At 34.0% G+C, this 110,332-nt stretch carries 87 protein-coding genes (1 of these 87 running past the window's edge); 55 read left to right on the top strand and 32 right to left on the bottom strand.

All coding sequences use genetic code 11. The features are described 5' to 3' along the window. The 3 genes from ureB to B5X64_RS08745 all read right to left on the bottom strand — a co-directional run. Positions 1 to 293, bottom strand: partial view of an urease subunit beta gene (gene ureB, locus B5X64_RS08735; RefSeq protein ID WP_079464859.1) — the 5' portion only. 97 nt of this gene lie to the left of the window's left edge; only the first 293 of its 390 coding nucleotides appear in the window; the start codon lies at positions 291 to 293; its stop codon lies beyond the left edge, outside the window. Between the two features lie 12 nt (positions 294 to 305). Continuing rightward, positions 306 to 608, bottom strand: coding sequence for an urease subunit gamma (gene ureA / locus B5X64_RS08740; RefSeq protein WP_074231550.1), 303 nt, complete (start codon positions 606 to 608; stop codon positions 306 to 308). 148 nt (positions 609 to 756) lie between these two features. Further along, entirely contained in the window at positions 757 to 1,116 is a 360-nt protein-coding gene (locus tag B5X64_RS08745; protein ID WP_079464860.1) for a hypothetical protein, read from the bottom strand. 280 nt (positions 1,117 to 1,396) lie between these two features. Between B5X64_RS08745 and pruA the strand changes: the two genes are divergently transcribed. Next, the gene (pruA, locus tag B5X64_RS08750; RefSeq protein ID WP_066680208.1) at positions 1,397 to 3,022 is read left to right on the top strand and encodes an L-glutamate gamma-semialdehyde dehydrogenase; all 1,626 of its coding nucleotides are present in this window, start codon (positions 1,397 to 1,399) and stop codon (positions 3,020 to 3,022) included. A gap of 240 nt (positions 3,023 to 3,262) precedes the next feature. Here the strand turns inward: pruA and B5X64_RS08755 are convergent, their stop codons facing one another. Then, a complete protein-coding gene (locus B5X64_RS08755) occupies positions 3,263 to 4,108 on the bottom strand; it encodes an ABC transporter permease (protein WP_079464861.1) in 846 nt (281 codons plus the stop codon). A gap of 2 nt (positions 4,109 to 4,110) precedes the next feature. After that, positions 4,111 to 5,013, bottom strand: a complete 903-nt coding sequence (locus tag B5X64_RS08760; RefSeq protein WP_079464862.1) for an ABC transporter ATP-binding protein — start codon at positions 5,011 to 5,013, stop codon at positions 4,111 to 4,113. Positions 5,014 to 5,189: 176 nt separating this feature from the next. Here B5X64_RS08760 and B5X64_RS08765 point away from each other — a divergent pair, with 176 nt between their 5' ends. From B5X64_RS08765 to B5X64_RS08780, 4 genes are all read left to right on the top strand, one after another. Continuing rightward, complete coding sequence (locus tag B5X64_RS08765) at positions 5,190 to 6,545, top strand: AAA family ATPase (protein WP_079464863.1); 1,356 nt, start codon at positions 5,190 to 5,192, stop codon at positions 6,543 to 6,545. Positions 6,546 to 6,911: 366 nt separating this feature from the next. Then, entirely contained in the window at positions 6,912 to 7,871 is a 960-nt protein-coding gene (locus B5X64_RS08770; protein WP_079464864.1) for a T9SS type A sorting domain-containing protein, read from the top strand. A 244-nt stretch (positions 7,872 to 8,115) separates the two neighbouring features. Beyond that, complete coding sequence (gene prfB / locus B5X64_RS08775) at positions 8,116 to 9,228, top strand: peptide chain release factor 2 (RefSeq protein WP_079464865.1); 1,113 nt, start codon at positions 8,116 to 8,118, stop codon at positions 9,226 to 9,228. Positions 9,229 to 9,315: 87 nt separating this feature from the next. After that, positions 9,316 to 10,032: a DedA family protein gene (locus B5X64_RS08780; protein WP_079464866.1), complete on the top strand. Its 717-nt coding sequence runs from the start codon at positions 9,316 to 9,318 to the stop codon at positions 10,030 to 10,032. 39 nt (positions 10,033 to 10,071) lie between these two features. On the opposite strand, the gene B5X64_RS08785 is transcribed toward B5X64_RS08780, so the two are convergent. Together B5X64_RS08785 and B5X64_RS08790 are read right to left on the bottom strand one after the other, a co-directional pair. Next, entirely contained in the window at positions 10,072 to 10,932 is an 861-nt protein-coding gene (locus B5X64_RS08785) for an alpha/beta hydrolase (protein ID WP_079464867.1), read from the bottom strand. 27 nt (positions 10,933 to 10,959) lie between these two features. Then, positions 10,960 to 11,364 carry a hypothetical protein gene (locus B5X64_RS08790; RefSeq protein WP_079464868.1) on the bottom strand — a complete coding sequence of 135 codons (405 nt, stop codon included), beginning with the start codon at positions 11,362 to 11,364 and terminating at the stop codon, positions 10,960 to 10,962. 154 nt (positions 11,365 to 11,518) lie between these two features. Between B5X64_RS08790 and B5X64_RS08795 the strand changes: the two genes are divergently transcribed. Next, a complete protein-coding gene (locus B5X64_RS08795) occupies positions 11,519 to 12,424 on the top strand; it encodes a DUF808 family protein (RefSeq protein WP_079464869.1) in 906 nt (301 codons plus the stop codon). Positions 12,425 to 12,493: 69 nt separating this feature from the next. Here B5X64_RS08795 and B5X64_RS08800 read toward each other — a convergent pair whose 3' ends face one another. Then, positions 12,494 to 13,450, bottom strand: coding sequence for an alpha/beta fold hydrolase (locus B5X64_RS08800; RefSeq protein ID WP_079464870.1), 957 nt, complete (start codon positions 13,448 to 13,450; stop codon positions 12,494 to 12,496). A 164-nt stretch (positions 13,451 to 13,614) separates the two neighbouring features. Between B5X64_RS08800 and B5X64_RS08805 the strand changes: the two genes are divergently transcribed. Next, complete coding sequence (locus B5X64_RS08805) at positions 13,615 to 14,532, top strand: acyltransferase family protein (protein WP_079464871.1); 918 nt, start codon at positions 13,615 to 13,617, stop codon at positions 14,530 to 14,532. Between the two features lie 64 nt (positions 14,533 to 14,596). Here B5X64_RS08805 and B5X64_RS08810 read toward each other — a convergent pair whose 3' ends face one another. The 6 genes from B5X64_RS08810 to proS all read right to left on the bottom strand — a co-directional run bounded on the left by B5X64_RS08810 (position 14,597) and on the right by proS (position 21,481). After that, positions 14,597 to 14,947, bottom strand: a complete 351-nt coding sequence (locus tag B5X64_RS08810) for a prevent-host-death protein (RefSeq protein WP_079464872.1) — start codon at positions 14,945 to 14,947, stop codon at positions 14,597 to 14,599. Between the two features lie 103 nt (positions 14,948 to 15,050). Further along, complete coding sequence (dnaJ, locus tag B5X64_RS08815; RefSeq protein ID WP_079464873.1) at positions 15,051 to 16,172, bottom strand: molecular chaperone DnaJ; 1,122 nt, start codon at positions 16,170 to 16,172, stop codon at positions 15,051 to 15,053. Between the two features lie 98 nt (positions 16,173 to 16,270). Next, a complete protein-coding gene (locus B5X64_RS08820) occupies positions 16,271 to 16,807 on the bottom strand; it encodes a nucleotide exchange factor GrpE (RefSeq protein ID WP_079464874.1) in 537 nt (178 codons plus the stop codon). Positions 16,808 to 17,139: 332 nt separating this feature from the next. Beyond that, positions 17,140 to 18,477, bottom strand: coding sequence for an Nramp family divalent metal transporter (locus B5X64_RS08825; protein WP_079464875.1), 1,338 nt, complete (start codon positions 18,475 to 18,477; stop codon positions 17,140 to 17,142). 110 nt (positions 18,478 to 18,587) lie between these two features. After that, entirely contained in the window at positions 18,588 to 19,880 is a 1,293-nt protein-coding gene (locus tag B5X64_RS08830; protein ID WP_079464876.1) for an OmpA family protein, read from the bottom strand. A gap of 125 nt (positions 19,881 to 20,005) precedes the next feature. Further along, the gene (gene proS, locus B5X64_RS08835) at positions 20,006 to 21,481 is read right to left on the bottom strand and encodes a proline--tRNA ligase (RefSeq protein ID WP_079464877.1); all 1,476 of its coding nucleotides are present in this window, start codon (positions 21,479 to 21,481) and stop codon (positions 20,006 to 20,008) included. Between the two features lie 146 nt (positions 21,482 to 21,627). Here proS and B5X64_RS08840 point away from each other — a divergent pair, with 146 nt between their 5' ends. Beyond that, the gene (locus B5X64_RS08840; protein ID WP_079464878.1) at positions 21,628 to 22,701 is read left to right on the top strand and encodes a prolyl-tRNA synthetase; all 1,074 of its coding nucleotides are present in this window, start codon (positions 21,628 to 21,630) and stop codon (positions 22,699 to 22,701) included. Positions 22,702 to 22,730: 29 nt separating this feature from the next. Continuing rightward, complete coding sequence (locus B5X64_RS08845; RefSeq protein WP_079464879.1) at positions 22,731 to 24,176, top strand: OmpP1/FadL family transporter; 1,446 nt, start codon at positions 22,731 to 22,733, stop codon at positions 24,174 to 24,176. Positions 24,177 to 24,251: 75 nt separating this feature from the next. Here the strand turns inward: B5X64_RS08845 and B5X64_RS08850 are convergent, their stop codons facing one another. Together B5X64_RS08850 and B5X64_RS08855 are read right to left on the bottom strand one after the other, a co-directional pair. Continuing rightward, a complete protein-coding gene (locus tag B5X64_RS08850; RefSeq protein ID WP_079464880.1) occupies positions 24,252 to 24,968 on the bottom strand; it encodes a ZIP family metal transporter in 717 nt (238 codons plus the stop codon). Positions 24,969 to 25,241: 273 nt separating this feature from the next. Further along, positions 25,242 to 25,967 carry an SAM-dependent methyltransferase gene (locus B5X64_RS08855; protein WP_079464881.1) on the bottom strand — a complete coding sequence of 242 codons (726 nt, stop codon included), beginning with the start codon at positions 25,965 to 25,967 and terminating at the stop codon, positions 25,242 to 25,244. A 121-nt stretch (positions 25,968 to 26,088) separates the two neighbouring features. Here B5X64_RS08855 and B5X64_RS08860 point away from each other — a divergent pair, with 121 nt between their 5' ends. Further along, positions 26,089 to 27,258 (top strand): THUMP domain-containing class I SAM-dependent RNA methyltransferase, encoded by a 1,170-nt coding sequence (locus B5X64_RS08860; RefSeq protein WP_079464882.1) that lies wholly within the window; start codon positions 26,089 to 26,091, stop codon positions 27,256 to 27,258. Positions 27,259 to 27,261: 3 nt separating this feature from the next. Further along, positions 27,262 to 27,660, top strand: coding sequence for a hypothetical protein (locus tag B5X64_RS08865; RefSeq protein WP_079464883.1), 399 nt, complete (start codon positions 27,262 to 27,264; stop codon positions 27,658 to 27,660). A 138-nt stretch (positions 27,661 to 27,798) separates the two neighbouring features. Here the strand turns inward: B5X64_RS08865 and B5X64_RS08870 are convergent, their stop codons facing one another. The 3 genes from B5X64_RS08870 to B5X64_RS08880 form a co-directional block, all read right to left on the bottom strand. Further along, positions 27,799 to 28,146: a DUF1622 domain-containing protein gene (locus tag B5X64_RS08870; protein ID WP_079464884.1), complete on the bottom strand. Its 348-nt coding sequence runs from the start codon at positions 28,144 to 28,146 to the stop codon at positions 27,799 to 27,801. A gap of 416 nt (positions 28,147 to 28,562) precedes the next feature. Continuing rightward, a complete protein-coding gene (locus tag B5X64_RS08875; protein WP_079464885.1) occupies positions 28,563 to 29,501 on the bottom strand; it encodes a YeiH family protein in 939 nt (312 codons plus the stop codon). 71 nt (positions 29,502 to 29,572) lie between these two features. Then, the gene (locus B5X64_RS08880; RefSeq protein ID WP_079464886.1) at positions 29,573 to 30,463 is read right to left on the bottom strand and encodes a LysR substrate-binding domain-containing protein; all 891 of its coding nucleotides are present in this window, start codon (positions 30,461 to 30,463) and stop codon (positions 29,573 to 29,575) included. 76 nt (positions 30,464 to 30,539) lie between these two features. On the opposite strand from B5X64_RS08880, the gene B5X64_RS08885 reads away from it, so the two are divergent. Next, positions 30,540 to 31,592 carry a glycosyltransferase family 2 protein gene (locus B5X64_RS08885; RefSeq protein ID WP_079464887.1) on the top strand — a complete coding sequence of 351 codons (1,053 nt, stop codon included), beginning with the start codon at positions 30,540 to 30,542 and terminating at the stop codon, positions 31,590 to 31,592. A gap of 205 nt (positions 31,593 to 31,797) precedes the next feature. Here the strand turns inward: B5X64_RS08885 and B5X64_RS08890 are convergent, their stop codons facing one another. Further along, positions 31,798 to 33,027, bottom strand: coding sequence for an aminotransferase class I/II-fold pyridoxal phosphate-dependent enzyme (locus tag B5X64_RS08890; protein ID WP_079464938.1), 1,230 nt, complete (start codon positions 33,025 to 33,027; stop codon positions 31,798 to 31,800). Between the two features lie 145 nt (positions 33,028 to 33,172). On the opposite strand from B5X64_RS08890, the gene B5X64_RS08895 reads away from it, so the two are divergent. Then, the gene (locus B5X64_RS08895) at positions 33,173 to 33,631 is read left to right on the top strand and encodes an Lrp/AsnC family transcriptional regulator (RefSeq protein ID WP_079464888.1); all 459 of its coding nucleotides are present in this window, start codon (positions 33,173 to 33,175) and stop codon (positions 33,629 to 33,631) included. A 202-nt stretch (positions 33,632 to 33,833) separates the two neighbouring features. Here B5X64_RS08895 and B5X64_RS08900 read toward each other — a convergent pair whose 3' ends face one another. The 3 genes from B5X64_RS08900 to B5X64_RS08910 all read right to left on the bottom strand — a co-directional run bounded on the left by B5X64_RS08900 (position 33,834) and on the right by B5X64_RS08910 (position 39,242). Beyond that, a complete protein-coding gene (locus tag B5X64_RS08900; RefSeq protein WP_079464889.1) occupies positions 33,834 to 34,865 on the bottom strand; it encodes a bestrophin family protein in 1,032 nt (343 codons plus the stop codon). Positions 34,866 to 34,960: 95 nt separating this feature from the next. Further along, positions 34,961 to 37,033, bottom strand: a complete 2,073-nt coding sequence (locus B5X64_RS08905; RefSeq protein WP_079464890.1) for an alpha-ketoacid dehydrogenase subunit alpha/beta — start codon at positions 37,031 to 37,033, stop codon at positions 34,961 to 34,963. Positions 37,034 to 37,109: 76 nt separating this feature from the next. Continuing rightward, positions 37,110 to 39,242 carry a S8 family peptidase gene (locus B5X64_RS08910; RefSeq protein ID WP_079464891.1) on the bottom strand — a complete coding sequence of 711 codons (2,133 nt, stop codon included), beginning with the start codon at positions 39,240 to 39,242 and terminating at the stop codon, positions 37,110 to 37,112. Between the two features lie 238 nt (positions 39,243 to 39,480). Here B5X64_RS08910 and dnaE point away from each other — a divergent pair, with 238 nt between their 5' ends. From dnaE to B5X64_RS08930, 4 genes are all read left to right on the top strand, one after another. Beyond that, the gene (dnaE, locus tag B5X64_RS08915; protein ID WP_079464892.1) at positions 39,481 to 44,151 is read left to right on the top strand and encodes a DNA polymerase III subunit alpha; all 4,671 of its coding nucleotides are present in this window, start codon (positions 39,481 to 39,483) and stop codon (positions 44,149 to 44,151) included. Positions 44,152 to 44,490: 339 nt separating this feature from the next. Continuing rightward, positions 44,491 to 48,240, top strand: a complete 3,750-nt coding sequence (locus B5X64_RS08920; protein WP_079464893.1) for a T9SS type A sorting domain-containing protein — start codon at positions 44,491 to 44,493, stop codon at positions 48,238 to 48,240. Positions 48,241 to 48,532: 292 nt separating this feature from the next. Beyond that, the gene (locus B5X64_RS08925) at positions 48,533 to 50,137 is read left to right on the top strand and encodes a GEVED domain-containing protein (protein ID WP_079464894.1); all 1,605 of its coding nucleotides are present in this window, start codon (positions 48,533 to 48,535) and stop codon (positions 50,135 to 50,137) included. A 295-nt stretch (positions 50,138 to 50,432) separates the two neighbouring features. Next, positions 50,433 to 52,670, top strand: a complete 2,238-nt coding sequence (locus B5X64_RS08930) for a GEVED domain-containing protein (protein WP_123920920.1) — start codon at positions 50,433 to 50,435, stop codon at positions 52,668 to 52,670. Positions 52,671 to 52,797: 127 nt separating this feature from the next. Here the strand turns inward: B5X64_RS08930 and B5X64_RS22785 are convergent, their stop codons facing one another. After that, positions 52,798 to 52,959 carry a hypothetical protein gene (locus B5X64_RS22785; RefSeq protein ID WP_164463439.1) on the bottom strand — a complete coding sequence of 54 codons (162 nt, stop codon included), beginning with the start codon at positions 52,957 to 52,959 and terminating at the stop codon, positions 52,798 to 52,800. Between the two features lie 44 nt (positions 52,960 to 53,003). Next, the gene (locus tag B5X64_RS08940; RefSeq protein WP_079464897.1) at positions 53,004 to 53,831 is read right to left on the bottom strand and encodes an ion transporter; all 828 of its coding nucleotides are present in this window, start codon (positions 53,829 to 53,831) and stop codon (positions 53,004 to 53,006) included. Between the two features lie 59 nt (positions 53,832 to 53,890). On the opposite strand from B5X64_RS08940, the gene B5X64_RS08945 reads away from it, so the two are divergent. Together B5X64_RS08945 and B5X64_RS08950 are read left to right on the top strand one after the other, a co-directional pair. Further along, entirely contained in the window at positions 53,891 to 54,988 is a 1,098-nt protein-coding gene (locus tag B5X64_RS08945) for a Nif3-like dinuclear metal center hexameric protein (protein ID WP_079464898.1), read from the top strand. A gap of 2 nt (positions 54,989 to 54,990) precedes the next feature. After that, positions 54,991 to 55,767 carry a zinc ribbon domain-containing protein gene (locus B5X64_RS08950; protein ID WP_079464899.1) on the top strand — a complete coding sequence of 259 codons (777 nt, stop codon included), beginning with the start codon at positions 54,991 to 54,993 and terminating at the stop codon, positions 55,765 to 55,767. Positions 55,768 to 56,049: 282 nt separating this feature from the next. Here the strand turns inward: B5X64_RS08950 and B5X64_RS08955 are convergent, their stop codons facing one another. Continuing rightward, a complete protein-coding gene (locus B5X64_RS08955) occupies positions 56,050 to 57,828 on the bottom strand; it encodes an AMP-dependent synthetase/ligase (protein ID WP_079464900.1) in 1,779 nt (592 codons plus the stop codon). A gap of 239 nt (positions 57,829 to 58,067) precedes the next feature. Between B5X64_RS08955 and B5X64_RS08960 the strand changes: the two genes are divergently transcribed. Both B5X64_RS08960 and B5X64_RS08965 read left to right on the top strand, forming a co-directional pair. Beyond that, complete coding sequence (locus tag B5X64_RS08960) at positions 58,068 to 59,207, top strand: acyl-CoA dehydrogenase (protein ID WP_079464901.1); 1,140 nt, start codon at positions 58,068 to 58,070, stop codon at positions 59,205 to 59,207. A gap of 25 nt (positions 59,208 to 59,232) precedes the next feature. Then, entirely contained in the window at positions 59,233 to 59,598 is a 366-nt protein-coding gene (locus tag B5X64_RS08965) for a hypothetical protein (RefSeq protein WP_079464902.1), read from the top strand. Positions 59,599 to 59,738: 140 nt separating this feature from the next. Here the strand turns inward: B5X64_RS08965 and B5X64_RS08970 are convergent, their stop codons facing one another. Further along, positions 59,739 to 60,653: a DUF4349 domain-containing protein gene (locus B5X64_RS08970; protein ID WP_079464939.1), complete on the bottom strand. Its 915-nt coding sequence runs from the start codon at positions 60,651 to 60,653 to the stop codon at positions 59,739 to 59,741. A 220-nt stretch (positions 60,654 to 60,873) separates the two neighbouring features. Between B5X64_RS08970 and B5X64_RS08975 the strand changes: the two genes are divergently transcribed. Beyond that, on the top strand, positions 60,874 to 61,377 hold the full coding sequence (locus tag B5X64_RS08975; protein WP_079464903.1) for a hypothetical protein: 504 nt from the start codon (positions 60,874 to 60,876) through the stop codon (positions 61,375 to 61,377). A 5-nt stretch (positions 61,378 to 61,382) separates the two neighbouring features. Beyond that, positions 61,383 to 63,731: a reprolysin-like metallopeptidase gene (locus tag B5X64_RS23185; protein WP_079464904.1), complete on the top strand. Its 2,349-nt coding sequence runs from the start codon at positions 61,383 to 61,385 to the stop codon at positions 63,729 to 63,731. A 75-nt stretch (positions 63,732 to 63,806) separates the two neighbouring features. Here B5X64_RS23185 and B5X64_RS08985 read toward each other — a convergent pair whose 3' ends face one another. Continuing rightward, positions 63,807 to 65,402: a peptide chain release factor 3 gene (locus B5X64_RS08985; RefSeq protein WP_079464905.1), complete on the bottom strand. Its 1,596-nt coding sequence runs from the start codon at positions 65,400 to 65,402 to the stop codon at positions 63,807 to 63,809. A 354-nt stretch (positions 65,403 to 65,756) separates the two neighbouring features. Here B5X64_RS08985 and B5X64_RS08990 point away from each other — a divergent pair, with 354 nt between their 5' ends. Further along, entirely contained in the window at positions 65,757 to 68,105 is a 2,349-nt protein-coding gene (locus tag B5X64_RS08990; protein ID WP_079464906.1) for a choice-of-anchor L domain-containing protein, read from the top strand. Between the two features lie 55 nt (positions 68,106 to 68,160). On the opposite strand, the gene rsmA is transcribed toward B5X64_RS08990, so the two are convergent. Further along, positions 68,161 to 68,931 carry a 16S rRNA (adenine(1518)-N(6)/adenine(1519)-N(6))-dimethyltransferase RsmA gene (rsmA, locus tag B5X64_RS08995; RefSeq protein WP_079464907.1) on the bottom strand — a complete coding sequence of 257 codons (771 nt, stop codon included), beginning with the start codon at positions 68,929 to 68,931 and terminating at the stop codon, positions 68,161 to 68,163. A gap of 91 nt (positions 68,932 to 69,022) precedes the next feature. On the opposite strand from rsmA, the gene B5X64_RS09000 reads away from it, so the two are divergent. The 14 genes from B5X64_RS09000 to B5X64_RS09065 all read left to right on the top strand — a co-directional run bounded on the left by B5X64_RS09000 (position 69,023) and on the right by B5X64_RS09065 (position 86,079). Then, positions 69,023 to 69,919 (top strand): cell division protein FtsX, encoded by an 897-nt coding sequence (locus tag B5X64_RS09000; RefSeq protein ID WP_079464908.1) that lies wholly within the window; start codon positions 69,023 to 69,025, stop codon positions 69,917 to 69,919. A gap of 2 nt (positions 69,920 to 69,921) precedes the next feature. Next, positions 69,922 to 70,218 carry a DUF3098 domain-containing protein gene (locus B5X64_RS09005; RefSeq protein ID WP_074231623.1) on the top strand — a complete coding sequence of 99 codons (297 nt, stop codon included), beginning with the start codon at positions 69,922 to 69,924 and terminating at the stop codon, positions 70,216 to 70,218. A 96-nt stretch (positions 70,219 to 70,314) separates the two neighbouring features. Then, the gene (locus B5X64_RS09010) at positions 70,315 to 71,133 is read left to right on the top strand and encodes an undecaprenyl-diphosphate phosphatase (protein WP_079464909.1); all 819 of its coding nucleotides are present in this window, start codon (positions 70,315 to 70,317) and stop codon (positions 71,131 to 71,133) included. Positions 71,134 to 71,342: 209 nt separating this feature from the next. Further along, positions 71,343 to 72,041 (top strand): tRNA pseudouridine(55) synthase TruB, encoded by a 699-nt coding sequence (gene truB, locus B5X64_RS09015; RefSeq protein ID WP_079464910.1) that lies wholly within the window; start codon positions 71,343 to 71,345, stop codon positions 72,039 to 72,041. Next, a complete protein-coding gene (locus tag B5X64_RS09020; RefSeq protein WP_079464911.1) occupies positions 72,038 to 72,613 on the top strand; it encodes a hypothetical protein in 576 nt (191 codons plus the stop codon). Before truB ends, B5X64_RS09020 begins: the two co-directional genes overlap by 4 nt. Next, entirely contained in the window at positions 72,613 to 73,332 is a 720-nt protein-coding gene (gene rluF, locus B5X64_RS09025) for a 23S rRNA pseudouridine(2604) synthase RluF (protein ID WP_079464912.1), read from the top strand. Before B5X64_RS09020 ends, rluF begins: the two co-directional genes overlap by 1 nt. Positions 73,333 to 73,547: 215 nt before the next feature. Continuing rightward, positions 73,548 to 74,357, top strand: a complete 810-nt coding sequence (locus B5X64_RS09030; protein WP_079464913.1) for a hypothetical protein — start codon at positions 73,548 to 73,550, stop codon at positions 74,355 to 74,357. Between the two features lie 11 nt (positions 74,358 to 74,368). Next, positions 74,369 to 75,211 (top strand): hypothetical protein, encoded by an 843-nt coding sequence (locus B5X64_RS09035; protein WP_079464914.1) that lies wholly within the window; start codon positions 74,369 to 74,371, stop codon positions 75,209 to 75,211. 2 nt (positions 75,212 to 75,213) lie between these two features. Beyond that, on the top strand, positions 75,214 to 76,041 hold the full coding sequence (locus B5X64_RS09040; RefSeq protein WP_079464915.1) for a hypothetical protein: 828 nt from the start codon (positions 75,214 to 75,216) through the stop codon (positions 76,039 to 76,041). A gap of 265 nt (positions 76,042 to 76,306) precedes the next feature. Continuing rightward, entirely contained in the window at positions 76,307 to 78,097 is a 1,791-nt protein-coding gene (gene rpsA / locus B5X64_RS09045) for a 30S ribosomal protein S1 (RefSeq protein WP_076562239.1), read from the top strand. Between the two features lie 430 nt (positions 78,098 to 78,527). Next, complete coding sequence (locus B5X64_RS09050) at positions 78,528 to 81,131, top strand: T9SS-dependent M36 family metallopeptidase (RefSeq protein ID WP_079464916.1); 2,604 nt, start codon at positions 78,528 to 78,530, stop codon at positions 81,129 to 81,131. 150 nt (positions 81,132 to 81,281) lie between these two features. Then, positions 81,282 to 83,897 (top strand): T9SS-dependent M36 family metallopeptidase, encoded by a 2,616-nt coding sequence (locus B5X64_RS09055; RefSeq protein WP_079464917.1) that lies wholly within the window; start codon positions 81,282 to 81,284, stop codon positions 83,895 to 83,897. Positions 83,898 to 84,015: 118 nt separating this feature from the next. Continuing rightward, a complete protein-coding gene (locus tag B5X64_RS09060) occupies positions 84,016 to 84,999 on the top strand; it encodes an EamA family transporter (protein WP_079464918.1) in 984 nt (327 codons plus the stop codon). Between the two features lie 84 nt (positions 85,000 to 85,083). Continuing rightward, positions 85,084 to 86,079, top strand: coding sequence for an alpha/beta fold hydrolase (locus B5X64_RS09065; RefSeq protein ID WP_079464919.1), 996 nt, complete (start codon positions 85,084 to 85,086; stop codon positions 86,077 to 86,079). Positions 86,080 to 86,398: 319 nt separating this feature from the next. Here B5X64_RS09065 and rplS read toward each other — a convergent pair whose 3' ends face one another. Further along, entirely contained in the window at positions 86,399 to 86,755 is a 357-nt protein-coding gene (gene rplS / locus B5X64_RS09070) for a 50S ribosomal protein L19 (RefSeq protein WP_007846341.1), read from the bottom strand. 265 nt (positions 86,756 to 87,020) lie between these two features. Between rplS and B5X64_RS09075 the strand changes: the two genes are divergently transcribed. Together B5X64_RS09075 and B5X64_RS09080 are read left to right on the top strand one after the other, a co-directional pair. Next, positions 87,021 to 89,768 (top strand): fibronectin type III domain-containing protein, encoded by a 2,748-nt coding sequence (locus tag B5X64_RS09075; protein ID WP_079464940.1) that lies wholly within the window; start codon positions 87,021 to 87,023, stop codon positions 89,766 to 89,768. 175 nt (positions 89,769 to 89,943) lie between these two features. Next, the gene (locus tag B5X64_RS09080) at positions 89,944 to 90,645 is read left to right on the top strand and encodes a CoA transferase subunit A (RefSeq protein WP_079464920.1); all 702 of its coding nucleotides are present in this window, start codon (positions 89,944 to 89,946) and stop codon (positions 90,643 to 90,645) included. Positions 90,646 to 90,825: 180 nt separating this feature from the next. On the opposite strand, the gene B5X64_RS09085 is transcribed toward B5X64_RS09080, so the two are convergent. Next, on the bottom strand, positions 90,826 to 92,619 hold the full coding sequence (locus B5X64_RS09085; protein WP_079464921.1) for an ABC transporter ATP-binding protein: 1,794 nt from the start codon (positions 92,617 to 92,619) through the stop codon (positions 90,826 to 90,828). A 122-nt stretch (positions 92,620 to 92,741) separates the two neighbouring features. On the opposite strand from B5X64_RS09085, the gene B5X64_RS09090 reads away from it, so the two are divergent. The 3 genes from B5X64_RS09090 (at position 92,742) to B5X64_RS09100 (ending at position 96,096) form a co-directional block, all read left to right on the top strand. Continuing rightward, entirely contained in the window at positions 92,742 to 93,395 is a 654-nt protein-coding gene (locus B5X64_RS09090; RefSeq protein WP_079464922.1) for a CoA transferase subunit B, read from the top strand. Positions 93,396 to 93,716: 321 nt separating this feature from the next. Further along, positions 93,717 to 95,132, top strand: coding sequence for an aldehyde dehydrogenase family protein (locus tag B5X64_RS09095; RefSeq protein ID WP_079464923.1), 1,416 nt, complete (start codon positions 93,717 to 93,719; stop codon positions 95,130 to 95,132). Between the two features lie 169 nt (positions 95,133 to 95,301). Continuing rightward, a complete protein-coding gene (locus tag B5X64_RS09100) occupies positions 95,302 to 96,096 on the top strand; it encodes an AraC family transcriptional regulator (protein WP_079464924.1) in 795 nt (264 codons plus the stop codon). Positions 96,097 to 96,166: 70 nt separating this feature from the next. Here B5X64_RS09100 and B5X64_RS09105 read toward each other — a convergent pair whose 3' ends face one another. Continuing rightward, complete coding sequence (locus B5X64_RS09105; protein ID WP_079464925.1) at positions 96,167 to 96,973, bottom strand: DUF4197 domain-containing protein; 807 nt, start codon at positions 96,971 to 96,973, stop codon at positions 96,167 to 96,169. Positions 96,974 to 97,346: 373 nt separating this feature from the next. Between B5X64_RS09105 and B5X64_RS09110 the strand changes: the two genes are divergently transcribed. The 12 genes from B5X64_RS09110 (at position 97,347) to B5X64_RS09165 (ending at position 110,172) form a co-directional block, all read left to right on the top strand. Beyond that, positions 97,347 to 99,593 carry a family 20 glycosylhydrolase gene (locus B5X64_RS09110; RefSeq protein ID WP_079464941.1) on the top strand — a complete coding sequence of 749 codons (2,247 nt, stop codon included), beginning with the start codon at positions 97,347 to 97,349 and terminating at the stop codon, positions 99,591 to 99,593. 16 nt (positions 99,594 to 99,609) lie between these two features. Then, on the top strand, positions 99,610 to 100,233 hold the full coding sequence (locus tag B5X64_RS09115; protein WP_079464942.1) for a Crp/Fnr family transcriptional regulator: 624 nt from the start codon (positions 99,610 to 99,612) through the stop codon (positions 100,231 to 100,233). A 121-nt stretch (positions 100,234 to 100,354) separates the two neighbouring features. Next, positions 100,355 to 101,149 carry a sulfite exporter TauE/SafE family protein gene (locus tag B5X64_RS09120; RefSeq protein ID WP_079464926.1) on the top strand — a complete coding sequence of 265 codons (795 nt, stop codon included), beginning with the start codon at positions 100,355 to 100,357 and terminating at the stop codon, positions 101,147 to 101,149. A 91-nt stretch (positions 101,150 to 101,240) separates the two neighbouring features. Next, positions 101,241 to 102,653, top strand: a complete 1,413-nt coding sequence (locus B5X64_RS09125; protein ID WP_079464927.1) for an MBL fold metallo-hydrolase — start codon at positions 101,241 to 101,243, stop codon at positions 102,651 to 102,653. 18 nt (positions 102,654 to 102,671) lie between these two features. Beyond that, the gene (locus B5X64_RS09130) at positions 102,672 to 103,235 is read left to right on the top strand and encodes a YeeE/YedE family protein (protein WP_079464928.1); all 564 of its coding nucleotides are present in this window, start codon (positions 102,672 to 102,674) and stop codon (positions 103,233 to 103,235) included. A gap of 11 nt (positions 103,236 to 103,246) precedes the next feature. Further along, positions 103,247 to 103,729 carry a DUF6691 family protein gene (locus B5X64_RS09135; RefSeq protein ID WP_079464929.1) on the top strand — a complete coding sequence of 161 codons (483 nt, stop codon included), beginning with the start codon at positions 103,247 to 103,249 and terminating at the stop codon, positions 103,727 to 103,729. A gap of 83 nt (positions 103,730 to 103,812) precedes the next feature. Continuing rightward, positions 103,813 to 104,805: an isoaspartyl peptidase/L-asparaginase family protein gene (locus B5X64_RS09140; protein WP_172459130.1), complete on the top strand. Its 993-nt coding sequence runs from the start codon at positions 103,813 to 103,815 to the stop codon at positions 104,803 to 104,805. 111 nt (positions 104,806 to 104,916) lie between these two features. Continuing rightward, complete coding sequence (locus tag B5X64_RS09145) at positions 104,917 to 105,459, top strand: hypothetical protein (RefSeq protein ID WP_079464931.1); 543 nt, start codon at positions 104,917 to 104,919, stop codon at positions 105,457 to 105,459. A gap of 20 nt (positions 105,460 to 105,479) precedes the next feature. Next, the gene (locus B5X64_RS09150; RefSeq protein WP_079464932.1) at positions 105,480 to 106,142 is read left to right on the top strand and encodes a copper homeostasis protein CutC; all 663 of its coding nucleotides are present in this window, start codon (positions 105,480 to 105,482) and stop codon (positions 106,140 to 106,142) included. A 452-nt stretch (positions 106,143 to 106,594) separates the two neighbouring features. Further along, positions 106,595 to 106,972 (top strand): GxxExxY protein, encoded by a 378-nt coding sequence (locus tag B5X64_RS09155; protein ID WP_079464933.1) that lies wholly within the window; start codon positions 106,595 to 106,597, stop codon positions 106,970 to 106,972. Further along, positions 106,973 to 109,459, top strand: coding sequence for a beta-mannosidase (locus B5X64_RS09160; protein WP_079464934.1), 2,487 nt, complete (start codon positions 106,973 to 106,975; stop codon positions 109,457 to 109,459). Between the two features lie 221 nt (positions 109,460 to 109,680). Beyond that, entirely contained in the window at positions 109,681 to 110,172 is a 492-nt protein-coding gene (locus B5X64_RS09165) for a DinB family protein (protein ID WP_079464935.1), read from the top strand. Positions 110,173 to 110,332: the final 160 nt, after the last annotated feature.

Below are 110,332 nucleotides of genomic sequence, written 5' to 3' on the forward strand. Positions count from 1 at the left end.
TCCACAAGATTATTAAAACCTCTTGCGATTTTGTTTCCTCCGATTTCTACCAATTCCACTTCTTTTTCTTCGCCCGGCTCAAAACGTACGGCGGTGCTTGCTATTATATTGAGTCTTTTTCCGAATGCTTTTTCACGGTCGAAGCTCATCGCTTTATTAACTTCAAAAAAATGAAAATGAGAACCCACCTGAATGGGTCTGTCTCCTGTATTTGTTACTTTTATTTTTACGGTTTCTCTGCCTTCATTGCAGATAATGGTACCGTTTTTTACAAAGATTTCTCCTGGTATCATAATAATTTTGTTTTAACGGATTGGGTTGTGTACGGTAACGAGCTTAGTTCCATCAGGAAAAGTTGCTTCGATTTGAACATCATGAATCATGTCTGCAACTCCGGGCATTACGTCATCTGTGGTCAGAAGATTTGCACCTTCCTGCATGAGTGTTGCTACTTTTTTTCCGTCTCTTGCACCTTCAAGGAGGAAGTGACTGATTAATGCAACAGATTCTGGATAATTGAGTTTCAAACCTCTTTCCTTTCTTTTAAGGGCAAGCTCTCCTGCTAGGAAAAGCATAAGCTTTTCCGTTTCTCTTGGTGTTAAATGCATAATGTTGTTTTTTTAATTGAACATGACTTCTCCATCTACCTTATTCTTTAAAAGGCAAACAGAAGTATCTGAAAATTGAATAAATGATAGACTCCGTTAATCTGTATTTAAGATACAGATCATCGAGTACATAAGATGTGAAAATGAATTAGCAGCCCGCGATCTGCAGAGAGTGATACAAAATGTATCGGGGTGCTGAAAGATAAATACGGTTTTGAATGACCGCAATAGGTTTGTAAGCAAAAGATTGAGCAAACAAACAGCTTAACCATTTTTGGCTTAAAATTGAATAATCAAATTTTACTTTCTCAATTGTATTAGAATCAGTATCATCCTGATCAGACAAACTGTATAGATCTGTCTGGTTGGTGTCGGATTTTTGTAAAAAATGATTTTTTAAAGATTGGTCATAGGATAGCTTATTATTTTGCTCTTTCTGTGCCAGAATACCAACACAAAAAGCTGCAAAAAACAGCACTAACGAAAATAAAAAAAATCTTTTTTTCATGACCATGAAATGATGGTATAAAAGTATGACATTGTGAAAGGGCTGCCTATCAAAAAGATGATTTAATATATCCAAAATCGCAACAAAAATAATAGGATGAGAATTTCTGTTTTACTATTAATGGCTGATTTTTAAATGATTACTAAAATTTGACGATGTGATAAATATTTAAGTATTAATAATCAACCAGCTTTATCTCACCAAAAGATTTTGAATTTTTTTCTTTCCTTATAAATGTTGTAAATTTGTAACAAAGCAAAAATTAAACAATACAACTCATATGTCAAAAGCAATTTCGCAAGTACCATTTGCAGTAAATGAGCCGGTAACTTCTTACGAACCGGGATCAGCAGAAGTAAAATCTCTTCTTGCAACTTACAAAAAAATGTGGGCAGAAAAGATAGAAATCCCAATGGTGATCAATGGTAAAGAAGTAAAAACAGGTGATACCGTAAAACTTCAGTCTCCACAAGATCATGCACACGATTTCGGTTTTTATCATAAAGGAACGATGCAGCATGTAGATGATGCAATCAATACTGCGTTAGCGGCAAAAAAAGCGTGGAATGACCTAGGTTGGGAACACCGTGCAGCAATTTTCTTAAAGGCAGCTGATCTTTTGGCAGGACCTTACAGAGATGTTATCAATGCAGCGACCATGATTGGGCAGTCTAAGAATGTTCACCAGACTGAAATTGATGCAGCTTGTGAGTTCATCGATTTCTTGAGATTCAACGTAGAATTTATGACAGAAATGTATTCTGAGCAGCCGGTTTCTGATGCAGGAATCTGGAACAGAGTAGAGTACAGACCATTAGAAGGATTCTGTTTTGCAGTAACGCCTTTCAACTTTACAGCGATTTCTGGAAACTTGCCGACTTGTATGGCAATGCTTGGAAATGTTGTGGTTTGGAAACCTTCAGACAAACAAATCTATTCTGCAAAAGTAATTATGGATGTTTTAATCGAAGCGGGTCTTCCTGCAGGGGTCATCAACATGATTTTTACAGACGGAAAAGAAACTGCTGAGAAAGTAATGGCTCACAGAGATTTTGCAGGACTTCATTTTACAGGATCTACAAAAGTTTTCCAGGGAATGTGGAAAATGATTGGCGACAATATTCACAACTACAGAACATACCCAAGAATCGTAGGTGAAACTGGTGGAAAAGACTTTGTAATTGCGCATCCTTCTGCAAACGTAGAAGCTGTAGCAACAGGTTTGGTAAGAGGTTCTTTCGAATATCAAGGACAAAAATGTTCAGCAGCTTCAAGAGCTTATATTCCTAGATCTCTTTGGGCTGATGTGAAAAAGGTAATGGAAACTCAGATTGCTTCAATTAAAGTAGGTTCTCCGGAAGATCCTTCAAACTTTGTGAATGCGGTAATCGATAAAAATTCTTTCGAAAAGTGTAAAGGTTATATCGACAGAGCAAATGCTTCAGATGTTGCAAATGTTGTAATCGGTGGTAAAACTGATGATTCTAAAGGCTGGTTCGTATATCCAACAGTTATCGAAACTACAGATTCTCAGTACGAAAGTATGGTTGAAGAAATCTTTGGCCCTATTCTTTCTGTTTTTGTTTATGAAGATGCAGACTGGTCTGAAACTTTAAAAGTTGTAGATTCTTCTTCTCCTTATTCATTGACGGGTTCAGTTTTCGCACAAGACCGTTATGCGGTAAATGAAGCTTTCAAAGCGTTAGAAAATGCTTCTGGAAACTTCTATATCAACGACAAACCAACCGGTGCAGTTGTTGGTCAACAGCCTTTCGGTGGAGGTAGAGCTTCAGGAACAAACGACAAAGCGGGTTCTAAAATGAACTTACTAAGATGGACTTCTGTAAGATCTATTAAAGAAACTTTTGTTTCTCCTAAAGATTACAAATACCCATATCTTGGTTAATTAGTAATGAATAATGGGCAATGAGTAATTTTTTGCCTGCATAAATATAGTCTCGGAATTTTATTTCGGGGCTTTTCTATTTTAAGATATTAGAATTTGTAAGATTAAATATTTTAAATGTCAGAATCCTGAAAAGATGATTTATCAAAGCATAGAGTAAAGCCCGATGAAATATTTAAGTAAAATAAAAAAAGTGACTCATTTGAATCACTTTTAATTTTGAATAATATGTAAATAAATTTACCAGTCTCTTTTTTTCAGAATCAAATAAGATCCGAAAATAAATAAAGCACACCAAACTAAACAAGCAATAAGGCTTTCTGTAGGATATGTAAATTCATATTTTAAACCAAATGCTTTAGCCATATTTAACCTCAACATCGGATTAGGAATTAAATTAGACATACTTTCCAAAGGAAAAAGCTTGCTAAAGAAAAAGTTATTTTGTAGAATTTCATTTCGTTGAGCAGCCTGTGTTCCTGCTACTTTAGTGTAAGTTTCAATTCCACCGAGAATAGATTCTCCTATCCAAATCACAAAAAATGCAAGGAAAACAAAAATCGATTTTCTTAAAAGAATTGATAAAAACATTAGAAAACAAAAGAATGCAAATAGCTTTAGAAAATAATTTCCAATGAAAAACATTTCTTTATAAACCAATGCTGATTCTGTAGTTTTTGAATATTTTAAACCTAAAAACAAAGTAATAGCAAATACAATAATTGTTGAAATTAGAGTGAAAATACCAATCGTTAATAATTTGGAACCAATAAATTCTTCTCTGCTTAAACCGTCAATTGTATTCTGCTTAAACATTCTGTTGCTAAATTCCTGACAGATTGAGAAAACGATAATTAGCCCTAAAAATATTTTTAATAATGCTACAATATAGGTGGTGAAGTTCCATATTTCAGGAAAGTTATACATTCCCTGTTCTTTTAAATTGATGGTGTCTCCAAAAAGTTTCAGATCAATCAAACCAATACAAAGAAAGATTACCAGTATTGCAAAATACATAATGGTAAAAACCTTGAACGGTGTATAATTCAGATTTTTATAATATTCTAATTTTAATAATTTCATCATGATTAATTAGTGTTTTTTACAAGTTCAAGGAATTGATTTTCAAGCGATTGTTTTTTCTTAGCCAAGTGCGACAAGAAAATACCTTTTTCAGCAAGTTTCTGGTTTAATGCCGATGCAGAAATCGACGCATCATCACGAACCTGTGCTTTTATCAGTTCACCGTCTGCCGTAACTGAAGTAAACCATTGAAGTTCTTCTAAAGCGTGTAAAAGTGCAGTATTACTATCTGCTTTCAATTCAAAAAAGCCTTGGTTGCTGGTTATTTCATCCACTCTTCCGGAATAAATTGCGTTACCTTCTTTTAAAACAATCACATGACTGCAAATCTTTTCGATTTCATCTAAAAGGTGACTCGCAATAATGATGGTAATTCCTTGTTTTGCAATAGTCCCGATAATTTCTCTGATCTGAATAATTCCTTCAGGATCTAAACCATTCGTAGGTTCATCCAAAATCAAAACTTCAGGATTGTTGAGCAAAGCAGAAGCGATTGCCAAACGTTGCTTCATTCCCAAAGAAAAGGTTTTAAACGTATCTTTTTTTCTTTCTAAAAGCTTTACTGTATTTAAAACTTCATCAATTCTCGAAAAAGGAGTTCCTTTAATTTCGGCAACAATTTTCAGATTGGTTTCTGCACTTAAATAAGGGTAGAAGTTGGGTTGTTCAATAATGGCTCCGATCTTTTTAAGCGTTTCAGGAGTTGTTCCTTTTTGTCCAAACCAAAACCAGTCGCCGCTTGTGGGATTAATGGTTGAAAGAAGCATCCCGAAAGTGGTAGATTTTCCACTTCCGTTGGGACCAAGAAGACCGTAAACATTACCTCTTTCCACATCAAAAGAAATATTGTTGACTACGACTCTTTTGAATTTTTTCGTCAGATTCTTTACTGATAAAATTTTTTCCATGTAGTATATTGTATGTACTATGAGTTTCTCTTTTTTGTGAAATGTTACAAAGAAGATTAATTTTAATATAAATGATGAATGATGAATGATGAATGATGAATGATGAATACTTTTAGCTAACAACAAATAACTAACAACCAATTTTTTTCATTAAATTTGATTTAAAAGATGTTGGTATGAAGTTAATTGAACTTGCAAAAGAATTAAATGTTTCCGCAGAATCTATCAAGCAGTTTATTCAGGATTTTGATCTTGATTTGATTGATTGTATTTCGACTCAATTTGAAGTGAAAGAAGATTTTGAAAAATTTGCCCGTGAAAATGTAGATTTTTTAAAACTATATGAAAAGGATCTAGATGAAAACAAAACCGTTGAGCAAATTGCAGAAACCATCAATCAACCCAAAGAAAAAATAGAAAAAGCCATTGAAGAAAGTCCGTCAAATATTTTTGATAACGGATTATTTCGTTCTTCTATTTCAAGTTACGGGATCGATCAGAAATTAGGTGGAAACTATAAATTTGTCTACAATTATTTTGGGAATAAAACCAAGCTTCAGCAAAGAGATTTCATCGGTTACAGAGATCTTTTCTTTTATATTTCCGATGTTTTAGAACCGTTTTTAAATCCTCAGCAAACCAAAGACTGGGGAATTCATAAGCCAGCAGGAATTATTTTGTACGGGCCTCCGGGAAGTGGAAAAATATTTTGGGCCAATAAAATTGCTGAAATCATCAATTATAAATTTAAAGAAGTTAAAAAACATTATTTAGGAACTTCATTCATCGACGGAAATCAAACCAACTTCAATGATTTTTTGGTATCGATGATGAAGGAAGATAAAGTTTTGCTTTTCCTTGAAGATTTTGATGAAATTATGATGGAAAGAAATGCTGAAAATAATGTGGCTTCCTGCAATCTTGAAACTCAAGAGATTATTCTTCACCACGTTTCAAAATTTGAAAGCGAAGGGGTTTTGATGGTTGGTTCTGCCAATTCTGTTGTTGATATCAACGAAGAAATTCTTGCACCCGGAAGATTTGATGTTGTCATTCCTGTTTTCCCGCCGAATGCTGCCGAAAGATCAGAGATTATTCTCTATTCAATGACCAAAAATCTGGATAAAGATTCTCTTCTTTTTAAAATTCTTAAAAATAATAAAGCCGATAAAATTCCTTTCTGGACAGAAACTGTTGCAAAAATGAAAGTTTTCAGCAATACAATGCTTATCGATTTTACCCAAAGTTTAAAAAAGAGAATTAAAAACCGTTACCAAAGAACGAAAGATGAAAAATTGAAAATTGATGAGACTCTTCTCAATGGTGCTTTGCGTGATGCTGCTGCAAAATTAACGGAAGAGTATCTTAATCAAATTGCTCAGTTTTTAAATGATGTTATTATCAATAATCTAGACGATTTTCAAATGAGGATTCATGCTTTGAAGTCTGAGCTCGAGACTTATCAGGAAGTTGAAATTCCGAGACGTGAAATTGGGTTTCAGCATAATGATGAAGGCGAAAAAGAGAAATAAATCTACCTTTTGTAAAAATATGAATTTCCATTACTTTTAAATAGTAGTGGATTTTTTTTGTCTCAAACTTAATGTTGTAAGTATTTCTAAATTGTTACTTTTTTGTTATTATTAATTTTTCATGTGATTGGTTGTTTTTGTGTTGTTTTTGATTTTTTATAATTTGATTGATTGCTGAAAATTATTTAATATTTATTAAATGTTGTCATATAAGCAATTCTATGTAGTGTGAGTATGTGTTGAGTATGTACTTTCTATGCTCAGAGTAGCGCTTTTCACAGGTCATCTTATATATTTGTTCATCTTTTAATTCTGATAAAGAAACTAACTCATTTTCAAAACTTATCAACATTAATATAAAAACTTATGAAAAGAAAACTATTTTCTCTTGGGGTAATCTTGGCTTTTACTCAGATAAATGCACAATCTTATCAAACATTAGCGGTTTCAGGATTTAATGCAGATGTGATTGCAAACGGAGTTGGTCCGTCTTTGAATTCTACAACGATGAGCTTAGATAAAGACACCGATAATTTTGCTTATATGTCTAGAGATTTCAAAGTAAATTCTTCCGCTTCCGCTTTAACGTATGGCTTGCCGGAAAATGGTTTGATTACTTCTGCTGTAGCAACAACCAGCGGATTAACTTATCAATTGGCTTCTTACTCTGCAAATAATTCTTTAAGACTTCCCAATGCAAATGATATAGGTACACTTACTTTATCAACACCAACAGCAGCCAATAATCTATATGTACTTGCCGTAAGTGGAAGCGGGCCTTCTACAGGAGATATTACCGTTAATTTTCAAGATGGAACAACACAGGTTTTTGCCGCTACAAATTTTCAAGACTGGTATGGCGGAACAAGTGCTGCCATTCAGGGAATCGGTAGGATCAACAGAGCTTCCAATGCTTTAGATGCAGCAGGTGGAACAAACCCAAGAATTTATCAGATCTCATTAGCGATAAATGCAGCCAATCAAAGTAAATTAATTACTTCTATTACTGTTCAAAAAACTTCTACAGCGGTAACGGTGATCAATGTATTTGGAGTTTCTGCACAGGTTGCTCAGCTTTCTGTTTCAGATCTTAAAAAGGCTAAAGACCAATCAATTTATCCAAATCCTTTTTCAAATGAATTGAATTTAGCAAATATTTCAGATTTGGTCTCTATCGATATTTTAGATTTTTCAGGTAAGACTGTTAAGAGAAATATTCAGCCAAAATTAAAATTAGACCTTTCATTCTTAGATAAAGGCAACTATATTCTTGTTCTTAAAAATAAGAACGGAACTTCAACTTCTCAGAAAGTTGTAAAACATTAATTAGGAGTTTTTTTCACTTTGATTATTATATAATTTACACGAAAATCATTGTGGAACAAGCCGGTTTTAATTAATCGGCTTGTTTTTGCTTTTATAAACTAATGATACGTTTCATTAAATGCTTTGTTTCTTTACATTAAAAATTAACGTATTTGAAGCTAATTTTGTAAACCTCTAATTAGTTTTTTAACATTACCCAAACTCGTGATTTTATCCGTAAATTTGCTTTTCAAATTTTTTAGTTTTGATTAATAACGACCAGATAAAAGAAATTCAATCTAGAATTGAAGACCTTCATAAATATCTTCAAATTGATAAAAAGAAGATAGAGATTTCTAATGATGACGAAAAAACGGCAGCTCCAGAATTTTGGGATAATCCCAAAACGGCTGAGGTTTTTCTGAAGCAGCTTCGTTCCAAGAAAAAATGGGTAGAAGAATATGAAGAGATCAATACTCAGTTTGAGGATCTTCAGGTTTTGCTTGAATTTGCTAAAGAAGATGCTGATTCTGAAAAAGAATTAGATGAAGCTTTCCCTCAACTATTAGAGAAAATAGAAAATCTGGAGTTTAAAAACATGCTTTCTAATGAAGGTGATGAGCTTTCAGCAGTTCTTCAAATCACTGCAGGAGCTGGTGGAACCGAAAGTTGCGACTGGGCCGCAATGTTGATGAGAATGTATAATATGTGGGCGGAAAAACAGGGCTATAAAATAAAAGAACTGAATTATCAGGAAGGTGAAGTTGCCGGTGTGAAAACCGTAACCTTAGAAATTGATGGTGAATATGCCTTTGGATATCTGAAAGGTGAAAATGGAGTTCACAGATTGGTAAGAATTTCTCCTTTTGATTCTAATGCGAAACGTCATACAAGTTTTGTTTCTGTTTATGTTTATCCGTTGGTGGATGATACGATTGAAATCAACATCAATCCGGCAGATATTTCATTTGAAACAATGCGAAGTTCCGGAGCGGGTGGACAAAACGTGAACAAGGTAGAAACTGCGGTTCGTCTTCGTCATGCACCAACGGGAATTATCATTGAAAACTCAGAGTCGCGTTCTCAGCTTCAGAATAAAGAAAAAGCGATGCAGCTTTTGAAATCCAGATTGTATGAAATGGAATTGGAGGAACGTCTGAAAGCACGAACTGAAATAGAAGCCAACAAAATGAAAATCGAGTGGGGAAGTCAGATCCGAAATTATGTGATGCATCCTTACAAACTGGTAAAAGATGTGCGTTCGGGTCACGAAACATCAGATGTTGATGGAGTGATGAACGGAAATCTTACGCCTTTCCTTAAAGCGTTTCTGATGGCCGATGGAACGGCGGTTTCAGATGATGATCTCGACCTATAAAAAAACATGTTTACATTTTTGTTAAAATATGCTAATATATTTTCAGCATAATTTTATTAAGCTTATTTTTGTTCATCATCATTACATATGGAAGAATTCAATAGCTGGAGAGATTTATTAAACCCTGAGTTTTATATCAACATGGGTGGGTTTTGGGTAATATTGTTTATCATATTTGCCGAAACAGGGTTGTTTGTAGGGTTTTTCCTTCCGGGAGATTCACTGCTTTTTGTTTCAGGAATCTATGCGGTAGACATTATTTCTAAAACATTCGGTTCTACGGGAAGTGACTTTTTAGATACCACCATTTTGGCAAGTGCAGTAGCTTTTGCAGCGATTGTAGGTAATCAGGTAGGGTATTGGTTCGGAAGCAAAACAGGTCCGGCTTTATACAAGAAAAAAGATACGATGCTTTTCAAGAAAAAATACCTTTACCAGGCACACGATTTTTTTGAAAAAAACGGAGCTTTAGCAATTATTATGGCAAGATTTTTACCGGTGGTAAGAACTTTTATGCCCATCGTTGCAGGAATTGTGAAGATGGACAAAAAAGCATTTCTTCGTGATAATATTATCGGGGGTGTTCTTTGGTCTTTCAGTTTAATTTTTGCTGGACATTACTTAGACAAATTATTCCTTGATCAATTCGGAATCAATCTGAAAGAAAAACTAGAGTTTATCATTATTGTAATTGTTTTAATTACGACTGTTCCTGTGGTTCTGAAATTTATGTTTGGTGCACCAAAAGGAAATCCGAAACTGGAAGACGAAGTTTTAGATGATTTGATTGACAAAGAAAAATAATCAATTTAAAATATAGAAAATAACCTGCAGTTTTGCGGGTTATTTTTTTATCCATTCCAGAATATTGGGATAAATAATGCTGTCTCTTTTTTTCTTGTTGAAAAACCTTGGAGCATGACCGGTTTTATCCATAAACACCAATTTATGTGGAATATTCATCTTTGTTAAAGCTGAATCTAAAGCTAAACCTTGTTTCTGATTTACCAAAAAATCCTGATTTCCCTGAAATAAAAGCGTCGGAACATTTGTCACATTGGCTACCGGACTTGCTTTTTGAAAATCTTCAGATAAATTTTTACGGTTAAATTTAGTTCCCACCACTTTTTGAATAGTTCCCGAAGTATATTTTGAATAAAATGATTTTAAATATTCATGCGAATAAAAATCTGTCGGTCCACTGAGCGAAATAATCTTCTTAATTTTATCAGAATTTTGATAACCGTAAAGCAGTGCTAAATGACCACCTGCACTTTCACCTAATAGAATATAATTGTTCGGAAGAAGTTCTGCTTTTTCTGATAGTGCATTGAATTTTTCAATCACAGCATTGATGTCTTCTAACTGATCTTTGTAAGTGAGATGTTTTGAAACCAAGCGGTAATTCATATTAATGCTTGGAATATTATTTTCAAAAAGCATCTTCTGAATTTGAATCATATGTTCCTTTCTGCCGTATTTCCATGCACCACCGTGAACAATTAAAATAACGGGAGAATTTTGCGGATAATCTGCCGGAAGAAAAACATCCATTTTCTGACGTTTGTGCTCACCATATTTCAGATTATAAATTTTCTGACTGTCTTTTCCCACCCAAACTCTGAATTTAGAATTACATGAATTTAATACCAAACCAATCAATCCTAAAACAAAAAAATGGTAATTGAGAATCAGCTTTTTCATAGAGTAAAGGTAAGGAGAAAATACATTTTACTTTATTCTTTTAAAATGATTTTTGTGGTCTGTAAGATATTCTTTAGGAAAGTAAATCCAACCTTCCATATACTCACAATCAATGTTAACTAAAGTCTTTTTAATAATCTTATTGTCTTTAATTAGATGTAACTCATATCCAAAACCACAAGGCATTACTTCAGATTTATATTTAAAAACCCATTGCTTTTTCATTTTGTTTAAAACTTCAGGATCATTGATGTAAAATTTTTTATAATCATCTATAATTTTACCTTCAACTTGATAAACTTCCAATTTGTATTTTCCAGAATTCAAATCGTAATTTTCAAAAAAGGAAATAGGTTGCAAAAGTTTTTCCTTACAATTAGAAAGTATTATAAGTGAGAATATAGCGATTACGATTCTTGTGATTAGTTTCATTTAAATAAAAATAAGTAAAAACTTTTTTAAATATAAAAATTACTCTTTAATATGAACAATTATTCAGACAAATGAGATTTAAAAGTTCTTTGAAACCAAATTAAATCTATATTTTTGTAAGACTTAACACTTATTAAAAAAATATTAAAATACTATGGCGTCTGGTTTTTTTGCGATTTTAGATGATATCGCTGCTTTGATGGATGATGTTGCTGTAACAAGTAAAATTGCAACCCAAAAAACAGCAGGTATCTTGGGCGATGATTTAGCGGTAAACGCAGAAAAAGCCACAGGTTTCCTTTCTTCAAGGGAAATTCCTGTATTGATGAAAATTATGAAAGGCTCGTTTATCAATAAACTGATTATTGTTCCTTTTGTTTTCCTTTTGGAGTGGCTGTATTCGCCTGCAATTAAAATTATCCTAATTATTGGAGGATTTTATCTGGCGTATGAAGGTGTCGAAAAAATTGTTGAATTTTTATTTCACAGAGATAAAAAAGGACACGAAGTAATCGAAGAAGCCCAGGAAGTTGAAGAAGACGGTGAGGCGGTAGAAAAAGCTAAAGTGAAATCTGCAGTTACCACTGATTTTATTTTGTCTCTTGAGATTGTTATTATCGCATTGGCTGCAGCAAAAGATGGTTATCATGCACTTAAATCGCAATTTGACCCGTTTCTTGTAGAAATTGTTACGGTTTCTATCGTTTCGATTATTGCAACTGTTGGTGTTTATGGAATTGTAGCATTGATTGTAAGAATGGATGACGCAGGTTTCAAATTAATTAAAAAAAGCAATGATAAGGGCTTCTTTGGTAAATTAGGACATTTGCTTGTAAAAGCACTTCCTTGGGTTATTAAAGCTTTAGGAATCATCGGAACCATCGCATTGATCTTGGTTGCGGGTGGAATTTTTGATCATAACATCGAATATCTTCATCATTCACTACCAACTTGGAACGAAATGGTAAAACAAGTTTTGTTTGGTTTAGCAGGTGGGTTAATTGCCTTGTTTTTAATTACTGGCGGAAAGAAAATCTATTCGTTAGCTGCAAAGAAATAATTGATAATTCTTAATAGAAAATCCTGCTTCAGTGTTCTGGAGCAGGATTTTTATTTTTAATAAATGATCTTAAAATTTAATTTCCTCAAGCCATTTTTCGATTTCTGCAAAACTTTGTGCTGCATCTTCTACCCAAGGGAAATGACCAGCTTTTTCTATGAAAACCAATTTAGAATTGGGCAATGTTTTGTGTAGCTGTTCTGCAAATTCAGGTAAGTTATTGGTGTCTGCTTTTCCGTTGAGAATCAAAGTTTTTGTTTTGATCTGCAAGAATTTTTTCTGCTGGTTATAATAATATTCTATCATTTTTTCAGCTTGAGGCATTTGTCCATTCACTGGTTTTCTTCTTCCTGCTTTTGAAATTTCTTTCATGATCGGAATTATTTTTTTCGAAGATTCTTCATCATAACACCACCATTTCAAAGGAGCTTCAGATAAATCTCTTCCGTCGGGAGCTTTTTCGGTTTTGTTGGTGTACATATAATCCCAGTCTTTTAAGATTTGTGAAAACCATTCGGACTCTTTTATTCTTTTGTTTTCGGATTCCTTTTTTCTGCTGTAAATATCTTCCGGAGATGCAATTAAAGAAGTTCCTGTTAAGATCATTCCTTCAACATGATTCGGGTGTTCCAAACTGTAAAGCATTGCAATTCCGCTTTGGTCAGAATGGGCAAAAAACCAGATTTTATCAATGTTAAGTTTTTTTCTTAATTCTTCAATTTCTACAACGCTTTTCTCAAGATTGTAATCTTCTATTTTTTTTGGTACAGCTGATTTTCCGGTTCCGCGCGAATCATAATAGACCATTGTGAATTGTTCTTCTAATGGCTGTAATGTTAATTCATACCCAATTTTTCCTGAATTAGGATGTCCCACAAACATTACCGGACCATTTCCTTTGATGGTATAATTGATACTGATGCCGTCAATTGTTTCTGTAAAATTTCCATTTTTAAGCTGTTGAGCGTGTGTGAAAATTATAAAAAGTGTATAGAAAGCGAGTAATGTTTTATATTTAAAATTCATATTATTAAAAATAAAATCCTTTCAAATATATCTAAATAAAATAAATTAATTTTTATTGTGTATTTGAGAATGAACAGAAGAATAATTTACCTTTATAATCAATTTTAAATATTTATTTTTGCAAAAAATTGAATCTTCAAATGAAATTTGATTTTAACTAAATTATGGGTAGAAATTTATCAATTGATGTTTTAAAAATCATACTGGCATTCTTTGTCGTGTTTCTGCATATGAATTTTTTGAAAGAAACGTATCCGATTGTTAGTTATGTACTGGTGAATGGACTTTTTAGACTTGCAGTTCCCGTTTTCTTAGTTATTACCGGGTTTTATTTCTTTCATATAGATAGCAAAAAAAAGCTGAAAAAATGGCTTTTCAGAACGTTTTTATTGTATGCAATTTGGATGTTGATTTATATTTCTTACTGGAAAGATAATGGTGAGATTTTACTGACAATAGTTTTCGGATATCATCATTTATGGTATTTGATAGGAACCTTTTTTTCGGGATTGATTCTTTATCTTCTGAGAAACCAAAATTCAAGATTATTGATTGGTTTAACGATTATTTTATTCTCGCTTGGATACGTTGTTCAGGTTTTGGGAAATCTTCATTATTTAAATGCTGAATCTGACTCTCTTTTGAATGATTATCTGCTTTACCGAAACTTTCTTTTTGTATGTTTCCCGTTTTTAACGATTGGCTTTTTAATTAACAAGCACAAAATTGATATTTCAACATATAAATACTCGTCTTTGCTGGTTGTTTTATCAATCTTATGTGTTATCGCCGAGGCATTTTTTAATTATAAATACATTAGTAGCGAAAGCACAGATATATTATTTTCTTTGATTTTTGCGAGCCCGCTGCTGTTTTTGTATTGTCAAAAAATATATATAAAAACTACTTCTAAAATTTTAGCCAGTTTTTCTACAGCAATATACGTTGTGCACCCTTTAATTATGAAATCTGATTTTTATAAAGAAATTGAAACTTTTAAAATTTTGATCTTTTTAGCGATTTTAATTCCTGTAAGCTTTGCTTTGGTTTACCTTAATAAAAAATTGAAATATCTGCTTTAAGATTAACTCTGAATATTTTAAAATAAAAAAAGACAACGAAATAATATCGTTGTCCTTCTATAAATTAATTCATTTCATAATTAATAATAACCAGTCTCAAAATAAAATGCACCAAATCTTGTTCTGCATCTCTTCTGCTGATGAGTTTGTTTTTATAATCATAAGATTTGAAAACTTTTAATAATCTTTGATATATTTCAAACTCTTCACCTTTTATTCTAATTTTTATATGCCCGTCTCTTCTTTTGATAATCTGGTCATCTAGAGTTCTTACTCTAAATAAAACATCACATAATATTGGTTTTACGCCACTGTATCTTTCCACAATATTTACTTTGAAAGTATCAAATGTAATGGCATGGAATATTAGTTTAGGTTGTGAATCTGGTGTGCGTAGTTCAAGCTTGTAGTTCATGAGGAGATTTTTACAATATTCCCTTTTAGGAATATATCAAATTAAATATTGATGTAAATTTAAAAATAAAAGAGACTTTAAAAAGCCTCTTTTTAATTTTTTTTTAGTTGAATAAATCTTTTACTTTATCAAAGAATGTTTTTTCTTTTCCAGAAGGTTCTGCAACCATTTCGCCGCTGCTCATTTGTTTCTCGAAAAAGTCTTTTTGCTCTTTTGTAAGTCTTTGTGGAGTCCATACATTGATGTGGATAAACATATCACCTTTACCGTAGCTATCGATACTTGGCAAACCTTTTCCGGCTAATCTTAAGATTTTTCCGGATTGTGTACCTGCATCAACAGTGATCTTTACTTTTCCACCCACAGTAGGGATTTCTTTTTTAGTCCCCAAAGCAGCTTCAGCAAAAGAAATGTATAATTCCTGATGAAGATTATCACCTTCTCTTTTGATTGTAGTATCTACTTCTTCTTCTACAATTACCAAAAGGTCTCCCGGAATCCCGCCAAATGGCGCATCATTTCCTTTTCCTCGTACATTCAGCTGGATGCCGTCCCTGGCTCCTGCAGGAATGTTGATGGTAATCTCTTCTTCATCTTTTATTAAGCCTTGTGCATTGGCTCCTGCAGGAATTTTATCGGCAACTTTACCTATTCCCTGGCAGGTTCCACAAGTGGTTTGTGTTTGCATTTGTCCAAACATGGTATTCATCACCTTCATTTGAACTCCGGATCCGTTACATGTAGGACAAGTCTTTGAAGTGGCACCTTCTGCCATCTTCATTTTTTTTACTTTAAGAGTCTTTTGGGTTCCGTTGACCATCTCTTCAAGATTCAGCTTGATTCTGATTCTTAAATTAGAACCTTTCACCTGCTGACGACCACCGCCGCCACCGCCAAATCCTCCGAAACCGCCACCACCAAAGATATCACCAAACTGGCTGAAAATATCTTCCATGTTCATACCGCCTCCGAAGCCTCCGCCTCCAAAACCACCGGCACCACCTACACCGGCGTGTCCGTATTGGTCGTAGCGTGCTTTTTTGTTGTCGTCGCTTAAGACTTCGTAAGCTTCTGCAGCTTCTTTAAATTTTTCTTCAGCTCCCTTATCACCCGGATTTTTATCTGGGTGAAATTTGATAGCCATTTTTCGGTATGCTTTCTTTATTTCGTCGGCACTTGCAGATTTGCTTACCTCAAGAACCTCGTAATAATCTCTTTTTGACATGATATATTATAATTGATGATTGATAAATGATAGTTGATATTTAAAATTCTAAGTGGAATTTTAATCAATTACCACTCATCATTTATCATTAATGAATTTTAGTTTCCTGTTACAACTTTTGCAAAACGAATTACTTTATCACCTAAAGTATATCCTGTTTCGATAACATCTACAATTTTACCTTTCAAATCTTCAGAAGGCGCAGGAATCTGTGTAATTGCTTCATGAAAATCAACATTAAAGTCGTCTCCCGCTCTTACTTCCATTATTTTTAACCCTTTTTCGGTCAGTTTATTTTTAAACTTATTGTAAATAAGCTCAACACCTTGGAGGTCGGCTTCGTTACCGTTTTTAGCAATTTCTTTTAATGCTCTTTCAAAATCATCTAAAACACCTAGCATAGAAACCATCATCTCCTGATTGGCGTAGGTGAAAAATTCCATTTTTTCTTTAGATGTTCTTTTTTTATAGTTTTCAAACTCAGCGTACAGTCTGATGTAACGGTCTTTTTCTACTGCCAAAAGTTCTTCTGCAGTAGGTATTTCTGTCACATTTTCTTCAGCTGTTTCTTGAGTCTGAGTGATATTTTCTTCCTGATTATTGATGTTTTCTTCGTTGATATCCTGATTTTCCATATTTCAATAACTTTTTACAGAGTTGTTTCACAAACATTCTGCCAAAGAAAAAAGAATGACATTTAGGCAGTTTTTGTCTGTTTTATTTATTTAATTATTGAATATTTGTCAAAATAGAGTGTGTTTTTCCTTCGGAAGTATTGTAAATAGTATGAAGTTTCAAAAAAATATTTTTAATTTATCGACTGTAATCTATTTTTGCCAACACTATTTATTAGCCCTGATTGTAGAGAAAATCCTTTTTTGAAAAAAAAGATTGTAATGAAAAGCAGGAATAGCTCCTAAAAAAATCAGTGTTTTAGAATCGTAAAATTCACAATTTATTCCTGTATTTATTCTCCGAAAAAGGTTTGATACAAAAGATACAGATTTAGAATAATAATTACGATAGAAATAATCCAGACGCTAATTTTCAAGAATGGTTTGTTAACAAATTCGCCCATTTTTGCTTTGTCGTTGGTGAAAATAACCAAAGGGACTACGGCGAAACTCAACTGCATCGATAAGATAACCTGACTTAAAACCAAGAGATCTGTCGTTCCCTGTTCGCCATAGATAATAGTTACAATTAATGCGGGAATTACGGCTATTAACCGGGTAATTAATCTTCTTAACCAAGGTTTTAGTCTTATGTTTAAGAATCCTTCCATTACAATTTGTCCGGCAAGTGTTCCTGTCAATGTTGAGTTTTGTCCTGAAGCTAAAAGTGCAATTGCGAAAGCGATACTTGCCATGGAAGCTCCCAAAATAGGAGTTAACATTTGATAAGCGTCATGAATATCAGCAACATGCTCATTTCCTGTTGTATGAAAAGTGGCGGCGGCTAAAATTAAAATTGCAGCATTAATGAAAAAAGCTAATAATAGAGAAACTGTACTGTCTAAAGTGGCAAATTTTATGGCTTCTTTTTTACCTTCTCGGTCTCTTGTGTAATCACGTGTCTGTACAATACTACTGTGGAGGTATAAATTGTGTGGCATTACGGTCGCACCGAGAATTCCTATTCCGATATAAAGCATTGCTGGATTTGTGATAATCTCTTTTTGTGGGATTAACCCACCTAAAATGGCATTGATTTCAGGTTTTGAAATGATAATTTCGTACCCAAAACAAACTAAAATAATAAACATTAACCCGGCAACGATACTTTCTATCCAGCGGAAACCTTTTGCCTGAAGCATTAAAATAATTAATACGTCAATCGTTGTAATCACGATTCCCCAAGTTAATGGAATACCAAAAAGTAAATTTAAAGCAATTGCTGAACCGATAACTTCTGCCAAATCGCAGGCGGCGATGGCAATTTCACAAAATACCCAAAGAATAAAATTAGTGGTTGGTTTGAAATGATCCCTACATGCCTGAGCTAAGTCTCGCTCAGCCACGACCCCTAGTTTTACCGATAAATGCTGTAAAACCATTGCGAAAATATTAGAAATAAGAATTACAGAAAGTAGAGTATAGCCAAATTGTGATCCACCGGCTATATCGGTTGCCCAATTTCCGGGATCCATATATCCGACTGCAATCATTAATCCGGGACCTGCAAAAGCAAGATATTTCCGCCAAAAACCTGATTTTTTAGGAATAGAAATAGAAGAGAATACCTCTGGTAATGAATGGGATGTTTTATCTTTTCGCCAAGCGTTTTTCATATCGAATTTAGTCATTGTTAGAAATGACTAACAAATTTAATTAAATAAATGAAATGAAAGTAAAGTTCTCATGAAAAAATCCCGAAAAATATTTTCCGGGATTAATTTTATATTTTAAAAAGAGACTATTTTGCAAATCTTACTGACATTTTTCTGTCAACTGCTCTTTCTTCATTAGAAGCAGATGCATCCACTTTTGCGAATTCGCTTCCGTATCCGTCAGCAGCAATAACTTGTGCTCCTACACCTTGTTTTCCTAACCAGTCTTTAATGAAATGAGCTCTGTCTGAAGATAATTTTTTGTTTTTAGCTTCATCTCCGGTTTTATCGGTATAGCCACCAATTTTTATTTTTGCATCGGGATATGCTTTTAAAATCGCTACTAAGTTTTGTAACTGTCCTTCAGAACCGGCTTCTAAAGCATTAGAGCTATTAATTTTGAAATTTACATGGTCAAAATCATACCATTGGTTTTTTAACGCATCATCGTTTGCTGCATTTTTGTAGCCATCAGATTTTAGAAAAGTAATCATTTGATCTTCCAATCCTCCTTTGTAACCTTTTAATGCGGTTCCATTTAAATCGATATCTTCATCAACTTTGGTCGTGGTCATTGTGGTTGTATCGCCACTTTGTGTCGACATCGTATCATTTACAGTATTTAAGCTGTCACCGGAAACGGTTGTTGTAGTCGTAGTTTCTTTTTTCTCACACTGTTTCCATAAGAAATATCCTGCTGCGATTAAAAGTAATAATGGAAGAAGCCATTTCCAGATAGATCCCCCTTCGGCAGGAGTAGGATTATTTGGGAAAGTACCGCCATCAGCAACGCTTCTGGTAACTTCTACTTTTGGTTCGTCATGCGGAGGATTTGGGATAGCATCGTTATCAAACTTATAGCCTTTAGCCCAATCTCCGATATTTAATGATGCTAAGGAAAGTCCGGCTGGTAAAAGCGTAGAAACAATTCCTTTCTGATCATTTAATAAAGAAGAAATTCCAGATTTGTCAAGATTATTTTCTGCGGCATATTTTCCTACAGAACCTACTGTTGCTCCGGTTACTAAATTTAATAAAGAAGATGAAGAATTGTTGCTGATTCCTGCGTAAGTAGCAATGGTATTGATAATTCCGCTGAGCTTATCACCAAAAACTGATGATAGCAGTCCTGAAATCATAGAATTGTTAGATGCTGTATCTAATAAATTCCCCAAAACACCTTGCGAAGAAGCATTGGAAACAGAATCCAATACCGCAGGATTGTCAGAATTGTTGGCTAATCCACCTACAATCACCGGAAGTAAACCAGAAACGGCTTTAGAAATTCCGGCTTCACTTTCTCCAAGTTGCGATGCAGCCTGAGAAACAAGTGCAGAACCTAGCTGCCCCTTGATGAGATCAATGATGTTTAATGACATATTAATTTATTTTGAAGTTAATGTGAGTTAAATTTAAACAAAAATCTATCCAAATTGTAATTTTCAAAAAAAATCTGCAAAAATTCTTAAGATTTTTGCAGATTTAATAATCATTATGTTAAGGTTTAGTAAGCTTTCGCAAATAAAACTCTTCTTTTTGATGGTTTCCCAGTAATCAAAGAAACGCCTTCTTCAATGTCATCATCTAAAGGAATACATCTGATGGTTGCCTTGGTTTCTTGTTTGATTTGCTCTTCTTCTTCAGCGGTTCCATCCCAATGAGCATAGATAAATCCTGGTTTTTCTTCTAGCACTTTTTTAAACTCATCATAAGAATCTACTTTCGTATAATTATCTTTTCTGAAGTTTAAGGCTTTTGTGTACATATCCTGTTGAATAGTTTTCAATAAATCTTCGATATAAGAATCTAAACCTTCCAACGGACGGGTTTCTTTCGTAAGATTATCTCTTCTTGCTATTTCTACAGATTTATTTTCTAAATCTCTTGATCCCATGGCAATTCTCAAAGGAACACCTTTTAATTCATATTCTGCAAATTTCCAGCCCGGTTTGTTTTGAGTATCATTATCAAATTTCACTGAAATCCCTTTCAGTTTTAATTTATTTTGAATATCCAATGCTACTTCACTGATTTGGTTTAATTGCTCTTCTCCTTTGAAAATAGGAACTATCACCACCTGAATTGGTGCCAAAGTTGGAGGAAGTACCAAACCAAAATCATCAGAATGCGTCATAATTAAAGCACCCATTAGACGTGTAGAAGTTCCCCAAGAAGTTGCCCAAGCGTGTTCTATTTTACCTTCTTTGTTGGTGAATTTTACGTCAAATGCTTTTGCGAAATTCTGTCCAAGGAAGTGAGATGTTCCTGCCTGAAGTGCTTTTCCGTCCTGCATTAATGCTTCAATACAATAAGTTTCATCCGCACCTGCAAATCGCTCTGAAGGTGTTTTCAAACCTTGTACAACAGGCATTGCCATAAAGTTTTCTGCAAAATCTGCATATACGTTATTCATTTTTTCTGCTTCTTCTACCGCTTCGTCTTTGGTAGCATGAGCAGTGTGACCTTCCTGCCATAAAAACTCTGAAGTTCTTAAGAATAAACGGGTTCTCATTTCCCAACGTACAACATTTGCCCACTGATTGATAAGAATTGGTAAATCTCTGTATGACTGAATCCAGCCTTTATAAGTATTCCAGATGATTGCTTCAGAAGTTGGTCTTACGATAAGCTCTTCTTCTAGTTTAGCTTCCGGGTCAACAATTAGTTTTCCTGGATTATCTGGATCATTTTTTAGTCTGTAATGAGTTACAACTGCACATTCTTTAGCAAAACCTTCAGCGTTTTTTTCTTCAGCTTCAAACAAGCTTTTGGGTACGAAAAGCGGGAAGTAAGCATTAACGTGACCAGTTTCTTTAAACTTTCTGTCCATCTCATCACGCATTTTTTCCCAAATTGCATATCCGTATGGTTTTATAACCATAGAGCCTCTCACGCCTGAGTTTTCAGCCAAATCAGCTTTCACAACCAATTCATTATACCATTTGCTGTAGTCTTCGCTTCTTGAAGTTAATTTTGCCATTAATTTTTTTTTAATATTTTAACTTTTCTAAAATTATGTAATCTAAAAATAAAAATCTATTTTTGATAGATTTTTGTTACCAATAAGTTGGTATATTTTTGGTACAGAATGCAAATATAATTTAAATTAAAAATTTTTACATTATCATGAAAAGAAATATACATAAAAATTTACTTGCAATGCTAAAATCAAAAGGAGTTTTGGCTGTTGCAAGTGGATTATTGTTAATGTCTTGTGGTGCACAGATGGGTGGATATAGCGAGACCGATGGGGTGTATTATGACCCAAATAAAGATACATTGCCAGAGGGTGTCATCATCAATGGTAATGAAGGAAATAGAGTAGGAGAATATTATGATTATTATCAAGATGATACTAATCTGATTCAAAATGCTGAAATGAACGCCGCTCAACAAAATAATCGTTACAGCAACTGGAATGATTCTAATTGGAACAGTAATGCTACTGATTCTGACTGGGGTAATTTTGCAGGTAGCGAAACCAACTACTACGACAACTCGTGGGGAATGATGGGTTGGGGCTCACCTTGGGGCTGGGGCGGAGGCTTCGGTTCTTATTGGGGTTCTGGCTGGGGCATGGGTATGTCTTTTGGCTGGGGTAATTCTTGGGGCTGGGGAGGCTACAATCCTTATTGGGGCTGGAATAATTACTGGGGATACAATCCTTACTGGGGTGGCTACTACGGAAATCCTTACTGGGGATGGGGTGGTCATTATCACAGAGTACCTTACGCACGAAGTGGAGCAAATGGAAGATTTGGAAATTATGGAACAGGAGCTTATAGAACGAATAATTCTATTTTAAAAGGCTCTTATAATAACGGTTCTGGCTTCAGAAACAATACCTCAGGAATGAGACCTGGTTCTTCTTACAGACCTTCGAATAATGGAGGGTATAGAAATAATAACAATAATAACGGAGTTTATCGTAATCAGGGAGGTTACCGTAATCCTAATAGCGGGATGAGACCTAATATGAATAACGGTGTAAGACCTACAAGACCAAATTACAACTATAATCAACAACAGTCTCAACCAAGATACAGAAATGAAAGTACGAGACCGAGTGATAATGGCGGTTTCAGATCAGGCGGTTTTAATTCTGGAAGTAGCAGTGGCGGTTTCAGAGGTGGTTCTTCCGGAGGTGGAGGTGGTATGAGATCCGGCGGAGGCGGCGGTTTCAGATCAGGTGGTAGATAAAGTTAAACTTAATAACTATTAAAAAAATAATGTTAAAAAAATCTCTAGTATTAATGGGTGTGACTGCAGCATTCTATTTGCAGGCTCAGGATATATCAACGATAAGAAATTCAATTGATGTTTATTCAAACACACCAATGGTTGGGTCATCAAAGTTTAATGCAATGGTGGGATCTAACGGAGCTTTAGGAGGTGATGCTACAGCATTGCTTACTAACCCGGCTGGTTTAGGTGTTGCAATTGCAGGTGATGTTTCCGCAACTTTGTCAATTACTGATAATAAAAATACAAGTACTTTAGCTGGATCTTCAGTTAATTATAATATTACTAAAGGAAATATCGGGAATGCGAGCGGTGTTGCTGCTTTTCAGTTGATGACAGAGTCTCCATGGAAATTTATTAATTTGGGAGCAAGTATTTCTACACAATCGATTGAAAACTATGTGGAAACTGGAGGAAATACCAATGTGTCAATTCCTAAAAATCTTGTTGATGGTTCAGGAAATCCTGTAGTAGGTAATCTTGCTTATTTGGGACATGCTTACAATAGGTATGGTACACAAACCAAATTTAATTTGGGAGTAGGTGCCAATTACAACAACTCTTTATATCTTGGGGCAAGTCTTAATATGCATTATGCAGATTTGGAGCAGTATGACAGTGCCAATTTTGGGTTAGACTTAGACAATACTATCTATTCGTTTGATAAACAATATACTCCGTTTTCTGAAAAATCAAATGGTTTTTCAGCAACAGTAGGGGTTATTGGTAAGATCACCAATCAATTAAGATTGGGAGCTTCAATAGAAACTCCTACTTGGTGGAACATGGATAGAATCTATACAGACTATTATACAGGAACTGATGGATTAATCTATCTTGATCACTTTACTGAAGACAGGTCGTTCAGATCGCCTATGAAAGCTACTTTTAGTGGTGCATTTGTTCCTACAAAGAATTTTGCAATTAATGTAGATTATACTTTAGGAGTAACGAAGCCTAAATATAAAGTTCAAGGGGAGGCAGAAAGGGAACTAAACTCATTCTTTAATGATTCATACAAAAACTCATCAGAAATAAAAGTTGGAGCGGAATACAGAATTAAAGCTTTCAGATTGAGAGGTGGTTATTCTTACGCTTCAAGTCCGTTTGATGCAATGACGATCAATTCGTTTTCAAACAGTGGAGTAGCGGGAGATAATAATTACAGCGACTTGATTTTAGGAGCAAGAAATACGATTGGTGCAGGTTTAGGATATGACTTCGGTAAATTCTATGTTGATGCAGCGTATCAGAATATAAGCTCAGAATACAAAAATCCTTTCTTAAGCGGAAATGAAGTCGTTAGAAATGGAACTGTAGTAAGTACAGGATATTATTCAAGTGATTTTGACGTTTTAACGCCTACTTCTGCCGTTTCAGACGTTAAGAATATCAGAAATAATTTCTTTCTAACTGTAGGTTGGAAATTCTAAAATACTATTTCTAAAATATAAAAAAGGCTTCGGGAAAAATTTCTCGAAGCCTTTTTATTTATCTTAAAATTAAATTTAATGATGATGTCCTACATGAGAATGATCATGAAATAAATGCATCATTAAAGCCAATGAAACTCCCAAAATAACCAAACCTATTTTAGCCCAGTCAATGTTGTGATTTTTATTGCTTTCAAAAATAATAACAGAAGAAATATGCAGGAAAATTCCACCTACAATGGCTAAGAAGTAAGGTTGCCAATCTGGGTTAAAATAATTTCCTAAAAGCATTCCAAACGGCGATGCCAAAGCAAATAAAGCCACAATTAATAGCGATGGGTAAGATGCTTTAGAACCCGTTCTGTTAAATAAAAATGCTCCTAAAATAAACGAAATAGGCAAGTTGTGAAACAAAATCCCCAATAAATAAGGTGAAAACGGATTTGTTTCATTCGCTAAAGGAATTCCTTCAATAAATGCATGAATGAATAACCCGACCATTAATGCCATCGGAAGAATATTACTTTCCCCATGATGGTGAAAATGCCCATGTTCGAAACCTTTTGTTAAAGCTTCAAGGATCATTTGCAATAAAACGCCGGCAATGACGAAAATTCCAAGATTACCAATGTCTGAAGCATAAACCTGTGGAAAAACTTCATTTAAACAAATGGTAATTAAAAATCCGGCACTTAAAATCAATAAATTTTTGGAGAATTTTTCTTTTTGTCCAAAATATTTACCGAGTAAAACCCCGGCAACGACACTTAATATAAGGAGAATAAAAATCATATTAATTAAAAAGGGGTGATAAGCAATATAAAACAATAATTAGATTCACAATTGTAATGATGAGATGCATCTTAAAATTAGTTCTATTTTTAAATAAAAATTTTTTGAGAAAAATTAAAAATATTCCAAGAATTAATAATAAACTGGAGATAACAAATGGCAATGGAGGAGTATGGCTATGAAAATATCCGAATTTAATTCCACTAAATATTGAGATTAATGTTAATATTGTAAATAATATATTGGTCACCATTCCAAGTGCAATTTTTTGATTTATTTTTTCTTAAATAAATTGATGCAACGTGGCGAAATATTTTTATCAAAATCATTCAATTGATAATTTCCCCAAATTTTTACTCTTTCAAAACCGCTTTCTTCAGCATAGTTTTTAATAGTTTCTAAAGTGTGAAGTTTTACTTTCTCAAAGAAATGATGAGACTTTCCGTCTGCCTTAAATCTTATATTTTTAATAATATGTCTGTCTTCTATTTTTTTAGAAATTTTAAAATCAATTTCTCCTCTAGTAATTGTTGTTTCCGGAACTAAAGTGTTTCGTACAAACTCTTCGTTCAGATAATCCAAAACAAAATAACCGTCTTTTTTCAAAGCATTGCAAACCGATTTAAAAACATTTTTATCATCTTCTTCATTATCAAAATATCCGAAGCTTGTAAAAAGATTAAAAACTGCATCTACAGGATCGTGATCAATAGGGTTTCGCATATCGTGAACATCAAAAATCAACGTTTGGTTTTCAAACTGTTTATTATGCTCAATACTTTGTCTCGAAAGATCCAAACCTAGAACATCATAACCCAATTTATTAAGAAAAACCGAGTGTCTTCCCTTTCCACAAGCGAGATCAATAATTTTTGCAGATGGAGGAAGCTCTAACTCAGAGGTGAGTTTTGCAATGAAATTTTCAGCTTCGGTATAATCTCTGTTGCTGTATAATAAGTGATAATAAGGGGTATCAAACCACGATTCAAACCATTCCATAATGCAAAAATAAGGATTTAGTTGTTGGTTTTTGGTTTATAATTGATAGAAATCATTAATAACTTGAAAACCATCAACCAACAACAATCATCTATCAACCAAAAATCACTATTTTTGCAAAATGGATACAGAAAATCTAAAAATTCAGATAAAAACATTCTTCGGATTAGAACCTATTCTTGCTGAGGAAGTTAAAAAACTAGGTGGAAAAAATGTAGAGCTTAAAAATCGTGCAGTTAACTGTGAAGGTGATTTGGGCTTTTTATATAAAATTAATTATTCTGCAAGAACGGCATTAAAAGTTTTGGTTCCGATTGATGAATTTAAGGCTTATAACGAAAGCAAATATTACGATAAACTTTTCAAATTTGAATGGGATCAGTTTATGGATGTTGATCAGACTTTTGCCATCGATTCTACGGTAAACTCAGAAAGATTCAGTCATTCTCAGTTTATGACCTTTAAAATGAAGGATGCCATTGTAGATTATTTTCAAAATAAATACGGGAAAAGACCAAGTATCGAAACGAGATCTCCGGACATCAAATTTCATTTGCATATCGACAGAGAATTGGTGACCATTTCATTAGACTCGTCAGGTGATGCGCTGTTTAAAAGAGGATATAGAAGAGAGCAGGGTGAAGCACCAATTAACGAAGTTTTAGCTAGCGGAATGCTACAGTTAGCAGGTTGGGACGGAAAAGGAAACTTCCTTGACCCAATGTGCGGTTCAGGAACTCTTTTAATTGAAGCGGCAATGATTGCGTTAGACCTTCCGGCTCAGACCTTCAGAAAAAGGTTTGGTTTCCAAAACTGGAAAAATTATGATGCTGATTTATTTTCAAAAATAAAAGAAGTAAGAATCAATCGTGTGAGAGAATTCACCGGTAAAATCGTAGGGTACGATATTGATGGCAGAATGTTGAATGCTGCTGAAGCCAACATAGAATCTGCAGAAATGGAAGACATCATCGAAGTAAGAAGAGAGAATTTCTTTGATACCAAGAAAGATTTATTCCCTTTGTTGATGGTTTTCAACCCGCCTTACGATGAGAGAATTTCTATTAATGATGACGATTTTTACAAGAAAATAGGAGATACTTTCAAAACAAGTTATCCAAATACTTTAGCTTGGCTGATTTCTTCAGACTTAGAAGCGGTAAAGAAAATTGGACTTCGACCTTCAAGAAAAATAAAACTTTTCAACGGAAAACTGGAAACAAGATTTTTACAGTATGAAATGTATGAAGGAACGAAAAAAATTCATAAATTAGAAAATAAAGAAGACTAAAATATGCCTTTTAATATTTTTGATGGTTTGGATGCGCTTGTAGATTTGTTGACTTTGGATTTTTCTAAAAATTCATCTTCAAAATCTGCAGTCACTAAAAAGTCTTCAAAAAAATCAAAATACACAACAGAATTATGGGGTGGAAGCTTTCTTTTGATCGCTTCCATTCTTTATTTTATTGTTTTCAAAGATTCTTTACCGAAAGAAAATTATGTACAAACTGTATTGATTTGTACTCTCATCGGTTTTCTTATTTCATTCGTCTTGTTTTTCTCGCTTTATCAGCTCGGGCTTTTTTATTTTAAAAGTCTTTTTAAATTTATTTTTTTTAACGGTTCGGTGATTTTGCTGGTCATTTCTTTTGTACTGTTTATGTATTATAAATCAGGAGTTTTCTTGTAGAAAATAATTTTTCTTTCTTTCTTTCTTTCTTTCTTTCTTGTTGAATAATATGTGCTTTAAAAAGAATAATCTGTCAATAACGAAATACAATTTGGCTACTTCGGAAGGTTTTCTGCCCAAATATTTTAAATAAAACAGTTAAATTTCTTCTTTTTTCTGCCAGGGAAATTTACCTTCTACTTCAACTTGAATAGAGATGCTCAGAAAAGTACGAATGAGCACAATTAATCCTAAAGCTAAAAGTCGATCTATCGTAGGTTCAGTCACCACTGTTGCGATAATATCTCCTGCAACAAGGATCTCAAGACCTAATAAAATTGCTTTTCCCAATTCCTGTTTTAGTATTTTGTAAGATCTGGGATTGGCGCTCTGGATAGAAAATATATACTTTACCAAAGCAATTACTGCTCCGGCGAAAATGGTAAGTACCCCGATAACTTCAATAATTCTGGCGACATAATCTATATAAATTTTAACTTCTTCCATTTTGATGTAAACTTTTAAGAGAGAATTAAGTTAGCAATTTTATTAATAAAAATTAAGTATCAATTAACAAAGCTGTTTAAACTAATTTGAAATTTAACCACAAAAGGAACAAAAGATAATTATAAAGCTATTATTAGATAATCAAAGTTCTCAAAAGACTAAAAAATCAAAGATTTTTAAAGATTTTTGTGTGCTTTTTTCTTTGTACTTATCAACTTTAGATAAAAGTATTTAAATCTTTTGCCTCTTTTGTGATTAAATAAAAAGTTTAAACAAGTTTAACTTATAAAAATTTAGAAATACTAAAATAAATCTGGGGGATGAAATTTTCTAAATCATATTAATTTATAATGCTGTATAAAATATTTGATTAAATGATTGATAACTAGAGTGATTGAGAGATTGGTCAAAAGAGTTTACATCCACAAAATAACCAGCAAACTTCCCACAGAAATAAGCGCCCACAGCAACACACCCTGAATCAAAGGTTTTATTCCAACAGCTTTCAGTGCCGTGATGCTCATATTTGAACCAATCAAAAATAAAGTAAGCGTTAAACCTTTTTTGGCAAGAAAAACGATGTTCCCTGAAATAGCTTCCACAGCTGGGATGTAAGAGCTTGCTACAATTGCCAGTACAAACAGAAAAATGAAATAGGGGATTTTTATTTTACCCGTTCCATTCTTTTTATTGATAAATGCAAAAAGCAAACTTATAGGAATAATCCAAAGCGCACGTTCTAGTTTTACCGTAGTCGCAATTTTCAAAGCTTCATTCCCAAATTTTGAAGATGCTCCTACAACCGAGCTCGTGTCATGGATTGCAACGGCACACCAAAGACCAAACTGATGCTGATCCATACTTAAAAGGTGCCCCAAAAAAGGAAATAAAAACAAAGCAATAGAATTGAGCGCAAAGATAGTTGCCAAAGAAACAGACGTTTCGTTTTCGTCAGCTTTTATAACCGGTGCAATAGCAGCAATCGCACTTCCGCCACAAATTGCAGTCCCTGCGGAAATTAGGGTAGAAGTATTTTTCCGTATTTTCAAAAATTTCCCGATAAGAATTCCTGCGGTTAATGTGAGAAATATGGATGCAACTGTAAATATGAATCCTTCTTTCCCGGCTTTTAGTGCTTCGTGAATATTCATTCCGAATCCTAAACCAACCACAGAAAATTGTAACAAAAAACTCGTGATTTTCCCTTGATATTCTTTGAATGGATGTTGAATTAATAAAGACACCAAAAACCCTAATACCAATGCTAAAGGAGCATCCATAAAAGGAAGAACGCAAATAAATGCAGCGAAAAGAAAAATAAATTTTCTGAGCGAAGGTGAAATATTTTTTATCATAACGATGAATTTCTTTTTACAAAATTCAGAAAACTAAATCACATTCAGTTATGATAAAATATTATATATTATTACTTTATGTTATTGCTTAAAAACTTCAAAAACAAGTTGGGAATATTTTTTAAAGAACCATGAAGTTCTACAGAATAGAAAGAACGCAACATTTCCAGATTATCAATATCTAAAATTTTCAGTTTTCCGGCGATAATTTCGTCAGTGATAGAATAAACGGATACAAAACCAATGCAATCTGATACTTTCAAATACGATTTTATGCTTTCGGTACTTCCAAGATAAGCTTCTGTGTGTATGTCTTTTTTGCTGACTCCACTTTGTTTTAAATAGATATTCAAAATATCGAGACTTCCGGAACCTTGTTCGCGGAAAACCCATGGAAACTGTAAAATGTCTTCAATAGTACAGCTGTTTTTTTCTGCTAAATGGTGATTGGTGCTCACGGTACAAACCAATTCGTCTTTTCCAATCTCTGCATATTTCAGTTGTGGTTTTCCGGAAACTCCTTCAATAAATCCGACATCAATTTTTTTTTGAATCAGTAAATTTTCAATTTCTTCCGTATTATTGTTGAATAAAGTGATCTCAATTCCTTTGTGTTGTGAAGCAAATTGTGCTAAGATTTTCGGAAGAATATATTGTGCAATAGTCGTACTTGCACCAATTTTAAGCGTTCCTTCGTATTTATTATTAACCTGATTCATGACGAATTTTCCTTCTTCGTAAAGATTCAGGATTTCTTCTGCAAAAGCCGAATATTTTTCACCTTCCAACGTTAATTTCACGCCTTGTTTCGTTCGTTCAAATAGCTGAACCCCCAACTCATCTTCCAGAGTCTTGATATGTTTACTTACCGCGGGTTGAGTGATGAACAGGGCTTCTGAAGCTTTAGAGAAATTCAGATGTTTTTTTACTTCCAGCAAAACTTTTAGTCGAAAATCGGACATGAAATTTTTTTATAAAAGTAACTAATTTTTGTTTTTGACTAACAATTCAATTCTACATTTGCACACTGCTGTACAAATGGTTATTTTTGAGAACGATTTTCTAAACAATATTACGACCTACAATTTGAAACCTACTATCTCCATCGTTGTTGCTATTTTTAACCGAAAAGACGAACTTTTTGAGCTTCTTAATTCACTCAATTCTCAGACTGATAAAGACTTTGAGGTAATTATTGTTGATGATGGTTCTTTGATTGATTTGAAACCTACGATTCATCAATTTGAAGAAATTTTAAACATAAAATATTTCAGAAAAGACAATTCAGGACCTGGTTTATCAAGAAATTACGGTGCTAAAAGAGCGGCAAATGATTGGTTGGTTTTTGTAGACAGTGATGTGATTGTAGAGAAAGATTATATTGAAAATATTAAAAACGATATTCTTACCATTCCTTGTGATGCTTTTGGGGGAGCCGATAAAGCGCATAAAGGTTTTAATCTGATGCAGAAAGCGATTTCCTATTCTATGACTTCTGTTTTTACAACTGGGGGAATTAGAGGAAGTAAAAAAGCCGTTTCAAAATTTCAACCCAGAAGTTTTAATATGGGAGTTAAAAAAGACGTTTTCGAAAAAGTAGGTGGGTTTTCGGAGATGAGAATAGGTGAAGACCCAGATTTGTCGATGACACTTTGGGAAAATGGCTTTACAACCGCTTTTTTTGATGACATTGCGGTGTATCACAAAAGAAGGGTAGACTTCGGGAAATTTTCAAAACAAGTCTATCAATTCGGTTGCGCAAGACCGATTCTTAATCAAAGACATCCTAATTATGTGAAAATTTCTTTTGCTTTTCCGACGTTGTTTTTTCTTGGTTACGTTTTCGGATTTATTGAATATTTTATTTTAGAAAAAGGTTTTATTCTGTCTCTTTTCGGATTGTACACCTTCATGGTTTTGATTCATGCTACAATAGTTACTAAAAATATTGCAATTGGCGCAATGGCAGTGATTTCAACGTATATTCAAATGTTTTCTTATGGGTATGGTTTCTTAAAATCCTGGATTTTATTAAATGTTTTAAAAATGAAACCTGAGGATGCATTTCCTAAACATTTTCATAAGATTTAAATTTTTATCTTTTTTAACGCAAAGGTTTATATGGATGATCTATGATTTTAAGAGGCAAAGGCAAATAAATTTGCTTCGCTAAGCTTGAAAATATATTTTCATCAAATTGACTTGTTGATTCTTCTTTTCTTTTTAAAATAGATATTTAAAATTTTCCAAAAAAATAATAAAAGCTGCCAAAATTTTGACAGCTTTTATACAATAATTAGAATATGGATGAAATGGTTTCATGGTTTAGAACGCCTGTTTTGAGCATGCATTCTTTCATCTTTTCGTAGGTACGTTCAATATCGTGATCGAGACCGATTGAGAATCTTATTAATCCGTCAGAAATTCCCATTGCTTCACGTTCCTCTTCGGGAATTTCCGATGAAGTTGAGCTTCCGGAGCATGAGAATAATGTTTTGTAAAAGCCTAAACTTACCGCTAAATAGCCCAGATTTTCCTGCTGCATCATTTCCATCAGTTCGTTGGCTTTATCGGTTGTTCCGGCATCTAAAGTCAGCAATCCTCCAAATCCGAATTCTTCATGCATCATACTTTTCATTAAATCATGATTTTTGTGAGACTTCAAACCTGGGTAAGAGACTTTTAAACCATTTTTCTCAAATCTTTCAGCTAAAAATAAAGCATTGTGACTGTGCTGTTTCATTCTGATATGAAGCGTTCTTAAATTTTTAAGAATACTTGCTGAGCGGAAACTGTCCATTGTAGGACCCAAAAGCATACACGCTCCGTTGTTTACATTTTTAGTGTCATTAATGAATTCTTGGCTTCCACAATAAACTCCACCCACGGTATCGCTGCTTCCGTTGATGAATTTGGTTAAACTGTGAATTACAATATCTGCTCCCAAAAGAGTAGGAGAGATGGTAAGTGGAGAGAAAGTGTTGTCTACAATAAGTTTTAGGTTATGCCTTTTGCAGATTTCCGAAAGTTTCCTAAGGTCGGCAACTTCCAAAAGAGGATTGCTTACACTTTCGCAATATATAATCTTTGTGTTTTCGTTAATCGCATTTTCTATAGATTCAAAATTATTGATATCTACAAATGAAGTTTCAATTTGAAATGGCGGCAGAAAATTTTTCATAAAAGCATACGTTCCGCCGTAAATTGTTCTGCTTGAAATAATATGGTCACCCGATTTGCAAACCTGCATCAAAACAGAAGTGATCGCTCCCATTCCTGAAGCGGTAACATTGGCAGCTTCGGTATTTTCCATTTTTGCCAAAGCCTCAGAAAGGTAAAGGTTCATCGGTGAGGAATGTCTTGAATATAGATAACAACCTTCCGCATTTCCTTCGAAAGTGTCAAACATTGTTTTCGCTGAAAGAAAAGTGTATGTTGAACTATCCGAAATTGACGGATTTACGCCTCCGAATTCACCGAAATACTGAAGATCCTGTATCTCATTTGCTGCATTGAAATGGTTCATATTTTTTTGTTTTAAAAATGAATATTTCCGATGCATATAACAACTATAATTTAAATATTTAGAAAATAAAACTATTAAATATTATTTTAGTAGAATATAAGTTGGTTATATTTGCTTTATTCTAAATTTTAGTAAAATATTATCTATGACTTTTGATGAAACCGATAAAAAACTGTTGCAATATTTACAGGAAGACTGTAAACAAACTACCAAAGAGCTGTCTTACAAGCTAGGTCTTTCGGTAACCGCAGTTTATGAGCGCATCAGAAAGCTTGAAAACTCTGGTGTAATTTCCAAATATGTTGCATTGGTAGACAAAACAAAAATTGACAGGAAGTTTTTGATTTTATGCCATGTAAAATTAACGCAGCACAAAAAAGAATATGTGATGCAGTTTGAAAAAGAAGTGATGAATCTACAGGAGGTCACCGAATGCTTCCATGTAAGCGGCGATTACGATTATATTTTGAAAATAAGTTTGAAAGATATGGATGATTACAGAAACTTTATGTTGACCAAACTCACAACTTTGCAACATATTGCAAGTACGCATAGCTCTTTTACGATCTCTGAGGTGAAAAATACGACCAAAATTATTCTGTAAGCAAAGCTTTACGTTGATTTTATTTAGAGCAGCTTAGAACTTCGTTCGTAAACTTCGATAAAAGCCTTCGCTTTTTTCTCATTTATGCCCTCTGTTCCCGCTTTTTTACAATTTCCCTCGCATTTTCCTTTCCTAAAATTATAAAAAGAGCTCCACTCAGGTCGGGCTGCGTACAATTCGATGTTTTAAAATATGATTTAAATTAAACTAAAACCCCATTTTTAGAAGTAATCGCATCTGGTAAATCGTTGTCACCTCCCATTTGTAAAAGGTCTACCTCTATACTTCTGCAAATTGCAAGCATCGGAATATCAAACATTAATCCCTCAAAAGGGTTTTCAGAGTAATCACCCACCAATTCCATAATAATATAAATCCAGCCAATCGTAATACAGAAAGGAATAGATGCCCAAATTCCCCAGTCGCCGAGCTTGGCAAATTCGCTTACCAAACCTAAAGGCAATAACATGATAAAAATGATATTAAAGACAAAAGCGGTACTCGCAAACTGTCTAGGTAAAGGGAATTTTTTAATTCTTTCAGCCTGCCCCTGCAAAGTATAAAATTCATTAAGGCAGTCTTGTAATTGTATCTGGTTGAATTCTGAAATGGCTTCCATGTTTTTTAGCTCATTTACATCTTTCGATTGCTGAGCAATAAGATACGTTGCAAAATTTTTGTAATGACTCTGCAGCTCAGCTTCTTCTTCAGATAAATATTTATTGAGAAAAATCGGCGTTCTTCCATAATCAGGAAAACCAGCTTTTATCAATCGGTTTCGTTTGTGATCTATATTTTTAAAATGTTCTTCTTCTACTTTAATATGTTCCCATTCGGCAGGAACCAAAAGCTGTTCACGAAAAGCATACAGCCATGCAATGTGACGATGAACAATCTTTTTTTTGCGATCTTCTATATCAAATTTTCCTAAACTTTCATTGTTGGTATCAAAAGCATAAACCATAGATGCAAACGAACGGCTTGAATTTACAATTCCGCCCCATATTTTTCGAGCTTCCCACAATCTGTCATACGCCTGATTATTTTTAAAACCAACCAAAAATGCTTCTGCTGTACCAATCAGCGCAACCGGAACCCAAGGAATAATCATCCAATCCCAATGAAAAACGTGAAAAAGTACAGCAATCAAAGTACACCAAACAGAAATTAAAATTAAGTGAAATCCGGATAAGTTGAGAACCTGTTTGTAATTGACGTATTTTGTAGTGATCATTTTAAATATAAAATTTTGTATAACCAAGTTAACAAAAACCGTACAAAAAAACCTCTAAAAATTTTAGAGGTCTTATTATTTATTTTTTGTCTGAATTAATATTTCAGCATTTCATCAATTTTCTTCGTAAGCTTTTCTGCATTTGGAAGCATTTCTTTTTCCAGAACTAAATTGATTGGAACTGCAGGTGTATCAAGTGATCCCATCGTTTCTACCGGCGCATCAAGATATTTGAAACAATTTTTAGAAATACGGTGTGCAAAAGCTTCAGCGAAAGAATTGTTGAGTTGCTCTTCCGTTAAAACGATACATTTTCCGTGTGCTTTTACTCTTTCAAAAACCAATTCTTCATCCAAAGGAATAAGGGTTCTTAAATCAATTACCTCAACTTTTCCACCAAAGTTTTTCACGGCTTCTTTAGCCCAATAAACTCCCATTCCGTAGGTAATAACAATTACAGTATTTCCTTTTTTGATTTCTTTTTCGTCTGCTTCAATTACTATTTTTCCTTTTCCGAATGGTAAAATATAGTCTTCAGCCGGCTCAATTGTTTTTGCATCTTCGGTTCCCGGAACTTTGCTCCAATATAAACCTTTATGCTCTAACATTATGACAGGATTCGGATCGTAATAAGCGGCTTTTAATAACCCTTTGAAATCGGCTGCGTTGCTAGGATAAGCGATTTTAATTCCTTTAATATTCGCTAAAATACTTTCTACACTTCCGCTGTGATAAGGTCCGCCACCGCCGTAAGCTCCGATTGGAACACGGATGATATTGCTAACAGGAAATTTACCCTGACTTAAATAACTAGATTTTGAAATTTCCGTAATCAACTGATTGATTCCCGGATAAATATAATCTGCAAATTGCACCTCAACAATCGGTTTTAAACCAACTGCGCTCATTCCGGTTGTAGAACCAATAATGTAAGCTTCCTGAATTGCTGTATTGAAAACTCGTTTGCTTCCGAATTTCTTACCTAAAGTTACTGTCTCACGGAAAACACCACCGATTCTTTCTCCAACATCCTGTCCGTACAACAGTGCTTCCGGATGTTTCCACATGATTTCCTGAATGGCATGAATGGCAGCATCTACCATTACAATTTTTTCTCCACCTTCTGGCTCACGAGTTCCTACTTCTTCTGTAATAGGAGTGGGTGCAAAAATATGTTGCATCACTGTTTCAGGCTTCGGATCTTCAGCTTTTTGAGCTCTTTCGAAAGCTTCTTCCGCTTCAAGACGAGCTTTTTTAGTGATTTGTTTTAATAATTCTTCATCAACACCAGATTCCAGCAATTGATTTCTCAAGATTTCTCCTGGATCTTTCGCTCTGTGCTTTGTTAAATCTTCTTCATCTCTATAGAATTCTCTTCTCACTCCGGAAGTATGGTGACCAATCAAAACTGTTTTTGCACAAACAACCAAAGGTTTTCTTTCTGCTCTAACAAAATCGACAGCTTTTTTCATCACTTCGAAGCTTTCAACGAAATTGGTTCCGTCAACTCGCATTCTTCCAAGACCTTCAAATCCGGCTACGAAATCATAGGCATCACAAGTTCTTGCTTCTTCTTTAGTAACCGAAATTCCCCATTCATTATCCTGAACTAAGAAAATAATAGGAAGCTGATGTAAAGCGGCAAATTGCAATGCCTCGCTCACTTCACCTTCTGTTACAGAATTGTCTCCAAGACTGCAAACTACAACAGGATTGTTTTCAAATTCTTGTAAATTAAAATCCTGAATATATTTTATTCCTTGCGCAACTCCCGCAGTAGGAATGGTCTGCATTCCTGTTGCTGAACTTTGATGAATGATTTTTGGTTTGTCTTCATCTCTGCTTGAAGGGTGAGAATAATAAGATCTACCTCCTGAAAAAGGATCGTCAGCTTTTGCTAATAATTGCAACATCAATTGATAAGGTTCAAAACCAATTCCCAAAAGAATACTTTCGTCTCTATAATAAGGCGAAACCCAGTCTTCTTTTTTTAATTGATAAGCCGTTGCCAGCTGAATTGCTTCATGACCTCTTGATGTGCTATGAACATATTTGGTAACATTTCTGTTCTCTTCATAAATATCTGCCATGGCTTTTGCAAGCATCATGTGATTGTACGCTTTAAGCAAAATATCTTTTGAAACTTTCTCGTGAAGTGTATTTTCCATAGGAAGCAAATATACATAAAAAAACAAAACACTAACAAGTGTTAGTGTTTTGCTTAAAATTGTATCTTAATTATAATTATTCTTTGATAACTTTCTTAGAAATAACGTCTTTATCGGTTTTTACTTCAATGATATAGATACCATTAGTGTAAGAAGATAAACTAATTGTTTCTTGAGCACTATTAATTACACCATTCTGTAATTTTTTACCTGATAGATCATATACGGTGTAGCTAGATCTTTTAGGTGCTTTCAATATGTTTACCACATCTTTAGTAAGAGTTGGCGCAATAACAATTCCATTTGTTGAACTTGCTACATCTTTTGTTCCTAAAACTTCAGTAAATCCTGTCACAATTATTGAATAGTTTTGAGGAGCTAAAATAGGAGTTGCAGCATTGTTAACAAGTGTTCCTTTATTAGTCACTTCTATTCTGTAAGTTCTTCCTGCAACAGGATTATTTAAAACTACTTGTTCTACATTGTCTACCGTATTGTCACCTTTTGTTGCCGGTGTCATAGGGCTTTCCGCATTAAGTTTCCAAGGGTAATAGATTGTGTTTGTTGTTGTGTCGATGATTCTTAAATCCAAATCATTGACAAGTCTTGATACCCTATTATTGTAAACATCATTTATGAACTGACTTGGGTAATTAAATTGAGGGTCGATCCAAGAAATTGTAACTTTTAATGGCTCAGAACCTGAAGCTTTGACAGTTTTACTATTTAAAACACCACTTGTTAAAGTTTCATTATTAAATATTACTGAGTTGTTTGATTTTCCAACTAACAGCTCAGCACCTTTTTGAGCATTGATAAAGCCCCATCCAAAATGTGGGTCTGGTCCAACATTCCCTGCCTCTGAAGCTGAATGAATCATTAAAGTTTTAGCTGAAGAAGCATTTAGTTCTGCATTATTGAAAAGCTGTTTATTGATTTGCGTCCATAATCCAATAATTCCGGTAACTACAGGGGCTGAAAAAGATGTACCGTTTCCTCCTGCCCAGCCTGTTGCCCCAGTAGAATCAGTTGAAGGATAATAAACACTAGTTCCTACTGTTGAAATATCAGGTTTGATGCCGCCATCATCTCTAGGTCCTGCGCTGCTGTAAGATGAGCGTATCACATCACTTGGTTGTGTGTATTTGAAGTTATTAGTGGAGATAATGTTTGTGGCACCAACTACAATAATGTTTTTCGCCAATGAACCTGGACCAATACAATCAAAGCCTTGTGCACAGTTATCTATAGGGAGAGTTGCAGCTGCAGGAAACTGAATCCACCCATTTGAACCTCTGTAATATTTTGGTGCTGTACCAGCAGAAGCATTTGGCCCCATTCCAAAATAGTTACCAGATGATTTTACCATAATATATGATGGGTTATTGTAAACAATTTCATCATAATTATAATCATTGCTCCAATATGTCCCATTATAGTCATATATGATTTCGTTTTGATAACCACCATTCCAATAGTAACCTGTAACAGGATAAGGATAAACCGTACTATTGGTTTCGCTCCATCCAGAATTTACGCCGTATGAATGATTTGAGATTTTTGGTTGAGCAATCAGTATTTTATCAAATACTGTACTTGGGGCTAAGTTATTAGGAGCTGGCAAGGTAGTTTCGGCAAACCTATAGTTATCCATAATTGAGTTGATAGCCACACCTTTAGTGTTAGCAACAAAGACAGGTGGTGTTCCAGTGGATAAATTTACACTCTTAGAACCAATGAATCCAGAAACACCTGTAGCATGGTCAGAATATGGCTGACTTGTAGTTTCTTTATTGTTAATTCTAGCTACATTATTTGTAGTGTTGTTAAATGCCTCATGGTTTTCTGCCGCCCTTCCACCATCAAAAACAGTATACTTAATGCCTTCACCATTAAATAAACCCGATAGCCCAGTAACAGTTCCAGCATTTAAAACATCAGCATTTGAATTTGAAACTTGTCTTGTATCTTCTTCTTGATAGAAATAGGGTTGGTCAAAGTAAAAACCTGCCAAGTTAGCTTTCTGGGACTCAATTTCTCTCAATATTTCAGGAGATTTTTCTGCTCCATATTTTTTAGCTACGTAAGATTCAAATTTTTTGTTATTTTCTTGTTTTTGCGATTCAAGTCTTCTTTTTAAAGCATCATTGTTTTGTGCACTTATTAAGCTAAAAGCTAAAGTACCAATTAAAAGTAAATGTTTTTTCATGATAGATTATAAAAAATTAATTACACGACTAGGAATAGCAAATATATGAATTAATAATTTTTTTTGAATGGAATTATTAAATTAGTAAAAAGACATTTACTTTCTATGTTAAAAGTAGAATTTTTACGACACCTCTTGTGATGTTTAAAATCGAGTAGTTTCAGCTATTGAAACTTATCTAGAAAAATTATAAAAATTGAAGTAACTTTACATTCTCTTTTTAATTTAAAAAAGCTACATGTATTTAGTTTTTGATACCGAAACCACTGGTTTACCGAAAAATTTTAACGCTCCATTATCAGATTCAGACAACTGGCCAAGAATGGTGCAGATTGCTTGGCAATTGCATGATGATGAGGGTAATCTATTAGAAAATCAGGATTATATTATAAAGCCGGAAGGATATGATATACCCTTTAATGCCGCAAGAATTCATGGGATTACTACCAAAATTGCCAATGAAGAAGGTCGCGATCTTGAAGAAATTTTAAATGAATTTGCTGAAGTTTTAGAAAGGGTAAGGGTTGTTTCCGGACACAATGTTGAGTTTGATTACAATATTGTAGGTGCTGAATTTTTTAGAAAAAACATTCAAGATAACCTTCAGGAAAAGCCAAAAGCTGATACCATGATTCTAGGGACAAATTATTGTCAGCTAGGTGGTGGAAGAGGAGGTCGATATAAGTCTCCTAAACTAGAGGAGTTATATGAAAAATTGTATGGACACAAATTTGACGAAGCGCACAACGCAGCAGCCGATGTAAATGCGACCGCTCAGGTTTTCTTCGAAATGATGCGTATCGGGATTATTCCTGCTGAGGTTTTAAAAACTTCTGAAGATCAGCTGGCATATTTTAAAACGCTACATCCAAATCCTATTAAGCCTTTTGGAATTGTTATCAGGAGACAGGTTGCTGATTTTAATAATAAGAAAAAGCAGACTGATGTAGGAAGTATTGATGATATTGATTTAGGAAGATATTTTAATTTTGATAATCACAGTGTTTTTTCAACTTTAACGGCGACTTCAAGTATTAATGACTTAATAAAGAAAGCTTCAGAAGAAAATTTTCCAGCGGTCGGAATGGTCGATTTGGGAAATATGATGGGAGCTTTTAAGTTTGTTTCTGCTGTTGAATCTGCCAATTCCGATCGTTCAAAAAAACACAAAGAATTTTTAACAAAAAAACAGGAGGCAGAAGAAAATGCAACGGAATTCAACGAAAGTGAACCTGTTTCTGAACCATTAATTCCCGTTGTAGGTTGTGAGTTTTATATTTCAGATCGATACGAACAGAAACAATTTACAAAAGACGATCCCGACAGAAGAACGCAGGTGGTTTTGTTGGCGAAAGATTTTAATGGATATAAAAATTTAGCTAAGCTTTCAAGTATTGGTTTCCTTAAAGGATTTTATTTTGGAGTCCCCAGGATTAGCCGTGAGGTGATTGCGGAATATAAAGAAGGTTTAATTGCTCTTACTTCTGGCATTATGGGTGATATTCCTGATGCTATTTTAAATACCGGTGAACAAAAAGGAGAAGAACTTTTCAAATGGTGGAAAGATACTTTTGAGGATGATTTTTATGTTCAGATTCAAAATCATCAACTTCCTGAAGAAGAACATTTGAATGATGTTTTATTACATTTTGCAGATAAATATAATGTTAAAATTTTAGCACAAAATCAAACGTATTATACCAATAAAGATGATTCTAATATTCAGGACATTGTAAGCTGCATTAAAGATGGTGAAAAGCAGACAACACCCATTGGGAAAGGTTTTGGTAAAAGACGAGGCTTGGGGACGAAGGAATATTATATTAAAAATTCGCATGAGATAAAAGAAGCTTTTTTGGCTTATCCCGATGCGTTTGATGCATATGAAGAGTTTACTGCAAAATTTAAACCTTATACTTTAAAAAGAGACGTTTTACTTCCGAAATTTGATATTCCTGAAGAATTTATTCATGCGGAAGACGAAATTGATGGCGGAAAACGTGGTGAAATGGCTTATTTAACGCATCTTACCTATGAAGGAGCCAGAAAAAGATATGTTGAAACCGGAATTACCGATGAAATCAAAGAACGTTTAGATTTCGAGCTTGAAGTAGTTGCCAATACGGGTTACCCAGGTTACTTTTTAATTGTACAGGATTTCTGTAACGAAGCCAGAAAAATGGGAGTTTGGGTTGGTCCTGGCCGTGGTTCCGCAGCTGGTTCTGCAGTCGCGTATTGTACCGGGATCACCAATGTGGATCCTATTAAATATGATCTGCTTTTTGAGAGATTCTTAAATCCTGAAAGGGTTTCGATGCCCGATATTGATATCGATTTTGATGATGAAGGTCGAGATAAGATTATTAAATGGGTTGTTGAAAAATATGGTAAAAATCAGGTTGCGCAGATTATTACATACTCAGTTTTGGGAGGCAAATCTGCGATTAAAGATGCAGGAAGGGTTTTAGATCTGCCGATTCCGGATACTATTAATATTACAAAATTAATTCCCCCAAGTCCGGGGATGAATATTGCTAAAGCATTAGCGAAATACGATAAATTAAAACCTGAAGAACAGATGCTTGTCGATGAGATGAAGTATGTTCTTAATACACCTGATGATGCACGTCACAACGTTTTGTCGAGTGCAAAAAAGATGGAAGGCTGTATACGAAATACAGGGATTCACGCTTGTGGAGTAATTATTACGCCTGAAGATGTGAGTAATATTATTCCGGTAACGATTGCTGCAAAAGATGCTGATATTTTGGTCTCGCAATTTGATAACTCAGTGGCGGAAAGTGCCGGTCTTTTGAAGATGGACTTTTTGGGTCTTCGAACATTGACGATTATTAAAGATGCTTTAAAAATAATTAAAGCAAGACATGGAGTTGATATCAATCCAGATACTATTCCATTGGATGATACTAAAACGTATCAATTATTTAAAGAGGGTAGAACGGTCGGAATTTTCCAATATGAAAGTCCGGGAATGCAGAAATACATGAGAGAGCTTAAACCAACGGTTTTTGCCGACTTAATTGCCATGAATGCGTTATACAGACCAGGTCCGATTAAATATATTCCAAACTTTATCAACAGAAAACATGGGATTGAAGAAATTGTTTATGATTTGGAAGAAACCAAAGAACATCTTCAAGAAACCTATGGAATCACGGTTTACCAGGAGCAGGTAATGTTGCTGTCTCAAAAATTAGCCAACTTTACCAAGGGGGAAGCTGATACTTTGAGAAAAGCAATGGGTAAAAAACAGATTGAGGTTCTGAACAAAATGTACCCTAAATTCATTGAAGGCGGTAGAAAAAACAACCTTAACGAAGAAAGATTAGAAAAAATATGGAATGACTGGAAAGCCTTTGCAGAATATGCTTTCAACAAATCTCACTCCACTTGTTATGCGTTAATTGCTTATCAAACAGCATATTTAAAGGCTAATTATCCTGCAGAATATATGGCAAGTGTAATGAGTAACAACATTAACAATACCGAATCTATTACGATGTTCATGGAAGATTGTAAAAGTATAGGGGTGGATGTTTTAGGACCTGATGTGAATGAATCGCAGTATAAATTTTCTGTAAATGAAAAAGGGCAGATTCGTTTTGGGTTGGGCGCAATAAAAGGTATTGGTGAAGGTCCGAGTGAAGGAATTACCAAAGAAAGAACCAACGGAAGATTTAAAAATATTTATGATTTCTTTGAACGGATTTTGCCTTCTCAAATGAATAAAAGAGTGGCAGAAAGTTTGGTTGTCGCAGGGGCTTTTGACGAATTAGATTCTTTCCATAGAGGTCAGTATTTTGATATAGATATGTCGGGTAAAACCAATTTGGAGCGATTAATAAGATACGGACAAAGTTTTCAGGAGAGTAAAAACGAAATGGAGTATTCTCTTTTTGCTGATTTCGCGGATGAGGTTCAGATTGAGCAACCCAAATTGGCACCTTGTCCGGAATGGCCAAACATGCATAAATTAAATAAGGAAAAAGAAACCATTGGGTTTTATCTTTCTGCGCATCCTTTGGATGAGTTTAAATTTCAGTATCAATTTATGCAGGGCAGTTTATCTAAAAAATCTGTTTTGGAAAAAGAGGATGAAACAAAAGTGGTCACCGACGATACTCCTGTTTTAGAAAAAGATTCTGTAGATGAAGTAGCAGATTTAATAGAAATAGTTTCGGATGATATCGTTGCGGGTGAGGAAGAAATGGTTATTGAAGAAGTCACCAAAAAAGCTGAGCCTAAAGGTGTTTTCGGATTTTTAAATCTCGATGAGGTAGATGCTTATAAGGAACAGGCTTTTGCCAATAAGCAGGAAGAATTGTTTGAAGAAAAGAAGAAAGACTGGAAAACACTGCAGAAAGAAAGAGAAAACGGCGGTGGCGGAAAAGAGTATACTGTGGCAGGGTTGATTACAGAATATGTTGTAAAGGATGGTTTTAGAAGTGGCGAAAAAGTGGCTTTTGTTACTTTAGAAGATTATTCGGGGTCGTATTCTTTCAGACTGGGAGATCGCGATTATATGAAACTAAAAGAAAAACTCGAAGTGCAGCGTTTTGTTATTTTAAAAATAAAATTTGCGCAGGTAAAAGACGGTAGGGTATTTGTCAACGTGAATGAAGTGATTGAATTGCAAGAAGCTTTTGAAAAATTTGCCAAAAGTATCTCTTTGGTTATGGATGTGATGGATTTCCGAAGTGAAGACCTTAGTTTCTTTAAAAATATTCTGAATGAAAATCAAGGAAATCAAAAGTTTAAATTTTACATTAAAAATATTGAAGATGATTCTCATATAGAAGTTCAATCGATGAAACATTCGGTAAATCTTAACGGAGATTTAATTAAGAATATTCAACTTCTTAATAAATATGAGTTTTACTTGAATTGATATTCGCAGATTAATAATATTAAAAGTCGTAATCTAAACCAGATTGCGACTTTTTTATGGAATTTCTTTATTGAATTGAAATTTTCATTGTTAGACCGTATTTTTTTATTGCATTTATTATTGTTAAATTAGGGATTGGCTTATTTTGTTAAGTTATTGTTGTTGAGTTGTTTGTGGTTGTTTTAAATGGTGTGGTGGTGCAGTGTAATTAAATGTTTGTTTAAAGATATTTCATTTATTTAGCTTTATTGTTAGTTTGTTTTTAAAAATTTAACATTTTTTTTGAATTGTAATGTTAATATTTATTAATTTTAGCCTCTAATTTTAATTCAACTGAATATGAGAAAATTTTTATTGATGTGCATGGTAGCTCTGGGAATGAGTGTAGATGCGCAGATTACTGTAGGAAGCGGTAATACTACCACAGGTGTGGTACCGTGGAATGCCAATTATGGATATTCTTACCAGCAAATGATTTATCCCCAATCTTCAATAACTGTTGGGGGGACAATAACATCACTAAACTTTACGAGTGCGGGTACTATCCCTACAACATCTACTGGCGCAACACCTAATACACCTCAGGCTGCTAATAGTAGTTTTAAAGTGTATATAGGTCATACAACGAAGGCAACATTTGGATCGGCTACAGACTGGGAGCCACTTTCTAACCTTACTTTAGTCTATGATGGTACATTAACAATGCCAACAACTAGTGGGCAAGATTTAACAATACCGCTAACAACTCCCTTTGCGTATAATAATACGGATAATTTAGTAGTGGCAATTCACGAATATTCTCCTGGGTATGCTAGTTATAGTTGGCTTGGAAGCACAGGACAGACAGATATGAATATCTATCTTAGAAGTGATAGTACTAATCCTAATCCTGTTTCACCAACTTCTGGTACAAGAGGGTCAGTAACAGCAAAAGTAGTTTTAGGAGGATTGGTTGCGACAACTGCGCCGGCTTGTTCTGTAATAAGCGCCCCTGCTAATGCTTCAACGAGTGTTTCTATTACCCCTACATTGTCTTGGTCACAAAGCCCATTAGCTAGCAGTTATGAAATTGCTATAGGAACTACACCTGGAAGCGCAAATGTAATGCCACTTACTAATGTCGGAAATGTGCTTACTTATACACTGCCGGCTGCAAATGCTTTAGCATACAGCTCATCATATTACTTAACTGTTTATCCTAAAAATGCTATTGGATCGGCAACAGGTTGTACATCTAATATGTTTACAACCGTGGTAATTCCTTGTCCATCAGTATCTGCACCAACTGGTTCTGCTACTGCGGTGTCTTTAACTCCTGCTTTTACTTGGTCAGCCGTTACAGGAGCTACAGGATATAAATTATCAATCGGTACAACGGCTGGAGCTACAGATATTTTGAATAACTCTGATCTTGGGAATGTATTAACTTATACATATGCTCAAGCACCGACATTAAATTACAATACTAAATATTATTATACATTAAATTCTTATAGCGCTTCATCTAACTCTACGGGTTGTAGTGAAAGAAATTTTACAACGAAAACATTATGTCCATCTGTTACTGCTCCAGCCTCTAGTGCTACTGGAGTCTCGATAGCACCTACTTTTACTTGGACTGCAAATACAGATGCTACTGGCTATAGAATTTCTATCGGAACTACAGCAGGGGCGACTGATATTTTAAACAATGTTGATGTAGGTAATGTTTTAACTTATATTTATAATGGTACTGCTTTAAGCTATAACACTAAATATTTTTATACGGTAAATGCTTATAATGGTGCTATTGCTTCTATGGGTTGTACTGAAAGAAATTTTACAACAAAAACATTATGTCCATCAGTTACTGCTCCGGCTTCTAATGCAACTGGAGTTTCAATAACACCTACTTTTACTTGGACCGCAAATACTGATGCTACTGGCTATAGAATTTCTATTGGAACCACTGCAGGCGCTACTAATATTTTGAATAATGTAGATGTAGGAAGTGTTTTAACATATACACTACCAACATCCTTAGCTTATGGTGTGAAATATTTCTATACCATTAATGCTTATAATGCAACTGCTACTTCGGTGGGTTGTACAGAAAGAAGTTTTACAACGCTTACTTTATGTCCTACGGTGAGTGCTCCTGCATCTAATGCGGCTGGAGTATCTGTAACACCAACATTTACTTGGGCTGCGGTAAATAACGTAACAGGTTATAGAATTTCTATAGGTACTACATCGGGAGGAACTGATGTTTTGAATTTATTTGATGTTGGTAATGTTCTTACTTACACGCTTCCTACACCATTAAACAATTCTACTCAATACTATTACACAATTGTTGGTTATGTCGGAACTCAAGCTTCTTCTGGGTGTTCTGAAAGAAGTTTCTCTACGGTTTGTTCATCAACAAATGTACCTTATACATTAGATTTTGAAAGTGTAACAACTCCTTCTCTACCGCTTTGTACTGCTGTATTAAATGCGGGTTCAGGAAATGCATGGAAGACAGCAACAGCCCCTACAGGTGTAGGTTTTACTGGTAAGGCGCTCAACTATTCATATAACAGTAGTAATGCTGCAAATACTTGGTTTTTTACACAAGGGATTAATTTAACGGCTGGAGTTAGTTATAGAATTAAATATAAATACGCTAATTCTTCGGGAACAAATCAGTTTTTAGAAAAGTTAAAGGTGGCTTATGGAAGTGCTGCAACTGTAGCGGGAATGACTAATGTACTTGCTGCTCATGAGACTACCACTGGTGCTCCGGCACTTCCTGCTGGAACAACAATTAGCTCAGCCAATCCAACAGATGGTTTCTATACACTAGGTAATGCTACATCTAACTTTGTAGATTTTACGCCAACTTCAACAGGCGTGTATTATTTTGGTTTTAATGCATATTCTGTTAAAGACATGAACCAGATTTATGTGGATGATATTAATATCGATGTTACTCCTACTTGTTTTGAACCTACTTCTGTAACTGTTGCTTTAGCTTCAATTACAGCATCAGGTGCAAGTGTATCGTGGGGTGCTCCTTCTGTTGTTCCTGGTAATGGTTATGAAGTTTATTATAGCACCTCTAACGTGGCTCCTAATACTTCAACTGTACTGAATTCTAGTAATTCTACGGTTTCATCTTCGACCTCAGTTCCTTTGGTAGGTTTAGCTTCGGCAACAAATTATTATGTATGGGTGAGATCAGTTTGTGGAGCAAATGACAAGAGTATATGGTCAACTTCTACTACGTTCAAAACTTTGTGCACGGCATTTAATGCACCATTTACTGAGAATTTCAATTCGGGAAGTCTTGCTAATTGTTGGTCTACATACAGTACAAATAATACAGGTTATGCTCTTTGGCAATTTGGTAGCTCTACTCAAGATTACGGTACTACTTATAGTGCTGCTGGTCAAAATAATACTGCCGGTCAGTTTGCTTACGTAGATGCATCTGATCCGTATACAGGTGCAAGTGTACACGATGTAACTTTAGTTTCACCAACGGTAAACCTAGCGGGTCTTTCTGTTCCTACATTAGAATTCAGATGGTTTAAAAATCATGGTGCTGAAGTGAATCCTACAAGTCAGCCTGCTTATGATAATAATAAGTTGACGGTGGAAGTGATGGATGTAGCTACCTCTACTTGGCAAGCTGTATTTACAAGTACTTCTAATGCGGCAACATGGAGAACAGAGACTATCGCTCTACCTAGTTCATATGTTGGAAAAACGATACAAGTGAGATTTGTGGTTGATAAAAATGTTGCTGGAAACGGATATTTTTACGATAATGTGTTGCTTGATGACGTTAGTTTAAAAGAAGGGACAAATTTAGCAACAGCTGAAATTAAAATTGATAAAAATAACATCAAAGTTTATCCAAACCCATTCACTGATATTCTTAACATCTCAGATGTAAGCAATGTGAAATCTATTTCTGTAGTAGATATATCAGGTAAATTGGTTAAAACTTTTGATAAGCCAGAGTCTGCTCTTCATTTAGGAGGATTAAATTCAGGAATGTATTTAGTTGTTCTGAACATGAAAGATGGTTCTAAGCAAACTATAAAAGCAATTAAAAAATAATTTATTTTAAATTTCTTTAGAGAGGCTGGTCGATTGATCAGCCTCTTTTTTTAATTACTAAGGTGATGAAGTTGAAAATAATCAAATGCAATTATTAGATTTGATTGTATTTCTAAATTATACAATATAAATAGCGGGATAAAAGTGCTTTTATTGCGTAGTTTTTAAATGTTATATTACTATTTAAAAATGATAATTATTGTATTTGTTTGAGTTTTTGTTATTTATTGTTGTTGTTTATTGTTGAAATATTGTAAATTGTTGCTTCTTTAACAAAATAACTATATTAATTATGAAAATTTTATTATTAACTTTATTTGGTTTAATTTCAAGCAGTATGTTTTCACAAACATATTGTACACCCGCTTTTTTAAGTGGTTGCGATGAAGGAGATCAAATTGATAGTTTTGAAATTCCTGGAGCTTCCTTTAGTCATTTAAATACAGGATGTTCTAATGGCGCGTATGGAGACTTTACCTCGCAATCTATTAACATGAATGCGGGAGTGGATTATTCATTCTCAATTAGTCATGGCTATGGGTCTCAAAATGTGAAAATTTGGATTGATTATAATAATGATGGAATATTTACAAATGCAGCTCCTGAATTAGTTGCTACTGCTTCAAGCGTGACTCAAGGTGGTGTGTATACAACAAATGGGAGTATCTCTATTCTTTCAACGGTATCATCAGGTACTTATAGAATGCGTGTTGCAGATCGATTTAATACTGAGCCAGATCCCTGTAATGCAGATGGGTTTGGGGAAGCTCATGATTATACGCTTGTAATAGGTGCGGCTCCAAGTTGCTTAGCTCCTACAAACTTATCAATATCTGCTGTTACTGCCTATGCTTCAAATCTTTCTTGGACCGCTTCTTCGAGTACCCCGGGAGTTGGATATGAGTATTATCTGTCTACTTCAGCGACATCTCCATTGAGTACGGCTGTTGCAACTGGAGTTGTTGCAAATCCAAATATTAGTACTCCTTTATCTAATTTATCACCTTTTACAACTTATTATGTTTGGGTAAGGTCAGTTTGTTCTACTGTTTCTAAGAGTGCGTGGTCTGCATTTGCTACTTTTACAACTTTGTGTGGAGTAATAACGCCAAATTTCACTTTTGATTTTTCTTCGGGAATTAACGATTGTTGGGAGGAAGCGAATAGTGGAACTCCTTCTACCACTCCTTCAGGAACCTATTCAGACTGGTACGAAAAAGCATTTTTGAATGATGTCAACGCTACAGGTGGAGCAATGGCTGTAAATCTTTATACAAGTTCATGGGATCCCTTAACGTTTGATTCTTGGTTAATTACTCCAGGATTTAATCTTTCTGCAGGAGGGTATCGTGTAAAATTCGATTATGGCTTAACTGAATATGGGGATGAGACGCCTGGTTCTTTTGGTTCAGATGATATTGTTCAATTTGTTGTTTCTCAGGATGGAGGAGCTACATGGACTGTATTGCAGACTTGGACTGCTTCAAGTAATGTATCTAATAATTCAACTCAGTATTCATATGATTTAACTTCTTATACAGGAGCGAATACTAAGTTCGGTTTTTATGCGACAAATGGTGCTGTAGCAGATTCTGAAGATGTAGAATTTTTTATAGATAATTTTGTTATTGAGCAACTTACATTATCAACAAACGAGGCAGTGATTAAGAAGAATAATATCAAAGCGTATCCAAATCCATTTGCTGATGTCTTGAATATTTCAGATGCGAGCAATGTGAAATCTATCTCTGTGATGGATGTTGCAGGTAGAGTTGTGAAAAGTTTTGATAAGCCAGAATCTACTCTTCATTTAGGAGGATTAAATTCAGGAATGTATTTAGTTGTTCTGAATATGAAAGATGGTTCTAAGCAAACAATTAAAGCGATTAAAAAATAATAATCTTTAATTAATAGTATTTAGATAGCGGCTTTAATGGCCGCTATTTTTTTTAAAATGAAATTGAATGTAGTAGAGTTAAAAACAATAAAATACAAATATTTGGTTTAATTATATTTTAAAATTATGGATGTAAACTATTTAAAATAATTGTTATTTCCCTTACGCTTGATAAATATGAATAATTTAATAGATTTATTCTTTTGTTGCTTTAATTAAAATAGATTTAGTGAATTATTATTTATTTTACATTAAAAAGTATTAATTTAGTATATAATTAATAAAATGTTTTGTTGTGGGAAAAATTTTATTCACGTGTATGATGTTATTGGGAATAATGTCATCAGCACAAATCTCTTACACGTACGGATGGGAACCTACTGGCGACGGATCTTGGACTTCTAGCGGGTCGGGTTCATTTAGTAGGTCAACAACTACACCATGTGGTGGAACAGCAGGCATGAGAGCTAATAATTATTATAATTATTCTTCTTATTTAGTATCTCCGGCATTAATAGGAACAAATGGCGGGGATTTAAATGTGAGTTTTGCTTATAAGGTCACCGAATATTCTAGCAATGATACAGGTGTTTCGTTAGCAGATTTTGGTGTCATAAAATTAGAGTGGGCAACTTCAGCAACAGGACCATGGACGACGGCTTATACAATAGATAATACAAGCCATGTGGTATCTGCTTCTTGTGCTACTAAGTCAACTACTATTACTGGTTTACCGGGTTCTGGAAATTTGTTTATTAGATTTGAAGCAAAATCTGGGCTCGATTCATCAGATAACTATGTTTATTTTGATGATATTAATGTAACTCAAGGTGCTGCACCATCTTGTCCTAGCCCAGGTTCTGCAGTCTTAACTTCTTTTACAACTAGTTCAGCTGCTCTTTCTTGGGCTGCCCCGCCTACGGCACCTGCAAATGGATACCAGGTTTATTACAGCACTACAAATACAGCACCTACATCTTCTACAGTGTTGAATGCTACAAACTCTGTATCTTCATCTACAGCTACGGCAAATATTCCAGGTCTATCTCCTAATACAGCATATTATACTTGGGTAAGATCATCTTGCTCTTCTGCAGATAATAGTATTTGGATAGGTCCTGTAAATATTTACACAGGGTACTGTTTGCCTTCTACCACAAATCAAGATTCTTGGATTTCAGATTTCACATCTACAGGAGCTGCTACTAATATGGCTTATTCTTCTCCTGTTGGTGGAACAGGAGGTTATCAGAATTTAACGGCTAATTTAAAAATTGCAAACTATGCAGGAAGTGTAACTCCAATTTCTTTAACTGCAGGTGGGCCTACTGTAGGTTTTGCGGTTTGGGTTGATTGGAATAATAATTTGACTTTCGAAGCGTCTGAAATTGTATATGCTACAACTTCTTATACTACGACTACTTCTGGTGCTTCTATCACAGTTCCTTCAGGTACAGCATTAGGGAATTATAGAATGAGAGTGGTTACAAATTATAACAATAGTGCACCTTCTAATCCTTGTGAGGTGTTCGCAAGAGGTGAGTATATTGATTTTACATTTGAAGTGACGGCAGTTCCGTCATGTTTGGTTCCTGCTACAGTAACATCTTCTGCCGTAACAAGTAACTCTGCTACAATTTCTTGGACAGCTCCTACGCCAGCTCCGGCTAATGGATATGAGTATTATTATTCTACAACTAATACAACTCCTAATTTAGGGACTGTAATTACAGGTACATCACAGCCTTTAAGTCCGCTTGCACCACTTACCACTTATTATTATTGGGTAAGATCAGTATGTTCTTCAAGTTCTGTGAGCACTTGGGCTACAGGTTCATTTACTACATTAGCTACGCCGCCTGCGAATGATGCTTGTTCTTCAGCAACTGCATTAACTCCGGGAATGAACTTTACTCAGAATCCTTTAACGGGAACAACTATTGGTTCTACAAATACACCGGCCTTAACAGCTAGTTGTTTATTCACACCAACTAATGTGGGTGGAAACGTTTGGTATTCTGTGGTAGTTCCTTTATCTGGAAGTTTAACTATTGAAACAGATGCTGTTGCGGGGTCTCCACTTGCTGATACGGTTGTATCTGTATTTGCAGATTGCACATCTACTACATCTATAGCGTGTAATGATGATGATGGAAATGGTAATTTTTCTAAAATATCGTTAACAGGGCAAATTCCGGGAGCTACATTGTATGTAAGTGTATGGAGGTATTCTACGGCTACAGATGGAACGTTCCAGATTTCTGCTTATGATGCGAGTTTATCAACATCAGAAAATGGTAAGACTAAAAATGATATTAAGGCTTATCCAAACCCATTTGCTAATGTCTTGAATATTTCTGATGTTTCAAATGTAAAATCTATTTCTGTATTAGATATTGCGGGTAGAACAGTGAAAACGTTTGATAAGCCAGAGTTTACTCTTCATTTAGGAGGATTAAATTCAGGAATGTATTTAGTTGTTCTGAATATGAAAGATGGTTCTAAGCAAACAATTAAAGCAATTAAAAAATAATTTATTTTAAATTTATTTACAACAAGAGACCTGTCATTGACAGATCTCTTGTTTGACAAATAATCTTAAGGACTAATCAGAAAAAAGGCTTCCCGTTTTTGGAAAGCCTTTTTTATTTTGTGCAATTTTAATTATCTGGAGATACCGGTTTGATGTCTCCCGTATTCATAAGGTCAAAAACTGTCGGGAAAAATAAAACGAGAATAAAATAAATAATAATCATTAATACAATTAAAGCAAATAGAATAAGAACTAAGCTATTGGGTCTGTTTTTCTTTTGTGGTTCCATGATTTTGTCGATTTTAGTTGATAGATTATTTGGTATATAATCTATTAAGCCAATTTCTTGCCACATTGTTTGCAGTACCTTGCATCATCGTCAATATCTTCGTTTCCGCAACGTTCACAAGTTAATTCGAGGTTTTGTCTTTTGTTTCTCATTTCGGCTGTTACAATACCTGTAGGAACAGCAATAATAGAATAACCGGCAAGCATTAAAATAACGGCAAAAAACTTACCTGTAGGTGTAATTGGGGAAACATCACCATAACCCACCGTAGTTACCGTTACTACTGCCCAGTAAATAGATTGTGGAATGGTTTCAAAGCCAGGTCTGCCGCCTTCCACCATAAACATCAAAGAGCCAACGATTACAGAAAAAATAATTAAAAATAAAAGGAAAATATAGATCTTTCTTGAGCTATTTCTTAAAGCACGTACAATCACAGAGCCATCATTCATGAAATCTAACAGATTGAAAACCCTGAAAACACGCAGCATTCTAAGCATTCTGAAAATCAGAAAATATTTGGTAACAGGAAAAAAGAAACTCAAGTAAAACGGAACCAACGAAAGAAAATCAATAATTCCGAAAAAACTGAAGATGTAATTTTTTTTATTTTTTAAAACAGCAATCCTAGCCCAGTATTCTGCAGTGAAAATTACAGAAATAATCCATTCTGAGACGATAAAATAAACATGGTATTTTTTATCAAGCTTAGGCACACTTTCCATCATGATAATGAAAGTACTTACTAAAATAAGTGATAGAAGTGTAATATCAAACAGTTTTCCGAGTTTTGTATCTGCTCGGTAAATAATACGGTACAGAAATCTTTTCCAAAGTTTGTCTCCCGGAATAAGATTGTGTTCTCTTTCCATAATGTGTTTTTTATTTTAAATAAATTATAACTAATTTCGTCACAAACATACATAATAAAATGACAATTAAAGAAGTAATTTCTGTAATAGAAAATCAGATTGCAATGCCGCAAGCGGAAGATTTTGATAATGTTGGGCTTTTGTGCGGAATTCCAAGTCGTAATGTAAGTGGAGTTTTGGTTTGTCACGATGCTTTGGAGAATGTTATTGATGAAGCGATTGCCAAAAATTGTAATCTTGTGGTATGTTTTCATCCTATTATTTTCTCAGGTTTAAAATCTCTTACAGGTAAAAATTATGTTGAAAGAGCTGTGTTAAAAGCGATTGAAAACAAAGTTGCCATTTATGCCATTCATACTGCTTTTGATAATGATTATTCTGGAGTAAATGCAGGAATTTGCAACGCATTAGGTTTGAAAAATGTAAAAATACTTCAGCCTAAGAAAAATAATTTAAAACAATTAAATGTGTATGTTCCAACTGATTATTCTGAACAGTTGAAAGAAGCTCTTTTCTCTGCCGGAGCGGGAAATATAGGTTTTTATGACGAATGCAGTTTTAAAACTGAAGGAAGCGGAACTTTCAGACCGATTGAAGGTTCAACTCCTTTTTCAGGGCAGCAAAATGTAAGAGAAAATGCAGATGAAAATATGATTTCTGTGATTTTTGAAGCATTTAAACAAAATCAAATTATTGCAGCAATGAAAGAAGCGCATCCTTATGAAGAAGTTGCATACCAAATTTATTCTTTAGATAATGAAAATCAATATGCTGGTTTAGGAATGTATGGTGAGTTTGATCAAGAGATGGATGAAAAAGATTTTCTGAGATTTATTAAAGATAAATTTAAGGTTGAAATTATCAAGCATTCAGATTTTACAGATAAAAAAATAAAAAGAGTAGGGGTTTTAGGAGGTTCCGGAGCAAGCGGAATAAAATCTGCTCTTGCAAAAAAATGTGACGCTTACATTACGGGTGACCTCAAATATCATGATTATTTTCAGGCAGAATCTAAAATATTGCTTTGTGATGTAGGACATTATGAATCAGAACAATGGGTTGCTCAACAAATATTTGAAATTTTATCACAAAAAATTAGTACATTTGCAATCTTAAATTCTAGCGAAAAAACAAACCCAGTAAATTATTTCCTTTAGATATGGCAAATTTAACAGATATTTCAGTTGAAGAAAAATTAAGAGCTTTATATGATTTACAAATCATAGATTCAAGATTAGACGAAATCCGTAATACAAGAGGAGAATTGCCAATCGAAGTTGAAGATCTTGAAATTGAAATTGAAGGTCTTGAAACAAGAGCTGAAAAATTTCAGGCAGATATTAAAGAGCAGAATGATCAAATCAATACTAAAAATGAGGTGATCAACCATGCAAAAACACTTATTGAAAAATACAAGTCTCAACAGGATAACGTAAGAAACAATAAAGAGTTTGAAGCTTTAGGAAAAGAGATGGAATATCAGGAACTTGAAATTCAACTTTCTGAAAAAAGAATCAAAGAATTTGGAGCTAAAATTGGGCACAAAGAAGAAACTTTGAATGAGTTGACTACAAAAATCAACGATTTGAAGAATCACCTTAAATTCAAAAAAGAAGAGTTGGAAGGTCTTGTATCTGAAACTCAGAAAGAAGAAGAATATCTTCTTGAAAAATCTAAAGAATTTGCATCTAAAATCGACGAAAGATTATTAGCTTCTTACCACAGAATCAGAAAGAGCTCTTCTACAGGTTTAGCAGTTGTAGGTTTAGAAAGAGGTGCTCCAAAAGGATCATTCTTTACAATTCCACCTCAAAAGCAAATGGAAATCGCTCAGAGAAAGAAAATCATTATTGATGAGCATTCAGGGAAAATCCTTGTAGATGACGAGTTGGTAATAGAAGAAACTGAAAAAATGAAATCTGTAATTAAATTTTAATTACTTGTTTTAATGAAATATAAAAGCTGTCTCAATTTTTTTGAGACAGCTTTTTTTATGGCTTATCATTGTGAACAGACTGGAAATTTGCAACGTGGTTTTGAAGTGACAAAACTCTCTTTCATAATAAATTATAATCATTCACTTTATCATTCCGCAGGAATCCAGACAATGATCTAAAATTTAAGATTTCACGCTCCATTTCATTCTGCCCTGAAGGATAGACACAACGTCTTATTATAGAACAAAAAAGCCGCTCCAAAAGAAACGGCTCCATTTTATTTAATCGTGATGTTCATACATCTTATTGTACAAATCAATAAACTTTTCTTTAATTGCTTTACGTTTAAGCTTTAAAGTAGGTGTTAAAAGCCCGGCTTCAATTCCCCAAACCTCTGGTGTCAGTTCAATCTTTTTGATTCTTTCCCAGTTTCCTAAATGTTCGTTGATGCCATCAATCTCTTTTTCAATTCTAGCTTTCAATTCAGCACTTTTAGCAATTTCTTGCGGAGTTGCACCGATGCTTAAGTTATTTCTCATTGCCCAGTTTTTAGCAAATTCAAAATCGGGTTGTACTAATGCGGTTGGCATTTTTTCGCCATCACCAACTACCATGATTTGTTCGATAAATTTTGAAGCTTTTGCTAAATTTTCAATCGTTTGTGGAGCGATGTACTTTCCGCCTGAAGTTTTAAACATTTCTTTCTTACGGTCGGTAATTTGTAGGAAACCTTCGCTATCGATGTGTCCGATATCTCCGGTTTTGAAAAATCCGTCTTCTGTGAATGCTTCTTTGGTTTGTTCCTCGTTTTTAAAATAGCTTTTAAAAACGGAAGGTCCTTTTACAGTAATTTCACCGTCTTGCTGAATTTTTACCGTTAAATTATCCAAAGGATGGCCTACAGTTCCTACTTTCATTTTCCCGAAAGAGTTTACCGAAATTACAGGCGAGGTTTCAGTCAAGCCATATCCTTCCAAAATAGGAATTCCTGCGTTTTGGAACATTAAATTTAATCGGGTAGATAAAGCCGCCGATCCTGAAACTAAAGTGATAATCTCGCCTCCCAAGCCTTCTCTCCATTTTTTGAAAACCAGTTTGTCTGCTATAATCTCCTGCAATCCCGAAGGTTTTGAAACTTCCTTTTTCTTTTGAATTAATTGTAAAGCCCAGAAGAAGATTTTCTGTTTTAAACCACCTGCATTAGAACCGGTATTGTAAATTTTATCATATACTTTTTCTACCAAACGAGGTACAACACTCATGTAATGGGGTTTAACTTCTTTTACGTTTTCGCCCATTTTTTCGATACTTTCGGCAAAATAGATTGAGAAACCATTGTATTGGAAAAGGTAAAACAGCATTCTCTCAAAGATGTGGCAAATTGGCAAAAAACTTAAAACTCTAGTATCTTTATAATCTAAACTCTTTTTCTTTGGAATTCTTGGAATTGAACCTAAAACATTAGCGACAATATTTTCATGGGTAAGCATTACCCCTTTAGGCTTTCCTGTGGTTCCGGAAGTATAGATTAAAGTAGCTAAATCTTCAGTGTTAATTGCCTTAGAAAGATCTTCTACCTCAATTTGTGTAGAGTCATCCTCACCCAAATCTAATACTTCTTTCCAATTGGCAGCTCCGCTCACATTATCAAAAGTGAAAATACCTTGCAGACTTGATACATTGTGTTTGATCTTCATTACTTTGGCAAGCAATTCTTTATCAGAAACAAAGCAGTATTTTATTTCTGCATTATTAAAAATAAACTCGTAGTCTTCAGGGGAAATACTTGGATAAACCGGAACAGAAACCACACCGATTTGTGAAAGCCCAAGATCCATTATTGCCCATTCTGTACGAGAATTGGTTGTGATCAATGCAATTTTATCACCAGGTTTAATGCCTAGTTTTAAAAGTCCCCTCGAAATTTTATTCCCTTGATTGACGAACTCTTGGGTAGAGGTTTTTTTCCATTCACCATGATATTTAGTAACAAACATATCGCTTTTTGGGAGATGTTCTAAAGCATAGTGAGGTATATCGAATAATCTTTTGATTGACATAATTTTCAAATAATAGTTAGGATTTTAAATATAAGAATTTTTTTTAACTAGGGAAATAAGTTCTTATTGTTTAGAATTTAATAAAATGTATGCCATAATATTTTTAATAATTCAAATTATAATAATATCTTCTGAAAAATTACAAATCCTGCGAAAATCTTGATTAACTCCTAATTAATGAATCTGTTTTCAGATTTGCTTAAAAAGTGTAAATTAGCCACTATATAATAGAAAATTTTATGGACTTTAATTTATCAGAAGAACAGCTGATGATTCAGCAGGCAGCAAGAGATTTTGCACAAACAGAACTTCTACCCGAAGTTATCGAAAGAGACAGGGAGCAGAAGTTTCCGGCTGAGCAAGTGAAGAAAATGGGGGAGATGGGACTTTTAGGAATGATGGTTGACCCAAAATATGGTGGAGCAGGAATGGACAGCGTTTCTTACGTTTTGGCAATGGAAGAAATCGCAAAAGTTGATGCTTCTGCTGCTGTGGTAATGTCTGTAAACAACTCTCTAGTTTGTGCAGGTCTTGAAAAATTTGCTTCTGAAGAGCAAAAAGTGAAATATCTTACTCCTCTTGCAAGCGGACAGGTAATCGGAGCTTTTGCTTTATCTGAGCCTGAAGCGGGTTCTGATGCGACATCTCAACAAACTACTGCTGAAGATAAAGGAGACTACTATTTATTAAATGGTATTAAAAACTGGATTACAAACGGTGGAACTGCATCTTATTATATCGTAATTGCACAAACTAATCCTGAGAAAAAACATAAAGGAATCAACGCTTTCATCGTTGAAAGAGGTTGGGAAGGTTTCGAAATCGGAACGAAAGAAGATAAATTAGGAATCAGAGGAAGTGATACGCATTCTTTGCTTTTCAACAACGTAAAAGTACCAAAAGAAAACAGAATTGGTGAAGACGGTTTCGGATTCAATTTCGCAATGGCTGTTTTGAACGGTGGTAGAATCGGTATCGCTTCTCAGGCTTTAGGTATTGCTTCAGGAGCTTACGAATTGGCTTTGAAGTATGCTAAAACAAGAAAGGCTTTCAAAACTGAAATTATCAATCACCAGGCGATTGCTTTCAAATTAGCAGATATGGCAACTCAGATCACCGCTGCAAGAATGCTTTGCTTTAAAGCGGCTTGTGAAAAAGATGCCGGAAAAGATATTTCTGAAAGTGGAGCAATGGCAAAATTATACGCTTCTCAGGTTGCAATGGATACTACAATTGAAGCTGTGCAAATTCACGGTGGATACGGATATGTGAAAGAATATCACGTAGAAAGAATGATGCGTGATGCAAAAATCACTCAGATTTATGAAGGAACTTCTGAAATCCAAAAAATTGTGATTTCTAGAAGTATTTCTAAGTAATTAAAAAAACATCAAACACTATCTTATGAAAAAATCTTTGTGGATTACTTTAGGAGTCGTTTTATTTCTTGTAGGAGTTTTCGTCTGGTATAAGTTTTTCTTCGTTTTCGGAGAAGGCGTAAAGTCAGGATATCTCAATTACGCCATCAAAAAAGGATATGTTTTTAAAACGTATGAAGGCAAATTGATTCAGGAAGGTTTTGGAAAAGGTAAAACAGGCACAATTACAAGCTATGAGTTTGAATTTTCTGTATCTGATCCCGAAGTTTTCAAACAACTGGAGCTCAACAGCGGTAAAAACTTTGATCTTCATTATAAAGAATACAAAGGATCGCTTCCTTGGAGAGGAAACACAAGATATGTTGTAGATAAGATAGTCAACATGAAATAATGGAAAAGGCCCTCAATTGAGAGCCTTTTCTTTTACACCAAATCACAATATTAATAAAATTATGAGATAATAAAATTAAGAGGAAAAACTGAGACTGTATAATTTATTTTCTTAAAATTTAATTAAAATGCAATAATAATTTAGTTTGATTGGTTTTCAGATGGTTTATTGTTCTTCTTTTTGTAAAAATAGTAACCAATTCCAGCTATCACAAAAAGCGGCCAAAGCGGAAGAATAAACAGGAAAATTGAGGTAATCACATTCCATCCGGAAGATATTGCGTCTAAAGATTTTCCGCCAAATGTTTCAGGTTTGCTTTTTGCCAGGGCAGCTTCTGAAGTTCCATAGAGGGTAATTTCCATATCACATAGCGTGTTGTTTACAAAATCCTGTCCGTTCACGTCAATTTCTTTATTTTCTACATTCCCAATATTGAAGCTTAGGTCATCCATTAGATAATCAAATTTCTGGATCGGAACTTTTACTTTCAGGTATGCAATTTTGGTATCGTTGTTATTAAGAGAAATATTTTCACTTTTTACAGATCCGTCATATTTTTTTACCAATTCTTTCACGGTCTCTTTAGCAGTCTCAGCATCGTTTACACTAAGTTCCAAAACTCCGGTTTTCTGCATTTTGTTCTGAGAAATTTTTTCTACTTGTTTAGGTTTGTCTTTGTAAATGATTTTTGTTTCTTTAATCACTTTCGGAGCCGGAACATTGACCACAATTTTATGAAGAGAATCTTTCTTTTCAGTTTTTGATTCCAATTTCATATTGCTTATTTTTTCTGATAAAGAATCAACGCTTTTTGAAGTTGCCTCCATCTTTTGAACCGCTTCGCTTTTTGTTTTCTCGAAATCTTTAATTTGGATATTTGCAGAATCAAATACAGCTTCCGCATCATGATGGATAGAATTAATTTTCTCTCCTACAATTGTAGCGGCACTGTCTGCATTGGTGACGGCGTTTTCCAATTGAGGTTGGGTAGCTTCACCTTTCTTACACATTACAAACACGCTTGATACCGCAATTAATACAATGAACTTTTTCATAAGATTATTTTTTTGTTGAAGTAAAATTAAGAGTGAAGTTCTTGTAATGCTTGTAAAAGAAATGTATGATTTTAGTAAAATTTTATACATTTGAAAATCAGGTAATTGTAAATCTATTATAATTGTTTTACAAAGATTTTAGTTAAATGTTAAAAATGTTAAAAGAAAATTATTATTAAGAATATAATAATATTTAACTTTGCTTTTTAAGACTTTCATAATGAAAAGTGTTTGGGTGATGGTATTGTCGTATTTATTATTTGTTGTAGGTTTAAGTTGCAGCAATTCTGTCTTGGGTAAAAGTGATATAAAAACGGATAAGTTAATAATGATGCAGGATAATTCTGTTGGTTTTTCGGAAGAGAGAAGATTAAATAAGGATATTGATTTGAAAGAGTTTGTTATTCTTACAACCTTTAATCAAACTTTAGATATTTACAGTAAGTTAAATGATAAAAAGTTCTCACGATCTGAACCTATACCAACGCTTTTTGATGATGAGTTTTTTATGTTATTAAAGCCACGCTTAAAGATATTTAAATATGGAGATATTGATGTCGTAAAAATTGAAAAAGAAAAATCTGTTTTGAATGTATATTATACAGAAATAGAAAATGAAGAATATCTATTAAATAAACAAAAAGATCCGATACTGATATTGAGATTAAAAGGAGGTGTTCCTTCAAATGTTAATCTTATACCCCTTAATATAAAATTAAAATAAAATATATGAGAAAAAAACTACTCGTTCTGAGTACTTTACTTGTGTTTTCAGCGGTGGGTTTTGCTCAGCAAAATGACTGGAAGAAGTTTGATTCCAAAATTACCAGTGAAGTGCGTGAGAATAATGCAAAAGTTACAGATTATTCTCTGTTTACTTTAAATATCAACGAAATTCAAAGTAAACTTAAAAATGTACCAGATATAGATCAACAGTCTGCTCGTAAAGGAATTTTGCTAAATTTTCCAAATCTTGCAGGGAGTTTTGATACTTATGAAATTTTTGAATCATCGACAATGCATCCGGATCTTCAGAGTAGATATTCTGAAGTAAAATCTTATGTTGGATTTAAAAAAGGCGATAAATCATCAAGTTTAAGATTCACTATTGATCCTTATTTTGGTTTCAATGGGATGATTAGAAATAATGAAGGTATTTATTATATTGATTCTTACACAAAAGACAATCAAGTCTACAAATTATATGATAGAAAAAAAGCATCATCCCTTAATCAATTTGAATGTCTTTTCAATGGAGACAGTGAAATAAAAGAAGTGACTGCCACTGCTCAAAAGACGGTTATTGATGGGCTTAAAAGAAAATACAGACTTGCCATTACTACAACTACAGAATATACAGCATATATTGCAGGGCAAGCAGGTGTAGGTGCTGGAACTGATGCTCAGAAAAAAGCTGCGGTACTTGCTGCTGTCAATTTAGTAGTGACTCGTCTTAATGAGGTTTTTGAAAGAGATATGTCTATAAGGCTACAATTAATAGCTAATACAGATACTTTATTCTTTATTGCTACCGATACGTTTGATACTCTTGATGCTTCTCAAATGTTAAGTCAGAATATTACGGTAACGAACAATGCTATTGGTCTTGCTAATTATGATATAGGGCATTTATTTTTCAGAGCAACTGCGGGTAACGATAACGGTTTGGCCGCAACACCTTCTGTCTGTGGGAATAGTAAAGCAGGTGGGGTAACAGGTTCAGCAAATCCTGTAGGAGACCCTTTCGTAATCGATTTTGTTGCTCACGAAATGGGGCATCAATTTGGAGCTAAGCATACTCAAAATAATGGTTGTAATAGAAATGGTCCTACGTCTATAGAACCCGGAAGCGCAAGCACTATTATGGGATATGCAGGAATTTGTGCTCCAAATGTTCAAGCTAATAGTGATGCTTATTACCACGCAGTTAGCATAAGAGAAATGTATACAACGCTTACAGGTACAGGATCACCTTCTACTTGTGGCGAAAAGACACCGATAAATAATGCAGAGCCAATTGCTAATGCAGGTTTAGATAGAAGCATTCCTAAGAGCACACCATTTATGTTAACAGCTTCGGCTACAGATGCTAATAATGATGCACTTACTTATACGTGGGAACAAATAGATCCAGGAGCGGTAGCTGCTACAACACCACCATCTTCTACTCTTGCAGTGGGTCCATTATTTAGATCTATTAGCCCAACGGCAGCGAATTATAGGTATTTTCCAAAATTACCTGTCATTGTAACTCCATCTACAGTAAGTACTTGGGAAGTTCTTCCTTCTGTTGCAAGAGACCTTAATTTTTCGGTATTGGTAAGAGATAATAATGCATTAGGAGGACAAACTGGACGTGATGATGTGAAGCTTACTGTAGTAAATACTGCGGGGCCTTTCGTGGTTACTTCTCAAAACACAGCAGGAGTAGTTTGGACTGAAGGACAATCTCAAACCATTACTTGGAATATCGCCAACACCACTGCTGCGCCAGTAAGTACACCTAATGTAAGTATTTTATTGTCAACTGATGGAGGAGTAACTTTCCCTCACATATTAGTTGCCAGTACACCCAATGATGGAAGCCATACTATCACTATCCCAGGAGGGTTAGGAAATAGTACCACTGCGAGAATCATGGTGAAAGCAGTAGAAAATGTATTTTTGAATGTAAATTCTCAAAACTTTACAGTGAGTTCTTCTGCTGTTGTAATACCACCTAATCCAGGAACCCCAGGAACTCCAGGAACACCTGGAACACCTGGTACTCCAGGAACTCCAGGAGCGGCACCTTCTCCTATTTACACTGGTTTAATGATTTATCCTATTCCTTCAAGCGATGGTAATGTTTATATTAAACTAGATTTTCCTAAATTAACACCTCTTGCTCCATACGCATTCAGCTATACAATCTATGCGATGGATGGAAAGCTTGTTATTCCTAAAAGGAATCGTCTATTCTTTTCAGATCATTTGGAGAAAATTGATTTAACGAGTGTACCAAGCGGAACTTACATGATTGAAGTTCAGTTGGAAGGCGAAAGAATCGTTAAAAAATTACTAATGCTAAATAAATAATCAATAAATATTTAAAATAAGAAACCCGTTAAGTTGCTAAACTTAACGGGTTTTTATATCGTATTAACTTCTTATTTAAGCATTCTTAAATTCACTGATAAAATGTAGTTTCACATTTGGGAATTTTTCCTGTGTCATGTGAATAGTGAAAGATGAATCTGCCAAGAAAACCAATTGATTATACTTATCTCTTGCTAAAAATCTCTGCTTCAATCTTGCAAATTCTTTAAATTCATCAGATTTTTCATCTGCTTCTACCCAACAAGCTTTGTGCATAGAAAGAGGTTCATATGTACATTTTGCGCCATATTCATGTTCCAGACGGTATTGGATAACTTCATACTGAAGTGCCCCCACAGTTCCGATGATTTTTCGGTTGTTCATTTCAAGGGTAAATAACTGAGCAACCCCTTCATCCATCAGCTGATCGATACCTTTTGCCAATTGCTTCGCTTTCAAAGGATCGGTATTATTAATGTATCTGAAATGTTCAGGTGAGAAGCTTGGAATTCCTTTGAAACTCAATTTTTCACCACCAGTTAGGGTATCGCCAATTCTGAAACTTCCGGTATCATGAAGTCCGACGATATCTCCGGGGAAACTTTCGTCAACTACTTCTTTTTTATCTGCGAAGAATGCGTTCGGAGATGAGAATTTCATTTTCTTGCCTTCTCTTACCAATAGATAATTTTCATTTCTTTTGAAAACTCCCGAAACAATTTTCACGAAAGCCAACCTATCTCTGTGTTTAGGATCCATATTGGCATGAATTTTAAAAACAAATCCAGTGAAATTATTTTCTTCAGGCTTTACAAGACGGGTTTCGCTTTCTTTTGGCTGTGGCATTGGAGCGATGTCGATAAAGGCATCCAACAATTCACGAACTCCAAAATTATTTAAAGCAGAACCAAAGAAAACCGGTTGTAAATCTCCATTCATATAATCTTCACGATTAAATTCAGGATAAACAGACTGTATCAAATCGAGTTCTTCTCTTAAATTTTTTGCTGCTTTTTCGCCAATAACTTCATCGATTTTAGGATCATTAATGTCATCAAACTTTATTGCTTCACCTACTTTCTGTTTTTTCTCTTCTAAAAATAACTGAATGTTGTCTTCCCAAATATTATAAATTCCCTGAAAATCTGCACCCATACCAATCGGTAAAGAAAGCGGGCAAACCGTTAATCCTAATTTCTGCTCAACTTCATCCAGCAAATCGAAAGCATCTTTTCCTTCACGGTCAAGCTTATTGATGAAAACCAACATTGGGATGTTTCTCATTCTACAAACCTTAACGAGTTTTTCGGTCTGTTCCTCAACTCCTTTTGCAACGTCAATTACAACAATTACAGAGTCTACCGCAGTTAATGTTCTATAAGTATCTTCAGCAAAATCTTTGTGACCCGGAGTATCCAAGATATTAATTTTATGATCTCTGTATTCAAAAGCCAACACGGAAGTTGCTACCGAGATTCCTCTCTGTCTTTCAATTTCCATGAAATCGGAAGTTGCTCCTTTCTTTATTTTGTTGGATTTTACCGCACCTGCTTCCTGAATTGCCCCCCCGAAAAGTAATAACTTTTCTGTAAGAGTGGTTTTTCCGGCATCGGGGTGAGAGATAATTCCGAAGGTTTTTCTTTTTTCTATTTCTTTGATTAAGTCTGACATATTGTATTTTGAATTTGCAAAAATCGTGAAATTAATCGAATTCTGAAAATCTCATTTTTATGGATGTTTAAAATGAGATTTGTAAAAGAGTATGAGTTTTCTTAAATACATATTTTTAATAATATTTATTAAAAATAAAAGCCTCTCATGTTTTTTAGTTTTCTCTTGGAAATTTTGTTGCATTAGTTTTGCCTAATATTTAATTTTTACTGTTTATGCGTAATAATTAATTGGTTTTTTTGAGCAAATAGGGAATTGTACGAATGTTTATGAAAATTTTAAATTGATATAAAAAGTAGAGTTATGTGTGTGGTAAATGTAAAAAACCATTAAATTTGTTGAAACAAAATTATTATGAAGAGATATATACTGCGGTTTTCTTTATTTTTATTAGCTACCAATGCTTTTTATGCACAACAAATTCAATCAAGAAAACCTATCAGGGAAATTAATTTAAATTCAAAAAAAGCAGGAGATTATATAGATGTAAATGTTGCTCCTTACCCTGAAAGTAATTATACTCCTACACAACTCGTTACAGATGTTTTGGTAGGAACTTCGGGTTCTTGTGGAACTCCAAATATTTCCAACGTTACAGTGAGCCCCAATCAACTTGTTACCAATAACAACAGATTTTGGGGTTATTTTAATAAATCAACTTCAACTTTCCCTTTTGAAGAAGGAATTGTCTTAACTACAGGATATGCAAGAAAGGCAGGTAATGCGCTTGAACCTCTCACTTTAAGTGATGGTAATGGAGGAGGAAGCGATGCTGATCTTATTGCAGCGATTGGGGTGACTACCCAAATTAGTAATGCGGCAGTTTTAGAATTTGACTTTGTACCTACAAGTTCTCAGATGAAGTTCAGATATATTTTTGCATCTGAAGAATACGAAGGCAACTTTCCATGTCCTCCAACACAGTATGATGATGCATTCGCTTTATTACTGAAACCTAATACACCAGGTGCTACTTATACTAACCTAGCGGTTTTGCCTGGAGGTGCAGGACCTGTTTCCGTACCTAATATTCTTCCGGGAAGCTTTGCGTGTGGCCCTATTAATGCCCAGTATTTTGGTTCTTTGGCTCCAAATGCAACAAATTATAATGGTACTACAGCACCTCTTACAGCTGAAGCTACAGTGATTCCTGGACAATCTTACCACATCAAGATGGTCGTAGCTGATGCAAGAGACAGTAGCTATGGTTCTTCTGTTTTTTTAGAAGCAGGTTCATTTGATATCGGTGTAAATTTATTAGATCCTTCGGGGGCTCAATTACCGGCAGAAATTAATGTTTGCGATAATGTACCCCAAGTGATTACGGCATCCACAAGTGGTCCAAATTTAAATTATAAGTGGTTTTTTAATGGTGTAGAAATACCTGGTGCAATCACAAATACCATCACAGCAATACAATCTGGAGATTATAAAATTGAAGTGAGTGTTCCTGGAAATCCTTGTCCCGGATCTGCAAGTATAAAAATAAATGGAGGAATCACTCCAGAAGCACATGATGGAACTTATCTTTTATGTACGACGCCAGATGTGACTACATTTAATTTAAATGCAACAAAAGCTTCCATTAGTAATAATTCTCTAACGGCAACATTTCGTTTTTATGAAAATCAAGCAGACGCATTGGCGCAAAACAATAGTTATATAGCTAATATTTACAATTATAACGGTACAGATGGACAAATTTTATACGTTGTAGTTTCTGATGGTGTTTTTTGTAGTAAATTGGTAGAGCTTACTTTACAAAGAGAAGTAACGCCTGTTGCACAATTAACTTCATCTCAATTCAGAATTTGTGCGGGAGAGACAATTACGCTTAAAGCATCTGGAGGGGTAACGTATCTTTGGGATAATTTTGGAGGAAGTGGCGATACACAGACCGTTACACTACATCAGTCTACCGAATTTACAGTGTACGCAATCGGAACAAAAGGTTGTAAATCTCTTCAGCCTGCAAAAGTAAGAATAGAAGTTATTCCGGCTATTACAACTCCGTTATTGGATGTAGAAATGTGTGTAGGAGATAGTATTGTGCTGGATGCAGGAGCTGGAGATAATTACACCTATCTGTGGAATACAGGCGCAACTACTCAGACGATTGTTGCAAATGAGTTAGGTATTTATAGTGTTGAAATCGATAATGGAGTATGTAAAGACGAATTTAAAGTGAAAGTATTCGCTGCAGCTTTACCGTTTTTTACGAATCTTAATTATTCAGATAATACATTGACGGTAACGGCGTATAGCCCTACCATTAACAATTTTCCGCAAACACTAGAATATTCTATTGATGGGATCGACTGGCAGGAGTCTAATGTCTTCCCGGGTCTTCTAAATAATAAAAATTATACGGTAAGAGTAAGAATTAAAGGAACCAGTTGTAATGGTACTATAGAATTTTTTACTCTACATATCAATAATGTAATTACCCCAAATCAGGATGGGGTTAATGATGTTTTAGACCTTACTTCTTTAGGGGGCTTTAAAAACTTTACAGGTTCTATTTACGACAGATATGGCGTAGAAATGTTCAGATTCTCAAAAGAAACACCAATCTGGAACGGAACTGTTGGTGGAAAAAGATTACCAACGGCAACATATTGGTACAAATTTAATTTTGAATACAATAAGTCTAAAACCCAAATGAACCAATCGGGTTGGATTATGTTGAAAAACAGAGAGTAACTCTCAATATTTAGATAAAGAAAAATGCCTTTCAAATCTGAAAGGCATTTTTTGTTTATTGATTTTCTTTCCAAAGGGTGGTGAAAGAAATAAAATCTGCTACACTGAGCTCTTCAGCTCTTTTGTCTAAAAACTCGTGAGTTTTCAATGCTTCAGGAATATTTAAAATTTTCAGAGAATTTGATAGCTTTTTTCTTCTCTGATTAAATCCTGCTTTTACGATTTGTTTAAACAGAACTTCATTTCCTGCAAGACCTTCTTTCGGATTTTTGGTCAGTCTTATTACTCCCGATTTTACTTTCGGAGGTGGATTAAAAACATTTTCATGCACCGTAAAAAGATACTTTACGTCATAGTAAGCCTGGATTAAGACCGATAATATTCCGTAATCTTTTGTTCGGGGAACAGCGGCAGTTCTCTCTGCAACCTCTTTCTGGAACATTCCTACCATCTCAGGGATCTGCTCATAATAATCAATGATTTTAAATAAAATCTGTGAAGAAATATTATAAGGGAAATTTCCAATAATCGCAATCTGCTCATTATTTAATCCTGCGAAGTCATGCTTTAGAAAGTCGCCAACAAAAGAGTCTTCTGTTATTTTTTCGTAATGCTTTTTCAGATATTCGATAGATTCTGTATCGATTTCGGCAAGATGTAATTTTTGCTCTTTTTCAATCAGGTATTTGGTAAGAACTCCCATTCCTGGGCCTACTTCGAGTACGTTTCCGTAGTTTTCAAAGCTCAGTCCTTCTACAATTTTTCTGGCGATATTTTCGTCGGTCAAAAAGTGTTGACCGAGATGTTTTTTTGCTTTTACACTCAAAGTTTTTTATGATTTCGTTAACAATGATTTTCTCTAATTCGTCCCAAATTTCGGAAGATTTTTTCTAATTTAGCCAAAAATTTTAATATTAATGGCTAAATCTGTAGAAGAGTTTAATAAGAAAAGGCTTCGGTCCAGTAATATTACTGTCGTGGTAAGTATCGCTTTAGTGCTGTTTTTGTTGGGGTTAATGGGGCTTATTTTAATCAATGCTCAAAAATATTCCGACTATTTAAAAGAGCAACTTGTTGTAAATGCTTATTTTGAGGAAAATTACGACATCAAAGATTCAGCTAAAATAGCAAAGCAAGAAGCTGTGGCTGTTGAATTAATTAATAAAATGGAAGCGGTAAAACGTACGAAGTATATTACCAAGAAAATGGCTACTGCTGAAGCTAAAAAAAGCTTGGGAATAGACACGGAAGCGCTTTTTGAAGAAGATATTTATCCTGCATCGGTAGAAGTTTCCCTAAAAGCGGGTTATACAGATTCTATTAAAACTGCTAATGTATTAAAAGAACTGAAAGCTATTCCCGGAATAAAAGAGGTGAAAAACGATACCGATTCTCAGAAAATATATGACAATCTGAATAAGATCTTGAAATGGATTTTAGGATTCTGTCTACTATTCTTGATTTTAGCAATTGTATTAATTAATAATTCGATTCGTCTGAAGGTTTTCTCAAAAAGATTTATTATCAAGACCATGCAGTTGGTGGGTGCAAAACGAAGATTTATTTTAACGCCATTCATCAAAGAAGCACTTGTTTTAGGAGTTCTTGGAGCCGTTATCGGTCTTTTGGCACTTTTCGGAGTTTGGTATTATTTTACAACAGCAATCAAAACACCTTTCGTACAAGATACTAATCAGTATATTTGGTTGGTGATTTCTATATTTGGTGTAGGTTTATTCATCACCGTATTAAGTACAATTATTGCAACATGGAGATTCTTAAGATCTAATGTTGACGATTTATATTATTCTTAAAAATGAGCAAAAAAACAAATAAATTTTCGGCATCAGATTTTGGTAACGAAACAAAAGTTTCAGACGAAAATACTTTTTACTTCGGTAAGCAGAATTTTAAATGGATGCTGATTGGTCTTGCGTGTATCGTAGTTGGTTTTCTTCTGATGATGGGACCAGATGCAAATACAGTAGACGGAAAATTGGATCCTAATGTCTGGAACGACGACATTTTTTCAATCAGAAGAATCAGAATTGCGCCGCTTCTTGTGGTGACTGGTTTTGTGATTGAAGTCTACGCAATTTTAAAAAGGAAATAAAATTTTTTACAATAAAGAGTAAGGCATAAAAGATTTGAATATTTATTTGAATCTTTTACTGTTTTTAATCTTTTAATTTTTTTGAATTAAACAAAAATGGATTTAATCAAAGCAATCATTATTGCCATCATAGAAGGTCTTACAGAATATTTACCTATTTCATCAACTGCTCACATGGGTTTTACCGCCAATTTGATGGGCTTGGAAGAAACAGAATTCTTAAAAATGTTTCAGGTTTCCATACAGTTTGGTGCTATTTTATCAGTAGTCGTAGCATATTGGAAGAAGTTTTTTGACTTTAAAAATCTTAAGTTTTATTACAAATTAGGCTTTGCGGTGATTCCAGCTTTGGTTTTAGGATATATTTTTGATGATATGATTGAGGCTGTTCTGGGAAATCAGATTGCCATTTCCTCAGTTTTGGTTTTAGGTGGAGTCGTATTATTGTTTGCCGATAAATGGTTTAAAAATCCGGTTATTAATGACGAGAAAGATATTTCAATAAAAAAAGCAGTGACCATTGGGTTTTGGCAATGTCTTGCGATGATGCCCGGAACGAGTAGAAGTGCAGCTTCCATTATTGGAGGAATGACGCAGGGTTTATCTCGAAAAGCAGCGGCCGAATTTTCTTTCTTTTTGGCGGTGCCTACGATGTTGGCGGTGACGGTTTACTCGGTTTTCGTAAAAACATGGGGTAAAGAAACTGCAAATCCTATGAAAGGTTACGAGATGATTCTAGAATCTCAGGATCACATCATTATTTTCATCGTGGGTAATATTGTAGCATTTATTGTAGCATTAATCGCCATCAAAGCATTTATCGGAGTTTTAAACAAATATGGTTTCAAACCTTGGGGTTGGTATCGTATTTTTGTAGGAGTCGCTTTGTTGATTTATTTTTATTATTTTAAATAAAAAATTACTCATTACCTATTATTTATTGATTTGGGCAGCTATTTCCGTCTTCCACTCCCGCTTTTTTGCCTCCGCTTCGCTCCGGCAAAAAGAGCTCCGTTCAAGCCGGGCTGCAATTTGGTCGTTTACTGAAATATAGGTAATTAATTAAAAAAATACAATCAAAAAACTCTTAAACCCTCCAACTCTAAACACCCTCCAACCCAACAATGACAGCTGAAGAATTACAATCAGGACACATATTTTTATTAGACAAACCTTTGGATTGGACTTCTTTTCAGGCGGTCAATAAAATGAAATATAAACTCAAAAGAGAATTTGATCTTCCAAAAAAGTTTAAAATCGGTCATGCCGGAACTTTAGATCCTAGAGCTACAGGATTACTGATTGTCTGTACAGGAAAGTTCACAAAAAAAATCCCTGAAATACAGGATGCTCCAAAAGAATATTGGACAGAAATAAAAATAGGGGTACAAACCGAATCTTATGACACCGAAAAACCAGAAATTCTTCACCAGGATATTTCAAAGGTAACAGAAGAAGATGTAAAAAATGCTTTAGATAAATTTTTAGGTGAAATAGATCAGAAGCCACCCATTTTTTCTGCAATTAAAATTGACGGAGCAAGAGCCTATAATTTGGCAAGAGCAGGAGAGGAGGTCGAAATGAAATCCAGAAAAACAACGATTCATTACATCAAAGATGTTGAGATCAATTTTCCTTTGTTGAGCTTTACGGTGGGTTGTTCAAAAGGAACGTACATCAGAAGTTTAGCACACGATATTGGTCAGGAATTGACTGTAGGAGCTTATCTTACCCAATTGAGAAGAACAAAAATCGGGGATTACAAAATCGAAGATGGAACCAGCGATTTTTTAGAAAACGAATATAGATTTGAAAATTTATGATTAAAAATTTATTATTGATCTCTGTTTTACTGTTTTCTTTGACAGCATTTTCGCAAGTTGATGATTCCAAGAAGCCTAAGATGGATTTTTATTTTAATCCTTCTTTAAATGTAGGTTTAAACTTAAAAAAAGAAAAGCAACTCCCTAATAATACTCAATATATTCAACAGGATGCAAAACGAAAGCTCAGCTATGGCATTACCGCAATAGGAGGTTATAATTTTCTTCCTAATTTTGCATTGGGAACAGGTCTGAAATATAGTTTTATAGAAGATAATTATCATTTGGTGTATTGGATGATTCAGCCCAAAATTATTTTTAATCCTGGAGATCAGCCTTTTTATATAGATCTTAATTATGGTAAACAGATAAACAATTCTGTAGTTTCAGACTCAGAATTTTGGGGAGCCAGACTTGGTATTCAGGTTTCGTATTCAAAAAGATTAAGTCAGGAAGGCGGGCTTTTTTTTGAAGGTCATAAAGTGGGAAATAATAATCCTTTTTTTATAGGAATAAGTTACGGAATCACAATTTTCAGCAACAAAAATTACACAGTAGAAGGAATAGAATAATGGAAAAAACACGTATTAATAAATATCTTTCAGAAGTTGGTTATTGCTCAAGAAGAGCGGCAGATAAGCTTTTGGAAGAAGGAAGAATAAAAATAAACGGACAGATTCCTGAAATGGGAACAAAAGTTTCAGATGAAGATGTAGTAGAAGTTGACGGAAAACCCATCCGTGAATCTCAGGAAAAGCCAATTTATATTGCCTTCAACAAACCTGTAGGAATCGTTTGTACTACCGATACAAAACGTGAAAAAGATAATATCATTGAGTATATCAATCATCCGCAGAGAATTTTCCCGATCGGGAGATTAGATAAACCAAGTGAAGGTTTGATTTTGTTGACAAGTGATGGTGATATTGTTAACAAAATATTGCGATCTAAAAACAATAACGAAAAAGAATACCTGGTAAGAGTTGACAAACCTATCAACCCAAAGTTTTTGGAAAAAATGCGCAATGGTGTTCCAATTTTAGATACGATAACTAAGAAATGTGAGGTTGAAAAGATTGATGATATGACTTTTCGTATTGTTTTGACTCAAGGTTTAAACCGTCAGATCAGAAGAATGTGCGAATTTTTAGGATATGAAGTGAAAAAACTGAAGCGTATTCGAATCATGAATATCAAACTCGATATTCCTTTAGGAAAATGGAGAGAACTAACTTCTGAGGAGTTTTCTACTCTGAATGACTTGCTGGATGGATCTAGCAAAACTTTTTAACTCATTGTAATTCACCAATAATTCTATCAATATGTGTTTTAACTATTGAATTTATCAATAAAGTTAAAATAGGTTAACAAATTGTTTGTTTGCGTGTGATTAAATTATTAAATTTGTAGTGTTAATGTTGGGAAAATCTTAAAAATGCACAGGTGCTGACTAAGTTTTTCCGGATATTAACAAAAACACAAATTTAATAATTTAATTACACGATGATGAAAAAAATACTTCTATCTAAGGCAGTAGTTTTCTATCTGTTTGTTTTTCAAAACACCTATGCTCAAATAGGGATTGGAACTCAGGTTGTAGAAAATGATTTGCTCCTAAAAACCTCTTCTTCCAATAAGGGAGTCTTAATTCCTAACCTTAACATTCCAAATCTTAATCTAGCCTCACCGGTTACAGCGACTCCTACCCTTGGGTTATTAGCTTATAATACAGCTGCCGGAAAAAAAGGATTTAATTTTTGGGAAGTTAATAAATGGAATGAGCTTGTAGATTCTCAAAACATTTATTCGGTACTTGGTTTAACGGTTTCTTACAGTACATCAAGCTCCTCGGCAGTCGATTTGAGTACGCTTTCCGGAGCATTGATATATGCAGAAAATTCTGTACCAGGTTCAGTATGGACAGAAGTACCCGGTCTTTCTAAAGACATCGCAATTACTCAGACTAATAATACAGTTTTTGTACTTACGGAAGGTATGGTTCAGGCCAATAATACAGATTTGAGCTCTTCTAATACATATACGTATGCCATTGGTATTTTTGTAGATGGTAAACTTGCGGGTGTGCGAAATTATTCTTCCAATTATGGACGCTCCTTTCAATATGATTTCTTTTCGATCAATACTGTGTTCAAAAATCTGACCTTAGGTAATCATACCGTAAAAACGTATGTCACCATGAGGGTCAATAATTACACTAATGCAACCAGCTGGAAGTTTGGGGGTGCAGCCTCCTCTTCTGTGAACGCAGATATGTCTAAGATAAATATGTTTATCAAATTAACCGAAAAATCTTAAAACACAAAACCATGAAAAAAAATTATTTAATATTCCTATTTTTAATATTAGGAATTAATATTCACGCACAGGCTGGTTCGGTAGGGATTGGAACTAGTGCTCCGAATGAATCTGCAATTTTAGATCTCGTAGCTGGAAATAAGGGGTTTATGTTGCCAAAAGTTTCGCTAAACCCCAGCAATGTTTCCGATTATAGCTTCATGGTTGCAAAACCTACAGAATCTTTATTGGTGTACAATACCAATGTAGGTTTTCCCGGTGGAAAAGGTTTGTATTACTGGGATTCGACAAAATGGGTTTTTTATTTTAGTTCAGCTAACATCAACTTACTTTTAGGAATTACTAAATATTATTCTAAAATTTATAATACCGGTGTAGCTACCAGTAATTATCCGGCAGATGCTACGTCAGTTAATTCGTTTGTAAATGGAAGTGTTTTAGCTTCTCCCTGGGTAGAGATTGCAGATCCTTCACCATTCAGCTTTGTAATTGACAGAGCATCAAATAATGCGGTGGTTACTTTTACCGGAATGCTACAATTAAATAATGCATCTTCAAGTAGCGAAAGTGTGACGTACGGTTTGGGAATTTTTATAGATGATAAGTTAATTTCATCAAAATCGGCGACGATGAATGTAGATAATACATGTGCATTCCGAGAGTTTACCATAACAGGTCTTATAAATAATCTCAGCGTAGGTACCCATAATCTAAAGCTTGCGGTGATGAATAGATCGAGTACCACAACCGTAACTATTAATTACGGTCAAAAAGGTGCGAGTTGCAGTAACATCTCCAATGATGAACCAAAAATAAGTGCCATAGTCTTAGTCAATCAACCATTACCTTACTAATCATGAAAAAAATATTTTATATCATTGTTTTAGCGGTTATCCCTCATTTGTTTTTCTCACAAGTTGTGATTACAGACAAAGGCATACCTGCTTTAGATAATACGGCTGTCTTGAAATTAGATTCAGACAAAAAAGGATTTTTGCTTCCAAGAATTCCTTTAACATCAAATATGGATGTTACTACAGTACCAAGTCCTCAAAACGGAAATATCGTTTTTAATACCAATTCTACATCATCTTTACCGCAAACGGTAACGTATTTCGAAGTAGATCGATGGAATTCTTTATATACAAAAGAACAGCTTCAACCCAAATTAGATATCGTGAATATAAGCTCTGTTTCTTCTTCAGCAAGTACGATTATCACCGGTTTTAATCCTGGAGCTATCAATTTAGGATCAGGTACAGCAGGCTGGACTTCTCTGGGAGTAATAGATTCAAAAGCATTTACGAGAGTTAATAATTCCTTTGCTTTTACAGTGGAAGGAATGACCCAGCTTGATGCTTCTTCTAATGAATATTACGAATATGCTATCGGTATTTTTGTTGATGATGTACTTGTTGTAGTTAGAAAATACCATAAACAAAAAGAAAATTTTACATGTTCATGGAATAAATTTATTTTAAATGGAGTGGTTAGTAACCTTTCTATTGGCAATCATTCGATAAAAGTAATGGCGAGAAATATATCTTCAACTTCTAATTTGTCGACACAAAAGATTATCTATGGAGGACAAGCTACAAGATCTGATGGAAGCATTTGTGATAATATGAGTAGTTTTCTAGCGAAAATCACTCTTAATACTACAATTGTAGAGTCCATTAATTAAAGGAATATGATTTTATCATAATTTGTGTTTTTCAACGGATGAGCAATTTGCTCATCTGTTTTTGTTTTTAATATGAGCCTCTTTTGCCTGCTAGATTAATTGAAATAAACATAATTGTGAATCCAAGTTTTTTTTGTAATTTTGCAGTCACTTTTTGTGGATAGGTCTGAAAAGGTAAATTATTATAAATTAATTACTTCCGTATTTTTTAAAACCACATTTATTCAGACCATTAAAAAAGAAGGAATACAAATTTTATTAGAAAATGTCAAAAGAGACAAATTCAGCAGAGGTTTTATTAAACCAAAACGTAGCACCAGAACAATTTGATTGGGATTCTTTCGAATCAGGTCTTGATGCAGATGCTAGAAAAGAAAAAAGTGATCTTGAAGAAATCTATAACGGATCTCTTAGCAGCTTAAATGATAACGACGTTATCACTGGTAAAGTTGTAAGATTAACTGACAAAGAAGCTATCGTAGACATCGACTTCAAATCTGAAGGTGTTATTTCTCTTAACGAATTCCGTTACAACCCAGGCCTAAAAGTAGGTGATGATGTTGAAGTAATGGTAGACAGAAGAGAAGACAAAACAGGTCAGTTACAGTTATCTCACAGAAAAGCTAGAACGCTTAAAGCTTGGGATAGAGTAAACGAGCTTCACGAAACTGGAGAAATCGTTAACGGTTTTGTTAAGTCTAGAACTAAAGGAGGTATGATCGTTGACGTACATGGAATCGAAGCATTCTTACCAGGTTCTCAAATTGATGTTAAGCCAATTAAAGATTACGATCAGTTCGTAGGTAAAACTATGGAGTTCAAAGTTGTGAAAATCAACCCTGAGTTCAAAAACGTAGTTGTATCTCACAAAGCATTGATCGAAGCAGATATCGAAGGTCAGAAAAAAGAAATCATCGCTCAGCTTGAAAAAGGTCAGGTTCTTGAAGGTACTGTTAAGAATATTACTTCTTACGGTGTATTCATTGACTTAGGAGGTGTTGATGGATTGATCCACATTACAGACCTTTCTTGGTCTAGAGTGAACCACCCATCTGAAATCCTAGAAGACGGACAGACTGTAAAAGTTGTTATCCTTGATTTTGATGACGAGAAAACAAGAATCCAATTAGGTATGAAGCAATTAGAAGCTCATCCTTGGGATGCTCTTTCTGCTGACATGAAAGTTGGTGATAAAGTAAAAGGAAAAGTAGTAGTTCTTGCTGACTATGGTGCATTTGTAGAAATCGCTCCAGGTGTAGAAGGATTGATCCACGTTTCTGAAATGTCTTGGTCTACTCACTTGAGAAGCGCTGGAGATTTCGTAAAAGTTGGTGATGAAGTAGAAGCAGAAGTTCTTACTCTTGATAGAGAAGACAGAAAAATATCTTTAGGTATGAAACAATTATCTAAAGATCCATGGGAAAATATCGAAACTAAGTATCCTGTAGGTTCTCAACACGTTGGAACTGTAAGAAACTTTACAAACTTCGGTGTATTCGTAGAATTGGAAGAGGGTATTGATGGATTAATCTATATCTCTGATCTTTCTTGGACTAAGAAAATCAAGCACCCATCTGAGTTCTGTGCAGTTGGTGATAAATTAGATGTTGTAGTTTTAGAATTAGACATCCAAGCTAGAAGATTATCTCTAGGTCACAAACAACTTCAAGAAAACCCTTGGGACAAATTTGAAACTAAATATGCTGAAGGAACTGTACACGCTGGTAAAGCTGTAGAAGTACACGATAAAGGTGCTTCTGTACAATTCGAAGATGCTGAAGTTGAAGCTTTCTGCCCATCAAGATTATTAGAGAAGGAAGACGGATCTAAAATCAAGAAAGGTGAAGATGCTCAGTTTAAAGTAATCGAATTCAACAAAGAATTCAAGAGAGTAGTAGTTTCTCACACAGGTATCTTCAGAGACGAAGAGAAAAAGAATGTGAAAGAATCTTCTAACAGAAATGTATCTTCTTCTTCAAACAACGAAGAAAGATCAACTCTTGGAGACATCGATGCTTTAGCAGAATTGAAAAAGAAAATGGAAGGAGGTAAATAATCCGACGATCATTTTTTATCATAAGAACCACTCGAAAGAGTGGTTTTTTTTTGATTAAATCATAAATTAAATCATTATTAATTGAATTTTATTAAATTAAAACTAATTATTAAAATTTGAATAAATATTAGGTAAAATTATATTAATCATAGAGAGTGGAATTAAATTTTAAATGCTTAAAAAAAGTTTTTTGTCTCGGAAAACCCCAAATAATAGTTGTAAAATAGTTTAAAATGCTATTGAGTGTTAAGTGTGTGGTGTTGGAAATCAATAAGTTATATATGTGATTTGCATTAAATTTAATTTTAAAATATTGATAATTAACTATTTAAATATTGATTAGATTTTAATTGAAAAATGTAATCAATATTTTAATTAATGGTAGTATTAATTGAGAATTAATTATACATTTGCACCTTTAATTATAGAAATGAAAAAAGTAATTCTACCTCTTGTTATTGCAGTTTTCGCAGTAATACCTTCAGTGTCATTTGCCCAGTCAAATGAAGTGTTGATTAAAACGTATATTTCTCAAAATAAGTTAAGGGAATATAAAAAATCAGATCTTAATCAATTTATTATTGATAATGTTGACTCTTCAAAATCATTGAATGGTGATGTTGTTAAAATTCAACAGACTTATAAAGGGCTTCCAGTTTATGGAACAGTAGCTACAGCTTTGATTAAAAATAATATCGTTACTTACTTTAACGATAATTTTATTAAAGATTATACAAGTTCAGTCCCTGCAAATGCTTCTTTAAATAAAAAAGCAGCACTTAGTAAAATAGCAGCTGATCTTGGTAAAAATGAAATTTCAGATCTTCCACTTTTAGATTTCTTTCAGCAAGGGCAAAATAAACATGTTGCCGCAAAACAGAGATTAGTGTATGCTTCTGATGAAAAAGGAAATCTAAAGTTGGCTTACGAATTTTTAGTTCATGAACCAACGACTTCTAATCATTGGAATTATGTTATTGATGCTAATTCAGGAGAAGTAATAAGTAAAATGAATATGAATTTATCATGTAATTTTCATGATGGGGCATATTCTCATGATTCACAAGTTTTAGCTTTGCCTCAAAATAAAGAATATTATTCTTTAAATAACAATAACAATAGTTTGTTATTTAATGCAGACAATGCTTCTTATAACGTGTTTGCTTTACCTGCTGAAGCTCCTACTTTTGCAGCAAGAAGTCTTGTAACTAACCCTTGGATTCTTACATCTTCTCCGGAAGGATGGCATTCTAACGGAACTACACATTATACAACCACAAGAGGAAATAACGTTTATGCATACGATGATAAAGATGCTAACGAAAATACTTTTGGAATTTCACCAGACGGAGGCGCTACTAGAAATTTTAATTTCCCATATGATGCCAATGCAAAAGCAATTAATAATTTGTCAGCTGCTACTACCAATTTATTCTATATCAGTAATAAGGTACACGATATTTTCTATAAATTTGGATTTATAGAATCTGCAAGAAATTTCCAAAGCAATAATTTCGGAAACGGAGGTTTGGATGATGACGAAGTTTTTGCACAATCTCAAGATGGAGGTGGTTATAATAATGCAAACTTTGCCTCTTATCCCGATAATTACAATCCTGTAATGCAAATGTATCTTTGGTTGGGATCAAACAAAGTATTATTCTACAATGCACCTACAGATGCTGTTCCCCGTAATGTAATAGGAGGTCAGGCACAGTTTGGTCCTGGTCTTAATGATGTAGGGATTACAGGAGATGTGAAATTAGCAAGTGTTATAGACGGATGTACTGCATTACCTGCAGGAGAAATGGCTGGCAAAATAGGTTTAATTGAAAGAGGAGGGGCTTCAACCTGTACTTTCTCTTCAAAAGTAAAAAATGCTCAAAATGCAGGAGCTACAGGAGTTATTATTTACAATGCTGCTGCTAATGGTTCTACATTAGGTAATATGGGGGGAACCGATGCCACCGTTACAATTCCATCTATTCTGATTACCAATGCTGAAGGTGAATATATCAAAACAAAGTTAGCTGCAAATACAACTGTGAATGTAGATTTGAGATTAGATACAAAATATGATGGAAGTTTTGATAATGGTATTGTTACTCACGAATATGGTCATGGGATTTCCAATAGATTAACAGGAACTGGATACAATTGTTTGAATTCTGGTGCAGATAAAGAGCAGATGGGGGAAGGTTGGTCAGACTTTTTTGCATTAATGTTGACTACAAAACCGGGTGATAACTCAACAATGGCTAGAGCAATAGGAACTTATGCAAGCGGACAACCAACTACTGGAGGTGGAATAAGACCTGCAAAATATTCTCCAGATTTCACCATTAACGATTATACCTACACAGATACCAATGGGATGGAGTATAATAATGGTCAGGCAATCGTTCCTGATGTTCACTCTATTGGTTTTGTTTGGGCAACGATGTTATGGGATCTAAACTGGGAATATGTAGCAAAATATGGTTATACTGCTGATGTTACTTCAAGCACTACAAGTGGTAGTGCAAGAGTTTTACAGTTGGTAACTGATGCACTAAAATTACAAGGATGTAACCCAACTTTTGTAAATGGAAGAGATGCAATTTTAGCTGCTGAATTGGCAACTACACAAGGTGCAGACAGATGTATGATTTGGAGAACTTTTGCTAAGAGAGGTTTAGGTTTTAATGCTTCTGCAGGATCTAATACTAATATTAATGACCAGGTGCAAGATTTTACTGTTCCGGGTGATTGTTTACTTTCTACAGCAGAAACTGGTGCGGTTAAAAATGTGGGAATTTCAATTTATCCAAACCCTGCTAAAAACGAATTTTATATTAATTTCCCAAGCAATACTCTAGGAAAAGTAGATGTTGAGATTTATGATATGTCTGGAAAATTAATTTCTACAGAGAACAAAATTTCACCAGAATCTAAAAAAGCAATTTCTACAAGTAAATTGATCAACGGAACTTATCTTGTTAAAGTAAAAGGTTTAGGAATCGATACGACTTCAAAAGTTATTATTACTAAATAATAACCTTATTAAGGTTTAATTATATAAGGTCATCTCATTTTTGAGATGATCTTTTTGATTTATTGAAATTAATATACTTTCTTTTATTGTTATCTTAAATATGATTTCATAAAATGTTACTATTTTTATAGAATATTAATAACTAAAATCATGAATTGTATTTTTATTAATAAAATGAAGGCTAAAAATGTGAAAATTTTATTTGCGTTTTTTATTTTGTCTCCTTACGTTTTATTTTCTCAGCAACAGCAAAGATTGATAACCAATTATATTCTTGCAAAACACGCTCACGATTTTAAAAAATCAGATTTAAGAGATTTTCAAATCGATAATATAGATCCATCTGAATCTTTAAAAGGAGAAATTGTAAAAATTCAACAAAAATTCAAAGGATATCCTGTTTACAATGCAGTAGGAACAGCGATAATTAAAGAAGATAAAATTGAATATTTTTCAGATTCTTTTGTGAAAAATTATAATACTGCAACTTCAGAAACAGCAACGCTCAACAAAGAAAAAGCACTTGGGAATATTGCTGTAGCTTTAGGAAAAGAAGAAATAAAAAGCTTTCAAATTCTTGAAAATCCATCTTTGGAATCAGCTCATAAAAACTTTGTAAAACAAAGATTAATGTATGCTGATGTAAATGATAATTTGAGACTTGCCTACGAATTTTCTTTTCAAGAGCCAAAATCTTCAAACTATTGGAATATTTTGGTAGATGCCAATTCAGGAGAAATTATTTCAAAAGACAACCTGAATTTATCCTGTAATTTTCATTCAGATGCTTATTTTGGAGAATCTAGGATTTCAAATAATATAGAATCTGCAAATTTTCAAAAAAACTCTTTATTTAAACTTGCAGATAATGCGAGTTACAATGTTTTTGCATTACCGATTGAAGCTCCTACTTTTGGTAACCGATCCATTGTTTCGAATCCTTGGATTTTAGCTTCTTCGCCAGCAGGATGGCATTCTACAGGAGCAACAAGTTACACAACGACAAGAGGAAATAATGTGTATTCTTACGAAGATACAGCAAACAAAGATGAACCTGGGTTTTCTCCCGATGGAGGTATAAACAGAAATTTTGATTTCCCTTTTTCTATGAACGGAACTCCCTCATCTAACCGAAGTGCTGCTATCACAAATTTGTTTTATATTAATAACAGAGTACATGATATTTTTTATCAGTTCGGATTTACAGAATCTGCAAGAAACTTTCAGCAGAATAATTTCGGTAAAGGTGGACAAGGAAATGATTATGTTTTGGCAGAATCTCAAGATGGAAGGGCTTTAAATAACGCCAATTTTACAACACCTTCCGACGGAAATAGACCTTTGATGCAAATGTATCTTTGGTCTACAGTCAACAGGTATTTCTTTTATAACGCGCCAATTACAGCAATTCCGAGAGTTCCACAAGCAAGTCCTGCTCAATTTGGGCCACTACTTAATGGAACTGGAGTTACAGGTGATGTTGTTCTGGCTTCTACAATTGATGGCTGCTCTGCATTACCTGCAGGATCTTTAACCGGAAAAATAGGATTGATGGAAAGGGGAGGAGCTTCAGGCTGTACATTTGCTTTAAAAGTAAAAAACGCTCAAAATGCAGGTGCTATTGCTGCAATTATTTATAACAATTCTACAGCAATTAATTTTCCTTCTTCAATGGGCGGAACTGATGCTACAATTACAATTCCTTCGGTTCTGATAACAAATGATGAAGGTAAATTTATTAAAACACAAGTCAATAATTCAGTAACAGTGAATGTCACTTTAAAAAGTGATCCCACAACTGCAATTACACCTGATGGAAGCTTTGATAATGGTATTGTAACTCACGAATATGGACACGGAATTTCAAATAGGCTCACAGGAAACGGTTATACCTGTCTTTTAAAATCTGCAAGTAAAGAACAAATGGGTGAAGGTTGGTCAGATTTTTTTGCTTTAATGTTGACCAACAAACCTGGTGATAATGCCAATGTTCCAAGAACTGTAGGAACTTATGCAAGTGGACAGTCTACAACCGGAGCGGGGTTCAGGCCTGCAAAATATTCTCCCGATTTTTCTATTAATAATTACACTTACGGAAAAACAAACGGTATGGAAATCGAGGAAGATGGTGCAATAGTTCCCGATGTACATAGTATAGGTTTTATTTGGGCATCGATGCTTTGGGATCTTCATTGGCAATATGTTGCAAAATATGGGTATTCTTCGGATGTTTTAGCAAATAAAAACAGTGGAAGTGCAAGAGTTTTACAGTTGGTAACAGATGCACTGAAACTGCAAGCTTGCAATCCTACATTTATCGATGGACGGAATGCTATTTTGTCTGCTGAAATGCTGACTACCAAAGGAGAAGACCGATGTATGATCTGGAAGACTTTTGCCAAAAGAGGATTAGGGTTGAATGCTTTGGCTGGAAATAAAATGAATATTAACGATCAAAAAGAAGACTTTTCAATACCTAAAGATTGTACAGATGGAAATTCAAATATTATAATTGATAAAAATCTCATAGCGATTTACCCAAATCCTGCAAAAGATGAATTTTTTATTTACTTAAAAGATTTTACCATCGGAAATCTTCATCTGCAGATTTATGACATGTCCGGAAAACTGATTGTTTCAGAAAACAGATCATCACAAGATTCTAGAATTTCGGTCTCTACAAAGGATTTTGAAAATGGAGTATATGTTGTAAAACTTCAAGGAATAGGAGTTGACATCAGTTCAAGGATAATTGTAAAGAAATAAAACTTAAAAAAATTAATAAATATTGTCACTTCAGATTTCCTGAGGTGATTTTTGTTAATATGCAGTAGTCTTATTTTTAAAATAATATATCGTAACTTTGCCGGCTGCGAAAAAAATTATGAAGAAGAAAAATATTTTAAAAGGAGTATTATTTGTCGGTTTTGGAGCGAGTATTTACGGAATGCTTGCTACATTTGTGAAGATGTCTTACCAAGAAGGCTTTACAACTTCTGAGGTAACAACGGCTCAGTTTGCTTTAGGGATTACAGGTCTTTTAATTCTGAATTTTATTCAGACGATAACATCAAAAAAGAAATTACCATCACCCAGTCGAAAAGAATTCAGAACGCTTTTGATAGCAGGTACTTCTTTAGGTTGTACCAGTCTGTTTTATTATATAGCAGTACAATATATTGCTGTTTCTATTGCGATTGTATTGTTGATGCAGTCGGTGTGGTTTAGTGTAGTGGTAGAAAGTTTTATTACCAAGAAATTTCCGAATGCTAAAAAAGTGGTTGCAACACTAATTGTTTTGTTGGGAACCGTTTTAGCAACAAATCTAATTAATCTTGAGGTAAAATTAGATTGGCATGGCATTTTTTGGGGAGTATTAGCAGCAGCATCTTTTACGATGACCATGTTTACGTCGAATACTTTAGCAACGCATTTACCGGTACTTAGAAAAAGTGTCATTATGTTAACAGGTGGTTCTGTTATTGTTTTGGTATTCCTGTTTTTTGCACAGATTGGGCCGCAGTATTCTGAAGGTTTAAAATCTTTTTATTTAAATTTTACCGAAAATACCGAACATATAAGACCATTTGATTATTCAATATTCTGGACTTATGGATTTATTTTAGCTTTATTCGGAACGATTATTCCTCCGATTTTATTCAATTTAGGGTTTCCAAATACAGGTTTAGGACTGGGGAGCATTATTTCTTCATTAGAACTTCCGGTATCTGTAACGATGGCTTTTGTTCTTTTAGGTGAAAAAGTTATTCTTATCCAATGGATTGGAATTGTACTTATTCTAATGGCAATTGTTTTAATGAATTTACCTTCGAAAAAAGAGAAAGTACTTAATGAGCAGTTATCTTAAAAATGATAATTAAATTATAAATAATACCGAAAACCGTTTCTTTTGAAGCGGTTTTTTTAAATTTATATCTAAAATCAATTTTTCATGAAATATTTTAAAAATGCTGCAGTTGTCATGTTGTTTTCATTAGCGTCTGTTTCTGTATTTTCTCAAATAAAACCTTTAGATGCGATGCTTTCCGACTATCAATATCCTTTTGAGGTTCATTTTAAAGATTTTAATTCTCAAAAACAGAATCTAAAAATGGCGTATATGGATGTAAAACCCAAAAAGTCAAACGGGAAAACCATTATGTTGCTTCATGGGAAAAATTTCAACGGAGCGTATTGGGAAAAAACGGCAAAAGATCTTTCAGATAAAGGCTTCAGAGTGATTATTCCTGATCAGATCGGCTTTGGTAAATCTTCGAAACCTCAAAACTACCAGTTTTCTTTTGCTCAGTTAGCAAGCAATACCAAAGCAATTTTAGATGATTTAAAAATCGACAAAATCATCGTTCTCGGACATTCAATGGGTGGAATGGTCGCAACAAGATTTACTTTAATGTATCCTGAAACTGTTGAAAAATTAATTCTCGAAAACCCAATCGGGTTAGAAGATTATAAAGTTTTAGCGAAATATCAAACCATTGATGAAGCGTATCAGTCTGAATTGAAAAACACAGCAGAAACGTATAAAAATTATCAACTTAAATTCTATTACGACAACAAATGGAAATCAGAATATCAACCTTGGCTCGATCTCATCGCAGGTTGGACGTTGCATAAAGACTATCCTCAAGTTGCCTGGAATGCAGCTTTAACGAGTGATATTATTTTTAATCAACCGGTTGTTTATGAATTTAAAAATATAAAAACACCTACTTTATTGATCATCGGAACAAGAGACAGAACTGCCATTGGAAAAGATCGTGCGCGTAAAGATATTCAACCAACGATGGGGCAGTATCAGGAATTAGGTAAAAAAACACAACAGCAAATTGCAGGATCTAAATTAGTAGAACTTGAAAACGTAGGACATCTTCCACACATCGAAGTTTATGATAAATTCTGGAATGCTTTGTATGATTTTATAAAGTAGGATGATGGGCGATGGAAGTGGGGTGTTGGAAGTTTACAAAATTGAGAATAAACTTTAATAAGATACGGTGAGAATTCAAGAAGTGATAAAAATACTCCTCCTTTGTTAAAAATTCTTTGAATTTTTGATGGGGTGGTTTTAAAGCTTCACTTTTTACTAGCCCCGATTGCAACGATATCCTTTTTCTGAAATGGCCTGAAAAAGGGTTGGCGGAAAAGATATAGTAGAAAGCGGGAAAAAGCTCCTAAAAAATAGGTTTAAAAATAAAAAGAGACCGCTAAAAATTAGCAGTCTCTTTTCGTATGTGTTGTTGTCTGAATTATTTCTTCTTGTAAGCAGCGTCTTTAATTCTCGCTTTTTTACCTCTAAGGTCTCTGAAGTAGTAAATTCTAGATCTTCTAACTTTACCTCTTCTGTCAACTTCGATTTTTTGAAGAGCAGGCATGTTGATAGGGAAAACTCTCTCTACACCTACATCACCAGACATTTTTCTGATTGTGAAAGTTTTTGTAGAACCTGTTCCTCTCAATTGGATCACAGTTCCTTTGAAGAACTGAGTTCTTGTTTTTTGCCCTTCCTTAATTTCGTAATAAACAGTGATTGTATCACCCGCTTTGAATTCAGGGAATTCTTTTTTTGTAATGTACTTGTCTTGTACGTACTTTAATAAATCCATTTTTGTAATAAAAATTTTTTGTCAAGCTAAACAACTTACACGGACTTCGTCAGAGGTTGAATAACAGGCTGCAAATATATGAAATGTTTTTTGAATTTGCCAAACAATTTTATAATAAGAAAATACTTTTTTAAAGGTTCTTTTTTACGAAAAAGTTAACGGTTGCTTATTATTAGGGTCATTTTGAGTTTACAAGTGAAATTTATATTTGCGGGATTTTAAAATTACAGTATTCCAAAACAATCCAATTCTAAAAAAAACTATTATGAGGCATTATTTCTTTTTCTTTTTTTTCGTCGTCCAGCTTGCTTATGCGCAAGCTTTGTTTCCTTACTTACAAAATCCGGCTCACAATTCTATGATTGTCAACTGGAAGACAAGTTCAGACAATGAAACCACGGTTCTTTATGGAAATTCTCCCACGAACCTTAATGTAACGGTAACAGGAACTACCAATATCTTTTCTGATACAGGTTACAATAACAATTACTATTATCACACCGCAAAAATTACAAATCTACAACCCAACACCAAGTATTACTATAAAATAAAAACCGGAGCCAATGAATCTGCGGTTTATAATTTCAGAACACTTCCTCTTCCGGGACAACCTGTAACCCTTGATGGTAAAATAAGGTTCTTGATCATGGGAGACAACCAGATCAAAGCAGAACCGCGATATGATTCTTTGAATTATAAAGCATACAAAAAAATAAAAGAAAAATTTGGACTTACTTCAGATCCTTCTGATAATATCGCCTTGACTTTTATGGTAGGAGATCAGGTAGATGTGGGAACCTTAGATCATTATGAAAATGTTCACTTTAAAAAGAACAGAAAGCTATCACCATATCTTCCGATTCTTACAACAGTAGGAAATCATGAGACATATGGTACTTTAGGAATGAATTCTTACTACGCCCATTTTAATATTGATGAAATTAAATATAAAAATATCACATCTGGTAACGAAAATTATTATGCTCAACAAGCAGGGAATGTTTTGTTTGTAAGTTTAAGTTCAGAACATACAGGTTCTGCACAGCAAACGTGGCTTCAGCAGATTTTGACTGAAGCAAATAATGACCCTACGGTTGACTGGATTATTTCATTAAGCCACAGACCTTATCAGGCAGAGCAATATGTTGGTGATATTTCTACTTGGGTAAGAAACAATGCAGTGCCCCTTTTAGCAGGATCTGATAAATATTTGATGCACGTTGGAGCTCACCATCACCTTTATCACAGAGGACAACTAAAAAACACTCCAAACTACCAGATTATTTCTGGTGGAACGGCTTGGGATCAATATTGGGGAATGTCAACAGAACAAGATTTTGATGATGTACAAAAAACATTAACCGATTGGACGTATCAAATCATTGAAGTTGATGTAGCTAATGGAAAAGTAGATATCGAAAGTTATTCTATTGGAGGGATCTATACACAAAAAGATAATGTGTTGATCGACTCATTCCACCGATATAAAAATAAACCTAAACCACAGAAGCCTGTAATTACAAATACATTTTCGGCTCCTGTAACTTTACCTTTAACATTAAACGGAAGTGCTTTTTCTTCTCCGGCAAACGAACTTTTAAATACGACTCAGTTTTTAATAAGTAAAGCGCCTGATTTCTCGGTCATCGAAAAAGAATTTTACCGAGATTACGAAAACTGGTTCGGAAAAGAAGGTAACGGAAATCCTGATGTTACTAAAAACTTAAATGCAGGTGTTGATATCACAAAAGCCACTTTTGTAGCAAACTCTATTACTAACGGAGTGTATTATGTGAAAACCCGTTACAGAGACAGAAATATGGAGTGGAGTGATTGGAGTGATGTAAAACAGTTTGAAATCACAGGAAGTGTAGTTTCAAATCCTAACCTTGCTTTAAATAAGACAGAATATTTGCAGAATGAAGCAATTATAGCAACTTACAATGACGGGCCGGGAAATCAACAGGATTGGGTAGGGCTTTATAAAAAAGGTCAAAATCCTGCAACGACAATTTCTCAAGGTTTTGTTTATACCAACGGACAAACTTCAGGAGTAGCTACTTTTCCAAATGGTTTAGCAACTAAAGGGCAGTATTTTGTAGGTTTTTTTGCCAATAATGGATATACGGAAATTGCTCCTAGAAAAAACTTTTATGTAGGGCCAAAAGTTGTACTTCAGACAACGGTTGATGCGTATCCTGTTGGAGGAACAGTTGTTGTTAATTTTAATAATGGACCAAATTTAACAAAAGACTGGATCGGAATTTACAAAATGGGACAAGTTCCGGGACCAACTCCGGCTGCAAAATGGAGTTATGTAACAACTGCTTCCGGAACTCTTAATTTTACAGGTCTTCCAAAAGGATATTATTATGCTCAGTATTTTCTTGAAGATGGATATACAACAGTAGGAGAAAAAGTTTTCTTCAAAGTAGGAGATATCGTTACAGATCTTTGGATCAATAAACCAGTGTATACATTGGGTGAAAACATCACCGCTTCATGGACGGATTCTCCGGGAATTATCAAAGACTGGTTAGGAATTTACCCTCAAAGTGTTTCAGTTCCTGATGATCAATTCATTTCATATACTTATTTTGATGGTTTAGCTCAAGGTACAAAAGCCATTATAGGAAATGTAAATGGAGTGCCAACCACAGCAGGTAATTATTATATGGTGATGTTTACCAACGATTCTTACACAGAAGTTTCAAACAGAGTACAGTTTCAGGTTACTGCCGGAACTTTGGGAACTGAGGAAACTAAAAATAAGACCGAGAAAAATGTAGTTATATATCCTAATCCTACAAAACCAGGTCAGCCGACTTTTATTAAAAGTGATTATCCAATTGAAAAGATCGAATTGCTATCTGCTACAGGTCAGCTCTTATATAAATCTGAAAACGTACAAAATCAGCGTTTTTCTTTAGTAAATGAGAATCTTCCAAAAGGCGTTTACTTTGTAAAAGTTCATACGAGAAAATTATTTACTTTAAAATTGATCATAGAATAAAAATATTCACAACTTATTGATAGATAGCGGAACTTGTTTCCGCTATTTTATTTTTAACAATAAAGTAAGCTAAGTTTAAACATAAAAATCTTTTAATGCTTTTCAAAATTCATTTGGAATACGGTGGATATGATAAAAATGTTTAAATTTAAAACGGAAAAAAATCAAATATTTCATGATAGATAAAAGAGTAAAAAATGCTGCAGAAGCCATTGAAGGAATTCAGGATGGAATGACCTTAATGTTGGGAGGATTCGGACTTTGTGGAATTCCAGAAAATTCGATCAACGCTTTGGTAGAAAGTGATGTAAAAGATTTAACATGTATTTCAAACAATGCGGGAGTTGATGATTTCGGATTGGGATTATTGCTTCATAAAAAACAAATTAAAAAGATGATTTCATCTTATGTTGGTGAAAATGCAGAATTTGAAAGACAAATGTTATCAGGCGAATTAGATGTTGAACTAACGCCACAAGGAACTTTAGCAGAAAAATGCCGTGCTGCTCAAGCCGGAATTCCTGCATTTTATACTCCTGCAGGTTTCGGGACAGAAGTCGCAGAAGGTAAAGAAGTGAAAGATTTCAAAGGAAAGCCACATATTTTGGAGCATGCTTACGAAGCAGATTATTCAATCGTAAAAGCCTGGAAAGGTGATCATGCAGGAAACTTAATTTTCAAAGGATCAGCAAGAAACTTCAACCATCCAATGGCGGGAGCAGGGAAAATTACCATTGCTGAAGTAGAAGAATTGGTTGCTCCGGGCGAATTAGATCCTAATCAAATACATATTCCGGGAATTATGATTCAAAGAATTTTCCAAGGTGAAAATTTTGAAAAAAGAATCGAGCAGAGAACTGTGAGAAAAAAAGATTAATTTTTTAGTTTATAATTGTTCTTTTAAAAAATAATACCCCGAAATCAACTTTCGGGGTAATTTTATAGTATTTGTAAGCTAATTGTCATTCTGAATGAAGCGAAGCGTAATGAACAATCTTTGTTTTCAATCATGTAAACTTCAACTTCCATCAACCAACAGCTCTCTTCCAACTTCCTTCTACGCTAAAGTTTTCCTTTCTCCAATCTGCTGTCTCCACATTGCATAATACAATCCTTTTTCTTCAATTAATTGTAAGTGAGAACCTGTTTCGATGACTTGTCCGCGTTCCAAGACATAAATTCTGTCTGCGTGCATAATCGTACTTAATCGGTGTGCAATCAAAACAGTGATTTGTTCTTTTTCTTTAGAAATTTCTTTAATGGTTGTCGTAATTTCTTCTTCAGTAATGCTGTCTAAAGCAGACGTTGCTTCATCAAAAATAAGAAGATGAGGTTTTCTTAAAAGCGCTCTGGCAATGGCGATTCTTTGTTTTTCACCACCGCTTAATTTTAATCCGCCTTCACCAATTACGGTTTCAATTCCTTTTTCTGCGCGTTCTAAAAGAGCAGTACAGCTTGATTTTTTTAAAGCTAATTGAAGATCTTCTTCTGTTGCAGAAGGATTCACAAACAAAAGATTTTCTCTTATTGTTCCCGCAAAAAGTTGAGTGTCCTGTGTTACAAAACCAATTTGATTTCTCAATTCATCAAAATCAAACTCTTTTCCGTCAATATTATTATAAAAAATACTTCCTTCCTGTGGTCTGTATAATCCTACAAGTAATTTTACCAATGTACTTTTTCCTGAACCACTCGGTCCTACAAAAGCAATGGTTTCACCACTTTTTACATCAAATGAAATAGAATTTAATGCTTTATAATGGGCACTCTGATGTTGAAAAGATACTTTTTGGAATTCTAATTCTTCAATGGCTCCGATTTTTTTCGGCGTTAAAGGTTTGGGCTCAACTTCTTTTTTCATCACTCGGTCAAAATTTTGAAGCGATGCTTCTGCTTCACGATAAGAAATAATGATATTTCCAATTTCCTGCATCGGTCCGAAAATAAAGAATCCGTAAAACATCAGTGATAAATATTGTCCTGGAGTGACAATATTTTTAAATATTAATAATAATAAAGTAAAAGTAATGACTTGCTGTAAAAAATTGACCAAAGTTCCTTGTACAAAACTTAACGAGCGGATGCTTTTTACTTTTCTCAATTCCAGATTCAGGATTTTGTACGTATTGTTGTTTAATCGTTCAACTTCCTGATTGGTCAGTCCCAAACTTTTTACAATCTCAATATTTCTAAGACTTTCTGTGGTGCTTCCTGCAAGATTAGTAGTTTCTGAAACAATATTTTTTTGGATGGTTTTTATTCTTTTGCTCAATAAATTGGTGACAACAGCAATAAAAATAATTCCTACAACATAAACAGGCATAATCGACCAATGCAAACGGATTGCATATACTGAAACAAAAATAATACTTACTAAAATTCCAAAAAATACATTAATGAAATTATTGATAAATTTCACAGAATCTTCACGTACTTTGGTTAGAATAGAAAGTGTCTCGCCACTTCTTTGATCTTCAAATTCCTGAAAAGGTAATCTCATAGAGTGTTGTAGACCATCGGTGAAAATCTGAGCACCAAATTTTTGAATAATTACACTTACCACATAATCCTGAAATGCTTTGGCGATTCGACTGATCATTGCCGTTCCGATCAATAAAGCTAAAAAATAGAATACTCCATGATAAATATCGGTTCCGTAGAGATATTCATTCAACGTTCTTGGGATTAGTTTTTCTTTATCGAAATGGTTGGGTTGGTTAACCAATTTATCCAAAATATTCCCGGTTATAGCAGGTGCAAATAACGAAAAGACTTGATTTATAGAAGCTAACAACAGCGATGCGATAATTAGCCATTTATAAGGTTTTAAATAGTTTAATAGAATTTTCATTTGTAAAATTAAAAGCCTACAAATTTACGACAATTTGCGAAGTAAAATTTATCATAGGATAAGAAAGAAAGTATTTTCGTAATTCTGAAAAAATGGCTAATTTGGCGGGATAAGATTATGCTATGCTAACTAAAGAACAAATTGCACAAAGAATTTCAAAAGAAGTAAAAGACGGATATTATGTAAATTTAGGAATTGGAATTCCAACATTGGTTGCCAATTACGTTCCTAATAATCTTTCAGTAGAGTTTCAAAGCGAAAACGGCGTTTTGGGAATGGGTCCATTTCCTTTTGAAGGAGAAGAAGATGCCGACATTATCAACGCCGGAAAACAAACAATTACCATTCTTGATGGCGGTTCATTTTTCGATTCTGCATTCAGTTTTGGGATGATCAGAAGCCAAAAAGTTGATTTGACCATCCTTGGAGCGATGGAAGTTTCAGAAAACGGAGACATTGCCAACTGGAAAATCCCAGGAAAAATGGTGAAAGGAATGGGAGGCGCAATGGATTTAGTAGCCTCAGCTGAAAATATCATCGTTGCGATGATGCACGTAAACAAAGCTGGAGAAAGCAAAATCCTTAAAAAATGTACACTTCCTCTTACCGGAATCAACTGTGTGAAAAAAGTAGTTACTGAATTAGCAGTTCTTGATGTGACTCCAGCTGGTTTCAAATTGGTTGAAAGAGCTCCCGGAGTTTCTGTAGAACACATTATAAAATCCACAGAAGCAGATTTAATCATTGAAGGCGATATTCCTGAAATGCAATTCTAAATAAAAAAAGGCTGTTCTATACATTTGAACGGCCTTTTTTAATGTATTACTTTGTAGTAAGTGACTATTAAATTAAATCTACTTCTATAAATTAATAGTCAGTAAGTTTTTTCAAATTTTCTCATCACAAAATATCTGGAATATAGTTAAGAGAATTAATTTCTATATTAATCAGTTTTCGCAATTCTCTATAAAAAATAATTTTTAAAGTGATATTTTTCGGAATTATGAGCTTTTCAACAAAATTTAATTGAGCTTTTTAACAAAAATATTTTCTCGAAATTCCCTCAACTTTGTCTTACAAAATTAAAACATACAGTTATGAAACGTATAGACAAAGCCTACATCAATGGCGAATTTACAGCATTACACGGAACAGAAATTTTCGAACTTATCAATCCTTCAAATCATGAGAAAATTGGGGAAGTGATTTTAGCTGATCAAGTTGATACCCGAAAAGCGATTGCAGCAGCAAAAGAGGCTTTTAAAACTTTTTCAAAAACCAGTGTTGAAGAGCGTATCCAAATCCTCAAAAATTTAAAAAATTCTGTAGATAAACGAAAAGATGAGTTTATTGAGACCATGATTCAGGAATATGGAGGAACAAGACAATTCTGTACTTTTTCCATAGATAATATGACTCGTGTTTTTGATGATATGATAGAAACACTACGTGATTTCGAGTTTGACAGAAAAGCAGGAAACACCTTGGTACAGATGATGTCTTTAGGCGTAGTAGGGATTATTACTCCTTGGAATTCCAGCAACAGTTTTATATGTAGTAAATTTGCAACTGCTGTTGCAGCAGGTTGTACGGTTGTAGTGAAGCCTAGCGAAATGAGTGCTTTACAGACTCAACTTATTATAGAATGGTTTCACGAAGCAGGACTTCCGAAAGGGATTTTTAATGTAATCAACGGATTGGGAGGCATTGTAGGGAACGAAATTGTGAATCATCCTGATATTGCAAAAATATCTTTTACAGGTTCTACAAATACCGGAAAAATGATTGCAAAAGGAGCGGTAGATACTATGAAAAGAGTGACATTGGAACTTGGCGGAAAATCTCCCAATATCATTCTGGATGATGCTGATTTTGAGCAAGCTATTCCACAAGCTGTTTTTGGAGCTTATATGAACAGCGGACAAGCCTGTATTGCACCGACTCGTTTATTGGTGCCTCAATCAAGATTAGAAGAAGTCAATGAATTGGCAAAACAAGCGGCACTTCAGATTCTTGTAGGGAATCCGGCAGATGAAAACACGAATGTAGGACCAATGGTTTCCGAAAATCAATACAATCGAGTACAAAGCTATATTAAACTTGGGTTGGACGAAGGTGCTGTTCTATTAACAGGCGGTACTGGAAAGCCAGAAGGTCTTGAAAATGGAAATTTTGTAAAAGCAACTATTTTCACCAATGTTCGAAACGATATGCGTATTGCGCAGGAAGAAATTTTCGGTCCTGTTTTATCAATCATTTCTTATGAAAATGAAGAAGAAGCGGTTGCTATTGCCAATGACACTTCTTATGGATTAGCAGCTTATATTACTTCTTCCGATGAGAACCGTGCGCTGAAAATAGCTTCCCAAATAGAAGCAGGACGGGTTTGTGTTAATGGTTTTAAACATGATCCTTTGGCACCATTCGGAGGTTTCAAACAATCGGGGATCGGAAGAGAATTCGGAACATTTGGTTTGGAAGAATACCTGGAACCGAAATCAATTTTGGTCTAAAAAAATAGTGAATATCAGTAATATGTAATAATTTAAACAGTGATTAGTTTAAAAAAAGATTACACTTTGCGTTAAAAAAAGCGTGATTACTAAAAGGAAATATTCAAAAAATAGTATATTTAAATAAGTCAGGTCAACGCTTTTTGACTTGACTTTTAATCCTAAAGAAATGTCTGAAAATATAGAATATATAACATATTCCTGCTACTTTACCGTTTTTCGTGAAGGAGAGCAGTTTGTTTCCTTTAATGGTTTGTCGATTGTAATTTCCGGAGAAATGGAACTTAATGACGGAATTCACCGAAAAACGTTTGGTAAAGGAGATATTTATCTTGTGAATAAAAACCAATTGTTGAAATTTCTTAAAAAACCTGGCGAAGAAGCTGAATTTAAATCTTTATCCATAAGATTTGATGATGAAATACTAAAGCAGATGAGTGAAGAAGAAAACTTTATACTTGAAGAAAAAGAAAAGACACCTGCTTTTATGGATGTATCCGAAACAACTCACCTCAAATATTTTATGGAATCTTTGTTGCAATATCAGGATTTATTAGGAAACAAATCTCCCGAATTGGCAATATTAAAGCAAAAAGAAGCTTTATTGCTCTTGTTTGGGCATAATCCGTCACTAAAAAATATTTTGTACGATATTTCGAATCCGCATAAAATCAACCTCGAAGAATTTATGCAAAAAAATTATCATTTCAATGTGAAGCTTCCGCGTTTTGCTTATTTAACGGGAAGAAGCCTCGCTTCTTTTAAACGTGATTTTGAAAAAATATTTGGTATAGCTCCAGGAAAATGGCTGCTCCAAAAAAGATTACAGGAAGCCCATTATCTCTTAGAAAAAGGGAAAAAAGCTTCTGATATTTATCTTGATCTGGGTTTCGAAGATTTTTCCCACTTTTCGTTTGCGTTTAAAAAACAGTATGGTTTGGCTCCGACTAAACTTATCCCATAATTTTGGTGATTTTTTAACTTCGGATAATCAACATATTTAATTAAACCTAATTTGTATTGATAGAAAGAGATTACTTTCCATCCTGCGCTCCAAAAACCTTCTGCAAAATACTCGTCGTTCTCATCACAGAATTATTTCTGATACCGCTTTCTTTTTCGGCTACCATTTTAAAAACACCATTGATGGTTTCGTTGGTTACATATTCATTTAAATTTGTCGAAACAGCTTGTCCGGTCAGTGTATTGTATTTTGAAATCAAATTTGTCCATACTTTATCGGCGCCAACCTTTCCCAAAGAAGCTTTTACTTTTGGCTGAAAAGCAGTGAAAAGTTGAGATTGCGTTTTTGTTTGCAAATAGTTAGTCGCAGCATTATCGCCACCCAATAAAATATTTTTGGCATCTGTTATTGTCATTGATGTAATAGCTTTTGTGAAGATCGGAGCAGATTCTGTAACGGCATCTTCAGCGGCTCTGTTTAAAAGCTTTACACCCTGATCAGCTAAACTTCCTAATCCGAAAGCACGAAGTTTGGTGTCAATCACTCTTAATTTTTCAGGCATTAAAATTTTTACCGCTTCATTTTTTAAGAAACCATCTGTTACACCAAGCTTTTTTACACCTTCAGCTACGCCTAAATTTAAAGCTTCTTTCAAACCTGATGAAATTTGAGTTGATGTTAAGTTATTTAAATTAACTGAAGAACTTGTAGAAGATTGTGTTGAAGTTGATGTCGTAGTAGACGTTGTATTCTTTTTAGGATTGTTTAAATCGATACCGGTTTGACTTTTAACGGTAGATTTAATCGCATCTAAAATCTGTGACTGTGCAGAAACTGAAAATAATAATCCAGCTGCTAAAAAAAATGTTTTTCTCATCGTTTATTTTATACAAAATTAGATATTTTAAGATTGAAAAAGTTAAATATTGTTTGTTATTTTTAGAGCCTATTTAAATTTGATATTTATTTTTACCATTAAGAAAAGGCTATTAAAAATTACTTATTAAAATTTAAGTAAACTCTTAGAAAACGATATTTTTAATTAAAATTCTTATTAGAAAATAATTTTTAAAAATTTATTTAAAGAATTATCCACTTCGTTTACAAAGCTCCGGAGGAGCTTAACCTTTGTAGAAAAAAATAAGAACACAAATTTGAGCTCCGTAGGAGCGACACATTATATTTATCAATACCACCAGAAAAATCCTCAGAAAATAATTATATTCGCTAAACTCAAATCAAAATCAGAAATGAAACGTTTTTTACTTCTATTTTCTATTCTATTTTCGGGATTCTTTTTTTCCCAATCCCAATTAAATTTAATTCCTTATCCTCAAAAAGTTGAATTTCAAAAAGGAGAATTTAATATTAATGATCAAACGGTTGTAAAAGGAGTAGACAAATCTTTTGAAAACCAATTTTTTTTAAAATCTCTAAACAAGATTAAAGGTTTTGATTTATCAAAAAACAATCGAGGTGATGGTGATAACGTTATCTTTTTAAACCTAAAAAAAGAATTAAATAATGATTACGAAATTCAAATAACAGCAGATTTTATTTCTGTCACGGGAAAAGATAAATCGGGATTATTTCACGGTATTCAAACCCTTCTCCAACTTATTCAAACTTCTGAAAATGGCAAAATACCTGCTCTAAAGATTGAAGATTCTCCAAAATTCGCATGGCGCGGAATGCATCTCGATGTTTGCCGTCATTTCTTCACCGTTGAAGAAGTAAAGCAGTACATTGATTATTTAGCGATGTACAAATTGAATACTTTTCATTGGCATTTAACGGATGACCAAGGTTGGAGAATTGAAATTAAAAAATATCCAAAGCTCACACAAATCGGTTCAAAACGTAAAGAATCGATGATTGGAGCATATGTCGACAATACTTTTGACGGAAAACCTTATGGTCCGTATTTTTATACACAGGAACAAATTAAAGAAGTTGTAAAATATGCAACAGAAAGACATATTACGGTTGTTCCTGAAATTGAAATGCCGGGTCATGCTTTGGCTGCACTTTCGGCTTATCCTGAATTGGCGTGTACAAAAGGTCCTTTTGAAGCGGCTACAAAATGGGGCGTTTTTGATGATGTTTTCTGTCCGAAAGACGAAACGTTTACGTTTTTAGAGAATGTTTTAGATGAAGTAATCCAACTGTTTCCATCGCAATATATTCACATCGGTGGTGACGAATGCCCTAAAACAAGATGGAAAGAATGTGCACATTGTCAGGAATTGATTAAGAAAAACAATCTGAAAGACGAACACGGTTTACAAAGTTATTTCATCCATAGAATTGAAAAATATGTCAATTCAAAAGGCAGAAAAATCATCGGTTGGGATGAGATTTTAGAAGGTGGTTTAGCTCCAAACGCAGCTGTGATGAGCTGGACAGGTATCAAAGGTGGAACTGAAGCCGCAAAGTCAGGACATTTTGCCGTAATGACACCGGGCTCTTATTGTTATTTTGACCATTATCAGGGTGACCCGCAAACTGAACCGAATGCTTTTGGAGGTTTTACGCCTTTGGAAAAAGTGTATTCTTACAACCCAATTCCTTCTGAATTAAATGTAGAACAGTCGAAATTTATTTTAGGAGTTCAGGCTAATTTGTGGACGGAATATATTCTTGATTTTAAACAGGTTCAGTATATGATTTTCCCAAGGTTGTTTGCGCTTTCTGAAGTCGGGTGGGGAACTTCAGATCCTGAAAATTATAAGGAATTTGAAAACAGAGTGGTGGAGCATTTTAAAATTTTAGATAAAATGAACATCAATTATGCGAAAAGTATTTATAATATTGGCGGAAAAGTAATTCCTAGCAAAAATGGAACTTCTTACGAACTTTCAACCTCGCAAAATCCAAATGGAATTAGATATACAACAGATGGAAGTGAGACTAAATCAACTTCTTCAAATTATCAAAATCCAATTCCTGTTTCAAAAGCAATGACTGTAAAATCAGCTTATTTTGAAAATGGAGTATTGAAAAGTGCAATATCTTCTCAGGAGTTTATACCTTCGAAAACAACCGGCAAAGCAATTACTTTAGAACATCAGCCAAGTGAAAATTATTCTTTCGGTGGAGCTTTTACATTAGTGGACGGAATTATAGGTAATGTAAAACAATTGGGAAAAACATGGCTGGGTTTTCAAGGGAAAGATGTTGTAGCGACATTAGATTTAGGCGAAAAAATAAAGTTTTCAGAAGTTTATTTCAATACGTTAGATAATAAAGGAAGCTGGATTCATTTGGCAAAATCAGCAATAATTTCAATTTCTGATGATGGCAAAAACTTTAAAACGATTAAAGAAATCGGTAAAGATGAAATTCTTAAAGCCAAAGGGAAAATCAATTTGAAAGTTGGAAACCAGAATTCAAAATTCATTAAAATTAAAATAGAAAATGCAGGAATTATTCCTGCCGGAAATCCTGGTGCAGATTCAAAAGCGTGGCTTTTTGTAGACGAAATTGGCGTCAATTAATAAAAATCTCTCAATCATGGAAAACTCGGTTCTATCATCAGAATTCACATCTTCACCAGAATTAGTAGAAAAATTATATCTCAACGGTAATAAGAAAACTTATAAAGAAGGAGATATTATTTTAGATGAAAATTCTTCTATTCGCTCTATTCCGATTGTAATGAAAGGAATGATTAAGGTAATCAGAACTGAAGAAGATGGTCGGGAAATTTTACTGTATTATATTCAAGCGGGTGAAAGTTGCATCATGTCTTTTCTTGGCGGGATGCATAATGAAAAAAGTATTGTGAAAGCCGAAGTGGAAGAAGATGCCGAAATTCTGTTTTTACCCGTAGATAAAGTTTCTCTTTTCATAAAAGAATACCCGGAATGGCTGGATTATATTTTCAGACTATACCACAAACGTTTTGAAGAGTTGCTGGATATTATTAATGCCATCGCTTTTAAAAAAGTAGACGAAAGATTATTGAACCTTCTGATTAAAAAAACTGAAATCTCTCAATCTAAAACCATCATCATTACTCATGAGCAGCTTGCTAATGAGTTGGGAACGGCAAGAGTTGTCGTCTCCAGGCTTTTAAAACAGTTGGAAGATACAGGTAAATTAAAACTCGGGAGAAATAAAATTATACTTTTATAGCTTGTTTGAATTTGTATAGTGAATTCTAAAAAAATAAAGCCTCAATGAGGCTTTACTTATGTAACAAAAGTAGCTGTAGGACTTTCAGGATATTTCCATTTTTGCATCATAAAGTTGAGAAATGGAAATTTTTGGTTATATCGCATCTGTTTTAATAGGTGTTTCTTTAGGTTTAATAGGCGGTGGCGGAAGTATTTTCACTGTTCCGGTTTTGGTTTATTTTTTTGGGATTGATGCTTTTTTAGCAACAGAATATTCACTTTTTATAGTTGGAACCAGCAGTATAATAGGCTCTGTATCTTACTTTAAAAATGGCTTGGTAAATATGAAAACCGTTTTAATCTTTGGTATTCCATCTGTCATCTCTATTTTTCTCACCCGTAATTTTTTGTTACCAATCATTCCTGATTCTATTTTTAAGTTTGGAAACTTTGTAATGACAAAAAATATTTTTTTGCTCCTGATTTTTGCAGGCTTAATGATTGCTGCCTCGTACAAAATGATTCGGAAAAATAAAGTATTAGAAATCAAGGCTACATCTTCACAAAAAAACAACGCTTTTTTAGCAGTAGGAGAAGGTTCTGTTGTAGGTTTTTTAACAGGATTGGTTGGAGCGGGAGGAGGCTTTATGATTATTCCTGCATTGGTTAATTTTCTGAAAATGCCCATGAAAGTTGCCATCGGAACTTCTTTGGTTATTATATCTGTCAATTCTCTTATCGGATTTTTTTCTTCAGTGAATCATCTGAAAATTGACTGGAGTTTTTTAGGAAGTATATCAGCAATTGCAATAGTAGGAATTTTCATAGGAACACAATTATCAAAAAAAATCAACGGTGAAAAATTGAAACCCGTATTTGGATGGTTCATTTTGATAATGGTAGTTTATATTATTTTGAAAGAAATAATACTTTAAAAATTGTTATGTAACAAAAGTAGCGGTGTGAGAAAAGTAGTTTAAGGAAATTTGCAGCACATAAAAATATCAATAAAATAAATATTTAAAGATGAAGATAGAACAAATATATACCGGATGTCTTGCTCAAGGTGCTTATTATATCGTTTCTGATGGTGAAGCGGCAATTATAGACCCTTTAAGAGAAACCAAACCGTATATTGAAAGACTGGAAAAAGATAATGTTAAGCTGAAATATATTTTTGAAACCCATTTTCATGCAGATTTTGTAAGCGGACACATTGATTTGAGTAAAAAAACAAACGCTCCAATTGTTTACGGACCGACTGCTAATCCTGAATTTGAAGCCATTATAGCTCAAGACAATCAAATTTTTGAAATAGGAAAAATAAAGATTAAAGTGCTTCACACACCGGGACATACGATGGAAAGTTCTTCTTTTCTATTAATTGATGAAAACGGAAGAGAAAAAGCTTTATTCAGCGGCGACACCTTATTTTTAGGTGATGTTGGTCGTCCTGATTTAGCTCAGAAAGCTGAAAATATGACTCAGGAAGATTTAGCTGGACTTCTTTATGAAAGTTTATACAAAAAAATACTTCCTTTAGATGATGATATTATTGTTTATCCGGCTCATGGTGCGGGTTCGGCATGTGGAAAAAATATGCAGAAAGAAACAGTAGACACCTTAGGAAATCAGAAAAAAACAAATTATGCGTTGAATCAAAATAGTAAAGAAAGTTTTATAAAAGCGGTTACAGACGGACTTCTTCCGCCTCCTGTATATTTTGGGATGAATGTGGCGATGAATAAAAAAGGCTACGAAAGTTTTGATGATGTTGTTTCTAAAGGTTTAAACGCTCTTTCGCCCGAAGAATTTGAAAAAACTGCCGAACTTTTTGGAGCTTTGATTCTTGATGTGAGAAATAATGATGAATTTGCGAAAGGCTTTATTCCTCAGTCAATCAACATTGGTTTAAACGGCGATTTTGCACCTTGGGTCGGAGCTTTGATTGGTGATGTAAAACAGCCGATTTTATTAATTACGGATGAAAATAAGCAGGAAGAGACCTTAACAAGATTGAGCAGAGTTGGGTTTGATACTATTTTAGGTTTTTTCGAAGGTGGTTTTAAAGCTTGGAAAAAAAATGGCAGAGAAATAGACATCATTAACCGGATTTCTGCAAAACAATTTGAGAGCGAAATCAAAAATAAAGAAGTTAAAATCATCGATGTAAGAAAAGAAAGCGAATACCAATCAGAACATGTGAATGAAGCCTACAATATGCCATTAGCATATATCAATGATTGGATTGGCAACTTAGATTCAGAAAAACATTTCTATCTTCATTGTGCAGGAGGCTATCGAAGTATGATGGCGGCAAGTATTCTGCAAGCCAGAGGATACCGAAATTTCACAGAAATCGAAGGCGGTTTTGCTGCGATTGCAAATACTGAAGTTTCTAAAAGTAATTTTGTTTGTCAAACTAAAATTTTTAAATAATTAAATTCGAAAAAAATAATGTTAGAAATCATAAAAGAACCTTGGCCTTGGTATATTGCAGGTCCGCTCATCGGTCTTACAGTTCCTGCGCTGTTAATTTTAGGAAATAAATCATTCGGAATCAGTTCGTCATTACGACATATTTGTGCTGCTTGTATTCCTGCAAACGTAAACTTTTTTAAGTACGACTGGAAAAAGGAGTCGTGGAATTTGTTCTTCGTATTAGGAATTTTCTTTGGAGGAATGATTGCTTCATATTTTTTGATAAATCCGGGTGAAATTTCAGTCAATCCAAAACTTAAAGCAGAATTGGCAACCTACGGAATTACAGATTACAGTAATCTTGTGCCAACACAGCTGATGAATTTTGAAAGTTTATTAACGCTAAAAGGTTTTCTTCTGATCGTTGTCGGTGGGTTTTTGGTAGGTTTTGGAACCCGATATGCGGGAGGTTGTACAAGCGGACATTCGATAATGGGAGTTTCTAATCTTCAATGGCCTTCTTTGGTAGCAACAATTTGCTTTATGGCAGGAGGCTTTTTAATGGCAAATGTAATTTTGCCAATCATTCTTTCACTTTAATTTATTTAAAAATGACAAAAGAAAAAGACATACGTCATCAAAATACCATTTGCACTAACGAAACTAATCTTCAGCATCAATGGTATTACAATCTCAAATATCTTTTAGTGGGTATTTTATTCGGAATTGTTTTTGTAAAAGCTGAAATCATAAGCTGGTTCAGAATTCAGGAAATGTTTCGTTTACAATCATTTCATATGTATGGGGCTATCGGAACTGCCATTCTTACAGGAATGATTTCTATTTGGTTGATTAAAAGATTTAATATAAAAACCATTCATGGAGAATCTATTGTAATAGCTCCAAAAAAATTCAATAAAGGACAAATCTATGGCGGATTGATTTTCGGATTTGGCTGGGCAATTACCGGAGCATGTCCCGGTCCTTTATTCGCACAAATAGGAACGGGTGCTTTAGTAGTAACAATTACTTTGCTGAGCGCCATTTTTGGAACTTGGGTTTACGGATATTTCAGAGAAAAACTACCTCATTAATTGTGTTGCTACAGACTCTTTTCTGCAATCATTTTTTTACTGATGCAAAATTTTAGTAATTTAGAAAAATCTTAAACCGTATCATGGACAGTAGAAGGAAATTCCTTAAAAAATCAGCACTCATTTCTTCAGCATTATTGTTAAATCCATTGGATTTGATTGCTAAAGACTCACCAGAGAATACAAAAGTAATTAATAAACCCATCGTACTTTCCACCTGGAATTTTGGTTTAAAAGCCAATGAAGAAGCATGGACGATTCTTGGAAAAGGCGGACGAGCTCTGGATGCGGTTGAAAAAGGTGTTCGTTTGGTAGAAAATGACCCGAATGAAAGAAGTGTCGGTTACGGAGGTCGTCCCGACAGAGACGGAAGAGTAACGCTCGATGCCTGTATTATGGATGATAATTATAATATCGGTTCGGTAGCTTGTCTTGAAAATATTAAAAATCCAATTTCTGTAGCTAGAGCAGTGATGGAAAAAACACCTCACGTGATGTTGGTGGGTGATGGAGCGTTACAGTTTGCCGTTTCTCAAGGTTTTAAAAAAGAAAATATTCTCACCGCAGAATCCGAAAAAGAGTGGAAAGAATGGTTAAAAGACAGCAAATATCAACCCATTGTCAATATTGAAAATCACGACACAATTGGAATGATTGCGCTCGATGCTCAAGGAAATCTTTCGGGAGCTTGTACAACGAGCGGAATGGCTTTTAAAATGCACGGCAGAGTAGGAGATTCTCCAATTATTGGAGCTGGTTTATTTGTTGATAACGAAGTTGGGGCAGCAACAGCGACAGGTCACGGTGAAGAAGTAATAAGAACGGTAGGAACTCATCTCGTGGTTGAATTGATGAGACAAGGAAGAAATCCTCAACAGGCGTGTAAAGAAGCGGTTGAAAGAATCGTGAAAATTACTAAAAGAAGAAATAAAAGTTTAAAAGATATTCAGGTTGGCTTTATTGCGATTAATAAAAAAGGTGAATACGGTTCTTATTGCATTCAGGACGGATTTAATTTCGCTGTTTACGACCAAAAAGGGAACCGTCTGGAAAAACCAGAATTTGCTTTAAAATAAAAAGTTAAATTTTAAATCTAAAGCGTTTATCAATCAATAGGAACGGGCTTTAGCCCGTTTTAAATATAATAGATTATCCATTTGGCTTTAGCCAAAACCTAAACAAAGAATATGAAAAACATATTTATTATTAGTTTACTTTTAATAATAGGTTGCAGTGAGACTAAAAAGGAAGAAATTAAAATTAATAATCTCCCTAAAGAATCTGTAGTAGAAAATAATTCCAAAGATACCGCTGAAGCAAAAACCTGGTTGGTGAAAAGTATCGAAAGCTATTTTAATGCAGATATTTCTAATCAAGAAAATATCATGCAAAATATAACAACCAAAGATTATTATGAATTCAAAACAGATGCAACAAATGTTGATTTGGATGTTGATGGAAGTCTCACATTGAAAGAGTTCCAGCAAAAATGGAAGAATAAGTTCAATACCGAAAATGTTGCTTTAAATACAGGTTTTCTTATCTCAGCACAAGATTGGACGAAAATTGAAGTAAAAAAATGCGACTTAAATGCAAGTCTTGAAAATGATTACAGTTTTTATGTAGAGTTGCAAGATATAGAATCTAAAGAGGTTTTTAAACGAATTATTAAGGTCACTAAAATCAAAAACAAATTCTTCATTGGAAATGTTTTAGAAAAAGTTAATTAAAAAATTAAAGAATAAAATATATGTTCTTAGAAATTGCCACATTTGATATCGCTTCTGCCGAAATTGCTTTAAATTCTGTTGCAGACAGAATTGAATTTTGTGCAGACATCAATTCAGGAGGAATTACCCCCGATCTGGAAGAATTGAGATATTTGAAAGAAAAATATTCGAAACCGATTCATGTAATGATTCGTCCTGTAGGAGGAGGTTTTTTATATACCGATTCAGAATTCAGGCAAATGCAGAAAAGTATTATTGAGTTTTCTAAAACCAATGCAGATGGTTTTGTTTTCGGGATCTTAGATGAATACCAGGAAATAGATATCGACAAAAATAAAATCTTAATTGAATTAGCCAACGGAAAACCTTGTGTTTTTCATAGAGCTATTGACCGAACCAAAAATATTTTTGAATCGACCGAAAAGCTTATTGAATTAGGTTTTAAAGAAATTCTTACTTCCGGAGGAGAAAATTCTGCAATGGAAGGAAAAGAAAATTTAAAAAAGCTTGTTGAAGGTTATTCTGATGATATCAAAATCTTGATTGGTGGCGGTGTTCGCTCTAATAATATTTCAGAATTGAAAAATGTAACTAAGGGTCAATATTTTCATTCTTCAGCGGTTTTGTCTTATGAATCTTTTGCCAACGCAGATGAAATTAAAAAGTTGAAAGTTAATTTGTAAATTTTTAGCTTTAAAATGGATGTTTTTTTAACGCAAAGTTTTATATGTGTACCGCTAATTTTAAGAAGCAAAGAGTAACGAACAAGTCGCTTAAGCGTGAAAATATACATGCGCTTAATAAAATCAATTTATTGATTCCTCTTTGCTCCTTAACTAAAGCATAAAGCAAAAAGATCTTTGCGTCAAAAAATAATAACACAAGATATATAAATGATTGAAAATATTTTAGACGCAAAGATTAATCTAAATATATCTAAATTTAATAAGCAAAGAATTGCGACAGAGTCCCTATTAAGCTTGAAAAAACGTTCGCTTAATAAAATCAATTTATTGATTCCTCTTTGCTCCTTAAACTAAAACATAAAGAAAAAAAATCTTTGCGTTAAAAAAAATCATACAAAGTATATCGATAAAAAACGAGATGGTAAAATTTTAAAAACACACAATCACAAATGACAGAAAACGAATTATCATATAAAATTATAGGAGCAGCTTTAGAGGTTCATAAAACTTTGGGAGTTGGTTTACTCGAAAACGCCTATGAAGTTGCTTTGGCCTATGAATTAAAAGAGCTTGGTTTGAAGGTTGAAAGTCAGTTATTACTTCCTCTAAAATATAAAAGTGAACTCATCGATAACGCTTATAGAATTGATTTGATTGTAGAAAATAAAATAATTATTGAAATAAAATCTGTTGTAGAAATTCATCCAGTTTTTTACTCACAAATAACAACATATTTAAAATTAACCAATATTAAACTAGGTCTTCTCATTAATTTTAATACCCCGCTTATCAAAGACGGAATCCATAGAATTGTAAATAAACAGTAGATGAACAAAACAATACTTTTTGCTTTACTTCTCATTCAAACATTAATCAAAGCACAATTTTCAGAGCGCAATTTATCCTCTGAAAAATGGCAATTCAAAAACTCCAAAGAAAATAAATGGCTCACGGCCTCCGTGCCGGGAACGGTGCATTTGGATTTGATGAATAACAAACTTATTCCCGACCCTTATAAAGATGAAAATGAGAAAAAAGTACAGTGGGTTGAAAATGAAGATTGGGATTATCAGACGGTTTTTAAAATTTCCGCTAAAGAATTAGAAAATCAGAATGCAGATTTGGTTTTTCATGGGCTGGATACGTTTTCTGAAATTTATTTAAATGGAAAACGGTTGAAGAAAACTGATAATATGTTTAGAACCTGGAAAATTCCGGTGAAAAATGATTTAAAAATTGGAAATAATATTTTACAGATTAAATTTAAATCTTCAGTAAATATTGGAAAAGATTTAGCGAAAAAAGTTCCGTTTACAATGCCGGAATCACCACGAAGTTTTGTAAGAAAAGCGCAATATCAGTTCGGCTGGGATTGGGGGCCGAGATTAGTCACTGCAGGAATTTGGAAATATGTAAAATTGAATTTCTGGAATCAGGCAAAAATTGAAAATATAAAAATAGAACATAAAGCTTTAACAAAACAAAGAGCTGATTTAAATATTTATGCGGAAATTTTCGCTGAGCAAAGCGGAAAGTATAGTTTTTTAATCAATAATGAAACGCGTGATGTTTCTTTACAGGAAGGTTCAAATAAGATTTCAATTCCTTTTCAGATTACAAATCCAAAACTTTGGCAACCCAACGGTTGGGGTGAACCTACTTTGTATGATTTAAAAGTTTCTCTTAAAAAAGATTCAAAAACTCTAAGTTTTAAATCTGAAAGAATTGGTCTCAGAACCATCGAATTAGTTCAGGAAAAAGACGAAAAAGGAAAATCTTTTTACTTTAAGGTTAATGGAAACCCGATGTACGCAAAGGGAACCAACTGGATTCCGTCTGACAGCTTCACACAGAGAATTACCAAAGAAAAATATAAAAAACTTATCCAAGATTGTAAAGATGCCAACATGAATATGATTCGTGTTTGGGGTGGAGGAATTTATGAAGATGACGAATTTTACAAAGCCTGCGACGAAAACGGTATTCTGGTTTGGCAGGATTTTATGTTTGCCGGAAGTTTTTATCCGTCAGACGAAGATTTTTTGAAGAATGTAAAAGAGGAAGTTAAAGATCAGGTTAACCGACTTCAAAATCATCCGTCGATTGCTTTATGGTGCGGAAATAATGAAATTGATGAAGCGATTGTCAATTGGGGATATCAGAAGCAATTCAAATATTCAAAAGAAGATTCATTGCAGGTTTGGAAAGATTACAAAAAGGTTTTTCATGAAGTGATTCCGAATGCTTTGAAGGAAAATTTAACCTCAGAAAAAAATATTTATTGGCCGACTTCACCATCGATTGGTTGGGGGCACAAAGAAAGCTTAACCGAAGGCGATTCTCATTATTGGGGAGTTTGGTGGGGTGAATTTCCTTTTGAAATTTATAACGAAAAAGTTCCAAGATTTGCTTCAGAATATGGCTTTCAGGGAATGCCGAGTTTAGAAACCGTTAAATCTATGTTTTCAGTAAAATCGGATTTGAGTTTAGAAAATCCAACGATTAAAGCGCACGAAAAAAATGCAAGAGGATTTGAAATTATTCAGAAATACATGGAACGTGATTATGTGATTCCAAAAGATTTTGTGAAATACAATTACGTTTCCCAGCTTCTTCAGGCTCGCGGAATGCAGATTGCCATTGAAGCGCATCGTCGTGCAAAACCTTACAATATGGGAACTTTGTATTGGCAATTAAACGATTGTTGGCCAGTGATTTCCTGGTCATCGATTGATTATTTAGGAAACTGGAAAGCTTTGCATTATCAGGTGAAAAGAAGCTTTGAAAATCAGGTAATTTTAACCGAAGAAAAAGAGGAATTTCTGGATTTTTATGGGATTAATGATGAATTAAAAAATTTCGAAGATGTAAAAGTAGAAATCCAGGTTGTTGATTTTAATGGAAAAATTTTAAATGATTTAACTACTGTTCAGGATGGAAAAATACTCGATGGAATTGTGAAGTTTAATCATATAGAAATTAAAAACTTAATTAAATATTCCAATAAAAATGAAGTCTTTTTAAAATTAATCTTAAAAGATAAAACCAAAAAAATTATTGCCCAAAACAATCATTTCTTCGTAAAACCAAAAGATCTAAAACTTACAAAACCCAATATCAAAATCAAGAAAATCTCTGCAACAGAAATCGAAATTTCAACTGATATTTTGGCGAAAGATGTTTATTTGATGGGCGACACCCATTTTAGTGACAATTTTTTCGATTTGCTTCCAAAAACTTCAAAAAAAGTTACCCTTTCAAAATCATTAAAAAGCGTTGAGGTAATGACTTTGTGGGATACAATGAATGAATAAACAAAAAGACCGATTTTAAAAACCGGCCTAATTCAAATTTATCTACCTCTACATATTTACAGTTAAAACATTTGTGTATCGGATATCAAGCTAACGTGAAAAATATTTATTTATTTTGAAAGTTTAAAACTTTTTTTAAACATCGAAAACCCTACTGACAAACTGTTGTCATAAACTGCGATTACCTTTGTCTTAAGATTAACAACTTAAAACAAAAAATTATGACAACTACAGCAATTGCAACCCAACAGTTTATTTCTTCAGCACAAATGTTAGAACATTGGCAAGGCCACAGAAACCTTACAAGAAGGGTGATTGATGCATTTCCTGAAAAAGAATTATTTGAATTTTCAATTGGCGGAATGAGACCTTTCGCAAAGCTGGCAGTAGAATTAATCAGCATTGCAGGTCCTGGTTTGAAAGGAATTGTAGATCATCAGGAAGAAAAATTTTCTGAAGAAGCTTTTCAGCCAAAAACAAAAGAAGAGATTCTTGCAAAATGGGATTCTGAAACGGAAGTAATTAATCATTATTTTAATCTAATTTCTGAAGAAAGATTTCAGGAAATGTTTAATTTATTTGGTCAGTACGAGTTTCCGGTGTATCAGAATATTCTTTATTTTATTGACAATGAAGTACATCACCGTGGTCAAGGGTATACTTATTTAAGAGCTTTGGGTATTGATCCGCCATTCTTTTGGGAAAGATTCTAAGCATAATTGATGCTCTCATAAAAAACGCTTTCAGAATTTCTGAAAGCGTTTTATTGTATAAAAATACTCCTTTAGATTTATACTAGGAAAAATAATATATTTATGTAAGAAGAGAAAAGTGTTTAAGTAAACTAAGATACACTCCGAGTAAAACTCATAG

The sequence above is a fragment of the Chryseobacterium balustinum genome (genome assembly GCF_900168205.1).
GTDB classification, from domain to species: domain Bacteria; phylum Bacteroidota; class Bacteroidia; order Flavobacteriales; family Weeksellaceae; genus Chryseobacterium; species Chryseobacterium balustinum.

Bases quoted from the DNA above. Each gene is read 5' to 3' on its own strand.
- ureA (WP_074231550.1), bottom strand. From the start codon at position 608: ATGCATTTAACACCAAGAGAAACGGAAAAGCTTATGCTTTTCCTAGCA.
- B5X64_RS08745 (WP_079464860.1), bottom strand. From the start codon at position 1,116: ATGAAAAAAAGATTTTTTTTATTTTCGTTAGTGCTGTTTTTTGCAGCT.
- pruA (WP_066680208.1), top strand. From the start codon at position 1,397: ATGTCAAAAGCAATTTCGCAAGTACCATTTGCAGTAAATGAGCCGGTA.
- B5X64_RS08755 (WP_079464861.1), bottom strand. From the start codon at position 4,108: ATGATGAAATTATTAAAATTAGAATATTATAAAAATCTGAATTATACA.
- B5X64_RS08760 (WP_079464862.1), bottom strand. From the start codon at position 5,013: ATGGAAAAAATTTTATCAGTAAAGAATCTGACGAAAAAATTCAAAAGA.
- B5X64_RS08765 (WP_079464863.1), top strand. From the start codon at position 5,190: ATGAAGTTAATTGAACTTGCAAAAGAATTAAATGTTTCCGCAGAATCT.
- B5X64_RS08770 (WP_079464864.1), top strand. From the start codon at position 6,912: ATGAAAAGAAAACTATTTTCTCTTGGGGTAATCTTGGCTTTTACTCAG.
- B5X64_RS08780 (WP_079464866.1), top strand. From the start codon at position 9,316: ATGGAAGAATTCAATAGCTGGAGAGATTTATTAAACCCTGAGTTTTAT.
- B5X64_RS08785 (WP_079464867.1), bottom strand. From the start codon at position 10,932: ATGAAAAAGCTGATTCTCAATTACCATTTTTTTGTTTTAGGATTGATT.
- B5X64_RS08790 (WP_079464868.1), bottom strand. From the start codon at position 11,364: ATGAAACTAATCACAAGAATCGTAATCGCTATATTCTCACTTATAATA.
- B5X64_RS08795 (WP_079464869.1), top strand. From the start codon at position 11,519: ATGGCGTCTGGTTTTTTTGCGATTTTAGATGATATCGCTGCTTTGATG.
- B5X64_RS08800 (WP_079464870.1), bottom strand. From the start codon at position 13,450: ATGAATTTTAAATATAAAACATTACTCGCTTTCTATACACTTTTTATA.
- B5X64_RS08805 (WP_079464871.1), top strand. From the start codon at position 13,615: ATGGGTAGAAATTTATCAATTGATGTTTTAAAAATCATACTGGCATTC.
- B5X64_RS08810 (WP_079464872.1), bottom strand. From the start codon at position 14,947: ATGAACTACAAGCTTGAACTACGCACACCAGATTCACAACCTAAACTA.
- dnaJ (WP_079464873.1), bottom strand. From the start codon at position 16,172: ATGTCAAAAAGAGATTATTACGAGGTTCTTGAGGTAAGCAAATCTGCA.
- B5X64_RS08820 (WP_079464874.1), bottom strand. From the start codon at position 16,807: ATGGAAAATCAGGATATCAACGAAGAAAACATCAATAATCAGGAAGAA.
- B5X64_RS08825 (WP_079464875.1), bottom strand. From the start codon at position 18,477: ATGACTAAATTCGATATGAAAAACGCTTGGCGAAAAGATAAAACATCC.
- B5X64_RS08830 (WP_079464876.1), bottom strand. From the start codon at position 19,880: ATGTCATTAAACATCATTGATCTCATCAAGGGGCAGCTAGGTTCTGCA.
- proS (WP_079464877.1), bottom strand. From the start codon at position 21,481: ATGGCAAAATTAACTTCAAGAAGCGAAGACTACAGCAAATGGTATAAT.
- B5X64_RS08840 (WP_079464878.1), top strand. From the start codon at position 21,628: ATGAAAAGAAATATACATAAAAATTTACTTGCAATGCTAAAATCAAAA.
- B5X64_RS08845 (WP_079464879.1), top strand. From the start codon at position 22,731: ATGTTAAAAAAATCTCTAGTATTAATGGGTGTGACTGCAGCATTCTAT.
- B5X64_RS08850 (WP_079464880.1), bottom strand. From the start codon at position 24,968: ATGATTTTTATTCTCCTTATATTAAGTGTCGTTGCCGGGGTTTTACTC.
- B5X64_RS08855 (WP_079464881.1), bottom strand. From the start codon at position 25,967: ATGGAATGGTTTGAATCGTGGTTTGATACCCCTTATTATCACTTATTA.
- B5X64_RS08860 (WP_079464882.1), top strand. From the start codon at position 26,089: ATGGATACAGAAAATCTAAAAATTCAGATAAAAACATTCTTCGGATTA.
- B5X64_RS08865 (WP_079464883.1), top strand. From the start codon at position 27,262: ATGCCTTTTAATATTTTTGATGGTTTGGATGCGCTTGTAGATTTGTTG.
- B5X64_RS08870 (WP_079464884.1), bottom strand. From the start codon at position 28,146: ATGGAAGAAGTTAAAATTTATATAGATTATGTCGCCAGAATTATTGAA.
- B5X64_RS08875 (WP_079464885.1), bottom strand. From the start codon at position 29,501: ATGATAAAAAATATTTCACCTTCGCTCAGAAAATTTATTTTTCTTTTC.
- B5X64_RS08880 (WP_079464886.1), bottom strand. From the start codon at position 30,463: ATGTCCGATTTTCGACTAAAAGTTTTGCTGGAAGTAAAAAAACATCTG.
- B5X64_RS08885 (WP_079464887.1), top strand. From the start codon at position 30,540: ATGGTTATTTTTGAGAACGATTTTCTAAACAATATTACGACCTACAAT.
- B5X64_RS08890 (WP_079464938.1), bottom strand. From the start codon at position 33,027: ATGAACCATTTCAATGCAGCAAATGAGATACAGGATCTTCAGTATTTC.
- B5X64_RS08895 (WP_079464888.1), top strand. From the start codon at position 33,173: ATGACTTTTGATGAAACCGATAAAAAACTGTTGCAATATTTACAGGAA.
- B5X64_RS08900 (WP_079464889.1), bottom strand. From the start codon at position 34,865: ATGATCACTACAAAATACGTCAATTACAAACAGGTTCTCAACTTATCC.
- B5X64_RS08905 (WP_079464890.1), bottom strand. From the start codon at position 37,033: ATGGAAAATACACTTCACGAGAAAGTTTCAAAAGATATTTTGCTTAAA.
- B5X64_RS08910 (WP_079464891.1), bottom strand. From the start codon at position 39,242: ATGAAAAAACATTTACTTTTAATTGGTACTTTAGCTTTTAGCTTAATA.
- dnaE (WP_079464892.1), top strand. From the start codon at position 39,481: ATGTATTTAGTTTTTGATACCGAAACCACTGGTTTACCGAAAAATTTT.
- B5X64_RS08920 (WP_079464893.1), top strand. From the start codon at position 44,491: ATGAGAAAATTTTTATTGATGTGCATGGTAGCTCTGGGAATGAGTGTA.
- B5X64_RS08925 (WP_079464894.1), top strand. From the start codon at position 48,533: ATGAAAATTTTATTATTAACTTTATTTGGTTTAATTTCAAGCAGTATG.
- B5X64_RS22785 (WP_164463439.1), bottom strand. From the start codon at position 52,959: ATGGAACCACAAAAGAAAAACAGACCCAATAGCTTAGTTCTTATTCTA.
- B5X64_RS08940 (WP_079464897.1), bottom strand. From the start codon at position 53,831: ATGGAAAGAGAACACAATCTTATTCCGGGAGACAAACTTTGGAAAAGA.
- B5X64_RS08945 (WP_079464898.1), top strand. From the start codon at position 53,891: ATGACAATTAAAGAAGTAATTTCTGTAATAGAAAATCAGATTGCAATG.
- B5X64_RS08950 (WP_079464899.1), top strand. From the start codon at position 54,991: ATGGCAAATTTAACAGATATTTCAGTTGAAGAAAAATTAAGAGCTTTA.
- B5X64_RS08955 (WP_079464900.1), bottom strand. From the start codon at position 57,828: ATGTCAATCAAAAGATTATTCGATATACCTCACTATGCTTTAGAACAT.
- B5X64_RS08960 (WP_079464901.1), top strand. From the start codon at position 58,068: ATGGACTTTAATTTATCAGAAGAACAGCTGATGATTCAGCAGGCAGCA.
- B5X64_RS08965 (WP_079464902.1), top strand. From the start codon at position 59,233: ATGAAAAAATCTTTGTGGATTACTTTAGGAGTCGTTTTATTTCTTGTA.
- B5X64_RS08970 (WP_079464939.1), bottom strand. From the start codon at position 60,653: ATGAAAAAGTTCATTGTATTAATTGCGGTATCAAGCGTGTTTGTAATG.
- B5X64_RS08975 (WP_079464903.1), top strand. From the start codon at position 60,874: ATGAAAAGTGTTTGGGTGATGGTATTGTCGTATTTATTATTTGTTGTA.
- B5X64_RS23185 (WP_079464904.1), top strand. From the start codon at position 61,383: ATGAGAAAAAAACTACTCGTTCTGAGTACTTTACTTGTGTTTTCAGCG.
- B5X64_RS08985 (WP_079464905.1), bottom strand. From the start codon at position 65,402: ATGTCAGACTTAATCAAAGAAATAGAAAAAAGAAAAACCTTCGGAATT.
- B5X64_RS08990 (WP_079464906.1), top strand. From the start codon at position 65,757: ATGAAGAGATATATACTGCGGTTTTCTTTATTTTTATTAGCTACCAAT.
- B5X64_RS09000 (WP_079464908.1), top strand. From the start codon at position 69,023: ATGGCTAAATCTGTAGAAGAGTTTAATAAGAAAAGGCTTCGGTCCAGT.
- B5X64_RS09005 (WP_074231623.1), top strand. From the start codon at position 69,922: ATGAGCAAAAAAACAAATAAATTTTCGGCATCAGATTTTGGTAACGAA.
- B5X64_RS09010 (WP_079464909.1), top strand. From the start codon at position 70,315: ATGGATTTAATCAAAGCAATCATTATTGCCATCATAGAAGGTCTTACA.
- truB (WP_079464910.1), top strand. From the start codon at position 71,343: ATGACAGCTGAAGAATTACAATCAGGACACATATTTTTATTAGACAAA.
- B5X64_RS09020 (WP_079464911.1), top strand. From the start codon at position 72,038: ATGATTAAAAATTTATTATTGATCTCTGTTTTACTGTTTTCTTTGACA.
- rluF (WP_079464912.1), top strand. From the start codon at position 72,613: ATGGAAAAAACACGTATTAATAAATATCTTTCAGAAGTTGGTTATTGC.
- B5X64_RS09030 (WP_079464913.1), top strand. From the start codon at position 73,548: ATGAAAAAAATACTTCTATCTAAGGCAGTAGTTTTCTATCTGTTTGTT.
- B5X64_RS09035 (WP_079464914.1), top strand. From the start codon at position 74,369: ATGAAAAAAAATTATTTAATATTCCTATTTTTAATATTAGGAATTAAT.
- B5X64_RS09040 (WP_079464915.1), top strand. From the start codon at position 75,214: ATGAAAAAAATATTTTATATCATTGTTTTAGCGGTTATCCCTCATTTG.
- rpsA (WP_076562239.1), top strand. From the start codon at position 76,307: ATGTCAAAAGAGACAAATTCAGCAGAGGTTTTATTAAACCAAAACGTA.
- B5X64_RS09050 (WP_079464916.1), top strand. From the start codon at position 78,528: ATGAAAAAAGTAATTCTACCTCTTGTTATTGCAGTTTTCGCAGTAATA.
- B5X64_RS09055 (WP_079464917.1), top strand. From the start codon at position 81,282: ATGAATTGTATTTTTATTAATAAAATGAAGGCTAAAAATGTGAAAATT.
- B5X64_RS09060 (WP_079464918.1), top strand. From the start codon at position 84,016: ATGAAGAAGAAAAATATTTTAAAAGGAGTATTATTTGTCGGTTTTGGA.
- B5X64_RS09065 (WP_079464919.1), top strand. From the start codon at position 85,084: ATGAAATATTTTAAAAATGCTGCAGTTGTCATGTTGTTTTCATTAGCG.
- rplS (WP_007846341.1), bottom strand. From the start codon at position 86,755: ATGGATTTATTAAAGTACGTACAAGACAAGTACATTACAAAAAAAGAA.
- B5X64_RS09075 (WP_079464940.1), top strand. From the start codon at position 87,021: ATGAGGCATTATTTCTTTTTCTTTTTTTTCGTCGTCCAGCTTGCTTAT.
- B5X64_RS09080 (WP_079464920.1), top strand. From the start codon at position 89,944: ATGATAGATAAAAGAGTAAAAAATGCTGCAGAAGCCATTGAAGGAATT.
- B5X64_RS09085 (WP_079464921.1), bottom strand. From the start codon at position 92,619: ATGAAAATTCTATTAAACTATTTAAAACCTTATAAATGGCTAATTATC.
- B5X64_RS09090 (WP_079464922.1), top strand. From the start codon at position 92,742: ATGCTAACTAAAGAACAAATTGCACAAAGAATTTCAAAAGAAGTAAAA.
- B5X64_RS09095 (WP_079464923.1), top strand. From the start codon at position 93,717: ATGAAACGTATAGACAAAGCCTACATCAATGGCGAATTTACAGCATTA.
- B5X64_RS09100 (WP_079464924.1), top strand. From the start codon at position 95,302: ATGTCTGAAAATATAGAATATATAACATATTCCTGCTACTTTACCGTT.
- B5X64_RS09105 (WP_079464925.1), bottom strand. From the start codon at position 96,973: ATGAGAAAAACATTTTTTTTAGCAGCTGGATTATTATTTTCAGTTTCT.
- B5X64_RS09110 (WP_079464941.1), top strand. From the start codon at position 97,347: ATGAAACGTTTTTTACTTCTATTTTCTATTCTATTTTCGGGATTCTTT.
- B5X64_RS09115 (WP_079464942.1), top strand. From the start codon at position 99,610: ATGGAAAACTCGGTTCTATCATCAGAATTCACATCTTCACCAGAATTA.
- B5X64_RS09120 (WP_079464926.1), top strand. From the start codon at position 100,355: ATGGAAATTTTTGGTTATATCGCATCTGTTTTAATAGGTGTTTCTTTA.
- B5X64_RS09125 (WP_079464927.1), top strand. From the start codon at position 101,241: ATGAAGATAGAACAAATATATACCGGATGTCTTGCTCAAGGTGCTTAT.
- B5X64_RS09130 (WP_079464928.1), top strand. From the start codon at position 102,672: ATGTTAGAAATCATAAAAGAACCTTGGCCTTGGTATATTGCAGGTCCG.
- B5X64_RS09135 (WP_079464929.1), top strand. From the start codon at position 103,247: ATGACAAAAGAAAAAGACATACGTCATCAAAATACCATTTGCACTAAC.
- B5X64_RS09140 (WP_172459130.1), top strand. From the start codon at position 103,813: ATGGACAGTAGAAGGAAATTCCTTAAAAAATCAGCACTCATTTCTTCA.
- B5X64_RS09145 (WP_079464931.1), top strand. From the start codon at position 104,917: ATGAAAAACATATTTATTATTAGTTTACTTTTAATAATAGGTTGCAGT.
- B5X64_RS09150 (WP_079464932.1), top strand. From the start codon at position 105,480: ATGTTCTTAGAAATTGCCACATTTGATATCGCTTCTGCCGAAATTGCT.
- B5X64_RS09155 (WP_079464933.1), top strand. From the start codon at position 106,595: ATGACAGAAAACGAATTATCATATAAAATTATAGGAGCAGCTTTAGAG.
- B5X64_RS09160 (WP_079464934.1), top strand. From the start codon at position 106,973: ATGAACAAAACAATACTTTTTGCTTTACTTCTCATTCAAACATTAATC.
- B5X64_RS09165 (WP_079464935.1), top strand. From the start codon at position 109,681: ATGACAACTACAGCAATTGCAACCCAACAGTTTATTTCTTCAGCACAA.